Below are 111,796 nucleotides of genomic sequence, written 5' to 3' on the forward strand. Positions count from 1 at the left end.
ACTCCGAATGGGCGGTCTGCCACAGCATGAATCCGGACAGCCGCTGCTCACCGCTGGTGCGGATGACGAGGTCGGGGTCGGGCTGGTCGCCGGTGTAGAGGTGACGGCCGATCATGTCGATGTCGACCCGCTCGGCGAGCTGCTCCAGGGTGGTGCCCTTCTCGTGGGCGTCGAGCAGCATGGAGCGCACCGCGTCGGCGATCTCCTGGCGCCCGCCGTAGCCGATGGCGACGTTGACCAGTATCCCGTCGACGTGCGCGGTGGCCTCCTCGGCCTCCTTCAGGGTGCGCTGCATCCCGGCGGGCAGCAGGTCGAGCGTGCCGACGTGGTGGACGCGCCAGCGCCCGTCGGCGGCCAGGCTGCGCACCACGTCCTCGATGATGCCGAGCAGCGGGACGAGCTCCTCCTGCGGCCGGTCGAAGTTGTCCGTCGACAGCAGCCACAGGGTGACGACCTCGACGTCCGTCTCGGTGCACCAGCCGAGGAACTCCTCGATCTTGTCCGCGCCGGCCCGGTGGCCCTGGGCGGTGGTGGAACCCGCGGCCTTCGCCCAGCGCCGGTTGCCGTCCATGATGACGCCGATGTGCTTGGGCACCTGAGCGTGGTCCAGGTGGCCTTCCACCCGGCGTGCGTACAGCCTGACCAGCAGGCCGCGCAGCTTGTCGCGCAGGTTCACGTGATTGTCAGCCCCTCCGTACGGATCGGACAGGCCGCGTCGTGCGACCCGGTCTCGGCCGCGCGCGGTCCCTGTCCGGATGGCAGTCCCCGAGGGCGAAGCCTACCCCTGCCGGGGCGGGGGCCGGTGAGCGGGTGCCGGGCGCAGGGGCGAGGGGCGGGGATTGGGCGGGCGGTGGGTGCGGGGGTGACGGCCGACGGGTTGCCCTGGACGGCCTACGGGTTGCCCTGGACGACCGGCGGCTGCTGGACGGCCGGACGGGCTGCCCTGGATGTACGGGGCGGCGCCCCTGGCCTACCCACCAGGGCGGCAAGCGATCGGTGCGGGCCCTGGAGAGGTGCCGACGGCGGGAAAGAAAAACGGGCCGGTCCGTGGGGGGGAGACGGACCGGCCCGAGGGGGGGCTTCCACCATAACCCTTCGTAAGTGATGCTGCGTGCATCGGCGGCCCACAACTACTCTCCGAAGTCACCCGGCGACACGGCGATGACCGCGGAACCCCCCGTTCCTGCGGATTAACGGTCGGAACACGGTGGATTCCCAGGGCAACCGGGCGACATGGGGTGGGATCCGGAGGATTCGGCGTACGTCGTGACTCGTTCCCACGTGTGCCACCCCGTCCCCCCGACGGGTGACGGCGGCCACACACGCCGCCTTGACACGCACGGGGGACCAGGCGCTGTCGGCTCCTGGTGGGGCGGGGTTCTCTTTGGGCCGGGCATCGCATGGGATGCTCAGCGGTTGACGGCCTGGACCTCCTGTACGACGACGTTCTGGGTGGCGCCGAAGGTGCCGTCCGGGAGATTGCCGCCGGCACCGCCGGTGCCGGTCCAGTGGATCTTCCAGGTGACGGTGGCCCGCAACGGGAACGAACCGCCCGCTTCCGACGCGCGGAGGTACTTCACACCGCACGGCGGAGTCTGATCGGCCTTGCCCTTGGCGTACGGCTCGCCGATACGGCCGTTGCGGATCTCGCAGACGCCGGAGGCAGGGTAGGTGACGGCATCCGCCGTACCCGGCTCCAGCTTCAGTGCGACCGGCTCCGCCGTCGCCGTGGCCTGAATGCCGATGACGGGCACCGACGCGGTGACGGAGACCGGCTTGAACTCGGCGTTGTCGAGCCAGGCCCAGGTCGGCAGGTTCACCTTGGTCGCCTGGGCCGGGGCGAGCGACACCCTGGTGCCGGGCACACGGATCTGGGCGTAGGCGAGTTCGGCGAGGATCTCGGGGGTGACGGCGTTCGGGATGGTGGCGGGTGGGGGATCGCCCTTGTCCACCCAGAAGATCGGCTCCTTGCAGGAGTCCCACCCCGGCGGGAAGTCCTCATTGACGTACGCGTCCCAGAAGTAACCCTCGCCGGCCTTGTCCTTGTTGAAGTCCTTGTACGGGTGCCCGTTGACGAACCGGTCTCGCTGCTCGGCGTCCCACTGGTAGCCCGTGGACTCCGCCTCCCAGATGGGCTCCAGATACTTCTTCAACTGTTCCGGCGTGTATTTCGGCGCATACCAGCACGGCGGCGGCGTCCACGATGTGCTCGACGTCAACGCACCCACGGAATTGCCACGGCCATTCTTGGAGCGGTCAAAGACGACGCCGCCGGCCGTCACGGAAACCGTGCTGCCGTCGACAGCCGCCCCGGTGCTGGGAGTGGGCGCCTGAGCGCCACCACCGATCTCATTGTCGGCGAGTGCCGAGCCTCCGCTGAGCAGGACAGAAGCAATCGCCACGGGCATCACCAGGGCCCGCTGAGCTGCACTCAGGGCTGGCACCTGTCGCTCCCCCTCTGCGATGAAATCTTCTCGATGACCCACACGCCCTTGTCGTTCTTGCGCAGCTGGGTGACGTAAAGCACGTAGCTGTTCTTCGTGGCCGGTGTCTTGTTGACCTTCTTGGTCTCCAAATACATGTCGTAGGCCTTGCTCTGGTCCTCGCAGTACACGAGCGACCCGCTCTCCTTGCCGCTGACATCGACAACGGGGGCGTAGAAGCGGTAGGCGCCCGTCACGCGAGCCTTGGCCTTGACGTATGCCTGGATGAACTTCTGGGTCGTGGCGGCCGCCTCGCCGTCGTAGTAGTAGAGGTACGCCTTGTCGAGGGCGTTCTGGTGGACGATCGCCAGGTCTACTGCCTTGATGGACTGCTCGCTGTCGGCCAGGATCGCGTCCTTCTCCTTGTCACCCGTCTTCGGCCAGTCGAAGGTGTAGGAGAGGTCGGAGGGCAAGGAGATGGCCGGCCGGTCGTTCGCCGTCGCGCTGGACGGACTGGGAGAGGCCGATGTCTCACTCCCGGTATCGGCACCCGCGATCTTGTCGTTGCCCTTGTCCTTTGGGCTGTCCCCGCTGCCGCAGGCAGACAGCGTCAGGGCCGCAGCGGCCGTCAGGGTGAGCGCTGCGCGCAGGGTGGGGCGGCGGTTCACGGTCGGCTCCCGGTGGGGCGAGGCTTCTCTTGAGCGAAGCCACGCTATCCAGCGGCCGGAGGTGACACCAGGGTGAGCCGTGTCGACTCACGGGGTGTTATGGGATCAAATCGGCCTGCTGCGGCGCGACTTGGCCCATAACGGTTGCATAACACGGCAATCGTCAGGTGCGCCTGTGTGCAGCTACGTTCGGGGGAACAAGCCGACGACACCGGGAAGGTGGGGTTCCGCGTGGGTGAGCGGTGGGGGGACGGGCGGGGGACGCTGGTCGTGCACCGGGACGGGGGTGCCGCGGCCGTGCGTGTTCCGCTGGAGATCGCGCGGTCCTACCGGGCGCGCACCAAGGGGCTGTTGGGCCGGGACTCGCTCGACGGAGCGCTGCTGCTGACCCCTGCCAACAGCGTCCACACCTTCCGTATGCGCATGCCGATCGATGTCGCCTACCTGGACCGGCGCCTCGCCGTCATCGCCGTTCGCACCATGGCCCCGGGGCGGCTGGGTCTGCCTCGGCTCCGGGCACGGCATGTGCTGGAGGCGGAGGCCGGGGCGATGGTGGGGTGGGGGCTGCGGGCCGGGGTGCGGGTGGAGGTGGCGGCGGGCGAGTGATGCCGCGCGTCGGGCGTGTCCGGCACGGCTCTGACGCCGGCAGCCTCCCGCTCCACTGAGGAGCGCACGACCGTGCGTCCGTGCGCCGTTGAGCGCGGGGTGTGCGTGTGGTGTCGTACGTTCTTCGGTTCGGGGCGGGAGGGGGCGCCGGTGGAGGGGAACGGATCAGCGGAGTGGGAGGCCGCCGCCGCGTCGCAGGTGACGTTGGAGCGGCTGCTGTCGGTGGTGGGTGCGGGCTCGCTGGAACTGCACATGGCGCCCGGCGGACTCGGGGCGCCCGTCACCGGGGTCACCGTGCTGGACCCGCTGGATCCCGGTGTCCGGCCGCGGGACCTGCTGCTGGCGGTCGGGGTGGACGCGCGGTCGGCGCACGCCGTGGACGTCCTGCGCCGAGCCGGTGAGGAGGGCGCCACGGGTGTGGTGTTCGGGCCGGGCACGGTGGGCCGGCCGGCTCCCGCGCTGCGCAGGGCGGCCGAGGAGGCCGGTACGGCGGTGCTGTCCCGTACGTCCTGGTGCTCCTGGGACCAGTTGGCCGGCGTCCTGCGGGCGGGGCTGGCCTCGGCGGGTCTTCCGCAGGGGCTGGCCACCCACACCGTCGCCCTCGGCGATCTCGACGGACTGGCCGACGCGGTGGCCGCCCTGGTCGGGGGCGCCGTGACCATCGAGGACCTGGAGTCCCGGGTGCTGGCCTACTCCTCCAGTGACACCGGGGAAGACGTGGACGAACTGCGCCGGCTGACCATCCTCGGCCGCCGCGTCCCGCCGTGGCGGGTCGCCGCGATGCGGGAGGCCGGGTTCTTCCGGGCGCTCTGGGGCACGGGCGACGTGCTGTACCGGCCGGCTCGCGGGGCGGACCCGGAGCGCCTGGTGGCGGCCGTCCGCGCGGGCGGCGAGGCGCTGGGGTCCATCTGGGTGGCGGCGGTCGCGGGCCGGCCCCTCGCCCCGAACGCCACCGAGGCCCTGCGCGCGGCCGTCCGGGCGGCCGCCCCGCATCTGCTGCACCACGCGACGCGGGGAGCGGACACCCGTCTCGTGACGGACGCGGCCCGGGCGGTCCTGGAAGGGCGGGGGTCCGTCGAGGTGCTGGCCGAGCGCGCCGCGCTACCGGAGACCGGCTACTGCGCCGTGCTCGCCGTGCACGCCGACGGGCGGGGGGCGGACGGTGGTGACGGGGCGCCCCGGCTGCACGACCTGCTCGCGTTGCACTGCTCGGCCTACGGTCACCCGGCCGTCGTCGTACGGGTCGGCGGCACGGTGCTGGTCGTGCTGGGCGCGCTGGCGTGCGACCGGGCCCGGGCCGGCCGTCAGGTGGCGGAGCTGGGGACGTCCCTGGCGGAGCAGTTGTCGGCGACGGTGGGGACGACGGTGCGGGTCGGTCTGGGGGATGTCGTCCCCGGGCTGGCCGAACTGCCCGAGTCGCGCCGGTCGGCCGAGTCGGTCCTCGACGCGCTGAGGACGGCCGGCGGGGAGCGCCGCGTCGCCCGTACCGAGGACGTGGCGGAGACCATCGGCGTCAGGCAGGTCATGGACGCGCTGCGCGAGGTGCCGCTCCCGACGGGGACGCCGGTGGCACGGCTCGCGGCGTTCGACGCGGAGCACAGCGGGAGTTGCCTGCTGGAGACACTGCGCGTGTATCTCGACCACTTCGGGGACGTGCCCGCGGCGTCCCGTGCGCTGTGCCTGCACCCCAACAGCCTGCGGTACCGGATCCGCCGTATCGTCGAGGTCTCGCGGATCGACCTGGACAGTCCCGACGCCCGGCTGCTCGCCCAGCTCCAGCTGCGGATGCTGATGCGCGGCGGGGAGGCCGGCACTGCCGCGCCGTGAGCGGCACGGCCCTTTGGCCGTCCGCACCACGGCACGGCCCGTTCTTCGTGGCCCCGCACCACGGCACGGCCGCGCCCCCGGGACACTGACCGGCACCGCAGTGCCGGCCACCGCACCTGTGCGATCGCCACGAAGACGAGCCGGGCGGGTGGCGGGCAGCCTGGGTGTCCGCCCGGGCCCGACCGGGCGTCCGGCACGCCGACCGTGGAGGGCACCTCATGACCGACCTCACCGACGCCGCCGCACGGCGGGAACACATCCTGCGAGCCGCCGTCCGGCAGGGCCTGCTGGACCCCGAGCGAGCCCTGCTGGCCGGCTTCGTCGACCTCGACGGCGTCGCCCGGACGGTGCGCACGCTCCGCGACGCCTTCCCCGGCTCGCTCTGCGTCCTGCACGCCTTCGCCGCGAAGGCCAACTGCCTGGTGCCCGTGCTCGCCGAGCTGGAGCAGCTGGGTATGGGCTGCGAGGTGGCGACCGGCGGCGAACTGGCCCGTGCGCTCGCGGCGGGTTTCGATGCGGACCGTATCGTGTTCGACTCGCCGGCCAAGACCCGCGCGGAACTGGAGTGGGCGCTCGGCCTGGGGGTGGCGGTCAACGCGGACAATTTCCAGGAGCTCACCCGGATCGACGCGCTCGTGACCGGCCGCGTGCCCGCCTCGAAGATCGGTGTACGTGTCAACTCCCAGGTGGGCACGGGGACGATCGCCGCGATGAGTACGGCCACACAGACCTCTAAGTTCGGCATCCCCCTGTCGGACCCGGGCAGCCGCCGGGAGCTGCTCCGGGCGTTCCGGGACCGTCCCTGGCTCACCAGGGTGCACACCCACGCCGGCTCCCAGGGCTGCCCGCTGGACCTCATGGCCCGGGGCGTCGCCGAGGCGGTCGCCTTCGCGGACGAGGTGAACCGTGCCCTCGGCCGGCGCCAGGTGACCGGCATCGACATCGGCGGCGGACTGCCCGTCAACTTCGCCGGCGACGAGGTCACCCCCGACTTCGGCACGTACGTCGCACTGCTGCGCGCCCACGCGCCCGAGCTGTTCTCCGGCAGGTACGAGATCGTCACCGAGTTCGGCCGCTCGGTGCTGGCGAAGAACGGCTTCACCGCCGCGTACGTCGAGTACACCAAGACCGCGGGCGGCCGGCCGATCGCCGTCACGCACGCCGGTGTCCAGGTGGCCACCCGGACGGTGTTCGCCCCCGACGCGTGGCCGCTGCGGATCACCGCGCACGACGCGCAGGGCAGGGCGAAGCGCGGCGGCCCCGTCCGGCAGGACATCGCCGGCCCCGCCTGCTTCGGCGGTGACCTGCTGGCCCGCGACCGCGCGCTGCCACCGCTGGAGCCGGGCGACCTCGTCCTGCTCCCCGACACCGGTGCGTACTACTTCTCGACGCCGTTCCACTACAACAGCCTGCCGGAACCGGCCGTGTACGGGGTCCGGGTGGGCGAGGACGGCGAGGTCGTCTTCCGTCTCGTCCGCCCCGCCCAGGATCCGTACGAGCTGACGGCCCCCGACGGCCGGCCCCTGCCCGTGTCCCGGCCCGGTGGCCTGGTACATCGCTGACCGTCCCTGCCAGGAGCACCGAGGTGGAACACGAGAACCGCACGAGCGACGACGGCAAGGCGGCGCTGCTCAGCCAGCGCGCCGCCGTGGTGTTCCTGCTGGCGGCCCTGGTCGGCATCGGCGCCGCCGTCCTGGCGGCCCTGGCCGGCCAGGTCTGGCCCCTCGCGGTCAGCGTGGGCAGCGGCGCGGGCGCCATGGCCGTCGTGTTCTTCAACCAGATCATCGACTAGCGACGGCTCACCGAGGACGAGCGGGTCGACCCGCGGGAGAACGTGCCACGGGCACCGGTGGGTCGGGTGGTGGGTCGTTGGTGGCTCAGCTCTCCGTGCGCGGGAAGGAGACCTCGACGCGGCGGTTCTTCTTGCGGCCCGCTTCCGTGGAGTTGTCGGCGATCGGGTACTGCTCGCCGTAGCCGCGCACCTCGTACGTGATGTTCGCGTCCGCCAACTCGTCGTCCAGGTAGTTCTGTACGGCGGTGGCGCGGCGGCGGGAGAGGACGTCGCCGTGGGCGGAGGAGCCGAGGTTGTCCGTGAAGCCGAAGACGCGGACCTTCGTGGCGTTCTGGGCCTTGATCTCCTCGGCGATGGCGGCGATGCGGGCTTTCGACCGGGCGCCGAGTTTCGCGCTGTCCTTGCTGAACAGGACCTCGGCCTGGAGGGCGAACTTGACGTCGGCGTTGGTGTCCTCGCGGCGTTCGTCGCCGCTCTGGTCTTCGACGACCTGTTTGATGTCGAGGACTTTGGGGGCGGCGAGGGTGGCGCCGTCCGGGAGCTTCAGGTCCGGGTCGTTGGGGTCGACCTTCACCGGTGCGGTGGCGCTCGCCTCGGTGCCGGGCGGCACGCTGGGGCCTTCGTCGGCGTGGACGGTTGTGGCGCCGAGGAGGGTGGTGGCGACCATGACCGTGGCCGTGGTGAAGTTCAGGGCGAGTCGGGGGGTGGCGGTCATGGGGGGCCTCACCCGGAGATGGCGAAGGTCGCGGTGGGGAAGGTCGGCAGTTGGAAGGTGACCTCTGTCGTGTCCGTGGGCGGGGCCGGGAACTGCGTGAAGACGGGCAGGTTCTCACCCGACTTGATGGTGGAGAACCCTGTCGTCGTCAGAGGACGGCCGTCGGTGTCGCGCAGCACGTAGTACCGCTTCTTGCCCTTGGAGTCGACCAGCGTGGCTCCGCCGAGCGACCTTCCGTTCCTGACGATCTCCGTCTCGTTGCCGCTGAGTGCGGCCGGCACCACCACACTCTTCGCTCCGTCGTTCTTCAGGTTGCCGTTGACGGTGACGAAACCGCCAGAGTCACGCTGAGCGGAGGTGATCTGCAGGAACAGCCCGTCTGCACCCTGGAGTTCGGCCAGCGGCTCGTCCGCCTGCCCCTCCTGTGTGCTCGGCTGGGAGCCGCGGTCCTTGGGTGCGGAAGCCGAAGCCTGCGGCTTCTTGTCGTCGCCCCCTCCGCCGGCACACCCGGCCAGACCGAGTGCCAGACCGGCCGCTACGGTCAACGCGACCATCCCCCTGCGGGTCGTCGTAGTGAACCGCATGCTCATGCCTCTGCTTCCTTCGTCGTTCGCTTGTCAGTCAGTCGGCCAGGTGGACGTCGAACAGGTCCTGGGGTTCCGGAAGGTCTGTCAGCTTCTTCGGATCCAGGTCCCAGAACTCGTCCCCGCAAGTGAGGCGTGGCAGTACGCCGTCCTCCGCGTCCTCGGCCGGAGGCTTGAACGTGCAACGGGATTCGATCACGGCTGTGGCGGAGGCTCGCGACTTCTGGTTCTCCGTGCCGGGGACGATGGAATCCCCTACCGGTTTGTTCGTCTCGACCTCGACCGTGTAGCCGAGGAGTCCCTGCGGCACGCAGTCCAGTAGCGAGGCGTCGTTCTGCGCCGCGAGCTGAGTGGCCCGCCCACACGACGGAGTGAGCCCCTCCACGGAACCGTGGAAGATATCCAGCCACTTCTTCGGATCGAGGACGTCCTTCACCCACTGGCCCGCCAATTGGTCCCGCCTGTCCTGGGCAGCCGCGAGCGCCGCCGCGTCGGCAGCCGTCTGAGCTCCGCTCCGGTTCGCCCCTGCCTGGCCGACCGCCAGATACGCGAGCGCGAGAAAGAGCAGGCCCCCCACCACCGTGATGTAGATGGGGAAGGCCTGCCCTGCGTCGCCGAACCTACGAGGCCGCATCAGCCACCGGTGACCTCGGCGATCTTCTGCGTGATCGCGTCGTAGATCGACTGCCCGATGTCCGTCCCGGTGATCGCCAGCACGATCGCCACCACCACCGCGATGATCCCCAGGTACTCCACCGCCGTCTGCCCCTTGTCGTCGCGGGCGGCGCGGGCCTTGAGGTGTGCGACGGTGGTGCTGACCCAGTAGTTCATGGTGTTTCCCTCCAGGCTCGGCTTCGATGCGAGCACCGTACGGCGCGACACCCCGTTCCCCACAGGGCCCCGGGACCCAAAGCCGGGCCCAAACACGGCGCTTCATCCGTCCCTCCGGTTCGCATCCGGCGCCGTGCCCAGCCACTTCGCCGTGGCCTCGGCGCGGCTGGTGCTGTGGAGTTTGGCGAAGATGCGGTTGATGTGGTTCTTGACCGTCTTCTCGCTGATGAAGCAGGCGGCGGCGATCTGCTGGTTGGTCATGCCGGACGCGATGAGGTCCATGATCTCCGCCTCCCTCATGCTCAGCCGGAACCGTGAGGACGACTGTCCCACAGCTGGTTGCAGTTGCGAAAGCGCTTTGCGGAAAGTGGGAGGTGGCGGGGCTGACGGAAGGGGTAATTCCGAACAGTTGGGCGGTGTTGCGCGGGGTTGCCGCCAGGTCACCAGAGGCCCGTTGTCGTGTGCAGTTGCATTTTCGCGGAGTTGGGTCAGCAGCGTCGCCGCCGCCGTGGGCGTGAAGTGGGGCTTGCCCTGTCCGACGTCCCGTACCGCCGCCACCAGTTGGTCCGCGGTGAACTCGCCGTGGACCAGGTAGCCGTCCGCTCCCGCGCGCAGCGCCTCCTGGACCGTCTCCGGCTCGCCGCTGTACGTCAGCATCAGCACCGGGGCGATGCGGACCAGGTAGGGCAGGGCCGCGATGCCGTCCAGGCCCGGCATGCGGACGTCGAGGAGGATGACGTCGGGACGGTGCTCGTGGGCCGCCTGGCAGGCCTGGTGGCCGTCCGCGGCCTGCGCGACCACCGTGATGTCCGCGCGGCCCGACAGCAGCGCGGTGAGGCCGGCCCGCACGACCGGGTTGTCGTCCGCGACCACGACCCGCAGGAGGCCCTGGGGTGGGCCCTCCTCGGGCCGGTCGTGGGGCGGCGGTGTGGTGGGCATCGGCGGCCTCCTCTCGGGCGGTCGGTCAGGCGGTGGGGTGGGTGAGGGCGGCCACGGGGAGTTCCAGGCGGACTTCGGTGCCGGTCGGGTGGCTGCCCCGGCCGATACGGATGCGCGCGCCCACCGAGGCGGCCCGCTCGACCATGCCGAGCAGCCCGAAGTGGCCCGCCCGGCGCAGGTGGTCGAGGCTGGTGCCGGGCGGCAGGCCGCGGCCGTCGTCGTGGACGGTGATGCGGAGCAGGTCGCCGTGGACGCCGGCCCGGACCTCCACGCGGGTGGGGGACGCGTGGCGGTGGGCGTTGTCCATCGCTTCCGTGGTGATCGTGAGGAGGTGGCGGGCCACGGCCGGCGGGATCGGGGGGAGCGGCTGGTCGCCCGTCGGGTGGTAGTGCGCCGGCAGGCCGGTGCGGGCGGCGAAGTCGCGGGTACGGGCCCGCAGTTCGGCCAGGACGTCGGTACCCGCGGCCGGGTCCGGTTCGCGGCGCAGGTCGGCCAGGAGTTCGCGGGACTCGGCGGCGGCCCTGCGGGCCGAGCGGGCCACCAGTTCCGCCTGCCGCCGTACCAGCGCCGAGTCCGGGTGGTCCGCGCTCGCCGAGGCCGCCAGGCCGTCGGCTGCCAGGGCCACGCCGTGCAGGGTCTTGGCGACAGAGTCGTGCATCTCCCGGGCCACGCGGGCCCGTTCGGCGTGCACCGCCTCCGTGACGGCGAGACGGGCCTGGACCTCGGTCAGGGCCTGGGTGGCCGCGCCGAAGCGGAGCAGCAGGGTGCGCAGGCTGGAGCCCACGGCGCCGGTGATGACACACAGGCCGGGCAGGAGGAAGGCCTCGGCCACGGTCGCGGTCATGTCGTGCCGGCTCGCGTAGACCAGGACGAGGATCAGCGACTGCAACGAGGCGAAGCAGGCGGCGCCTCGCCAGCCGTAGACGATGCCGGCCAGCAGGGGGGTGCACACGCTGACGTAGGCGAGGGTGCTGTCCGGGCCCGCCGAGATCAGCAGCAGCGAGCCGAAGAGGGTGTCCGCCGCGAGCAGCGAGGGGTGGCGCAGGAGGAGGGGGCCGAAGCGCTCCCAGTCCCGGAACAGGGCGTAGGAGGCCATGAAGGTGACCACCACCGCGCTGCCGACCAGGCGGACGCCCCAGCCCGGGTTGGCGTTGAGGAGCGCGGCGGGGGCGGCCAGGGCGATCATGGCCAGGCGGAAGCCGAAGACCTGGCGGCACATGGCTTGCACGGCGTTCACCTGGAGCTTCAGGGCCGGCTGTGGTGGTGCTTTCCGGGCGGCTCCGGCGGAGGTGCCTGCGGCGTCGCCGTCCCCCGCGAGCGGCGGGAGAGGCTCCGATGATTCCTTCCGGGCGGCCCCGGCGGGAGTGCCCGCCTCGTCGTCCCCCACGAGCGGCAGGACCGGCACCGGTGGTTCCTTCCGGGCGGCCCCGGCGGAGGCGCCCGCCGCGTCGCCGCCCCCCACGCGCGGCAGGACCGGCACCAGTGGTTCCTTCCGGGCGGCCCCACCGTGGATGCCCGCCTCGCCGTCCCCCGCGAGCGGCAGGACCGGCACCGGTGGTTCCTTCCGGGCGGCCCCGGCGGGGGCGCCCGCGGCCTCGTCGTCCCCCACGAGCGGCGGGAGAGGCTCCGGTTGTCGCGGTGGCCGCCGGTGGGGCGGTGTCCTCGCGTCGGACGTCCCGGGGCGTTCCCGCGGCGGCACCGCCCGCTCGCTGGTCATCGCCATGGCCTTCACCTTCTCCCTACTCGCCGGTGAGCGAGCCGAAGTCGGTGCCGGAGCCCAGGATCAGGCCGGCGCCGAGGAGGATCATCGTGGCCGGGACCATGAACGTGGTGATCATCATGGTGGCCTTGGGGACCGCCCGGGCCGCCTTGCGGCGGGCGTTCTGGGCGTCCGTACGGCGCATGTCCTTGGCCAGGGCGACCAGGGTGTCGACGATCGGCGCGCCGAGTTCCTCCCCCTGCTGCAACGCCGTCACGAACATGGCGACCTGCTCGGAGTCGTTGCGGCGGCGCAGTTCGGCGAAGGCCTGGCGGCGGCTCATGCCGAGGTCCATCTGGCGCAGGGTGATGCGCAGTTCGTCCGCCCAGGGGCCTTCGTACTTGGAGGCCACCCGCTCCAGGGCCTGGCGGAAGCCGAGGCCCGCGCTGACCACGACCGCGAGGACGTCCAGGAAGTCCGGCAGGGTGCGTTCGATCTCGTCCTTGCGGATGCGGATCGCCGACCAGATGCCGACCTCCGTCCAGAACGCGCCGAAGGCCAGCAGGAGCAGGGCCACCAGGTACTGGCCGCGCAGCAGGAAGACCAGGAAGCCCAGGCCGCCCAGGAAGCCGTACACCGCGCGGCGGGCCGCGTAGCGGTCGAGGGTCAGGCCGCCGGGGTTGCCCGCCAGGTCGATCTTGCGGCGGTACTTGGCGACCTGTTTGGGGCCCATCAGACGCAGCACGGCGGGGGCGTAGCGCATGCCGAGGCGGTCGACCAGCGAGTCGACCGCGCCGGTGCGGCTGGCGCCGATCTCCAGGGCCACGGCGAGGTCGCCGGGCAGTCTGGCCTCCGCGCGGTACATGCGCAGGCCGGCGAAGACGCCGAAGACGCCGAGGCCCATGAGCAGGGCGAGCAGTAGTTCCATCGTGTCCTCCCCGGTCTGCTCAGACGTCGATGCGGGACAGGCGGCGGATGAGCAGGAAGCCGACGGCGTAGAGGGCGAACGCGACGAGGACGGCCGCCTGGCCCACCGGTGAGCCGGTCATGCGTTCCAGGGCACCGTCCTTGACGCCGTTCATCAGCAGCAGGGAGCCGACGCCCATCACGGGCACCGCGTACGAGGTCATGTTGACCTGGGACAGCTGGGTGCGGACCTCGCGGCGGGTCTCCTTGCGTTCCTCCAGGGTCTCGGTCAGGTTCCGCAGGGCGCTGACCACCTGGCCGCCTGCCCGGTTGGACAGCACCAGCGTGGTGACCAGGACGACCAGTTCGCGGGAGGGCAGGCGGTCGGCGAGTTCGTTCAGGGCGTCGTCCATGGACGCGCCGAGCGCCAGCTGGTTGGCGACCTTGGCGAGTTCCTCGCCCGCCGGGGCCTCCAGTTCCTCGGCCGCCATGCCGATGGCGGTGCGCAGGGCGAGGCCCGCGTGGGTGGCGTTGGCGAGGAGGCGGGCCATCTCGGGGAGCTGGTTGATGAATTTCTCGATGCGTTTGTGCCGCTGCCAGTTGAGGAACTGCACCGCCACCCACACGCCCAGCAGCCCGGCCAGCGGGCCGAAGAACGGGGCCAGCGCGGCCTGGCCGACGAGCCACAGCCCGGCGACGGTGGCGAGCATGGCGGCGAAGAACTCGCCGGGGGTGATGTCCAGGCCGGTGGCCGCCAGGCGCAGTTCCAGCTTGCTGCCGAGCTTGGTGCGGCGCAGGCGGCGGTCCAGGCCGCGGAAGTGGCGGGGGCGGCCGGAGGCGGCACTGGGGCCGGTGGAGGCCAGGCGGTCGACCAGGGCCTGCCGCTGGGCCCGGCCCGCGGCGTAGGAGTGCACGCCCACGACGGCCAGGACGCAGGTCAGCAGGGTGATGCCGGTGGTGAGCGTGATCAGCGAGTGCAGTTCCATGGCGGCGACACCTATCGGGCTTCTCGGGTGGCGAGCTGGTCCGCGGACCGGGCGACGCCGAAGGCCTGCGGGATGGGCTGGCTGGCCATGTAGAGGCGGTCGGCGGTGCGGCGCGGGAGCGGGAAGTACTCGAAGGATCCGTGGATCCGGCCGTCCGCCGCCATCGGCCGGGCGTGGAAGCGGGCGACGGTGACCAGCCGGTACGGCTCGCCGCCCTGGCTGTCGAGCAGGGCGATCTCGGTGATGCGGCGGGCGCCGTCGGCGAACCGGGTGAGCTGGACGATGACGTCGACCGCGCTGTTGATCTGGTCGTGCAGCGCCAGGAAGGGGATCTCCACGTCCGACATGGAGGCCAGGGTCTGCAGCCTGGTCAGCGCGTCCTCGGCGCTGTTGGCGTGCACGGTGGCGAGGGAGCCGTCGTGGCCGGTGGACATCGCCTGGAGCATGTCGAGCGACTCGCCGCCGCGGACCTCGCCGACGACGATCCGGTCCGGGCGCATGCGCAGGGAGTTGCGCACCAGGTCGCGGATGGTGATACGGCCCTTGCCCTCGACGTTGGGCGGGCGGGACTCCAGCCGGATCACATGGGCCTGCTGGAGCTGGAGTTCGGCCGAGTCCTCGATGGTGATGATGCGTTCGCCCTCGGGGATCAGGCCGGACAGGGCGTTGAGCAGGGTGGTCTTTCCAGTGCCGGTGGCGCCCGAGACGATGATGTTGTACTTGGCCTGCACCAGGCCCGCCAGCAGGTACAGCATGTGCTCGTCGAGCGAGCCGAGGCCGATCAGCTCCTGGAGGGTGAAGGAGCGCGGGAAGCGGCGGATCGTCAGGATGGCGCCGGTCAGGGACAGCGGCGGGATGATGACGTTGACGCGCTCCCCGGAGGGCAGGCGGGCGTCGACCATCGGGTTGGACTCGTCGACGCGGCGGTTGACGGTGGAGACGATCCGCTCGATGGTCTGCATCAGCTGCTCGTGGGAGGCGAAGCGCAGCGGCAGCTGCTCCACCCGCCCGCCCCGCTCCACGAAGATCGCGTCGGGCCCGTTGACCATGATCTCGGTGATCGACGCGTCCTCCAGCAGCGGTTCGAGGATGCCCAGGCCGAGGGCCTCGTCGACCACCCGGCGGATCAGCTGGGAGCGCTCCACCGTCGACAGGACGGGGCCTTCCCGGCTGATGATGTGCCCGAGCACCCGTTCCAGCCGGGCCCTGCGCTCGGCGGCGGCCAGCGAGCCCATCTCCGCGAGGTCGATCTCCTCCAGGAGCTTGGCCCGGTAGGAGGCGACCAGGTGGCCGTCCTCGCCCCGGCTGCCGTGCTCCTCGGGGGAGTTGATGCGTGCCCGCAGGCTCATGGGTCCGTACTCCTCGCTTGGCGCTGTCAGTGGTCGAGCGGCATGGTCGCGGTCTTGCGGGCCGGGTCGAACTCCCAGCCGGGGACGAGGGACGGGATGCGCACCGTCGCCGTGACGGTGACCTCCTCGCCGCCCAGCGCCTCCGCGCAGCGGGTGCCGTCGGCGAGCCAGCCGCTGACCGCGGTGCTGCACGCCTGCTGGGCGCTCTCCCGCAGGGAGGCGCTGCGTGCCCCGGCCCGGGCGGCCGTGCCCGCCTGCTGGGCGGTGTAGGCGATCAGGCCCAGCTGGACGGCCGCCAGGGCGACGATCAGCAGGATCGGCAGGAACCCGAGGTACTCGATCGCGACCTGGCCGCGATCGCGCCGCCTGCCCGCCGCCGCCTTCCTGCTCGCCCGCTTCCGCTCGTCCGCCATGTCAGTCCTTCTCCTCCTCGACCGCGCCCGCGTGGCCCGTGACCGTGAACGGGAAGGAGACCGTGCCGGGGAAGAGGATCGGCACCTCGATGCTGACGTCGGCCGTGACGAAGCCGGTGCCGCCGCAGGTCACCTCGGCGCCGCCCTGCCAGGCGTCCGACAGGTGCGCGAGTCCGGCCGCCCGGCAGGCGCCGGCCCGCTCGCCCGGTGCCACCGCCGTGCCCGCCCGGACCGCCTCGTCGGCGGCGTTCCCGGCGAGGGTGTACGTGTATCCCACGAGCACGAGCTGCCACAGCACGACGAGTGTCACGAGGATGGTCGGTGTCATACCGAGGAACTCGATGGCCACCTGCCCCGCGTCCCCGTGCCGGCCGCGAAGCCGGCCGCGAACTCGGGCCCTGCCACTGCCCGGGCCGCGCATCCGGCCCCGGTCCCGACCGCAGCCCCGATCGCGACCCCGGCCGCCGTCCCCACCGCTCTCCCGGGATAAGAACACCGCCCTCATCCCCCCTCCCTCCGCCGCCGAAAACCCGCCGGCGCCCGGCCCGCCCTGTGGGTGGCCTCGGCCGGCTTCACCAGGCCCAGTTCGCCGGCCAGACCCCACAGGGCCTGCTTCACCGTGCTCCGGCTCTCCAGTTCGTGGACCCGGCCCGCGTCCACCACGCTCTGCAGCTCCTTGAAGTGGGCGGGGACCGTGGTGGCCGCGACGGCCGTGCCGGTGATCTTCTGGATGAGCGGCGGCTGGATCTCCGCGGCGCGTGTGTGGCGGTTGACGACCACCGTCGTCTCCTCCGCCTTGCGGATCTGCAGCCGGTCCCACATCCGCACCGCCCGTTTCGCGCCGCGTACGGCGACCACGTCCGGCGTGGTGACCAGCAGGGCCGTGTCGGCCATCTCCACGGCCGCGGCGCCCGCCCCGCTCAGCTGGGCGCCGCAGTCCAGGACGACGACCTCGTAGCGGGAGCGCAGGGCGCTGACGATCTGCCGGGCGGCGCGGTCGGTGACGTCCTCGCCGCGTTCTCCCTCGGCCGGGGCGAGCAGCAGGGCCACGCCGGTGTCGTGGCGGAAGACGGCGTCGGCCAGGACGCGCGGGGAGATGTCGGTGATGGCGGCCAGGTCGGCCACGGACCGGCGGAACTGGACGTCCAGGTAGGAGGCGACGTCGCCGGTCTGGAGGTCCATGTCGACCAGGGCGGTGGCGCGGCCGGAGGCCTGGGCGGCGAGGGCCAGCTGAATGGCGGTCAGGGTGGTGCCGACGCCTCCCTTGGCTCCGCTGACGGTGACGACCGTGCCGCCGACGCCGGTGAACACGTCGCCGCCGGAGCCGAGGTGGCGTCGTACGCCGGCCGACCACTGGGCGACGGCCTGCACGCGGCTGGCCAGTTCCTCGTAGCTCAGCGGCAGGGCGACCAGACCGCGGGCGCCGTAGTCCATGGCGGCCTGGAACAGGCCGGGGCTCGCGTCGGAGGTGACCAGGATGACGCCGACGGCCGGGAAGCGCAGGGCGACCTCGCGGATCAGCTCCAGGGCGGGCACCGGGCCGATCCGCTCGTGCACCACGACGACCTCGGGCAGGTCGTCGACCGACTCTGCGGCCAGGCGCGCGAGGGTGTCGACGAGCTGCGTGGAGTCGACGACCGGGGGGACCGGTTCGGCGTCCGGGAGCTGGCTGAGCAGGGTGGTGACGGACCGGGCCGCGTCCGGGTCGCCGACGGCCGGGAGGATCCTGGTGGGCATGCGGCCTCACTTGTCCTTCGCGAGTTCGTACGTCCGCTCCCGCTCGGGGACGGTCGGGTCGCCGCCGGGCGCGACCAGCGCGAGCCGGACCCGCTGGGCGAACGACTCGGCGTAGGTGATGCGCTGGGCGTCGAGGGTGGACAGGGCGAAGGTGATGGGGACGGCGTCGGTGGGCTGCCGGCCGCGGTCGTTCTCGTCGGGCTCGAGCGGGGTCAGCTCCCCGACGTCCAGGACTTTGGCGTTTGTTACGATGATCTTGGACTGAGCGGGGTCACCCTCACGCTCTCCGTCGAAGGTGGCGTAGACGTTGACCGTGGAACCGGGCGTGATCTTGCCCGCCACGCCGGTCGCCGCATCGATCATGATGGCGACCTCCTGCTGCCCGGGCTGCAGGGCGGGCTGATGCACGATCATGTCGCTCTGCAGCAGGGAGCCCGCCTTCAGGGTGGTCACGGCGATCTTGCCCTCGATGGCGTCGAGGTCGGTGACCGCGGTCGGCGACAGCCACCGCCGAGGCATCCTGACCTTCTCGAACTGGCCGCGGTCCAGGGCCGTGTACGGCTTGACCTCCGACTTCAGCCGGTACGCGGTGACCTCGGGGCCGACCTTCGACTTCACGTCGCTGATGACGGACAGCACGCCGGCGAACGCGCCCAGGGCGCACAGGACCGACAGGAGCAGGAGTATCACGCCGCGGCGCTGACGGGAGTTCATGGACCGTGGAACCTCGTTGGGGATGTCGGTCGAGCGGGGTCGGTGGACAGGCGGGACACGGCGGGCGGGTCCCGCCGCGCGCCCGGCGGGTCGTGGCTCATCCGGTGATCGCCCGGGTCTCGCGGGGGCCGTCCTGGGCCGGTGGCCCGGCCGAGCAGAACACGCACCGGTCGCCGATGACGTCGATGCCGCACCAGTGACACGTGCCGCGCCGCACCGACGTGACGAGCTGGTAGAGGACCGACAGGTCGGGCAGGTAGGAGCAGAACTCGATCAGCTTGCCGGTCCCCCACCAGTCGGCCGACTCGGCGGGCAGCTCGGTCTCGCGCAGCCCGAGCACCTTCCAGGCGGGCGCCAGGGCGGTGGTGACCCAGTCGGACTGGAGCCGGCCCCGGGCGACCAGCATCCAGGTGCCGAACTCGGGGCCGGTCAGGGCCGCCTCGGGGCCGAGTCTGACGAGCTGCGGTTCCGGATGGGCCAGGACGGCGAACTGACTGCCCGGCACCCAGGACCTGGCGTGCGACTTCAGGCCCACGGGGACGTGGTCCAGCCGGGCGACGGAGCCCAGCAGCGCGCCGCAGTGGAGGTAGTGGACGAGCAGCCGGCCGGCCGAGGCGAGCACGCCGGGGCTGAGGTCGCAGGAGGCCAGCTGCCGCAACTGGCGGGCCAGTACGGCCAGTCCGAGCGGCGGCAGCTGAGGGTGGAACAGGGCGATCCGGTCGCTCTCCAGCAGGGAGCGCAGGGTGTGCAGGCGGCGCCGCACCGCGAGGGGCGCGGCCTGGGAGCAGACCACGACGAGATGCCCGTACTGCTCGAGGAGCACCTGCACGTCGGTGAGGGCCTGGTCGAGGGGCCGGCGGTCGATGTCGCGCAGCACCACGGCCGGCACGGTTCTCTCGTCCAGCGGCGGCAGCGCCAGGTCGGCGCTGGTCACGGCAATGGCAGTTGGCACGCGCAGCTCCCCGTTTCCCCATGCCCGTCGGCCCACCGGGCGTTACTCCGGCGCACCCTGATGACTTCACTGCGTGACTACCTCAGCACTGTATCCACGGCTCTGTGACCGGAGAACAGCGTTTGGGTAGCTGGGGAACAACTCTCGCTGCACAAGGTGCGCCAAAACGGGGCAGGTTGAGCATCTCGCCGGTCGGTTTTCGCGTCGTGCCGGTGGAGGTCCTGCGCATCGGCTTGACGCGGGGGCTCGACGGCCGGTTCGGTCCGGACCATTGACAGGAGGATTGGTCTGGACCAACTTGTAGGTCCAGCGGTGGCCACCGTCCCCATCCCCACTCCCCCACCGGAGGCCCCAGTGGACCGCGCACGCAGACGGATACGGTCGTGGTCGGCAGCGGTCACCGCAGCGCTGGCGCTGTGCGTGACGAGCACCGGCCCGGCGGCGGCCGCGGACGTCGAGAACGTCCGCAACGCCGGCTTCGAGTCCGGCCTGAGCGACTGGACCTGTACGGCGAACAGCGGAACGGCCGTCACCTCGCCGGTGCACGCCGGCGCCGCCGCGCTGAAGGCGACCCCGTCCGGCCAGGACAACGCCCGCTGCTCCCAGACGGTCGCGGTGCAGCCGAACGCGACGTACTCACTGAGCGCCTGGGTGCGGGGCGGATACGCCTACCTGGGGGTCACGGGCACCGGCAGCACGGACGTGGCGACCTGGACGCCGGACTCGACGAGCTGGAAGCAGCTGACGACGCGCTTCACCACCGGCTCCGCGACGACCTCGGTGACGGTGTACACGCACGGCTGGTACGGCCAGGCGGCCTACTACGCGGACGACGTGTCGGTGTACGGCCCGGACGGGGGCGGCGGCGACCCGGCCCCGACCGTGCCGACGGCCCCGAGCGGACTGCGGGTCACCGGCACGACGTCCTCGTCGGTGTCCCTGGCGTGGAACGCGGTGTCCGGCGCCACCGGCTACACCGTCTACCGGGACGGGACGAAGGCCACGGCGGTCTCCGGCACCTCGGCCACGGTCACCGGCCTGGCGGCCGCCACCGCGTACGGCTTCCAGGTCACGGCGACGAACGCGGCGGGCGAGTCGGCCAGGTCGGCGACGGTGACGGGCCGCACGGCCGCCCCGGACACCGGCGGCGGCAGCCCTGTGCCGCGGCACGCCGTGACGGGCTACTGGCAGAACTTCGACAACGGCGCGACGGTGCAGAAGCTGTCGGACGTGCCGGCGCAGTACGACATCATCGCCGTCGCCTTCGCGGACGCGGCCCCGGCGCCGGGCGCGGTCACCTTCACCCTGGACTCGGCCGGGCTCGGCGGCTACACCGTCGACCAGTTCAAGGCGGACATCCGGGCCAAGCAGGCAGCGGGCAAGAAGGTCGTCATCTCCGTGGGCGGCGAGCGCGGCACGGTGACGGTCGACGACGCGGCGTCGGCGACGAACTTCGCCGGCAGCGTCCACTCCCTGATGCAGACATACGGCTTCGACGGCGTCGACATCGACCTGGAGAACGGCCTGAACGCGACGTACATGACGCAGGCGCTGCGCGCCCTGTCGGCCAAGGCCGGCCCGTCGATGATCCTCACCATGGCGCCGCAGACCATCGACATGCAGTCCACGTCGAACGCCTACTTCCAGACCGCGCTGAACGTGAAGGACATCCTCACGGTCGTCAACACGCAGTACTACAACAGCGGTTCGATGCTCGGCTGCGACGGCAAGGTCTACAGCCAGGGCACGGTGGACTTCCTGACCGCCCTGGCCTGCATCCAGCTGGAGGGCGGCCTGGCCCCGTCCCAGGTGGGCCTCGGACTGCCCGCCTCACCCCGCGCCGCGGGCAGCGGTTACGTCTCGCCGTCCGTGGTGAACAACGCCCTGGACTGCCTGACCAAGGGCACCGGCTGCGGCACCTTCAAGCCGGCCCGCACGTATCCCGCGCTGCGGGGCGCGATGACCTGGTCGACGAACTGGGACGCGGCGGCCGGCAACGCCTGGTCGAACGCGGTCGGGCCGCACGTGCACGCGCTGCCGTAGGCCGCGGCCGGACTGCCCCGGACCCGGGTGCTACCAGCCCATCGGGCGGTAGTACCCGAGCACCGGGGCCAGTTGGGCGCACCACTCCCCCAGGCGGGAGCGCGGCTTCGCCTCGACCACGCACTCGTAGAACCTGCCGTCCAGGTGGACGACCGCCATCATGAGGTGCTTGCCCGAGGGGCTGGTCCGGTAGTGGATGCTGCGGATCTCCTGCCAGGCGAACTCCAGGGAGACGCCGTCGTTCTCGAAGGCCACCCCCGCCGCGTCCACCACGACGGAGTTGCGGCGGTCGACCGCCAGGAAGTCCGGGCCCGCCGCCTGGGGGGCGGCCGGCGGCGGGGGCGGAGCCGGCGCGTACTGCGGCGGTGGCGGACCGAAGCCCTGCGGGCCCGGCGCCGGGGGCACAGGCGGGAGCTGCTGACCGTACGGCGACGGAGGGCCGCCGTACGGCGGTGGCTGGTGGGTCATCGTCCTCGGCCCTCTCGGATACCGGGAATCGTGCGTGTACCCGAAGATCTAACCAGCCCGTCTAGAAGAACTCCGACCAGGGCTGGTCCCAGATCTGCTTCAGGCACAGCACCAGGAACAGCAGGCCCGCGATCACGAGCATCGCGTTGCTCAGCGGGCCGTTGCGCCATTCGCGCGGGGTGCGGGCGGAGTTGAGGAGCCAGATGAGGGTGCCGGCCAGGAAGGGGAGGAAGGCGGCGCCGAGCACGCCGTAGAGGATGATCAGCCGGAACGGCTGGCCCTCGAAGAGCAGGATCATCGGGGGGAAGGTCAGCCACAGCAGGTAGGCGCGGAACGGCCAGGAGCGTTCCCGCGCGCCCGAGGCGACCTCCTCGGCCCGGGCCTCCCCCCGGCTCCGCTGCCGGGCCACGAAGTCGGCGACCATCAGGCTCACGCCGTGCCAGACGCCGATCAGCGAGGTGAACGACGTGGCGAAGAAGCCGATCAGGAAGAACTTCGCCGTCGCCGTGCCGTACTCGCGCTCCAGGATGTCGCTCAGCTGGACCAGGCCCTTGTCACCACTGGCGATCGCGACGTTCGCCGAGTGCAGCAGTTCGGCGCCGACGAACAGCATCGCCACGACGAAGACGCCCGTCGTCGCGTAGGCGACCCGGTTGTCCAGGCGCATCACCTTCATCCAGCCGGTGTCGGTCCAGCCCTTGGCGTTGACCCAGTAGCCGTACGCGGCCAGCGTGATGGTGCCGCCGACGCCGCCGATGAGTCCCAGGGTGTTGAGGACGGAGTCCTTCTCGTCGGGCAGGACCGGCAGCAGGCCCGCGACCACGTCGGGGAGGTTCGGCGTGACCCGGACGGCCAGGTACACGGTGACCACGAACATGACGCCGACCAGGACCGTCATGACCTTCTCGAACACCGCGTACTTGTTGAACCAGACGAACACCAGGCCGACCAGCCCGCAGGCGACGGCCCACCCCTTCAGGTCCATCACGCCCGGGAACAGCGCCTGGAGCGGCAGCCCGCTCGACGACATCGCGGCCGCGCCGTACACGAAGCCCCAGACCACCACGTAGACCGCGAAGAAGTACGTGGTCCAGCGGCCCAGGCTCGCCCAGCCGTCGAACAGGGTGCGGCCGGTGGACAGATGCCAGCGGCCCGCCGCCTCGGCGAGGGAGATCTTCACCAGACAGCCGACGATCGCCGCCCACAGCAGGGTGTATCCGAAGTTGCTCCCCGCGATGAGCGTGGCCACCAGGTCCCCGGCCCCGACGCCGGTCGCGGCCACGACGATCCCGGGCCCGATGTATGTCCAACTGGCCTTACGGGGCTGGTGGGGGTGCGAGGTCCCGGTGCCCTTGGTGTTCCCTGTGGTGTCCGCCATGCAGGTCAACAAACCGCAAAGAGGCCGGGCCGACAAGAGGGCCTGAGGGGACGCGCCCTGCGGCGGGGTGTCACGGCTGGCGCCGACCGCAGCCGCCCGCCCCGCACGTGCCGAGCTCGAACCACACGGTCTTGCCCGGCCCGTCCCGGTGGCAGCCCCAGCGCTGGGCGAGCGCCTGCACCAGGAACATCCCGCGGCCGCTCTCCCCGGTGGCCGCGTCCAGCACCCGCGGGAGGCGGCCGTCCGGGTCGGAGACCTCGCAGCGCAGGACGCCGTGCGCGGCGAACAGGGTGAGCCGGAAACGGGCGGCGGCGTGGCGCAGGGCGTTGGTGACCAGTTCGCCGACGAGCAGTTCGGCGGTGTCCGCCACCTCGCCCCGCTCCGCGATCCCCCACGCCTCCAGCTGCCGGCGCACCTCCGCGCGGGCCTCGCGGACCACGCGGGGGCGGGGGTCGTACTCGACGCTGAGGTGGCCGGCCCCCAGTGGTGGCTGGGGGAACGGGCCGTACCAGGCGTCGGGATCGGTCAGGCCTGCCCCGGAGAGTCGCAGCATGGGGCCAGGCTGACGTGCCGGGGCGGGGGCGCGCAGGGGGAGGACTACCTGATTCCGTACCTGCTCACGCGTCAGGCGCCGCTCACGCGTACTGGAGGCGGACGGTGGCTCCCCCGCTGTCGTCGCGGATGTCGACGTACGCGCAGACCTGACGGGCGTACCACAGGCCCTGGCCGGGCTCCAGGCCGGTGGCAGGCGGCGGGACGAATCCGGCGAGCGGGTCGTCGACGCGGCGTGCGGAGCGCAGTTCGCAGACGCAGGCGGGTGGTTCGCCCCACAGCAGGGTGGGGCCGCTGAGCGGGGCGAGGGCCGCCCCGGCCTCGGCCACGGCCGTGGCGAACAGCTCCGCGTCCGCGGCGGGCAGGCCCCGGGCGACGGCCCAGGCCTGGACGGCGTCGGCGTGCGGCTCGGGCAGCGGCCGGGCGCCGGCCGGGGGCAGGGGCAGCGGTACGGCGTCCAGTTCGGCCGCGAGCACCAGCGGGTCCTCGTACACCTCGGTGTCCGGGTGGGCGCGGCGGGCCGCGGCGATGACGGCGGGGCCGGCGGTGCGGGTGTCGTAGGCGCACAGGGCGGTGGTGGCCGAGGGGGCGAAGAGGAGGTTGGCGAGGGCCTCGTAGCGGATCCACTCGGTGGTCTCGCGGCCCGAGCGCCCGGCGCGGCCGCTCCACACGGGCTCCATGAGGAGGTGGACACGGCCCCCGGGGCCGGCGTGCCCGGCGACGTAACCGGCCGCCTGGGCCACGGCGTTGGCGGCGGAGCCGGTGTACCAGTCGGTGTGCGGGACGAAGCCGACGCGCTTGGCGTCGCCGCCGAGCGCGTCCCGCAGCAGGTCGAGGTTGGCGGGGGCGCTGATGGCCACGGGCGGGGGTTCGTCCTCGGCGGCGAGTCCCTCGGCGAGGAAGGGCAGCGCGGCGGCGAGGAACTCGTCGTCGGTGCCGTAGACGGCCATGCGGTGGTCGAACGGTCCGGATGCGGTGGAGGGTCGGGTACTCACATGATCCCCTCGGTGGTGGTGGTGTGGGTGGGGCGGGCCGGGGCTGTCAGCGCTGGGCCGACACCCAGGCGGCGATCTGGCTGCGGTTGCTGAAGCCGAGCTTGCGCAGGATGCGTTCCACATGGCCTTCGGCGGTGCGGCGGGCGATCACCAGGCGGTCGGCGATCTGCTGGTTGGCCAGGCCCTCGGCGACGAGCCGGGCGACCTCGGTCTCACGCCGGGTGAGGCGGACACCGGGTTCGCCGGCCGGGGGGCGGCCGGCCGGGGGGCGGGTGTGCTCCTGGAGCGCGTACCCGACGAGCTCCTCGAGTCCGAGGGCGCCGCCGCGCCCGTACGCCCGCTCGTACGCCTCCCGCCCGAGGGCCCGGCACGCGCGCTGTTCGGCGGCGCGGCGCTCGGAGTTGAGGGTGTGGGCGCCCCAGCGGCCGGCGTCGATGTCGGCCCACACCCGGTCGGCGCCGCCGAGCAGCACGGCCGCGCGTTCGTGGCCGTCGCGGTGGGTCGCGATCGACGCGACCAGGTCGAGGGTGAGGGCGATGCCGAGGACGTCGTGGAGGGCGAGCTTCAGCCGCAGCGCCTCGCGGACGTGCCGTTCGGCCCGGGGCCAGTCCTCCCGCACGGCGTGTGCGAGGGCCAGCATGCGCAGGACGTAGGACCGCACCCACTGCTCGCCGTGCGCCTCGCACAGCCGCAGGGTCTTCTCGCACACGGCGACGGCCCGGTCGGCCTCGCCCAGGAAGCCGAGCACGCAGGCGAGTTCGACCTGGTCCAGGCCGACGAGGCCGAGGTGCTGGCCGGGGACGCGGCCCCGGGCGACGGCGGCCTCGAAGTGCTCGAGCGCGCCGGGCAGGTCGTCGCCGAACAGTCCGATGACGCCGATGACGTACTCGGCGTGGGCCGCCTCGGCCGCGTCGCCCAGGCGGTGGGCGAGGGCCCGCGCCTCCTCGGCCCGCCGGCGGCCCTCGGGGAGGTCCTGGGTGACGGCCTTGAGCAGCCCGGAGACCCACAGGCCGCGGGCCCGTTCCCGGGTGGGCCCGGGGTTGGCCTCCAGGGCGCGGTCGACCCAGTACAGGCCCTCGCGGGGTGCTCCGCAGGCGTGCCAGTAGAACCACAGGGTGCCCGCGAGGCGCAGCCCGGTGAGGGACTCGCCCGGGGTGGTCAGGCTGTGGTCGAGGGCGGCGCGCAGGTTGTCCTGGTCGGCCCGCAGCCGGGCGACGATCTCCGGCTGTCCCGGGCCGAACCAGGCGCGCTCGCAGGCGGCGGCCCGCCGCAGCATGCCCTCCTGCTGCCGGCGTCGCGCGACGGCCTCCTCCCCCGGCAGCCGCCGCAGCCGCTCCAGCCCGTAGTGCCGCAGGGTGCCGAGCAGCCGGTACCGCACCCCGTCGGGCCCCGGCTCCCGGCACAGCACGGACTTGTCGACCAGCCCGGTCACGGCTTCCAGCACGTCCTGGGGGTCGATACGCGGCACCTGTAAGGGCTCCGCGGAGCCGCCGGGCAGACAGGGCCGGGCGGCAGCCGCCCCGCCACCGGCCGGTGCGACCCCGCTCCCCGAGCCCTCGGCCGCACCACCGGCCGGCAGCACGCCCTCCCCCAGGCGTTCACCGGCCGCGCCGCCGGGCCGCGGACCGCCGGGCACCCCACCGGTGGGACGACCACGCCCCGCGACGCCACCCCCCAGCCGTCCCCCCGCGCACACCTCCTCCGCCGTCTCCAGATCGAAGCTCCCCGCCAGCACCGACAGCCGGGCCCACACCAGCTGTTCCTCCGGTGTGCACAGGTCGTGGCTCCAGGCCACCGCCGCGCGCAGCGTCTGGTGGCGGGGCAGGACCGCGGGGCTGCCACCGGTCAGCAGGCGGTAGCGGTCGTCGAGGCGGGCCAGGAGCTGGTCGACGCCGAGCACGCGCATGCGGACCGCGGCGAGTTCGATGGCCAGGGGCAGGCCGTCGAGGCGGTGGCACAGGCGGGCCACGGCGGCCCGGTTCCCGGGGGTGAGGCGGAAGCCGGGGACCACCGCGGCGGCCCGGTCGGCGAACAGGGTGAGGGCCGGGTAGCCCTCGGCGGCGGAGAGGTCGCCGTCGGGGTCGGGCACCGGCAGGGGCCGTACCTCCATGAGGTGTTCCTCGGTCAGGCCGAGCCGGTGCCGGCTGGTGGTCAGGATCCGGACCCCGGCCGTGCCGCGCAGCAGCGCCGCCGCCAGCTCGGCGCAGGCGCCCAGCAGGTGCTCGCAGTTGTCGATGACGAGCAGCAGCCGCCGGTCGCGTACGTGCTCGACGAGCATGTCCAGGGGCGGCTGCGCGGAGTGGTCGTGCAGCCCGAGCGCGTCGGCGGCGGCGAGCGGCACGAGCGCCGGGTCGCGCAGGCCGGAGAGGTGCACGAAGCGCACGCCGTCCGGGAAGGCGCGGGCGACCCGCGCCGCGACCCGGGCGGCGAGCCGGGTCTTGCCGACGCCGCCCGGCCCGGTCAGGGTCACCAGGCGCGTCCGCGCCAACAGCTCACGCGCCTCGGCCAGTTCGCCCCGCCGGTCGATGAAGCTGGTCGTCTCGACCGGCAGTTGATGGTCCCGTCGTGGCGCTGATCCGCCCATGATCAGCCAGTCCTCTGGGAGTGTGGTTCGGGCTCCTACTCTCTCCCGAGATGTACCTATATGCACGCCCACGTCACACCCGTGGGTGGACTTGCCTCGGTGAGGCGTCCGGCCCGGTGCGCCCGCGTACACTGCACGGCCGTTTTCCGCCCACTCCGCGCCGTCGATTTCCGGCTGCGCTATTGACCTGCTCATGCCATGCGCAGACGATGAGCGCCGACCCGCACCACGTACGTCGCATACACAACCCCACCTCCCACAAGGAGATTTCATGCGACTTCGCCTACGAGGTTCCGGCGTGCGCGGCGGCAGACGCACCGCCGCCCTGGCGGCCCTGCTCGCCGTCGCCCTCGCCGCTCCCCTCTCCGCGACGACGACCGACGCGAGCGCCGGCAGCGCCCACAGGCCGGCCCCCTCGGCCGACGACATCCGGCAGTACGAGATCCACCAGCACTCGACTCCCGTGACCCGTACGGCGATCCAGCGCACGGGGGTCACCGTCGACGAGGCCGACGAGGAGACCGTGGTGGTCTCCGGCCGCGCGGACCAGATCCGCGCGCTGCGCCGCCTGGGCTACGAGGTCCGGGCGCTCGGCTCGGCACCCGACCGCTCCTCGGGCGAGGACGGCGTACGGCTCTTCGACTTCCCCTCGGCCGACTCCCGCTACCACAACTACGCCGAGATGAACGCGGAGATCGACCAGCGCCTCCAGGCCTACCCGTCGCTCATGAGCAAGCGGGTGATCGGCAAGTCGTACCAGGGCCGGGACATCGTCGCCATCAAGATCAGCGACAACGTGACGGCCGACGAGAACGAGCCCGAGGTGCTGTTCACCCACCACCAGCACGCCCGCGAGCACCTGACCGTGGAGATGGCGCTGTACCTGATCCGCGAGCTGGGCGCCGGGTACGGCAGCGACTCGCGGATCACGAACCTGGTGAACAACCGGGAGATCTGGATCCTGCCGGACCTCAACCCGGACGGCGGCGAGTACGACATCGCCTCCGGCTCCTACCGCTCCTGGCGCAAGAACCGCCAGCCCAACTCCGGTTCGTCCTACGTCGGCACCGACCTGAACCGCAACTGGAACCACCGCTGGGGCTGCTGCGGCGGCTCCTCCGGTTCGACGTCCTCGGAGACCTACCGGGGCCCGGCCGCCGAGTCGGCGCCCGAGGTGAAGGTGGTCGCCGACTTCGTGCGCAGCCGGGTTGTCGGCGGCAAGCAGCAAATCAAGGCGGGCATCGACTTCCACACGTACAGCGAGCTGGTGCTGTGGCCGTTCGGGTACACCTACTCGGACACGACGACCGGGATGACGGCGGACGACTACAACGCCTTCAGGACGGTCGGGCAGAAGATGGCCGCGAGCAACGGGTACACCGCGCAGCAGTCCAGTGACCTGTACATCACCGACGGGTCGATCGACGACTGGCTGTGGGGCAACCAGAAGATCTTCGGGTACACCTTCGAGATGTATCCGTCGTCGAGCTCCGGGGGCGGGTTCTACCCGCCCGACGAGGTCATCGAGCGGGAGACCTCCCGGAACCGGGACGCGGTGCTGCAACTGCTGGAGAACGCCGACTGCATGTACCGCTCCATCGGCAAGGCGGCGCAGTACTGCGGCTAGTTACTCGGCGTCGTCCTGGAAGTAGGCGTCCAGTACCGCGTCCAGCTGCTCGTCCCACTGCTTGAAGCGGCTCCTGGCCGGTGCCTCGATCTCGATCGGGTACCAGCGCCGGTCAGGAGTGTGCACGGTGACCGTGTACCGCTTGCCGAAGCGGGCGGCCTCGGTCTCCACCGCGCCGATCTCGTCCCAGCGGAACTCGCACTCCTGGTCGTCCAGGGACAGGCGTACGCCCCTGTGGTCGGCGACGATCCGCGCGCGGCGGTCGGACGCCTCGAAGACGGGGCCGTCCGGCACCTCCTCCTCGGACGCCTCGTCCCCGGCGGTCTCGTCCTGCTCGACGGTGTCCGCTTCGTCCTCGGCGTCCGCCGCGTCCACGGCGTCCTGCGGCTCCGGCTCGGCCGCCGCCTCGGGCTCCTCGGGCTCGGCCGTCTCCCCGGTCCGCCCGGACGCGGGTGAGGTGAGCCCGGGCACGAAGGCCGGGTCGAATCCGGCGCCCTTGACGAGGGGCTTCAGGGGCTCGCCCTCCAGGGGCTGGCTGCTCGAACCTATGCGCTGCTCCACAGCGGAGCAGTATGGTCCACGATCCTGTGCCGCACACAGCCAGCCCCTGCATCGTTACGTGCCGACGCCCGGCCCGGCGCTGTCAGCCCAGGACGGCCAGGGCGTCGATCTCGATCAGGAGGCCGGCGGGCAGGCCGACGTAGACGGTGGTCCGGGCGGCGGGCGGCTGGGTGAGACCCTGCTCCGCGAAGTAGGCGTCGTAGACCTCGTTCATCTCGGCGAAGTGGGCCACGTCCGTGAGGTAGACGCGGATCATCACCACGTCGTCCCAGCCGGCGCCGCCCTCCGCCAGGACCGCCTTGACGTTGGCGAGGGTCTGGAGCATCTGTTCGCGCAGGGTCGGCCCGGCGGGCGCCGGGGGCCTGCCCGCCTCGGCGGGGCGGAAGCCGACCTGTCCGGCGACCTGGAGGATGTTGCCCTTCTTCACACCGTGGGAGAACGCCGCGGGCGGGGTGGTGTGGGTGGGCGGGGTGAGGGCGGTCTTCTTCGTCATGGGCCGATCTTCTCCGACAGCCGGGCTGCGCCGCGCCCGGCGGGGATGTTAGACAGCGGTGGACGAAGCACGCCGTGGGCGTGGCGGCCCGCGCAACACGCCAGACCAGGGAGGCCCGATGGCTGCAGAGCCCGGCACCGACGCCCTCGCCCGACTCGCCGGGGAACGCGTCGACCACCGCTTCAAGGGTCTCCCGCCGGACGCCGAGGGGCTGACCGTCGGCGAGCTGGCCGCGCAGCGCCGCAACCTGTTCACCGGCGGGTTCACCACCCCGGTGCTGACCCTGTCCGCCGAGCGTCTGGAGCACAACCTCGCGCTCATGGAGACGTACGCGGCCCGCCACGGCCTGGCCTTCGCCCCGCACGGCAAGACCTCCATGGCCCCCCAGTTGTTCCACCGTCAGATCCGGCACGGCGCCTGGGGCATCACGCTCGCAGTGCCGCACCAGGTGCGGGTGGCGCGGGCGTTCGGGATCCGGCGCGTGTTCCTCGCCAACCAGGTCGTGGACCCGGCGGCCCTGCGCTGGATCTCGGGGCGGCTCGACGCCGACCCGGACTTCCGTCTGGTCTGCTACGTCGACTCGGTGCGCGGCGTGGAGCTGATGGACGCGGCCCTGGAGGGGGCCGGCCGGCCGCTGGAGGTCGTCGTCGAGCTGGCCGCCGGGGAGGGCGCCCGCACGGGGGTCCGTACGGACGCGGAGTGCGCGGTGGTCGCGGACGCGGTGGCGCGGGCGCGGTCCCTGCGGCTGGTGGGGGTGGCGGGGTACGAGGCGCAGGTGCCCGGGGCGTCCCCGCAGACCGTGCGGGCCTGGCTGCGGCGGCTGGTGGCCCTGGCCGTCGGCTTCGACGGGGCCGGGCGGTTCGCGGAGACGGACGAGATCGTGGTCAGCGCGGGCGGCAGCGAGTGGTTCGACGCGGTCGCCGACGTGTTCGCCGAGATCCCGGGCCTGTCCCGCCCGGTGCTGAAGCTGCTGCGCTCCGGCGCGTACGTCTCGCACGACGACGTCCACTACCGCAGGCTGACCCCGTTCAACCGGGTGCCGCAGGAGGGCGCGCTGGAGCCGGCGTTCCGGCTGTGGACGCAGGTCGTCTCCCGGCCCTCGCCCGAGCAGGCCTTCGTCAACGCGGGCAAGCGGGACGCGGCCCACGACCTGGACCTGCCGGTCGCCCGGGTCGTCCGCCGGGAGGGCGCCGAGCGGCCGGCCACCGGCATCACCGTCACCGCCCTGTCCGACCAGCACGCCTGGCTGCACACCGGCCCGGAGGCGGACCTCCAGGTCGGTGACTGGGTCGGTCTGGGGCTGTCCCACCCGTGCACGTCGTTCGACAAGTGGCCGCTGATCCCGGTGGCGGAGGCGGACGGCACGGTGGTCGACTACATCCGTACGTTCTTCTAGGTCGCTTCCGGGAGGGACCGCGGTGGAGGATCTGGTCATCCGTGACGCGGACGTGGTGGACGGCAGCGGGGCGGACTCCTACCGCGCCGACGTGGTGGTGGACGGCGGCCGGATCGTCGCGATCGTCAAGGAGGCCGCGGCGGCGGGCTGCCAGCGCCCCAGTGCCACCCGGGAACTGGACGCGGAGGGCCTCGTGCTGTCCCCCGGCTTCATCGACATGCACGCCCACAGCGACCTGGCCCTGCTGCGCGACCCCGACCACAGCGCGAAGGCCGCGCAGGGCGTCACCCTGGAGGTGCTCGGCCAGGACGGGCTGTCGTACGCGCCCGTCGACGACCGTACGCGCGACGAGGTGCGGCGGGCCATCGCCGGGTGGCACGGGTACGGCGACGACCTGGACCTCGACTGGCAATCGGTCGGCGCGTACCTGGACCGGCTCGACGCCGGGATCGCCGTGAACGCGGCCTACCTCGTCCCGCAGGGCACCGTCCGCGCCCTCGTGGTCGGCTGGGAGGACCGGGCGGCGACCCCGCGGGAGCTCGACCGGATGCGGCAGCTGGTCGCGGAGGGCCTGGAGCAGGGCGCGGTGGGGATGTCCTCGGGGCTGACCTACCCGCCGGGCATGTACGCCACAGAGGCCGAACTCACCGAGCTGTGCCGCGTGGTGGCCGCCTACGGCGGCTACTACTGCCCGCACCACCGGTCCTACGGGGCCGGGGCGCTCCAGGCGTACGAGGAGATGGTCCGGATCGCCCGCAAGGCGGGCTGCGCGCTCCATCTCGCCCACGCCACCATGAACTTCGGCGTCAACGAGGGCCGGGCCGGCGACCTGCTGGCGCTGCTGGACGAGGCGCTGGACTCCGGCGTCGACCTCACCTTCGACACCTATCCCTACACCCCGGGCTGCACCACGCTCGCCGCGCTGCTGCCGAGCTGGGCGAGCGAGGGCGGCCCGGAGCGGCTGCTGCGCCGGCTGGCGGACGAGGAGAGCGCCGAGCGGATCCGCCACGCCCTGGAGGTCACCGGGTCCGACGGCTGCCACGGGGTGCCCGTCGACTGGGGCACGGTCGAGATCTCGGGCGTTTGCGACCCCGTCCTCGCCCCGTACGTGGGCCGGACGGTCCAGGAGTCGGCGGACCGGCGCGGCGAGACGCCCTGGGCGGTCGCCCGCCGGCTGCTGCTGCAGGACCGGCTGGCTCCGGCGGTCCTGCACCACGTCGGCCACGAGGAGAACGTCCGGGCGCTCATGCGGCACCGCGCCCACACCGGCGGCTCCGACGGCATCCTGCGGGGCGCCAAGCCGCATCCGCGCGCCTACGGCACCTTCCCGCACTACCTGGGCCGGTACGTGCGGGAGCTGGGTGTGCTGTCGCTCCCGGAGTGCGTCGCGCACCTGACCTCCCGCCCGGCGGCCCGGCTGCGGCTGCCGGACCGGGGGCTGGTGCGCGAGGGGTACCGGGCCGACCTGGTGCTCTTCGACCCGGCGACGGTGGCCGCGGGCGCCACGTTCGACGACCCGCGCGCCCTGCCGGCCGGCATTCCCCACGTCCTGGTCGACGGGCGGTTCGTCGTCGAGGACGGGCGGCGCACCGGCGTACTGGCGGGGCGGGCGGTGCGCCGGACTCCGGTCTGACCGCCCGCCCCGGTGGATCACGGCTTGGGCAGGGCGCAGCCGCTCGCGCTCAGGTCGAGCTTGTTGCCGACGCCGAAGCAGGCCGGGAACAGGTAGGTCTGCTGGGCGTAGTTGATGCCCTGGCGGACCGTGACGGTGCCGCTCGCGTCGACCTCGCAGGGGTTGTTCACCGTGCAGCGCTCGCCGTCCTCGTTGCCGGTGTTGTTGACGGCGACGACCTTGCCGGTGGCCCGGTCGACGACGGGCGAGCCGGAGGTGCCGCCGATGGTGTTGCAGGCGGAGGTGTAGCGGACCGAGTCCTTCCAGGTCCAGTCGCCCTCCTTCAGGCGGTACACGAACCCGTCGACCGAGCAGGTGTAGATCCGCTTCCAGTAGCCGGAGACGACGCTGATGGCGGTGCCGGCGGCCGGGCGGGTGTCCTGCAGGGTCAGCGCGTCGATGCCGTAGGAGCTCTTGATCTGCGCGTAGGTGCGGGTGAGCTGGTAGACGGCCGCGTCGGTGTCGGTCATCGTGGCATACGCGATCTTGCTGGCGCGCAGGGTGGCCACGCGGGTGCCGGCCGAGTTGAGCAGGCCGAAGGAGCGGGTCGAGGCGCGGTCGACGATGACCTGGCCGGGGCTGGGGAAGCCGCTTTCCAGGCAGTGGCCGTTGGTGAGCACGAGCGCCGGGTCGTCGTCCTGCGAGCCGGGCATGCGCACGACGGAGCCGGAGCAGTTGCTGAGCGAGACGGTGCCGGCGAAGTTCACCGCCTGGACGCTGCCGCCCTGGGACAGGTTCGCCGTGGTGGACGTGACCGCGTCGTGGACCACCGACGTGATCGTGTCCGGGTCCGCGACCGGTTCCGGGCCCGTGGCGGCGGGCCCGGCCGCGACCGCGGGAGCCGCACCGGCCCCGGCCAGGGCCAGGGCGAGGAGTGCGGCGGCGAGAGGTTTTCTCATGTGGGGGTCCCCTCATGCGACGTGAGTGACCGGCGCTCGTCGGAAGATCGCCGGTTTGTCATGCGCATTCTCAAGGGGTGGGTGGCGCGAGACAAGGAGTCGTACCGGCCAGGGAGGTGAGCAGCCCGGACCGGTGCACCTCCTTTACGGGGACCCCTCGGTTCCTTTACGCCGGCCCTTGGGTGCCGCTACTTGGGCCCCTTCGTACCGCCCGGGCCGTGCCCCGGTTTGCGGTCGGAGTTGCCCGGGGCCGCGGTGGTCGGGGTGGGGTCGGCCGGGGCGGGCGCGGAGGTCGTGGTGCCGGACGTGGGGGTCGCGGTCCGGCCGGGGTCCTGCGTGCCGGGCCCGGACGCCGCGCCGCCGGCCGGGGCGGACGGACTCGCCGGCGCCGAACCGGACGGCCCCCCGCCGTCCGCGGACCGGTCGGCCACCACCGGGCGGGAGGAGGGCTCCGGGTCCGGCGACGTGGACGTCGACGGGTCGGGAGCCGTCGGCCCGGTACGGGCGTCCTGCCCGCCCCGGGCCCCGCCGGACGACGGGTCCGAGAAGGAGAACCCCGCGATGAGCGCGGCCACCGACACGGCCCCCACGGCTCCGGCGGCCACCGCCGCCCGCCCCGGACGCCACGCCGGGGACCTGCGGCGGGCGCGCCGCCGGGAACCGTGCCGGCCGCGGCCCGGACCGGCCTCGCGACCGCCGCCGTCCTCCGGGATGCGGGGCAGCTCGGCCGTCTCGTCGTAGGCGTTCTCCCAGCCGTGCGCCGCCGCCGGATCGGCGTACGCGTCGTACGCCGGGGGTGGCGCGGACTGCGGGAGGTACACGTTCGGCGGAACCTGACGGCCGCCGTACTCCCCGGTCGCGCCCTCCGCGGCATCAGCGCCGTACGCCCCGTTGTCGTACTCAGGTGGCCTGGACATGGCGGCGCATTGTAGAGACCGCGGGGGCTCAGGGGACAGCGGTCACCCATACCGCCCCAAACCGACGCACCTCACGTGGCGGAAAACACGACCCATGGCGCGTTACACACCCGTAAGCTCCCAGTCATGCAGGTGATCCAGTCGACCAAGCTCGCCAACGTCTGTTACGAGATCCGGGGCCCGGTGCTCGAGGAGGCGATGCGGCTGGAAGCGGCCGGTCACCGCATCCTCAAGCTGAACACCGGCAACCCGGCGGCGTTCGGTTTCGAGTGCCCGCCCGAGATCCTGGAGGACATCCTCCGCAACGTCTCCTCGGCACACGGCTACGGCGACGCCAAGGGCCTGCTGGCCGCGCGCCGGGCGGTCGTCATGCACAACCAGACCCTCGGCATCGAGACGGACGTCGAGCACGTCTTCATCGGCAACGGCGTCTCCGAGCTGATCGTGATGGCGATGCAGGGCCTGCTGGACGACGGCGACGAGGTCCTCGTACCGGCCCCGGACTACCCCCTGTGGACGGCGGCCGTGTCCCTGTCCGGCGGTACGGCGGTGCACTACCGCTGCGACGAGCAGTCCGACTGGATGCCGGACCTGGCGGACGTGGAGCGCAAGGTCACCGACCGCACCAAGGCGCTGGTGATCATCAACCCGAACAACCCGACGGGCGCGGTCTACGACGAGGCGGTGATAAAGGGCCTCACCGACATCGCCCGCCGCCACAACCTGCTGGTCTGCTCGGACGAGATCTACGACAAGATCCTCTACGACGGTGTCACGCACACCCCGACCGCGGCGGTGGCGCCCGACCTGCTGACCCTGACCTTCAACGGCATGTCGAAGGCGTACCGGGCGGCCGGCTACCGGGTCGGCTGGATGTCGATCTCCGGCCCGCGCGCGCACGCCGACTCCTACATCGAGGGCCTGACGATCCTGGCGAACATGCGCCTGTGCGCGAACATGCCGGGCCAGCACGGCGTGGTGGCCGCCCTCACCGGCCGGCAGTCGATCAACGACCTGGTCCTGCCGGGCGGCCGGCTGCGCGAGCAGCGGGACGTGGCGTACGAGCTGCTGACCCAGATCCCGGGCGTGAGCTGCGTGAAGCCCAAGGGGGCGCTGTACCTCTTCCCGCGCCTGGACCCCAAGGTCTTCACGATCAAGGACGACCGCCGGATGGTCCTGGACCTGCTGCGCCGCGAGAAGATCATGGTCGTGCAGGGCACCGGCTTCAACTGGCCCGAGCCGGACCACTTCCGGGTGGTGACTCTGCCGACGGTCACGGACCTGCGGGACGCGGTGGGCCGTATCGCGCGCTTCCTGGACGGCTACGGGCAGGCGTAAACGCGATCTCGCTCACACTGCGTACGCATGGCGTCCGGTTTTGTGAACAGCTCAACTTTAGACGAGTTCTAAGCTAGGATGGCTTCCTGACCGCACTCAGGAGGCCATCCATGTACGAGCCGATCCGCAACAAGTCGGTCCACACGATGGCCGGCACGCCCTCCGGCATTCCGCACCGTTCGCGTGAGGAGGAGCTGGACATCCAGCTCGCGGGCCATCTGGCCGCACTGCTCGCGGTGACGGACGAACTGCGGGCCCTGGAGCCGTCGCAGGACCTGGACACGGCCGCCGAACGCCTCGCCGCACAGGTGGCCAGGCTCCGGGGCGGACGTACGCCGGCCCGCGCCGCGGCGACCACCCGGCGCGATCCGGGCGTCACGGCCCTGCACCGGCGTGCCCACACGCTGGCCGGCCGCGCCCTGGTCGTCGCCGCCTCCCGCGCCGACACGGCCGCCGCGATCCTCGCCGCCGAGCGCATGGACGCCCACACCGCGGCCCTGGACGGCCGCGAACTCGCCTCCCACTGAGCCTCCTGCGTCGAGCCCGGAAGGGCTCCCCGAACGGCCCCGGTCCGCGTGCACCGCAGCGACGCGCGGACCGGGTGCCCCACACCGCGCCGGCCGCTCCGGCACGAGTCCGGGCCCCGCACGCCGTTGTGCGGGGCCCGGACTTCTTCGGGGTCACCGCGGCCGGCCGTGACGATGTACTGGTCAGGGCACTGTCGGTGGACCGGCCGCGGAGTCTTTTTTCACGGAGGGGCGTCAGCCCAGGCGGCGCACCAGGGCGTGGTACTCGTCCCACAGCTCCTTGGGCGTGTGGTCGCCGAAGGTCTCCAGGTGCCCGGGGACCAGCGCGGCCTCCTCGCGCCAGACGTCCTTGTCGACGGTGAGCAGGAACTCCAGCTCCTCCTCGGACAGGTCCAGGCCGTCGGTGTCCAAAGCGTCCTTGGTCGGCAGGATGCCGATGGGGGTCTCGACGCCCTCGGCCCTGCCCTCCAGGCGCTCCACGATCCACTTCAGGACGCGGGAGTTCTCGCCGAAGCCGGGCCAGACGAACCTGCCCTCGTCGTCCTTGCGGAACCAGTTGACGTAGTAGATCTTCGGCAGCTTGGAGGCGTCCTTGCCCTGGGCGACCTCGATCCAGTGGGCCATGTAGTCGCCCATGTTGTAGCCGCAGAACGGCAGCATCGCGAACGGGTCGCGGCGCAGCTCGCCGACCTTGCCCTCGGCGGCGGCGGTCTTCTCGGAGGCCACGTTGGCGCCGAGGAAGACGCCGTGGTTCCAGTCGAAGGACTCGGTGACGAGCGGTACGGCGGTGGCGCGGCGGCCGCCGAACAGGATCGCCGAGATCGGCACGCCCTTGGGGTCCTCCCACTCCGGCGCGATGATCGGGCACTGCGAGGCGGGCACGGTGAAGCGGGCGTTGGGGTGGGCGGCGGGCTCGTCGGAGTCCGGCGTCCAGTCCCGGCCCTTCCAGTCCGTCAGGTGGGCCGGGGGCTGTTCGGTCATGCCCTCCCACCACACGTCGTTGTCGTCGGTGAGGGCGACGTTGGTGAAGACGGCGTTGCCCCACAGCGTCTTCATCGCGTTGGCGTTGGTGTGCTCGCCGGTGCCCGGCGCGACACCGAAGAAGCCGGCCTCGGGGTTGATGGCGTACAGCCGGCCGTCCTCGCCGAAGCGCATCCAGGCGATGTCGTCGCCGATGGTCTCCACCGTCCAGCCGGGGATGGTCGGCTCCAGCATGGCCAGGTTGGTCTTGCCGCAGGCGCTCGGGAAGGCGGCGGCGACGTACTTGGCCTCGCCGCGCGGCGGGGTGAGCTTCAGCACGAGCATGTGCTCGGCGAGCCAGCCCTCGTCGCGGGCCATCACGGAGGCGATGCGCAGGGCGTAGCACTTCTTGCCGAGCAGCGCGTTGCCGCCGTAGCCGGAGCCGTACGACCAGATCTCCCGGGACTCCGGGAAGTGCGAGATGTACTTGGTCTGGTTGCAGGGCCAGGGGACGTCCTCCTGGCCGGGCTCCAGCGGGGCCCCGAGAGAGTGCACGGCCTTGACGAAGAAGCCCTCGGAGCCGAGCTCGTCCAGGACCGCCTGTCCCATGCGGGTCATGGTGCGCATGGAGACGGCGACGTAGGCGGAGTCGGTGATCTCGACGCCGATCGCGGACAGCGGCGAGCCGAGCGGGCCCATGCAGAACGGCACCACGTACATGGTCCGGCCGCGCATCGAGCCGCGGAACAGGCCCTGCTCACCGGTGAAGATCTCCCGCATCTCGGCGGGGTCCTTCCAGTGGTTGGTGGGGCCGGCGTCCTCCTCCTTCTCGGAGCAGATGAAGGTGCGGTCCTCGACGCGGGCGACGTCGGTGGGGTCGGAGGCGGCGTAGTAGGAGTGGGGGCGCTTGATCGGGTCGAGTTTCCGGAAGGTGCCCTTCTGGACGAGTTCCTCACACAGTCGCTCGTACTCGGCTTCGGATCCGTCGCACCAGACCACCCGGTCCGGCTGCGTCAGTTCTGCGATCTCGTTCACCCACGAGATCAGCCCCTGGTGGTGGGTGGGGACGACGGTGGGAGCCGCGATGTCGCGCGCCACGATTGCTCCTAGATGAGGGATTTTTTGGTTTGGAGGCCCCGTGGGGGCTGCGACCCGGATGCTTCACGGTTCGATCTTCGGCGCTCATCCGGTGCCGACCGCACTCATTTGATCATCCGACGTTCGCGCCCATCTGTCCAGTGGACCGCACAAGTGAGCGACGTGATGATGGCCACGGTTTCACGAGGTGCTTTGCGTGCACGTTGTGTTCACCAGACTGTCTCTTTGCGTGACGACACGCCGAAAGGTGGTGAGACGTGGGCCACACTTCCCGAGGTCAATTCGCCGCATTGATCCGTGACTTACGGTTCCGTAGCTACCATCGGCACATGACTGCGTTCGCCCCCGACGCGCCTTCGGACTCGCCGGCCGACGGCCGCGGTCCGAAGACGCTCCACCTGCCGCATCCGGTCAAGCCCAAGCTCCGTGGCTGGCTGCACCTCGGCATGTTCCCGGCCGCCCTCGTCGCGGGCCTGGTGCTCACCGCCCTCGCCGACTCGACCAGAGGGCGGATCGCCTGCGGCGTCTACGCGCTGACCGCGTGCCTGCTGTTCGGCGTGAGCGCGCTGTACCACCGCGGCAACTGGAGCCCGCGCATGGACGGCATCCTGCGCCGTCTCGACCACTCGAACATCTTCCTGATCATCGCGGGCACCTACACGCCGCTGACCATGCTGCTCCTGCCGGGCGAGAAGGGCCGCTGGCTGCTGTGGGGCATCTGGGCCGCGGCGGCGGCCGGCATCGTCTTCCGCGTCTTCTGGGTCGGCGCCCCGCGCTGGCTCTACACGCCCTGCTACATCGCGATGGGCTGGGCCGCCGTGTTCTTCCTGCCCGACTTCCTGCACGCCGGCGGCGTCGCGGTACTGGTCCTGGTGATCGTCGGCGGGCTCCTCTACAGCGCCGGCGGGGTGGTGTACGGCCTGAAGCGCCCCAACCCGTCACCGCGCTGGTTCGGCTTCCACGAGGTGTTCCACTCGTTCACCCTGGCCGCGTTCATCGCCCACTACGTGGGGATCTCGCTGGTGGCGTACCAGCACGGCTGATCCCCCCCTCCCGAAAAGGCCACGGCTTGTCCGCCGTGGCCTTTTTCGTGCGCCCGGAATCCCCTACGTTGACAGTGAGTTGTTTTTGAGAGCTACTCTCTTTTCATGGTTACTCTCACTCCGTCGACCGGTGAACACCGCGACCCGCGCCGCTGGTGGGCCCTCTCCGCCCTGGTCGCGAGCATGCTGGTGCTCGGTTTCGACATGACGATCCTCAACGTGGCCCTGCCGACGATGGCGGAGCAGCTCGGTGCGAGCACCGGGGAGCAGCAGTGGATGGCGGACGCGTACGTGGTCGTGTTCGCGGCGCTCATGCTCCCGGCCGGGCTGCTCGGCGACCGGTTCGGACGGCGGCTGATGCTGGTGGCCGGGCTCGCGGTGTTCCTCGCCGGGTCACTCCTCGGTGCCCTGGCCGGGGGCGTGACCTGGGTCGTGGCCGCCCGGACCGTGATGGGCGTCGGCGGCGCCCTGGTCACCCCGCTCTCGCTGTCCGTGCTGCCCTCGCTCTTCGGCGCCGAGGAGCGCACCAAGGCCGTCGGCGTCATCGCGGCCGCCTCGGCGCTCGGCATGCCGCTCGGGCCGATCATCGGAGGCTGGCTGCTGGACCACTTCTGGTGGGGCTCGGTCTTCCTCGTCAACGTGCCCATGGCCGTCCTCGGCATCGCCGCCTGCCTCCTGCTGCTGCCCGAGACCAGGGACCCGGCCTCACCCAGGGTCGACGCCGTCTCCACCACCCTCACGGCCGCCGGCTTCAGCGCCCTCATCTACGCGGTCATCGAGGCGCCCGGCCGCGGCTGGGCCGACCCGCTGATCCTCGGGATGCTCGGCGGCTCCCTGTGCCTGATGACCGCGCTGGTGCTGCGGGAACGCCGGGCGGTGCGGCCCATGCTGGACATGGCGCTGCTCGCCCACCGCGGCTTCCTGGTCAGCACGCTCGCCGCGACCCTGGTGATGTTCGTCCTGTCCGGCCTGCTGTTCGTGCTGCCGCCCTACCTCCAGGCCGTCCTCGGCCACGACGCCCTCGGCACCGGGCTGCGGCTGCTGCCGATGATGGCCGGTCTGGTCGTCGCGGCGAAGGCCGCCCAGCCGGTCGTCGCCCGGCTCGGGGCCCGCGCGGTGGTGACCGCGGGCCTGGTGGTGCTGGCCTTCGCCGCGTTCCTGGGCAGCCGTACGACGGTGGACTCCGGTTACGGCTTCACCGCGCTGTGGCTGACGGTCGCCGGGGCGGGCTTCGGCTTCGCGGTCGTACCGGCGATGGACGGCGCGATCGCCGCCCTCCCCCGCGACCGGGCCGGCAGCGGTTCGGGGCTGCTGATGACCCTGCGCCAGGTCGGCGGCGCGCTCGGCATCGCCCTGCTGGGCAGCCTGCTGGCGGGTGCCTTCCGCGCCCGCCTCGACGTCACCGGGCTGCCCGAACCGGCGGCCGGCACCGCCGGGGAGTCCGTCGTCGCGGCGCACCTGGTCGCCGAGCAGGCGGGCTCCGCCCGCCTCGCCGCCTCCGCGAACGCCGCGTACGTGCACGGCATGGTCCTGGTCCTGCTGGTGTGCGGCGTCGCCGCGCTGCTCTCCGCGCTGCTCGCCGTGGCGTTCCTGCCGGGCACGCCGACCCGGCGGCGGCGCGCCGCCGCCCCCGCACCGGCCGTGGCGACCGCCAGGACCGATGCCCGACAATGACCTCCATGACCCCGGCACGTACCTCTCCCCCCACCGGCCGTCCCCAGCTGGGCCTGCGCGAGCGCAAGAAGATCAAGACGCGTGAGGCGATCCGCGCCGCCACCTACGCGCTGGTGCGGGAGCAGGGGTACGACGCCACGACGATCGAGCAGATCGCCGAGCGCGCCGAGGTGTCGCCGTCCACCGTCTTCCGCTACTTCCCCACCAAGGAGGACATCGTCCTCACGGACGAGTACGACGAACTCATGCTCCAGGAGCTGCGCGACCGGCCCGCCGACGAGCCCTGGACGGACTCGCTGCGGTATGTGCTGCGCAGGGCCGTCGGGTACGCCACCGACGAGGAACCCGAGATCACCCGGCTGCGGTGGCGGCTGATGGCCGAGGTTCCGGCCGTGCGCTCCCGGATGATGGAGAGCATGTCGGTCACCGGCCGGCTGCTGGGCCGCGCCGTCGCGGAACGCAGCGGACGATCCCCGGACAGCCTGGAGGTGCGGGTGCTCGCCATGTCGCTCATGGGCGGTCTGCTGGAAGCCTGTCTGTACTGGGCCGAGCACGGCCACGAGGGTGACCTGGCCGACCTGGTCGACCGTGCCCTGGACGTCATCGAACACGGACTCCCCGCGAGAAACGCCTGATGCCCCGGCCCTGCCCCGTGACATCCTGACCGGGTGAGCAACGGTCCCGAGATCCACGTCGAGTTCGCCCCCGAGCTGCACCTGTTCGTCCCCCAGGCCCGCCGGGCCGGCACCGTCCGGGCCGCCACCGACGGTGTCTCCACCCTCGGTCACGTCATCGAGTCGCTCGGCGTCCCGCTGACCGAGGTCGGCACGCTGCTCGTGGACGGCCGCGAGGTACCGGCCTCGCACGTGCCGGCGGCCGGCGAGTCGGTGACCGTACGAGCCGTCACACGGCCCCAGCGGGTGCCCGGCGCTCCCCTGCGGTTCCTGCTCGACGTCCACCTGGGCACCCTCGCCCGCCGGCTGCGCCTGCTCGGCGTGGACACGTCGTACGAGTCGACCGACATCGGCGACCCGGCGCTGGCCGCCCGCTCCGCGGCCGAGAAGCGGGTGATGCTCAGCCGCGACCGGGGCCTGCTGCGCCGCCGTGAGCTGTGGGCGGGCGGGTTCGTCTACAGCACCCGGCCCGAGGAGCAGCTGCGCGACGTCCTGGACCGGTTCCAGCCCGAGCTGCGCCCGTGGACCCGCTGCACCGCCTGCAACGGACTGCTGCGGCAGGCCACCAAGGAGGAGGTCGCCGACCAGCTCGAACAGGGCACACACCGCACGTACGACGTGTTCGCGCAGTGCCGGGCGTGCGGGCGGGCCTACTGGAAGGGCGCGCACCACGAGCAGCTGGTGGCCATCGTGGAGCGCGCCCTCGCCGGGTACGCGCAGCGCGGCTGACGCCTCCTACCTCGTCAGCGCCGCGCGCAGCCGGTCGGGCGCGGTCGCCGGCGCGTCACAGGTGAAGTTCCGGCAGACGTACGCGGCCGGTTCACCGCCCACCAGCGGGCGGTCCGCGAGCAGCGGGAACTCGTCGCCGTCCGGCACGCCGACCGCCACGACCGCACCCGGGGCCGTGGCCAGAAGGGCCGTACGGTGCAGCAGCCGGGTGCTCTCGTCCGCCGGCGACGGCCCGACCACCGCCACCTCACGGGGGCCGTCCAGCAGCGCCTCGGCGACCGCGAGCCCCCAGCCGGTGAAGCGGGGCACCCGCGGACCGAGCGCCCTGACGACGCCGAGGGCCTTCTCGGCGGCGGTGCGGTGCGGCTCGGAGCCGGTGTGGGCGGCATAGCTCAGCAGCGCTCCGGCGGCGGCGCTCCAGCCGGACGGGGTGGCGTTGTCGGTCGGGTCCTGCGGGCGGCGGATCAGCGTCTCGGCGTCGGCGGCGGTGTCGTACAGCGCGCCGGAGTCCGGGTCGGCGAAGCGTTCGAGGACGTGGTCGAGGAGCAGCCCGGCGAAGTCCAGCCACACGCCCTCCCCGGTGACGGACGCCAGCGCCAGGAAGCCCTCCGCCACGTCGGCGTAGTCCTCCAGCACCCCCGCATGCGCCCCGGCCCGGCCGTCCTTGCTGGTGCGCGCGAGCCGGGCGTGCTCGTCCAGGTGCAGCCGTACGAGCAGGTCGGCGGCGGCGCGGGCGGCCTCCACGAGGTCGGGCCGGTCGAAGTAGGCGCCGGTCTCGGCGAGCGCGGCGATCGCCAGCCCGTTCCAGGCGGCGACGACCTTGTCGTCCCGGCCGGGCGCGGGACGCCGGGAACGGGCCTCGAACAGGCGGGCTTTGACGGACTCGATCCGCTCGGCGTCGAAGACCTCCTCCCGCTGCGGCAGTTGCAGGACGGAGGAGCCGTGTTCGAAGGTGCCCTCCTCGGTGACGCCGAAGTAGCGGGCGGCGAGCTCGGCGTCGGCGTCGCCGAGCACCTCGCGCAGCTGCTCGGGGGTCCACACGTAGAAGGCGCCCTCGACGTGCCTGCCGGTCCCGTCGTCGCTGTCGGCGTCCAGCGCGGAGGCGAACCCGCCCTGCTCGGTGCGCAGTTCGCGCACCATGAAGTCGGCGGTCTCCAGCGCCACGCGCCGGGCGAGCTCGGAGCCGGTGGACCGCCACAGGTGGGCGTACACGCGGCACAGCAGGGCGTTGTCGTACAGCATCTTCTCGAAGTGCGGCACGACCCAGTCGCGGTCGACGGAGTAGCGGGCGAACCCGCCGCCGAGCTGGTCGTAGATCCCGCCCCGGGCCATCCGCTCGCAGGTGTCCTGGGCCATCTGCAGCGCGCCCTCGGCCCCGGTGCGGGCGTGGTGGCGCAGCAGGAACTCGATCACCATGGACGGCGGGAACTTCGGCGCCCCGCCGAACCCGCCGCGCTGCGGGTCGTACTCCCGGGTCAGCCCGAGCAGCGCCTGCGCCAGCTCCTGCTCGCCGGGGACCTTGGTGTCCCCGTAGGAGATCTCCCGCCCGGCCAGGTCCCGCACGATCTTCCCGGCGACCTCGGTGACCTCCTCGCGCCGGTCCGTCCAGGCCGCGTGCACGCCCTGGAGCACCTGCCGGAAGGAGGGCATGCCGTGCCGGGGCGCGGGCGGGAAGTACGTACCGAAGTAGAACGGCTCGGCGTCCGGGGTGAGGAACACGGTCATGGGCCAGCCGCCGTGCCCGGTCGCCGCCTGCACGGCCTCCATGTACACGGCGTCCACGTCGGGCCGCTCCTCGCGGTCGACCTTGACGCTCACGAAGTGCGCGTTGAGGTAGTCGGCCGTCTCCCGGTCCTCGAACGACTCGTGCGCCATCACATGGCACCAGTGACAACTCGAGTAACCGACGCTGAGCAGCACGGGCACGTTCCGCTTCCGCGCCTCCTCGAAGGCCTCCGGCGACCAGGGCCACCAGTCGACGGGGTTGTCGGCGTGCTGGAGGAGATACGGGGACGTCTCGTGCGCCAGTCGGTTCGGCATGGTGTCCATCCTGCCGCAGTACCCCTTGAGACGCCGGACAGCACACACCCCGCACCCCGGCCCTCTCCCCACCGCGCCGCGACGGCAGCACACTGATGACCAAGGAGACGAGCGGGCAAGGCCGTTGCCGCGGAGGGGGACGTGACATGCGGGACAGTCATCGGGCGGAGGCGGAGCGGCTGCTGGCGCGCGCCGTGGAGGAGGAGGTGCGCCGCACGGGCGGGCGCACCGACGGCAACGTGCTGCTGGCCCGGGCGCGCGGGGCACTGGAGGCGATCGCGGCGACGGCCGCGGAGGAGTACGACACCTACGTCCGGGCCCTGGACGAGGCGGAGGCCGGGCAGCTCACCTTCCGCCAGCGCTACGCCCGGGAGGGCGCCGGGACGCCGCTGCTGGTGGCCGGGGTCGCGGCGGTCGCCGCGACGGTGGCCGACGTGGCACTCGGCACGGGCGTGGGCACGGCGCTGGGGGCCGGTGTGACGGTGGGGGTCGTGGCCGCCGCCGCGACGGTGGTGAAGGTCGTCGGCTCGCACCTGCCCGCGGCCCACCACCGGGCCGGTGCGGTCAGCCAGCCCGGCGGGCCCGAGCAGCTCAGACTCCAGTGGCTGACGGCCCTGGAGGTCCGGGGCATCCGCCCGTTCCTCGACCAGCAGCGGGTGCTGGCCGCGTCCACCGGGCCGAAGAAGCCCGGGCCGCGGCTGAAGGGCGTGGACAAGAGCGCGGCGGCCCGGGGGCGCAGTGTGCTGGAGCAGTCGTTCGGGCAGCTGCCGCAGGCGGCGGGTCCGTTCGCCGGACGGCGGCAGGAGATGGCCCGCATCCGGCAGTGGGTGCAGGCGGCCCGCGCCGGTACGCAGACCCGGCCGACGGTGGTCGTGCTGCACGGGGCGCCCGGCAGCGGCCGTACCACCCTGGCGGTGCGCGCCGCCCACGACCTGAAGGACTACTTCCGCGGTGCCTGCGTGGTCGACCTGCGCGGCGACAGCCCGGGCGAGGCTCCGCTGTCCACCCGCGAGGCCCTGCTGCACCTGCTCAACCGGCTCGGCGCGCCCCGCGAACAGCTGCTGTTCCGCGAGCGTTCCTCCCCCGACCAGCAGGTCAAACGGCTCAGCGAGCTGTACCACCAGCACTTGGCCGGCCTGCCGGTGACGATCGTCCTGGACGACGCCTCGGACCCCGCGCAGGTCCGGGCCCTGATCCCGGAGCGGTCCGACAGCCTGGTCCTGGTGACCGCCCGGGAGCCGCTGGAGCTCGGCGCGGACCTGCCCGCCCGGGTGCACCGGCTGCCGGTCGCCCCGCTGGACGCGGCGGGCGCGGAAGAGCTGCTGGCCGCGGCCTCGCAGGACTCCTCGGAGCCGTACGACGCCGAGTCCGCCGAGCGCATCCGGGAGTTGTGCGGCGGGCTGCCGCTGGCGCTGCGCGTCGCGGGCTCGTCGCTGGGCCCGCGCTCGCCGCGCGCCCTGGCCACCGACCTGGGCGCGTACGGCCCCGTCGACCCGGTCGAACGCGCCCTGTGGCTGCGCTACACCGACCAGCCGGAGCCCGTACGGCGGCTGCTGCGCCGCCTCGCGCTGGCCGGCCGGGCCTCGCTGGGCGCGGCAGCGGCGGCGGCCCTGCTGGCCACCGACGAGGCGGAGGCCACCCGCCACCTGGTGACCCTGTCCCGCGCCGGCCTGATCGACCATGTCCGCGGTGACCGCTACCGCCTCCACGACCTGGTGCGCGGCTTCGCCCTGGCCCGGCTGCACGACGAGGAGGACCCGGCGGAGCGCACGGCGGCGCAGGAACGGCTGATCATGGCCTACGCCGAGCTCGCCGACTCGGTGCTGCGCCTGGTCGACGGGCACGTCTCGACCCGCTCGGACCGCTTCAGCCCGCACGGCTTCACCTCCCTGGACGAGGCGCTGCGCTGGCTGGACGACGAGTCGAGCTTCATCACCGCGACCCTGCGGCACGCCGAGGGCGTCGACCAGGCGGCCGTGCTGAACCTGCTGGGCGCGCTGTGCGACTACTGCCTGCTGCGCGGCGACCTGTACCGGCTGGGAGAGATCAGCGAACTGGCCCAGTCGGTGGACCAGGGCCTGCTGATCCGCTCCGTGCAGTGGCGCACGGGCATCGCGGCCCGGCAGCTCGGCGAGCTGGACAAGGCCCGTACGACGCTGACCTCGGTGGTCGACCTGTACCGCGAGGCCCAGCACGACGCGGGCGCGGCCCGGGCGCTGTGCTCGCTGGGCATCACCCTGCACCACCAGGGCAACCTCACCGAGGCGGCGGCCAGACTCCGCGAGGCCCTGGCCCTGCAGGCCGGGCCCGAGCTGGCCACGGACCGCGCCTGGACCCTGCACGCCCTGGCGGCCGTCGAGCGGGACCGGGCCCATGTGGCCGAGGCGCTTCAGCTGCTCACCGAGTCCCTGGTCCTGCACCGGGCGGGCGAGTCCCTGCACGGCCAGGCCTGGGCGCACTTCCAGCTCGGCCAGCTGGGCCTGCGCATGGGCGACGTGCCGCGCGCCGAGTCGGAGCTGCGCGCGGCCCTGGACCTGTACGGCCGTACCCGGGACGCCCGTGGCGAGGCGTGGGCGCTGACCCAGCTGGCCCGGGCCCGGCTGGTCGCCGGGGACGCCTCCCCGGCGGTGGAGCAGCTGCGCCGGGCCGCGGCCCGGCACCGCGAGAACGAGGACGCCCGCGGCGAGGCCTGGACGCTGTACTACCTGGGCCAGGCCCTGGAGGAGACGGGCGACCTGGACCAGGCGGTCCGCGAGCTGGAGCGCGCCCGCACGATGTTCTCCCGCATGCGCGACGTGTACGGCCTGGCCTGCGCCCGCCACCACTCGGCCCGGGCCACGCGCGACCAGCGCGCCGCCCAGACCGGCTCGCTGCGCAACTCCGGCTTCGCCCGCCAGCTCCTGGTCGACGCCCGCGCCGACTTCCAGCGCATCGGGGTGGCCCACGGGGAGGCGTGGACGTGCCTGGAGCTCGCGGTCGTCGACGCGGGCAACGCCCGCACGGCCCAGGCACTGACCCTGTGCGACGAGGCGATCGGCCTGTTCACCTCCTACGGTGACCGCCGAGGCGAGGACTGGGCCCGTTTCCTGCGCTGCACCCTGCTGCCGTACGCGGCCGCCGGCGGTGTCGAGGTCGGTACGGCGGTGGCACAGCAGGAGCTGGCCGAGCTGGCCCGCACCGGGCATCCGCTGCGCGACGAGAAGCTCGACGACTACCTCGAGGCGTACCAGCTGCTGCTGGAGCGGGGGGTGCGACTGGAGGACGGCTGGCAGGCGTGGCGCCTGCGAATGGTGCCGGACCGTCATGCAAGGGAGGTCATGGGCGTACCGGTGACGCCGCAGCACTGAGGCCGAGGCTTACGCTGAGCGCCGCGCGCAGCGGCACCCGCCGAGAACCACGCGTGCCCACCCGACGCACGGGTCCGCGCGCAGTGGCACACGCCGGGTCCGGCGTAGTGGCACACGCTGGGCGCCCCGCGGAGTGGCAAGAGCCGAGAACCGCGCATGACGGCCGACGCCGAGAACCACGCGTGGCGGCACACGCCGAGGACCGGGCGGGGTGGCGCACGCTGAGCGCCATGCGTGGTGGCACGCGCCGAGAGCCCCCGGGATGGCACAGAGCGCCGCGTGTAGCGGCAAACGCCGAGAACCGCGCGGAGCGGTACGCGCGAGGACCGCGCATGACGGCCGACGCCGAGGACCGGGCGGAGTGGCGTCGCCGCGCGTGGCGGGCGCACGCTGGACGCCACCCGTCGCGGCAAACGCCGGAAACCGCGCGGAGCGGCACGCACCGGGAACCGCGCGTGCCGACCCACGCAGGGTCCGCGCGTAGTGGCACACGCCGAGGACCACGCGTGGCGGCGCGGGTCCAGGGGGCGCGCGCCGTCGGCTCACCGTTGCGGCGCGCCGCCCGTGGTGGTGTCAGCCCTGCTGCGGCTTGTCCCGGCCGGGCACCTCGGCCGTCTCGGGCTCCGCCGGTGCCTCCTTCGGGTCCGGGACCTGGGTGAAGTCAACCCGGCTCATGTGCCGGTTCATGGACTTCATCAGGCCCCACACCGCCAGGGCCATCGCCGCGAAGACGATGAAGCCGAGGACGCCGGGGGTGACCTTGTCCTCGTCGACCTCGGCGAGGGTGACGAGGTGTGTCAGTGCCAGGCTCGCGCTTGCGCTCATGTCAGGCATTGTCCCCCAGGGCTGTCCGGCTTTGTCCGGCAGGGCCTACCGGATGCCCGCGAAGAGGTCGTCCTCCGGCAGGGAGGTGTCCACCAGCGACTTCGCCAGCTCGTACTCCTCCGTCGGCCAGACCTCCTTCTGGATCTCCATCGGCACACGGAACCAGCCCCCGTCGGGGTCGATCTGGGTGGCGTGTGCGATCAGTGCCTTGTCGCGGATCTCGAAGAAGTCGGCGCACGGGATGTGCGTGGTGAGCGTGCGGTCCTTGTGGCCGGACTCGTCCCAGCGCTTGAGCCACTCCCCGTACGGCGACTCCAGGCCGCGCTCCACCAGCGCCTTGTGCAGCGCCTCGGTGCGGGGGCGGTTGAAGCCCTGGTTGTAGTACAGCTTCAGCGGCTGGTACGCCGGGCCGAACTCGTCCTCCGGGTACTTCTCGGTGTCCGCCGCGCCCTCGAACGCCACCATCGAGATCTTGTGGGTCATGATGTGGTCGGGGTGCGGGTAGCCGCCGTTCTCGTCGTAGGTGGTGATCACCTGGGGACGGAAGGCGCGGATCTTCTTCACCAGCTCGCCGGCCGCGGTGTCGACGTCCTCGAGGGCGAAGCAGCCCTCCGGCAGCGGCGGCAGCGGGTCGCCCTCGGGCAGGCCGGAGTCGACGAAGCCGAGCCACTCCTGCTTGACGCCGAGGATCTCCCGGGCCTCGTCCATCTCCTTCTTGCGTACCTCGTGGATGTGCTCCTCGATGTACTTGTCCCCCTGGAGCTTGGGGTTGAGGATGGAGCCGCGTTCCCCGCCCGTGCAGGTCACCACCAGCACGTCCACCCCCTCGGACACGTACTTCGCCATGGTGGCCGCGCCCTTGCTCGACTCGTCGTCGGGGTGGGCGTGGACGGCCATCAGTCGCAACTGGTCAGTCAAGACTCAATCCTCAAGTCGGTCGGCGCCCTGTGTGCCTCGGCGCAATCGGCGGCTTCTATAGTGACCGAATCGGGGGCGGAATAATTCCGGAGCCCGGCTTCGGCGCCCCTTCCGGGACTCCCGTCCCGCCCTGGTGGAGAGGACGATCATGAGTACGGTGAGCACGCGGCCGCCCGAGGGCCGCTACGGCCGTTCCTCGGACGAGCGTGCCGACCGGACGCTCAAGGTCGTCGGCGGCGTCCTGGCGGTGGTCCTGCTCGCGGTGATCGGCTGGTTCGGCTATCACTACGTCGGCCAGAGCAAGATCAGCGGCGAGGTGATCAGTTTCGACGCCTCCAAGGACGCGGTGAAAGTCCGTCTGGAGGTCCGCAAGGACGCCGGCGCCCGGGGCTACTGCACTGTGCGGTCCCAGGCCGAGGACGGCGACGAGGTGGGCCGGGCGGACTTCCGCTTCGACGAGGACGCCACCCGCGTCGACAAGGTGGTCACCCTGCGCACCACCGCGCCGGGCACCACGGCCGAGCTGCTGGGCTGTCACGCCGACTGACGCGATCCGGACATCACCGGGAATACGTATCCGCTGACCTGCGTTGACGTGATTCTTATGGCTTATGTCCTCCCCCTTGCGCCCCTGAATTGTTAGGCTCGTGGTTTCGCCCATCCATGAAGGAACATGCTTCTGGGTAGGGCGATGCTTTGTCTTCCCAGTACCTACGAGGAGCACCTGTGACCCAGACCAGCGAGAACGTCACCTGGCTGACCCAGGAGGCGTACAACAAGCTCAAGGCTGAGCTTGAGTACCTTACTGGTCCCGCGCGCGCGGAGATCTCCGCGAAGATCGCCGCCGCGCGCGAGGAGGGCGACCTGCGTGAGAACGGCGGGTACCACGCGGCCAAGGAGGAGCAGGGCAAGCAGGAGCTCCGTGTGCGCCAGCTGACCCAGCTCCTCGAGACCGCCAAGGTCGGTGAGCCGCCGGCCGCCGACGGCGCGGTGGCCCCCGGCATGGTCGTGACCATCGCCTTCGACGGCGACGAGGACGACACGCTGACCTTCCTGCTCGCCTCCCGCGAGTACGCCAGCGCCGACATCGAGACCTACTCGCCGCAGTCCCCGCTGGGTTCCGGCGTGATCGGCCACAAGGTCGGCGAGGACGCCGAGTACGAGCTGCCGAACGGCAAGAAGGCCTCCGTGCGGATCCTCAAGGCCGAGCCCTACAACGGCTGACCCCGGCCCCCACGCCCTTGACGGCCCCCGGCGCCCGGTACGGCGCCGGGGGTCTCGTCATGCGGTGGCCGAGCGGTACTTGCGTACCGCGAGGGTCCGGAACACGGCGATGATCAGCACCGAGTAGATCAGTGACGCCCACACCGGGTGCTGCATGGGCCAGGCGTCGGAGGGTGAGACCCCGGGGTTCCCGAACAGCTCCCGGCAGGCCTGCACCGTGGCGCTGAACGGGTTCCACTCGGCGATGTGCCGTAGCCAGGGCGTCATGCGCTGCGAGTCCACGAACGCGTTGGAGATGAAGGTGACGGGGAACAGCCAGATCAGTCCGCCCGAGGTGGCCGCCTCGGGGGTGCGGACGGACAGGCCGATCACCGCGCCGATCCAGGTGAACGCGTAGCCGGTCAGGAGCAGCAGGCCGAAGGCGCCGAGCACCTCGCCGATGGTGGTGTGGGTGCGCCAGCCGACCAGCAGGGCCACCAGGGCCAGCACGAACAGCGTGAGCGCGGTCTGCACCAGGTCGGCCAGGGTGCGGCCGGTGAGCACGGCGCCGCGGGCCATCGGCAGGGAGCGGAAGCGGTCGATCAGCCCCTTGTGCATGTCGTCGGCGATGCCCGCGCCCGCTCCGGCGGTGGCGAAGGTGACGGTCTGCGCGAAGATGCCGGCCATCAGGAACTCGCGGTAGACCGAGGGCTGCGTGCTGCCGCCGATGTTCATGGACCCGCCGAACACGTAGCTGAACAGCACCACGAACATGATGGGCTGGATCAGCCCGAAGATGACCATTTCCGGGATGCGGGACATCCGGATCAGATTGCGCTTGGCGACCACCAGCGAGTCACGGACGGACTGGCTGACCGGGTTGCCGGGCCGCGTGCCCGGCACGGTGTCGGTGACGGCGCTCACTTGGCGGCCTCCTCGTCCTTGATCTCGGCCAGGTGTCCGGTGAGGGACAGGAAGACGTCATCGAGCGTCGGCCGGCGCAGGCCGATGTCGTCGATCTCGATACCGCGGGCGTCCAGCTCGCGGATGACCTCGGCGAGCAGCTTGGCGCCGCCCGTCACGGGCACGGTGAGTTTGCGCATGTGCTCCTCGACCGTGGTCTCGCCCTTGCCGAAGCCGCGCAGGACCTCGGAGGCGGGCTGGATGTGCTCGCGCTCGTGCACCACGACCTCGACCCGCTCGCCGCCGGTGCGGGCCTTGAGCTGGTCGGAGGTGCCCTTGGCGATGACCCGGCCCTGGTCGACGACCGCGATGTCGTGTGCCAGGTGGTCGGCCTCCTCCAGGTACTGGGTGGTCAGCAGCAGCGTCGTACCGCCCGAGACGAGCTGCTTGATGACCTCCCACAGCTGCTGGCGGTTGCGCGGGTCCAGGCCGGTGGTCGGCTCGTCCATGAACATCACGGGCGGCGAGACGACCAGGGCGGCGGCGAGGTCGAGCCGGCGGCGCATGCCGCCCGAGTAGGTCTTGGTGGGGCGGTCGGCGGCTTCGGTGAGGTGGAACTGCTCGAGCAGTTCGGCCGCGCGCGCCTTCGCCGCCCTGGCCCTCATCTGGTACAGCTGCCCGACCATCTGGAGGTTCTCGCGGCCGGTCAGATACTCGTCGACCGCCGCGAACTGGCCGGACAGGCCGATGGAGCGGCGCACGGCGTCGGGGTGCTTCAGCACGTCGATGCCCGCGACGACCGCCCTGCCGCTGTCGGGCCGCAGCAGAGTGGTCAGGCAGCGGACCGTGGTGGTCTTGCCCGCGCCATTCGGCCCGAGCAGACCCAGCACCGTGCCTTCGGGGACATCGAGATCGACGCCGTCCAGAGCCCTTACGTCACCGAAGGTCTTCCCCAGACCTTCGGCATAGATGGCGCCTGGCATATGAGTCTCCACGTCGTCGGGGATGGGGTGGCCATGCACACACGTCTTGCGACACCAACGAACCATAACGCGATGTATCGCGTCTCGCAATCGATTTTTCCCGGCGTGGCGGGCCAGGGGTCACGAGCGTCCCGGCGCCTTGCCGGCCGTCAGTCGATGACCGTGTAACCGGCGTCGCGCAGAGCCTGGTTGACCTCGGCGCAGTGGACCGGGCCCTTCGTCTCCAGGTGCAGTTCGACCTCCGCCTCCGTGAACCCGAGCCGGGGATCGGTCCGTACGTGGCTCACATCCAGGACGTTGGCGTCGGCCCCCGACAACACCCCGAGGAGCGTCGCGAGGGCGCCCGGCCGGTCCGTCAGCCGCAGCCGCACCGCCAGGTAGCGGCCCTGCGCGGCCATGCCGTGCCGCAGCACCCGCTGCATCAGCACCGGGTCGACGTTGCCGCCCGACAGCACCGCGACGACCGGGCCCTCGAAGGCCCCGGGCTCGCTCAGCAGGGCCGCGACCGGGCTGACCCCGGCCGGCTCGACGACCAGCTTGGCCCGCTCCAGCATCAGCAGCAAGGCGGCGGACAGCTCGTCCTCGCTGACCGTGCGGACCTCGTCCACCAGGTCACCGACGATCCCGAACGGCACGTCCCCGGGGCGGCCGACCCTGATGCCGTCCGCCATCGTCGCCGGGTTCTGCAGGGACACCGGGCGCCCGGCCGCCAGCGAGGGCGGGTACGCCGCCGCGCCCTCCGCCTGCACGCCCACGATCCGCAGGTCCGGCCGCAGCGCCTTCACGGCGACCGCGATCCCGGCGGCGAGCCCGCCGCCGCCGATCCCGACCACGACCGTGCGCGCCTCCGGGCACTGCTCCAGGATCTCCAGGCCCACCGTGCCCTGCCCGGCGATGATGTCGGGGTGGTCGAAGGGGTGGATGAACACCGCGCCCGTCCGCGCCGCGTACTCCTGGGCCGCGGCCAGCGTCTCGTCGACCACCTGGCCGTGCAGCCGTACCTCGGCGCCGTAGTCCCGCGTGGCACTGATCTTCGGCAGCGGGGCGCCCTTCGGCATGAACACCGTGGCACGCACGCCGAGCAGCGCGGACGCCAGGGCGACGCCCTGCGCGTGGTTGCCGGCGCTCGCGGCGACGACCCCGGCCGCGCGCTCCTCGGGCAGCAGCCCGGCGATCCGGACGTACGCGCCGCGCAGCTTGAACGACCCGGTGCGCTGGAGGTTCTCGCACTTGAGGTGCACCGGCGCACCGACCAGCTGGGACAGGTACCTGCTGCCCTCCATCGCGGTCACCCGTGCCACCCCGGAGAGCATCTTCTGCGCACCGCGCACGTCGTCGAGGGTGACGGGCCGCGAGGAGTCGGCCGTGCTGTAGCTCATGACTCAAGCATCGCAGTTCACAGACCGGACGGGCCGTTGTGACCAACGTCCGGGATTCGCTTTGCGCAGCGTCGGTACGGCCCGCGCGCGGGACGCGTACTCTGTCCCCCAATCATCGTCCCCGTTCCGCCAGCCCTCCACGAAGTGAGCCCTCGGCCATGCCCACAACCCCCGACATGTCGATGGACATGACGACCGTCGGTGACCCCGGTCTCCTCGACACGCTGCAGCACGAGGTGGCGGTCTTCGCCCGCCGTGCCGAACAGACCCGGCTCGGCGGCGTCGGGCAGGTGCGCAACTCCATGGACCGTGCCGCGTACCTGCTGCTCAACCGCCTCGACAAGGAAGGCCCGATGGGCGTCAAGGCGCTCGCCGCGAGCATGGGGATCGACTCCTCCACGGTCACGCGGCAGGTCGCTCCGCTCGTCGACACCGGACTGGTCAAGCGCACCTCGCACCCGGAGGACGGGCGGGCGGTGGTGCTCCAGCTCTCCCCCCGCGGACAGACGCGGCTGGAGGAAGTGCGCTCCTCGCGGAGGCAGTTGATGGCCGAGCTGACCCACGACTGGGCGCCGGAGGAGCGGGAGGCGTTCTGCGCGCTCCTCACGCGCTTCAACAGCGCCCTGTCGGCCCGGATGTCGGCCCAGGGCGTCCCGGGGCCGGAGGCCCAGTCCGTGCCCGGCTCTTGACCGAAGGGCCCCCACTGGCCTGATATGAGACCGGGCCCCGCTGCGTCGCGCGGCCGGGCCGGCATCCTCAGGGTCGCCCTCAGTGGGGAGGCGCGGTGCGACAACGGCATGCGTCCCGGGGCGCCCGCCGCGACCGGGAGTTCGAGGTGTTCGTCGCGGGTGCGGGCGGACGGCTGCTGCACACCGCCACGCTGCTCACCGCGGAGCCCCCCGACGACAACCCGCGCGCCCGGCACCTGCTGGCCCTGGCCCTCGCGCACACGTACGCGTGCTGGGACCGGATGCGCGGCGAGGATCCCTACGACCTGGCCCGCAGGTACCTGGCCGTCCGCTTCGCGCGCGGCGCGTGGCACCACCGCCTCCCCCACCCGGGCCGCGCCCGCCCCGCGGGCGTCCTGGCCCGCCTCAGCCCGCAGGAGCGCCTGATCGTGGTGCTGCGCCTGTACGAGGGGGTCGCCGAGGAGCAGACGGCGGCGCTGCTCGGCACCTCCCCGGACCGCGTCCGGGCCGTCTGCCACCGGGCGGTGACGACGCTGCTGCGTCCGCCGCGCGGCCCGGCACCGGCGGCGGCGCCGGTGGCGAAGGCGGTGCCGTCATGAGGCCGCCGTACGGGCGAGGGGCCCGCGCGCGGGCAGGCGAGGGGAGGCGGAGGTGAGGCCACCCGATCGCGAGGCCACCGTGCGGCACATGCTGGAGCAGGCGCCGCCGCCCGTGCCGCCCGAACTGTACGCGGAGGCGGTCCGCCGTGGCGGGCGCATGCTGCGGCGCAGGACGCTCGCCCGGCGCCTGATGTGGCTGCTGATGCTCGCGGCGTCCGTCGCGTTCGTGGTCTGGGCCCTGACCGCCCGCCCCTGGGTGGAGCCGCCCTCGGACACCACTCCCCCGCTGACCGGCTGGTGAGCCCTTCCGGACCGCCGTGATCACCTCGGGAGCGGCTCCGCGTGCGCGCCGGGCGGCGAGGCGGCCGCCCGCAGCGGTGCCGCGGCCCGCTCCCTGCGACGCCGCGTCACGTACGCGTACGGCGACTCGCCGTACGCCAGGCGGAACTGGCGGCTGAGGTCCCCGGCGGCCATGTCCACGCCCCGGGCGAGCGCCTCGACGTCCAGCGGACGCGCGTACTCACGCTCGATCCGGTCGCGCACGCGGCGCAGTCGTGCCAGGTCGGCCAGCCGCTGCTGCGCGGCGCGTGCGCGCGCCCACGCGGGGTGACACATGGGACCTCCTTGCCGTCCGGACGGGGCGATACGGGCGTGCGGCACTCGCCGCCGGTTCAGCGGATCTGCTGGATGCGGATCAGGTTGCCCGCGGGGTCGCGGAACGCGCAGTCGCGGATGCCGTACGGCTGCTCGGCCGGCTCCTGGACGACCTCGGCGTTGCGGGCCTGGACCTTGTCGAAGACGCCGTCGAGGTCCCGGGTGGCCAGCAGGATCCAGCCGTAGGTGCCCTTGGCCATCATCTCCAGGACGGTGCGGCGCTCGTCCTCGGTGATGCCGGGGTCGGCGGCCGGGGGCGCCAGGAGGATCGACGTGTCGGGCTGCCCGGCCGGGCCCACCGTGATCCAGCGCATCTTGCCCTGCCCCACGTCGCTGCGGACCTCGAAGCCGAGGACGTCGCGGTAGAAGGCGAGGGACTCGTCCGGGTCGACGTGCGGGAGGCTGGTCGTGTGGATGGTGATGTCCATGACGGCCAGGCTAGGCGCGCTCCGGCGTGCGCGCTTCTCCGAAACTGACCGATGCCGGCGGCCGGCCCTCGCCCTGGGCCGGCCGCCGGAGGCGGGTGCTAGCCGAGCGCCTGCCGGAGGTCCTCCAGGAGGTCGTCCACGTTCTCGATGCCCACGGACAGGCGCACCAGGTCGCCGGGGACCTCCAGGGCGGAACCGGCCGCGGAGGCGTGCGTCATGCGGCCGGGGTGCTCGATCAGCGACTCGACGCCGCCCAGGGACTCGCCGAGGGTGAACACCTTGGCGCGGTTGCAGACCTCGACGGCCGCCGCCTCGCCGCCCTCGACGCGGAAGGAGACCATGCCGCCGAACGCCTTCATCTGCTTGGCGGCGACCTCGTGACCGGGGTGCTCGGGCAGCCCCGGGTACAGCACGCTGGTCACCCGCGCGTGCCGGGTGAGCATGTCGGCGATCTTGGCGGCGTTCTCACTGTGCCGGTCCATGCGCACCGCGAGGGTCTTGGTGCCGCGCAGCACCAGCCAGGAGTCGAAGGGCCCGGCGACGGCGCCCATCGCGTTCTGGTGGAAGGCGAGCTCCTCGCCCAGGTCGGGGTCGCTGGTGATCAGCGCGCCGCCGACCACGTCGGAGTGGCCGCCCATGTACTTGGTCAGGGAGTGCACGACGACGTCCGCGCCGAGCGAGAGCGGCTGCTGGAGGTAGGGCGTGGCGAAGGTGTTGTCGACGACGAGGCGGGCGCCCCCCTCCCGGGCGACCTGAGCGACGGCGGCGATGTCGGTGATGCCGAGCAGCGGGTTGGAGGGCGTCTCCACCCACACGACCTTGGTCTTCGGGGTGAGGGCGGCCCGTACCGCGGCGGGATCGCCGGTGTCGGCGACCGACCACTCCACGCCCCAGCGGGCGACGACCTTGGCGAAGAGGCGGAACGTGCCGCCGTACGCGTCGTTGGGGATCACCACGTGGTCGCCGGGGCTGAGCAGCGTCCGCAACAGGCAGTCCTCGGCCGCCAGTCCGGAGGCGAAGGCCAGGCCGCGGCGGCCGCCCTCCAGCGCGGCGAGGTTCTCCTCCAGCGCGGAGCGGGTCGGGTTGGCGCTGCGGCTGTACTCGTAACCGCCGCGCAGGCCGCCGACGCCGTCCTGCTTGTAGGTCGAGACCTGGTAGATCGGCGGGACGACCGCGCCGGTCAGGGGGTCGGCGGTGTTGCCCGCGTGAATCGCGAGCGTCTCGAAGTGCTGACTGATGTGCCTGTCGCTCATGCGCACCGAGGGTAGTGCGCCGGTGGAGGATTTGGCGGGCGGCGGGAACCGGGGGCGGGCCCCGGCCGTTGTGCGGACGGACGGACGACCTGCCGCCGGCGGTCCCCGCTGACCGGCTCAGCGGGAGTTTTCCACAGGTCCGGCGCCCAGGTTGGCCAAGTGTCGGCGCGGTCTGGTTCGCTTGGGACATGGAGATTCTCTGGGTCCTGATGGCACTGGTCATGCTGGGCTTCGTGCTGCTTCCGTTCCTGCGCCGCGGGCGCAGCGCGATCGGGCTGGTGTCGCCCGACCACCCGGACGCCGCGGACCCGGCGAACTACGGCTTCGTCCGCGAGGAGGAGCTGGACATCCGGATGCCCGGCCCCGACCAGGACTTGCTGGACGTCCTGGACGTGGTGCAGCGCACCCAGGACTACCGCGCGGCGCAGCAGCTCCTCGCCGGTACGGAGGCGGAGGGCGAGGTGCGCTGGCAGCGCGTGCAGGCCTTCGCCGGCGCGGCCTCGCTGGAGCTCGCGCAGCGGCCGGGCGGGGTGAGCGAGACGCCGGGCGGGCAGTGGCTGCGGGTGTGGCGCACCGAGCAGCCCAAGGACGCGGGCGGCGCCGCGGTGCACGCCGAGTTCCTGGTGCAGCAGGCGTGGCGGACGGCGACGCCCGGCACGGACGAGTTCCGGATCATCATGGAGGAGGCGAAGGCGGCGTGCGGCGAGGCGGCGCTGCTGGCCCCCGGTGACCCGATCCCGTACATCGTCGAGCTGTCGGTGGCCCGCGGACTGGCCTACTCCCAGAAGGAGTTCGAGCAGCTCTGGCTGAAGATCCTGGACCGCGCCCCGAACCACATGGGCGCGCACCTGGCGGCGCTGCACTACTGGTGCGAGAAGTGGCACGGCTCGCGGCAGCTGGCGTACCAGTTCGCGGAGGCCGCGGCGGCCCGCGCACCGCAGGGCTCGCTGCTGGCGGCGATGCCGCTGTTCGCGGTGTTCGAGCACCTGCCCGAGGTGACGCTGGTGAGCGGCTTCTGGCAGAGCGAGGTCGTCACGAAGGCGATCCACGGCGCGCTGCACGCGGTGCACTCGGCCCGCCCCGACGACCCGATGCTGGCGCACGTGCGCCACATGCTGGTGTTCTTCCTGGTGCGCAGCGAGCGCTGGGCGGAGGCCATGCAGCAGCTCATACACATCGACGGCCACGTCGGCGCCCTGCCGTGGACCCTGTCGGCCGACCCGGCGGCGGAGTTCGCGGTCTACCGGGCCCTCGCGGTGGCCGGCTTCGAGGCGAACGGCGGCAGCCCGGCGAGCCTGCCGCGCTGAGACCGGCCCGCACCCTCTCCGGACGGCCCGGCCCGCCCGGCACCGGCGAACGAGGCCCCGCCGGCACGGCCCGCCGGCCCCGGCGAACAAGGCTCCGCCGGCACCGCCCGCCGGCCCCGGCGAGCGAGCCCCCCGCCACCGCCGGAATGGCCGCCGCCCCCCGCACGTTGAAAGGAGCGTCGCCCCGAGGTCGGCGTCCCCCCGATTGGAGACCGCATGTTCCTGCACAGCCGTTCGCCCCAGCTGCCGACCCCCGAGCAGGCGCTGCCCGGCCGCCCGAAGCCGGCGTTCCCGGTCCCCGACCGCCACACCGTCCTCGGCAACCCGCTGCTCGGCCCCTACCCCGAGGGCCTGCAGATCGCCGACTTCGGCCTGGGCTGCTTCTGGGGCGCCGAGCGCAAGTTCTGGCAGCTCCCGGCCGGGGTCTGGACGACCCTGGTCGGCTACCAGGGCGGCTACACGGAGAACCCCACGTACGAGGAGGTCTGCTCGGGCCTGACCGGCCACACCGAGGTGGTCCGGGTGGTCTACGACCCCGAGGTGATCTCGTACGACCGTCTGCTGAAGACCTTCTGGGAGTCCCACGACCCCACGCAGGGCTTCCGGCAGGGCAACGACGTCGGCACGCAGTACCGCTCGGCGGTCTACACCCACACCCCCGAGCAGGAAGCCACCGCCCGCGCCTCCCGCGAGGCCTACCAGAAGGTCCTCACGTCCTCCGGCTACGGCGCGATCACCACCGAGATCCTCCCGGCGAAGGACCGCCCCTTCTACCCGGCGGAGGCGTACCACCAGCAGTACCTGGACAAGAACCCGGCGGGGTACTGCGGGCTGGGCGGGACCGGGGTGTCCTGCCCGGTCGGTGTCGCCGCGGCGCCCCAGACCCCGCAGGAGTAGGCCGGGCCCGCGTCAGCGGGGAACGCCTGCCTCGTCCAGATAGCGGTGCATGACGTCCACGGGAAGGCCCGGGTTGCCGAGGGCGTGGCAGGAGGTCTCCGGGTGCGCGCAGCTGCGCAGGATCAGATCGACGGGCAGCGCGGGGTGCGCGGCGGCCATGGCACGCACACCCTCGTCGGGGTCGTCGAGCAAGCGGACCACGACGTCCGCGGGCGCTTCGGCGTCGAGCCCCACCAGCCGTCGTTTCTCCGGATCGGGGTCGTCGGCGAAGCGCTGCGCGGCGCCCGCTCCGGGGAAGTTGGGGTGGTCCAGCAGCGCCCCCTTGGTGATGACCTGGCAGTCCAGGTAGGTCTGCAGCACCACCTCACCGTCGACGGCCGGCTGGTTCTCGCACAGCAGGAGTCGCACCGCGTAGTCGTCGTCCCTGGAGAGCAGGTCGATGGCGTCGGCCGGCAGGTGGCTGCTGCAGGCCGCGCTGCGCCGCAGCAGGGTGTGGGCCGACGCGGCGCACCGGCGCAGGACGTCGGGATCGGTGCACAGGCGCACCCATTCGACGGGAGGCAGCCGGTCGGACGGGCGGACGGTGACGTCGATGGCGGTGCGTTCTGTCTCCGTCAGTTCGGGTCTGACCGACACCGCCAGCCGGACGCTGTGTGCCTCGTCGTCGGCCAGCCGCCGGACGAGGTCGATGGGGACGTGGAGATTGGCCGCCAGCTCGCGCCGGTCCTCCTCCTCGGTGCTCGCTGCGAGCCGTTCGGCGGTCGCCGTGTTCATGGCGCCGTACCGGATCACCTCCTGCCTGTCGAAACGGCCCATTCCCGCGTCGAGAAGGAGGTCGGTGCAGCGCGCGTCCTCACGGCAGGCTTCCCTCATGGCCGCCTGGCGTACCTGGTCATCGGTGTCGTGGAGCAGACGGCGGCGGGTGTCCTCGGAGAGCAGGGCCCAGTGGCGGCAGGCTGCCCGCCGAAGGTCCGCGTCGTGGTGACCGGCGAGTTCGGCGACCAGGTTCCCGGCCGTGTGGCGGCAGTGGGCCGCGCTCCGGCGGACTCGCGGTTCCGGATCCGCGAGCAGGCGCCGCTGGACGGACAGGGGCAGGGGCGTCACGGGGACGCGGAACCACTCCGGTCCGAGGGCCAGGGCATGGCGGACCCGTGGGTCGGGATCGTCCGCGAGCCGGGCGCGCTGGTGCGCCGTCACCGCGGGGTTCGCCGCGAACGCTGTCCGCAGCCTGCGGTCGGGGTGCGTGACCACGGCGTCGACCACCTCGTCCGGCAGGGGACGCCAGGCGATCTCGTCCCAGGCCGCGACGGCTTCCTCGCACAGCAGCCGGGTCAGCACCTCGGCCGGCGCCGCGGGGTTGCGCGCGACGGCGGCGAGCGTCCGGCCACGCTCGCGATCTGCGGACATGGTCCCCCTCCATGGTCGCCGGCGGGCGTGTGGCCGGTCCGCAGATTGTGCGCACGACGGCCGGACAGGGTCAACGCCTGCCCCGGCCGTGATTCCCGTGGCGTCCGAGTCCGCATAAGGTGCCTGCGTGACTGCCACGCTGAGTTCCGCGAAAGCCCGCGCCGCGCTGCGTACCTCGGCACGCGTCTGCGTGGAGTTGCTGCTCGTCGGCCTGATGGCTGCGGTGGCGCTGTGGCTGCTGGGCCGGATGTGGTCGGTCGTGTGGCCGCTGGTGATCGGCCTGCTGCTGACCACGCTGACCTGGCCGCCAACGCGTTTCCTGCGGCGCCGCGGCTGGCGGCCGGCGCTCGCCGCGTCGGCCGTGACGGTGGCCTTCCTCCTCGTCGGCCTGGGTGTCGTGGCGCTGATCGCCGTCCCGGTGGCGTCCCAGTCCGGCGAGCTGACCGACGGCGTCATCGACGGCATCCAGAAGGTGCGCGAGTGGGCCGCCGGGCCGCCGTTGAACATCGGTGACGCCCAGATCAACAAGGCCTTCGACAGCGCGGTCTCGCGCGCCCAGGACGGTCTGGGCAGCGCGGTGGGCGCTGTCGTCACGGGCGTGAGCACCGTGGTGAACGGCCTGGTCACCGCCGTCCTAGCCCTGTTCCTGATGTTCTTCTTCCTCAAGGACGGACCACGGTTCCTGCCCTGGCTGGCCCGTCAGCTGCCCGGCCGGCTCGCCACCGACGTCCCGGCCGTCGCCGCGCGCGGCTGGGAGACGCTGGGGGCGTTCGTACGCTCCCAGGCGGCGGTCGGCCTGCTCGACGCCGTCCTCATCGGCCTGGGCCTGTGGATCCTCGGTGTCCCGCTGGTCCTGCCGCTGGCGGTGCTGACCTTCGTCTCCGCGTTCGTGCCCATCGTCGGCGCCCTCTTCGCCGGTTTCGTCGCCGTTCTCATCGCGCTGGTCTCCAACGGCCTGACGGACGCGCTGATCGTGCTGGCGATCATCGTGGTGGTGCAGCAGCTGGAGGGGAACGTCTTCCAGCCCATGATCCAGAGCCGTGGGCTCGGCCTCCACGCGGCCGTGGTCCTGCTGGCGGTGACGCTGGGCGGCAGTCTGGCCGGCATCGTGGGCAGTCTGCTCGCCGTGCCGGTCGCCGCGCTGATCGCGGTGGTCTGGAACTACGTGCGCGAACAGCTCAGCGAGCCGTCGCCGGAGGCGGGGCCGATGGACTGAGGCGCCCGGTCAGCTTCCGCTGCCGTACGGCCGGGTGAGGATCTCCAGGCGGTGCCCGTTGGGGTCGTCGAAGTACGCGCCGCGGCCGCCGTCGTTGTGGTTGATCTCGCCGGGGCGGGTGTGGAAGGGGTCCGCCCAGTAGGTCAGGCCCGCTTGCCGGATGCGGGCGAAGATCTGGTCGAACTCGTCCTCCGAGACCAGGAACGCGTAGTGCTGCGGCGTGATGGCGCCGGGCGTCTCCATGTAGTCGAGGGTCACGCCGTTGGGGACCTCGACCGGGACGAACGGGCCGTAGGGCGGGCGGACCTCGAGGCCGAGGAGGTCGGCGAGGAAACGGGCCGAGGCGTGCCGGTCGTGCGCGGCGACGATGGTGTGGTTGAGCTGCACGGTCATGACGGCACCCCCAGGTGTGACCCTCGTCACCACCATACGGCGGGCCATCGAGGACGTGGGCACCACGCCGGGGCCCCGGCACACGGCCGGGGCCCCGAGGATGCCGGCGGTCAGATCGTCGCGGTGTCGATCACGAACCGGTACCGCACATCGCTGCCGATGACCCGCTCGTACGCCGTGTTGATCTCGGAGGCCGCGATCAGCTCGATCTCCGCGCCGATGCCGTGCTCGGCGCAGAAGTCCAGCATCTCCTGGGTCTCCGCGATGCCGCCGATCATGGAACCGGCGAGCGTCTTGCCGCCGCCGATCACCGAGAAGAGGTTGAGGGACACGGGCTCCTCCGGGGCGCCCACGTTCACCAGGGCGCCCTCCGTCTTCAGCAGCGACAGGTAGGCGTTGAAGTCCAGCGGGGCCGACACCGTCGACACGATCAGGTCGAAGGTGCCCCGCAGCTCCTCGAAGGTCTTCGGGTCGCTGGTGGCGTAGTAGTGGTCGGCGCCCAGCTTGAGGCCGTCGTCCTTCTTGCGCAGGGACTGCGACAGCACGGTCACCTCGGCGCCCAGCGCGTGCGCGATCTTCACGCCCATGTGGCCGAGGCCGCCCAGGCCGACGATGGCGACCTTCTTGCCGGGACCGGCCTGCCAGCGCTTGAGCGGGGAGTAGAGCGTGATACCGGCGCACAGCAGCGGGGCGGCCACGTCCAGGGACAGGCCGTCGGGGATCCGCACGACGTAGTTCTCGTCGACGACGATCTTCTGCGAGTAGCCGCCGTACGTCGGCTCGCCGTCCTTGCCGATGCCGTTGTACGTCGGGACGTTGCCCTGGACGCAGTACTGCTCCCGGCCCGCCTTGCAGTTCTCGCACTCGCGGCAGGAGCCGACCATGCAGCCGACGCCCACCCGGTCGCCGACCTGGAACTTCGTCACGCCGGCGCCGACCTCGGCGACCACGCCGGCGATCTCGTGGCCCGGGACCATCGGGAAGATCGCCTCGCCCCAGCCCTCCTGGGCCTGGTGGATGTCGGAGTGGCAGATGCCCGCGAACTTGATGTCGATCAGGACGTCGAACTCGCCGACCGGACGCCGCTCGATGGTGGTGCGCTCCAGCGGAGCCTTGGCGGCGGGGGCGGCGTACGCAGCAACAGTGGTCATGCCGGGGGTTCTCCTAGCGAAGGGTGCGTGCCCGGCTGCCTTCCGTCCGGGCACGGCTACCAGCGTGCCCCGTCCCGGAGCATTCACCCAGGTCACGGCTTTGCGTACGACCGCTGTTCCTACCACTGGCGGGGTCAGGTTCGCGGGCGTACGACCGTGAATACTGGAGCGTATGGACCTACCGCCCGACACCCCGCAGGAGCCCGGCGCAGGACTGGACCGCCGAGCCGAGCTCAGCGAGTTCCTGCGCACCCGGCGCGCCCGGCTCAAGCCCGGGGACGTCGGGCTGCCCGACTTCGCCCGGCACCGCCGGGTGCCCGGGCTGCGCCGCGAGGAGCTGGCGCAGCTCGCCGGGGTGTCGGTGGCGTACTACACCCGCCTGGAGCAGGGCAACGGGCGCAACGTGTCGGCGGAGGTGCTCGACTCGATCGCCCGCGCGCTGCGGCTGACGGACGCCGAGCACGCGCATCTGGTGCACCTGGCCAAGCCCAAGCAGCACAAGAAGAAGCCGGTGGCACGGACCCAGCAGGTGCGGCCGGCGCTGCGGCACCTGCTGGACGCGATGGACGGCGTCCCGGCGTACGTCGTCGGGCGCCGCTCGGACATCCTCGCGTGGAACCGGATGGCCGCCGCCCTCTTCGGCGACTGGGCCCGGCTGCCGGCGCAGGAGCGCAACTGGGCGCGGCTGGTGTTCCTGAACCCGGAGTACCGCGACCTGTATCTGGACTGGGAGAAGAAGGCGGCCGACATGGTCGCCTACCTGCGCATGGACGCCGGCTGCCGTCCGGACGACCCGCGGCTGTCCGCCCTGGTCGGCGAGTTGTCGGTCAAGAGCGAGGAGTTCCGGCGGCTGTGGGCGGCGCACGACGTCAAGGAGAAGAGCTACGGCGTCAAACGCATGCGGCACCCGCTGGTCGGCGAACTGACCCTGTCCTTCGAGACGTTCCGCCTGGCCGACGACGGGGAGCAGGCCCTGGTCACCTACCACGCGGAGCCGGGCTCCGCGTCGGCGGAGGCGCTGCGGCTGCTGGCGAGCTGGGGAGCGGACGCAAGGCACCCGGGGACCGGGGCGTCGACACCGTCGACGTGATCGGGGGAGCCGACCTGCACCCAAATGCCACGGCTGTTATTGAGCTGTGGCTTGGGTAAACGCGCGAAACGCCACTTCGCAAAGCCACCGCAACTGCAGCCATCTGTACAGTCGCAGCAGTCGGCCTCGGCGTCGCCATTCCGGCTGTCGCCCAGCCCAAAGCCGCCACCTGCTCAACCACGCACTACCCGCTGGAAACCAACGGTTTTCGCGGATCTGTGATCCCCTGCATTGACCGGGCGGCCGGCCGGCAAGACACGCGTCTCGGGAGAGATCGAGCCTGTCGACTTCGACGTCGCACCGAGGTCCGCTGCGGCCAGACCGTACAGGTAACGGCCCGCCGGCTTCACCGGCGGGCCGTTATCACACCTGGTCACGCGTCAGGCCAAAGTCACTTACCGTAGTATGCGTTGTAGATCGAGAGCGTCGACTTGTTGCCCTTCTTGTCGGCGATCTTCGCGTGGAAGGAGATGGCCTTCCCCTTCTCCGGGTTCTTGACGGTGATCTTCCCGTTCTTGACGGTGACCTTCTTCCAGGTCTGGCCGTAGTCGTACGACACGTACACCGCCAGCGACTTCAGGTTGCTGCCCTTGGCCGCGCCCTGCACCTCGACCGGGATGCTGACCTTCTCGCCGGCCTTGACCTTGCTGTCCAGGCCGGTCTTGGCGCTGAAGCGGACAGTGGAGGCGGGCAGCTTCGTCAGATCGGCAGCGGTCTTCTTGGAGCGGAACGTCCAGCTCGCGTCGATGCGAGTAGAGGCCGCCGCGACCTTGACGCTGCGCTTGACCGAGGTCGTCAGCTTGTATTCGGCGTCCCCGGCCGGGACCTTGAACGCCTTTCCGCCGAACAGTGGGTCGTCGTTCGATCCGACCTTGGTGCCGTTGCGGTAGAGAGTCGTTGCGACCGAAGTGAAGTCCGACGAACCCGCGTGCTTGTTGGCGTCGGCGAACAGCGGCAGCAAGCCGTAGATGTCGTTGCCCTGGCGGAAGAGCCCGAATTCGGCGTTCAGATGCGGGCCGAACACTGCGGTGTTGAAGGTCTTGGTGTACGTCTGACCCGCCTTGAAGGTCCGCGGAGCACCGAGCGAGTAGGCGGCATCGGAAACCAGGAAGCCTTGATCGTCCTTGCCCGCGAACTGCAGGAAGTCGAAGGTCCACTGGATCTTGTCGGAGGTCGACAGGTACAGCGTGCGCCCACCGGGCAGCTTCTGCTCCACAGGAACCCCGAAGACGGCCTCGTCAGGGAGCAGGCCGTAGGTGACCAGTCCACCGGTCTTGCCCGACGCCGCAGCACCGAGGTTGTTCTTCACCGTGGCGAACTCGCTGGCCGCGAAGTGGCGAGACTTGTCGCCCTTGATCTTCTTGACCTGCTCAGTGGTCGCCGCGTCGTACTCGGCCCCGGCTCCCTTGGCCCACTGGCCGTTCCAGGTCTGGGACAGCCCGCGGGTGACTTCTGCGCCCAGGTGCCCCATGCGGATGTCCGCGAAGGATCCCGCGGTGAAACCGACACTGGCCATGGCCGGCTCGTAGAAGTAACCTGCGGTCGCGGACAACGGCTTGGCCTGGGCGTCCGGAACCGTGATGTTCGCTTGCTTGGTCTTGCGTGCGTCCACCGTGACCGTGAGGTTCTTGGTGACATCGAGCTTGGGCTGGACCAGCCAGTCGACGCCGCCCTCGAACGTCTCGAAGTTCTTCGCCAGCCAGGCGTCCAGCAGGTACGAGCCCCTGGGCACCCGCAGCGTGACGGTGCCGGAACTCGGCGGCGCCACGTACCCCCGGTTCTTGGCCAGACCCGTGTACCCGATCAGGTCGGTGACGTAGCCGTCGGTCGGATTGCCGTCCTTGCCGATGTGCTTTACGGTGACGTCGTACGACTCCACCTCACGCTGCACAGCGGCCGCCGTGCGGACGGTCTGGCCGCCGCCCGTCGCCGTGACGTACGCCGAGTAGGCGCCGTCCACGGTGCCGCCCAGCTTGGTGTTGACGGTGAAGGCGACCGAGGCCTTGCCGCCGGCCGGGACCGTGACGCTGGTGGCGCCCAGCTTGAAGAAGCCGGCCGGGGCGGCCTGGCCCTTGGGGTTGGTGGCGGTCGACGCCAGCTTCAGCGTGACGTCCTTCGTCCCCAGGTTGCGGTACGTCAGCTGCTTGGTGACCGGCTTGTCGTCGGTGTGCGGCCACTGCTGCACGCCGAAGGACACCGACACCGGGTCGGCGATGACGGTCTGCTTGATGGCCTTGTCGACCTGGATGCGGCCAGAACCCTGCTGGAACGGCGTGTACTTGCCGCCCTTGGTGGAGCCGGTGAGGGCGCCCTTGAGCTCGGTGTACTTCCAGTCCGGGTGCTGCTGCTTCAGGATCGCCGCGGCGCCCGCGACGTGCGGGGTCGCCATCGACGTACCGGAGATCGACATGTAGCCGGCCGGCTTCTCGCCGACCTCCTTGGCGATGTCGTTGCCCTTGGCGGAGGCCGCGGTGATGTCCACGCCGGGCGCGGTCACGTCCGGCTTGAGGGCGCCGTCCAGGCCCGGGCCGATGCTGGAGAAGTCGGCCAGCTTGTCCTTGTCGTCGACGGCGCCGACGGTCAGGGCGGCTGCCGCGCTGCCCGGGGAGCCGATGCTCTGCTCGCCGAGGAAGCCCTCGTTGCCGGCGGCGATGGCGAACAGCACGCCCTTGTCGGCGGAGAGCTTGTTCACCGCCGCTTCCAGCGGGTCGATCTCGGGGGTGTCCCCGCCGCCGAGGCTCATGTTGATGACGTCGGCGCCCTGCGCGGCGGCCCACTCCATGCCGGCGAGGATCTCGGAGTCGTTGCCGAAGCCCTCGTCGCTGAGCACCTTGCCGTTGAGGATCTTCGCGCCCGGGGCGACACCCTTGAACTTGCCGCCCGACTTGGCGCCGGTGCCGGCCGCGATGGAGGCGACGTGCGTGCCGTGGCCCACCTTGTCGTTGGTGCCGGGCGAGGTGGAGAAGTTCTTCTCCGCCACGACCTGGCCCTTGAGGTCGGGGTGCGTGGCGTCGACGCCGGTGTCCAGGACGGCGATCTTGACGCCCTTGCCGTCGTAGCCGGCCGCCCACGCCTTGGGGGCGCCGATCTGCGGAACGGACTTGTCGAGGCTGGCCTTGCGGACGCCGTCGAGCCAGACGTGCGCGATGCCGGCGGCGGTCTTGTCGCCGTTGGTGACCGCGTCCCACAGCTCGGGCGCGTCCTCCTGCGGCGTCTGCACCGCGTCGGCGTTGAGGGACTTCAGGGTCGCCCGGAGCTTGCCCGCGTCACGGACGTCGGCCTTCGCGCCGGCGGCGGAACCCTGGTAGCCGACGATGACCTTCAGGCCGTGCTTCTGCGCCTTGCGGGTGGCGGCCTTGTTGAGCTCGGTGACGTCGAACAGCCGCTGGTCGAGCTTGCCGCTCGCGATCAGCCGGGCGACGTCCGCCGGGATGACCAGCGTGTGGCCGTCGATCCGGCGGATCTGGACGGGTATGTCCTCGCGGCCCTTGGCCCGCTCCAGTCCGACGACGCGGCCCTTGGCGTCGACGGCGACCCGGTCACCGGTGATGAGCGTGATGCGGTGCTTCGCCGTGAACGACGAGGCCTTGACCGCGTCGGCGGTCTGTTCCCCCTTCGCCGACGCGGGGCTGGTCATGCCCGCCGCCAGTGCCACGGCTGCCGCCGCGGCGACCGTGGCCGCGCCTGCTCTTTTCACTTGTCTGCGCAAACTTCCCCCTAGCAGAAGAACCGGGTGACATCCCGGGTCACCCGGCCGGGGGTGGTCTCGTACGCATGCCCGTACACCCCCCGGAATACGCAGTATGCCGAGGGGTGATCAGCCGCTCAATAGATGAAAGGACGGTAAGAGATCTGTCGATGTTCTGTTACGGGACCGCCGGAAGCCCGTTACAGGTTTCCCGGTTGACCACTCGTCCCCCAGGGGCACCGCACAACGGATGCCGCCGCCCACCCCCTTGCCGGGATGGACGGCGGCATCGCCACGCTGTTCGGCCGCGGGGGCGTCAGACCGCCGAACCCGCCTTCCACTGCGCCCAGTTCATGTTCCAGCCGTTGAGACCGTTGTCCGGGGAGACGGTCTTGTCGCCGGTGTTCTTCACGACGACCACGTCACCGATCAGCGTGTGGTCGTAGAACCACGCGGCCGGCATGTTGGGGTCGTTCGCGCCCTTCTTGTCCTGCAGGCCGACACAGCCGTGGCTGGTGTTGACGTTGCCGAAGACCGAGGGGGCGCCCCAGTAGTTGCCGTGGATGAAGGTGCCGGAGGTGGTCAGGCGCATGGCGTGCGGCACGTCCTTGATGTCGTACTCGCCCTTGCCGTCGTCGTCGGTGAAGCCGACGGTCGCGCCGTTCATCCGGGTCTCCTTGAACTTCTCGGAGACCACCATCTGACCCTCGTACGTCTTGTTCTCGGGCGCGCCGGCCGAGATCGGGATGGTGCGGATGACCTTGCCGTCCTGCGTGACCTTCATCTGCTTGGTCTTCGCGTCGACGTAGGAGACCTGGTTGCGGCCGATCTTGAAGGTGACCGTCTTCTGCTGCACGCCGTACACCCCGGAGGCGCCCTCGACGCCGTCGAGGGCCAGCTTCAGCGTGACGGTGGAGCCTTCCTTCCAGTACTCCTCCGGCCGGCAGTCCATGCGGTTGGCGTTGAACCAGTGGCAGGCGACCTCCTGGCCGCTGGTGGTCGAGACCGTGATGCCCTTCTGGACGGCCGCCTTGTTGGTGATCGCCTTGTCGAAGGTGATCGACACCGGCATGCCGACGCCGACGGTGGCGCCGTTGTCCGGGGTGAAGGTGCCGATGAAGCTGTTGGCGGGCGAGACCGTGGTGAACGAGGCGTTCTCGTGGGCGGCGCGGCCCTCGGCGTCCTTGGCGGTCGCCGTCACCTTGTAGGTCGTGGCGCGCTCGAGCTGGACGCTGGGCTTCCAGCTCTTCTTGTCCGCGGATATCTCACCGGAGACGGCGGTACCGTCGGCGGTGGTCATCTTCACGTCCGTCAGCGTGCCCTTGGCCACCTTGACGGTGGCGGAGTTGTTGATGGAGGCGTTGGTCGAGCCGTCCTTCGGCGTGATCTCGATCTGGGCCTCGGAGGTCTTCTCGGCTGCCGCCTCGTCGACCTTGGCCTGCGAGGTGCCGTTGCCGCTGCCGTCCCCGTCGGTGTCGTCGCCGCCTGAGGAACAGGCAGAGAGCACCAGCACTCCGCCGAGCAGTGCGGACGCGACCGTCAGGCCCCTGCGCCGCTTACTGTCCGTCATCACACGCTTCTCCATCGTTGCCGATTTCCCCAAAAACCCCGTGAGTCCCCCGTTGCGACCGAGAGTCCTCGCACGAACCTTCAACGCTACGACCGGTGCGTCCCGTTCCACATCGTCCGCGTGTGTGGGCATCACCACGTCCGCCGTGCTCCCGTCCGCGCGCACCCTGCGTGGGGCGGACGGGGCCGCTGCCGGTCAGTGCGCCGCTTGAGACGCCGTGACCCCGGGCAGCGGTTGCCGCCCGGGGTCACGTGTTCCCCCAGGGCGCCTCAGCCGGCGTCCTCGTCACCGTCATCATCATCCTCGTCGAGGTCCCAGTCCGGCGCATCGGGGTCGTACGTGATGCGCTCGCTGCTCCAGGAGGCCTGGTGCAGCTCCACCCCGGGCACCTCGCTCACCAGGTCGAACGGATCGACGAGCTGGGCGAGGGCCTCCGCGGTGTCCTCCGTCACAGCCGCCTGTGCGGGTACCCGTTCCGCGTCCGGCATGTCACGGTCGCCGGCGATCCGGCGCAGCGCCGCCGCGGTGACCGCGTCCTCGTCGTCGATTTCGAGGACGAGTTCCACGCGGAGCCGGACAAAACGTGATCTCTCTGGAGTGTTCATGCCCGGAGGGTACGGTGCCGCGCGCCCGTGACTTTCCCGTGACCCGCGCCGTTCACTAACATCGCCCCACACGGCCAATTCGCCAGCGCCACAAGGGGATCGATATTCCGTGTCATCCGCTCGCCGTCCGTTGCTGACCGCCACCGCCGCGGGGACCCTGCTGGGCGCCCTGTGGTTCGTTCCGTCCGCGAACGCGACGGCGGAGCACCCGGCCAGAACGGCGCCTGCGGCGAGCCCGTCTCCGCAGGTCACCACGCAGGCGCGGGCCGCGTCCACGACCCAGGAGAGCTCCGCCGCCGAGGCCCGGCTCGCCGACACGGGCAGCTTCGACAGCACCCCGTACGTCATCGGCGGGACCGCCTTCCTCACGCTGGGCGCCGGCTTCGTCGCGTACTCGGTACGCCGGGAACGTCTGGGTTTCTGACGGAAACGTCCTGGTTTTTGAACTGACTTGACGTTCCTTTGACAAACCGTTCATAGTCCGCCCATGAAGAGATCATCGGGCGCGCGACTGGGCGCCACGGCCGCCGTGAGCGCACTGACGCTCGCCCTCATCACGGGCTGCTCCGACTCCGGCTCGGACGCCAAGGACGCGAAGGGTTCCCCGGACTCCGGCTCCTCCTCCTCGGCCCCGGCCGCCAAGGCGCTGACCCCGGCCGAGCTGGAGAAGCTGCTCCTCGCGCAGGGCGAGGTCAAGGGCTACCGGGTCACCTCGGGCGACGACACCCTCCCGAAGTCGAAGAAGGCGGTGAAGACGGACAAGGCGGACTGTGACCCGCTCGCCTGGGCCACGGCCGGTCTCGCCCCGGGCCAGACGGACGCGAGCGCCAGCAACTCCGTCGCCGAGGACAAGGCGTCGACCGCCACCGCGCAGCCGGACAGCGTCGAGGACGCCTTCGACGTCAACATGACGTTCGTGGGCCTGTCCTCCTACGACGGCGACGGCGCCGAGCAGGCCATGAAGGCCGTCTCCGGCGGCGTCACGGCCTGCTCCGGCGGATACGGCCTCGCCGCGGGCGAGGAGAAGTCGAAGGTCACCAAGGTCGCCCCGGCGAAGGCCTCCGGGCTGGGCGACGAGTCCGTGGCGTTCTCCGAGGACGTCGACATGGACGGCGAGGGCACGGCCACCTTCCACACCGAGGTGGTCCGCAAGGGCAACACCGTCGCCACCTTCTACACGGTGAACTTCGCCGCCCTGGGCACCGGCAAGGCCGCCGAGATCCCGGCGGCCGTGGTCAAGGCCCAGGTCGCCAAGCTGAAGTGACCCCTCGGGGCCCTGCCGCACGGCAGGGCCCCGGCAGCATCACCGCACCGGTCCGGTGACCGTCTCCCTCACCGCAGCGGTCCGGTGACCTTCTCCACCGCCTCGACCAGCCGCCCGTCGCGTACGAACGCCTCCGCCGCGGCCAGGTCCGGCGCCAGGAAGCGGTCCGGGCCGGGGCCGGCCACCCCCGCCTCGCGCACGGCGTCGATGACCGCCTGGGTGGCGGGCGCGGGGGTCAGGCCCTCGCGCAGTTCGATGGCGCGCGTGGCGGCGTACAGCTCGACCGCGAGGACCCGGGCCAGGTTGCCGACGGCCGTACGGAGCTTGCGCGCCGCCGACCAGCCCATCGAGACATGGTCCTCCTGCATCGCCGAGGACGGGATCGAGTCCGCCGAGGCCGGTACGGCCAGCCGCTTCATCTCGCTGACCAGCGCGGCCTGGGTGTACTGGGCGATCATCAGGCCCGAGTCGACGCCGGGGTCGTCCGCGAGGAACGGCGGCAGCCCGTGGCTGCGGTTCTTGTCCAGCAGCCGGTCGGTGCGCCGCTCGGCGATGGAGCCGAGGTCGGCGGCGGCGATGGCCAGGAAGTCCAGGACGTAGGCGACCGGGGCGCCGTGGAAGTTGCCGTTGGACTCCACCCGCCCGTCGGGGAGCACCACCGGGTTGTCCACCGCGGAGGCCAGCTCCCGGTCGGCGACCAGGCGGGCGTGGGCCAGGGTGTCGCGGCCGGCGCCGGCGACCTGCGGGGCGCAGCGCACCGAGTAGGCGTCCTGGACGCGGGGCGCGTCGTCCTGGTGGTGCCCGGTCAGCCCGGACCCCTTCAGCACGGCCAGCATGTTGGCGGCGCTGGCGGCCTGCCCGGGGTGCGGCCGGATGGCGTGCAGTTCGGGCGCGAGGACCTTGTCGGTGCCGAGCAGCGCCTCCAGGGACAGCGCGGCGGTGACGTCGGCGGACTTGTACAGCGTCTCCAGGTCGGCGAGGGCCATGACCAGCATGCCGAGCATGCCGTCGGTGCCGTTGAGCAGGGCGAGGCCCTCCTTCTCGCGCAGCACGACGGGCTGGATGCCGTGTTCGGCCAGCAGCTCACCGGCGGGGCGAATCGTTCCGTCCGGCCCCTCGGCCTCCCCCTCCCCCATGAGGGTCAGGGCGCAGTGCGACAGCGGGGCCAGGTCGCCGGAGCAGCCGAGGGAGCCGTACTCGTGCACGACCGGGGTGATCCCGGCGTTGAGGACGTCGGCCATGATCTGCGCGACCTCGGGCCGCACCCCGGTGTGTCCGGAGCAGACGGTCTTCAGCCGCAGGAACATCAGCGCCCGTACGACGTCCCGCTCGACGCGCGGCCCCATGCCGGCGGCGTGCGAGCGGACGATGTTGCGCTGCAGCTGGGCGCGCAGCTCGGGGCTGATGTGCCGGGTCGCCAGGGCGCCGAAGCCGGTGCTCACGCCGTAGACCGGGTCGGGCTTGGCCGCCAGCGCGTCCACGATCTCGCGCGCTGCGGCGAGCGCGGCCACCGCCTCCTCGGAGAGCTCGACCCGGGCGCCGCCGCGCGCCACGGCGAGGACGTCGGACGCGGTGACCCCGGACGTCCCCACCACCACAGTGTGCATATCCATATTCAGGAGCGTACGCAGTGAATTCCTTGATGTCACCACTGGGGGCCGGGTTCACCCCTTACGAACAGGTCACCGCCGCCGACGAACGCGTCACCGCCGCGCCCTACGGGGAGCGCCGCCCGCGGAAGCGCCGACGCTCCCGGTCCGCCGCGTCCACGGACGGCTCGTCGGCGAGCCGCAGAACGGGGTCGTCGGGCCCCTCCCGGCCCGCGACGACCGGGTGAGCGGCCCGGTCCGCCTTGGCCCGGTACTGGGCGGCGTCCGCGAGCCGGAACAGCCGGCGGGCGTCGCGCACCGGCCCGACCGGATCCTCGGTGGAGGCGACCCCGCAGGCCACGCCGTCCCCGAGCTCCAGCTCCGCGGCCCGGCGGCACAGTTCGTCGGCCGCCTTGACGACCTGGTCGGCGGGCGGACCGACCGCGAGCAGGCAGAACTCGTCCCCGCCCAGCCGGGCCACCAGGGCGCCCGGGACCATCGCGCCGCACAGCGAGAGCACCGAGCCGAAACGCTCCAGGAGCCGGTCGCCGACGGCGTGCCCGTGGGTGTCGTTGACCCGCTTGAGCCCGTTCAGGTCGCAGACGACGAGGCTGACGACCGTGCCGTCCCGCCGGTGCCGCTCGACGGCCTGGTCCAGGCGTACGTCGACGGCTCGGCGGTTGGCGAGCCCGGTGAGCGGGTCGGTGAAGGCCAGCCGCCGGGCCTCCGCCAGCCGCTCCGCCTGGGCGATGCCGGCGGCCACCACGGCGGCCAGCACGGTGGCGAAGTCGGCGTCGGACCGCTCGAAGACGGGCGTGCCCACCGGGCGGGCGACGTACAGCTCGCCCCAGGCGCGGCCGTGCAGCACGATCGGCGCGACCACGCAGCAGCCGCGGCCCCGGCGCCGCAGGGCGGCGACCCGCTGGTGGACGTACCCGGGGCGCCCGGCCGCCGGGCCCTCGGCGGTCTCCACCCACGCGCCGGGCTGTCCGCCCCCGGCCCACTGCTCGTGCAGGAACTCGGTGATCTCGGCGAACTGGTGGACGGGATAGGCCTCGTCCTCCGGGAACTCCTCCTCGCCCTCGGCGAGCTCGCCGACGTTCACCAGGACCCTGAGCCGCCCGAGCTCCCGTTCCCACACCGACAGCGCGGCGAAGCTCCCGCCCAGCGCCCGGCAGGCCCCGGCGGCCGCGGCGCGCCAGGCCTCGCGGGTGCCCTGCGCGGCCGCCATGCCCTGGGCCAGCGCAACGACGTCCGCCAGCCGGCTGTCCTCACCACCCATCACTCCAGGCTAGGGAGGTTCCACCCGAACCGGGATGTTATCGGGGCGAACGGGGCGCTGATCCGGGGAGCTGATCCGAAGCGCCGATCCGGGGCGCCGATCTCCCGCCTACTCTCCCGGCCACTGCGGCTTGCGCTTGTCGTTGAAGGCGGCCACGCCCTCCGCCCGGTCCCCGGAGAACGCCACGGACCGCCAGGCCGCGTCCTCGACCTCCAGCCCGGCCCGCAGGTCCAGCCCGTGCCCGAGCCGCAGCGCGCGCTTGGCCGCCCGCAGCCCGACGGGCGAGTTCGCCGCGATCCGGGCCGCCAGGGCGAGCGCCTCCGCCCGGTCCCGTCCCTCCTCCACCAGCTGGTCGACGAGCCCCAGCTCCCGCGCCTCGGCGGCCTCCACCCGGCGCGCCGTGAAGATCAGCTCGGCGGCCCGCGCCGCCCCCACCCGGCGCGGCAGCAGCTGCGTACCGCCGCCGCCCGGGATCACACCCACCGACACCTCCGGCAGCCCCACCACCGCCGTACGGTCGGCCACGATCACATCGCACGACAGCGCGAGTTCGAACCCGCCGCCCAGGGCGAACCCGTGCACGGCCGCGATCGTCGGCACCGGCAGCTCCAGCACCCCCATGTACGCCGCCCGCGCCACGGGCCGCTGCCGTACGAGATCGGCGTCGCTGAAGGAGTTCCGCTCCTTCAGGTCGGCCCCGACACAGAACGCCCGCTCGTGCGTCGAGGTCAGCACGACCACCCGGACACCGCGGTCCTCCCCGAGCGCGGCGCACGCCCCGGCGAGGGACCGGGCCATCTCGGTGGACACGGCGTTCATGGCCTTGGGCCGGTCGAGGGCGAGCTCCGCGACATGCCCCTCCTCGTGCCGCCGCACCAGCACGAACTCCCCGAACCGTTCCTCACTCATGACACCCTCCGGTTAACGCGGGTTAACACCACTGGCCCGATCATCGCAGCCCGCCTCCCCCGGGAAAAGCCCGGACGCGCACGGTTCCCGCCACCCCGTCCCGGCCACCCGTTCGAGTGACATCCCGGCAACTCCGGCCACACCGCCCATGACAGCGCATAGCGTGCGCACGGCGCGGCGCATCGGGGGCGCGCGGGCAGGGGGCTGACACCGGAATGACCACCAACACACCACCGAACCGACCCGGCACCGGCCACCCCGGGCCCGCCCAACCGTCCACGCCCCGGGCGAATGCCCCGGTGGGGGCGGCAGGCGGGCGGCAGACGGGCTCCCCGGCCGCCGGGTATCCCGGGCCGCAGGAAGGGCGTCCGGCTGCGGCCTTGCCTGGGCCACGGGTGGGACACCCGGTCGGCGCCTCGTCCGCCCGGCGGGTGGGGCACCCTGCCGCGGCCCTGCCCCGCCCGGGCGGGCGGCCCCCGGCCGCCGCGTCTCCCGGCCAGCAGGCGGGGCCCCGGGTGGCCGCCGCCCTTCCCGGGCCGCAGGGCGGGCAGCCGATGGCCGCACCAGCCGGGCCGTACCAGGGGCCCGCCGCCGGGCCCCGGGCGGGGTTCCCCGCGGGTGCACCGGCCCGGCCCGCTCCCGCACCGGACACGCACCACCCTGCCGCCGGACCAGCCAGGCCGGGCACGCGGCCCGGGCCGGACGCGCGTCCCGGTCCGAACGCCCGGTCCGCAGCCGGCGTACCCCCCACACCGCGGGCGCGGCCCATCGCCGCCGGCTCCGCCGTGCCGCAGGCAGTCCTGCCGGCCGCCGCATCCCCCGGGTCCCCGGCCCGGTCCGCGCCCGGCGCGCAGCCCTCACCCCCCGTACCCCTGCCGGCCGGGGCCTTCGGCGGGCGGGCCCGCGGTCGGCACCGCAAGCCGCGCCCCCGCAAGGTGCTGCTGGCCGCCGGGGGGCTCGCCCTGGCCGCCGGGGCGCTGAGCCTCGTACGCCTCACCGGGGGTCCGGGTACCGGCGGCATCGACGCCGCCGAGGCCGGTCCTGCCCCCGACCAGGTCACCGGGACCGAGCGCGCGACCAGTGCCGGTGCGGCCGTCGCCGCGTCCCCCGAGCTGAGCCCGTCCACGCCCACCGCCCTGGGCGGTCTGACCCCCGCACCGGCCGCACCCCAGCGGTCCACGGCCCGCCCCCGGCCCGTCACCGCCGCCGGCACCGCCACCGGCACCGGCACCGGCACCGGCACCACGACCGTCCCCCGGGCGACCGGCCGCGCCCCTGCCCCCACACTGACCGCGAGCGCGCCGAAACCCGAGGCGAAACCGCCCCGCACCCCGCCACCGAGCCACAGCATCCCGCCCCCGACCGCGCCCCCGCCTCCCGCTGCGCAGCCGAGCCGCCCGCAGGAACCGTCCGATCCCGGCCTGTGCCTGCCGATCATCGCCGTGTGCGTGGACGGACTCGCCCAGGGCCAGGGCGAACGGTGACGGACCGTCCGCTACGACGTCCCGTTGCGCCGCGCGAGCAGCCAGGGCTCCACGACGCCCAGGCCACGCACGGGCCGCTGCCACATCGGCTGGAGCGCGAACCGGTAGGCCGGCGGCTCCTCCCCCTCCTTCTCCGCCGCGGCCGCCTCCTCGGCAGCCGCCGCCTCGGAGGCCGGGGCGTCCCGGGTCCGGATCAGCTCCTCCGCGAAGGCGCTGTCGACGAGGACGGCGTCCTTCGGGGCTATGGAGGTGAGCCGGGAGGCGAGGTTGACCGTCGTACCGAACACATCACCCATACGGGTGGTCACCGTGCCGAACGCCATGCCGACGCGCAGCTCCGGCATGGTCTCGTCGTGTGCCATGGTCTCGATGAGCCGCAGGGCGATCTCGGCGGAGGTGCCCGCGTCGTCGGCGACGTACAGCACCTCGTCGCCGAGCGTCTTGACCAGCCGCCCCCCGTGCGCGGCGATCAGGTCGGCCGCGGTGGTCTCGAAGGCCTCGACGAGCTCGCCGAGCTCCTCTTCCTCCATCCGGCGGGTCAGCCGCGTGAACCCGACCAGGTCGGCGAAGCCGACGGCGAGGCGCCGGTCGACCATCTCCTCGTCGTCCGCGGCCTGCACGACCCGCCCGGTCGCGGCGGCCAGCTGACGCCGCCAGACGTACACCAGGAACTCCTCCAGCTCGGGCAGGAGCAGCTCGACCAGGGGGTACGTCACCTCGGTCCGGGTCATGCCCGGCTCGGGCGGCTCGGTCAGCCCCTCCAGGAAGGAGTCGATCTGCCACTCGGCGAGCCGTGCGGTGGTCTGCCCGGTGGACCGGGCCACCTGCACCGCCATGGCCTCGCTGAGCAGCCCGGCCTCCACCAGACCGGCCAGGCGCCGCAGCGCCAGTACGTCCGCCTCCGTGAGCGCCTTGGCCTGCCCGATGTCGGCGAAGCCCATGGCCCGCCAGAACCGGGACGCCAGCTCCATGGAGACACCGGCGCTGCGGGCCGCCTGGAAGGGGGTGTAGCGACGCTCCGCGCCCAGGATGAGCTGTTCGAGACGGAGCGCGAGAGGGTCCTCGCCTGGGTCGGCGGGATACGGGTGCCCGCGGTCAACCCGGCCCTGCGCGTCCGTGCTGGAGCCCGAGTCGTCGACGGTCACGCCTGCTGCCCTTCCGATCTGTCACGGTCATGTATCGACCGGCCTCAACTCTACGGCAGGTGTGCGCCAGCTCACTCCGTCAGGTTGAGCCAGGGGGTGCTGTGGAGGTCGGTACGGGGTCGAGGGCGTCGTCGCCGGGCGCGGGCGGCGCACCACCCGGTGTGCCCCCGCCCGGTCCACCGTCACACCGCCCGCAGATGCACGATGTCCCCCGCCCCCACGGGCTCCTGCACCCCCTCCCGCGTGGCCAGCACCAGCCGCCCGTCGCCGTCCAGGGCGACCGCCTCACCGACCAGCGACCGCCCCCCGGGCAGCTCCGCCCGCACCATGCGGCCGAGCGTCGCGCAGCCCGCCGCGTACGCCTCCTGCAAGCCGCACGCCGCCGGATCACCGCCGGCCTCCCGCCACCGCACGTACCACTGCTCCAGCGCCCGCAGCACCCCCCGCAGCAGCGGGTCCCGGTCCGTGCTGACCGCACCGGCCAGCAGCAGCGACCCCGCCGTGGGCACCGGCAGCTCGTCGGCCCGCAGGGAGACGTTCACTCCGACGCCGACGACCACCCCGCCCTCGCCGGCCCGCTCCGCGAGGATGCCCCCGGCCTTGCGTTCCTCCCCGCCCACCTTCACCAGCAGGTCGTTCGGCCACTTCAGCGCCGTGTCGACGCCGGCCGCGCGGGACAGCCCCGTGGCCACCGCGACGCCGGTGAGCAGCGGCAGCCATCCCCACCGCGCCACCGGCACCTCCACGGGCCGCAACAGCACGGAGAAGAACAGGCCCGAGCGCGCCGGAGCCGTCCACTGGCGGTCCAGCCGGCCGCGCCCCGCCGTCTGCTCCTCGGCGACGAGGACCGCGCCCTCGGACGCCGTGCCCTCGGCGGCCCGGGCCACCAGGTCGGAGTTGGTGGAGCCGGTCCGCTGCACCACCTCCACCTGGGACCACAGCGCTCCCTCATGGACCAGCCCCCGCCGCAGGGCGGTGGCGTTGAGGGGCGGTCGGTCCAGGTCCGACCAACGGCTGCCGTTTCCCCGGGGGTCCTCTGATGCATCTCGCGGTGTCATGCAAGCCACCCTAGGTGTGGTAAACGCCGCACTGCCGACCCGTAGACACCCCACTACGCTACGGATGAGTAACCGTCCCCCCTTTTGAGCAGGCAGGGAGCCGCATCCCGATGTCCGAGCCGGAAGAGCAGCAGCCTGACATTCACACGACCGCGGGCAAGCTCGCGGATCTGCAACGCCGTATTCACGAGGCGACGCACGCCGGCTCGGAACGCGCCGTCGAAAAGCAGCACGCCAAGGGCAAGTTGACGGCCCGTGAGCGCATCGAGCTGCTGCTCGACGAGGGCTCCTTCGTGGAGCTCGACGAGTTCGCCCGCCACCGCTCCAGCAACTTCGGCCTCGACCGGAACCGCCCCTACGGGGACGGGGTCGTGACCGGCTACGGCACGGTCGACGGCCGGCCCGTCGCCGTGTTCTCGCAGGACTTCACCGTCTTCGGCGGTGCCCTCGGCGAGGTGTACGGCCAGAAGATCGTCAAGGTCATGGACTTCGCGCTGAAGACCGGCTGCCCGGTCATCGGCATCAACGACTCCGGTGGCGCCCGTATCCAGGAGGGCGTGGCCTCCCTCGGCGCGTACGGCGAGATCTTCCGCCGCAACACGCACGCCTCGGGCGTCATCCCGCAGATCAGCCTCGTCGTCGGCCCCTGCGCCGGCGGCGCGGTCTACTCCCCCGCCATCACCGACTTCACGGTCATGGTCGACCAGACCTCGCACATGTTCATCACCGGCCCGGACGTCATCAAGACCGTCACCGGCGAGGACGTGGGCTTCGAGGAGCTGGGCGGCGCCAGGACCCACAACGCGACCTCCGGTGTCGCCCACCACATGGCGGGCGACGAGAAGGACGCCATCGAGTACATCAAGCAGCTGCTGTCGTACCTGCCGTCCAACAACCTCTCCGAGGCCCCGGCCTTCCCGGAGGAGGCGGACCTCACCGTCACGGACGAGGACCGGGAGCTGGACACCATCGTCCCGGACAGCGCGAACCAGCCGTACGACATGCACACGGTGATCGAGCACGTCCTGGACGACGGCGAGTTCTTCGAGACGCAGCCGCTGTACGCGCCGAACATCCTCACCGGCTTCGGCCGTGTGGAGGGCCACCCGGTGGGCGTGGTCGCCAACCAGCCGATGCAGTTCGCCGGCTGTCTGGACATCAAGGCCAGCGAGAAGGCGGCCCGCTTCGTACGGACCTGCGACGCCTTCAACATCCCGGTGCTGACCTTCGTGGACGTGCCCGGCTTCCTGCCCGGCGTGGACCAGGAGCACGACGGCATCATCCGGCGCGGTGCCAAGCTGATCTACGCCTACGCCGAGGCGACCGTCCCGCTCATCACGGTCATCACCCGCAAGGCCTTCGGCGGGGCGTACGACGTGATGGGCTCCAAGCACCTGGGCGCCGACCTGAACCTCGCCTGGCCGACCGCCCAGATCGCCGTGATGGGCGCGCAGGGCGCGGTCAACATCCTGCACCGCCGCACCATCGCCGAATCGGACGATCCCGAGGCGACCCGCGCCCGGCTGATGCAGGAGTACGAGGACACCCTCCTCAACCCCTACGTCGCGGCCGAGCGCGGCTACGTCGACGCGGTGATCATGCCGTCCGACACCCGCAGCCATGTCGTCCGCGGGCTGCGTCAGCTGCGCACGAAGCGGGAATCCCTGCCTCCGAAGAAGCACGGCAACATCCCCCTCTAGGCCCGCTGGAGCCCAGATGAACATCAAGGTCGTACGGGGCAACCCGACCCCGGAGGAGCTGGCCGCCGCACTGGCGGTGGTCCGGGCGCGCGCCGCGGCGGCGGCCGCCACGCCGTCCGGCGCGCCCGCCCCCCGCGACTCCTGGTCCGACCCGTCCCGTATCGCCGCGCACCGCCTGCCCCAGCCGGGGCCGGCGGCGTGGGCGCGGACGTACTGGCCGGGCGGCTGACCGGCTAGAGCACCGCCGCGACGGCTTCGGCCATCACCGCGTACCCCGCGTCGTTGGGGTGCAGGTGGTCGCCGAAGTCGTACGACGGCCGCAGCCGGTCCGGGTCGTCCGGATCGGCCAGGGCGCGGTGCAGGTCGACGACCGCGTCGTACTCCCCCGTCCGCGCCGCGTACCGGATCCACTCGTTCAGCTCGTGGCTCACCTTCGCCGCGTGCTCGCCCCAGTGGTCGGAGCCGGCGAAGGGCAGCAGGGTCGCGCCGATCACCCGCAGGCCCGCCGCCCGGGCCTGCCGTACCACCTCCCGGTGCCCGTCGACCAGGTCGGCGGTCTCGACGACCGGGGCCGGCTTGTACGTGGGCTGCTCGTCCGTCTCGCTGAAGCCGATGTCGTTCAGGCCGAGCAGCACGACCAGCGTGTCCACGCCCGGGTGGGCGAGCACGTCCCGGGCGATGCGGTGGACGGCCTTCTCGCCGTACCAGGACGAGTCGTTGAGCAGCAGGTTCCCGCCGATGCCGGCGTTGAGCACGGGCCGCCCGGTGCGGTCGGCGAGCGCGTCGGACCAGCGGCGGTCGGTGCCGGGCGTGGAGCCGAAGCCGTCGGTGATCGAGTCGCCGAGCAGGGCGATCCCGTCCGTGCGGCCCGCGTCGACCTCGACGGCCGACAGGAAGTACCAGGACTCGGTCCGCTCGCCGAAGCCCGACCCGCCGCTGTCCGTCAGCAGGTCGCCGGTGCCCCGGTAGCTGGTCGTGAAGGCCTGCGCGTGGAAGGTGGCCGGGCCGGTCGCGGCGTGGAAGTGCAGGGTGAGGGTGAGCGACTCCCCCGCCGCCACGGCGAGATCGGCCGGGTCGCTGAGCAGCTCGCCGCGCGGCGGTATCTCGGCAGCGTGCGCACCGCCGAAGGTCAGCGTCCGCACAGACCCGGGGTGCACGGCCGCCCCTGCGGCCGTACGGCCCACGGTGGCCCCTTCGATCCGCACGGCCGAGTGCCCGTACGCGTGCGACAGCCGTACCCGCACCCTCCCTCCGCCCGCCGTCAGGCGGACGGCCTGCCGCAGTGACTGGCGCCAGAAGCCCTCGCGCGACCAGTTGGGGGTGAAGCCCTCGCTGGGGAGCTGCGGTGCGGCGGTCCAGGCAGTGGTGAACATGAGCGTGCCCCTCTCAAAAGGAACCAGAGTTCCTTTAGCTTAACGGTACGTCAGCCCCGTTTGGGAAGTTGAGTACGCGTACTCAGGCGCCGCCCGGGCCGGCCTGCCGACGATGGAGGGCATGCTGTGGTCCGACCCCGAGAACGAGCCGCCCAAGGAACTGCGGGACACGCAGGAGATGCTGCGGCGGCTGGGCGTTCTCATGGCGCTGGCCATGGTGCTCGCGATGCTGGTGATCGGCGTCAGATGAGGCGGGCCGAGCGCCGCGTGCGAGGAGTGCGGCGTGAGGCGGGATGAGGCACAGGCGGGCGCGTCGATACGCTGATCGCATGACAGATCAGCCGCGCCGCCGACTCGTCCTCGCCTCCCAGTCCCCCGCCCGGCTCGGGCTGCTCCGCCAGGCCGGTCTCGACCCCGAGGTGATCGTGAGCGGTGTCGACGAGGACGCCGTCACCGCCCCCACCCCGGCCGACCTGGCGCTCGCCCTCGCCGAGGCGAAGGCCTCCGTCGTGGCCGCCAAGCCCGAGGTCAAGGGCGCGATCGTGGTGGGCTGCGACTCGGTGCTCGACCTGGACGGCCAGGCCCTCGGCAAGCCCGCCGACGCCGAGGAGGCCACCGCCCGCTGGAAGGCCATGCGCGGCCGCGCCGGCACGCTCCAGACCGGCCACTGCGTCTACGACACGCTCAGCGGCCGCTACGCCTCCGCCACCGCCTCCACGGTCGTCCGCTTCGGCGAGCCGACCGACGAGGAGATCGCCGCGTACGTCGCCTCCGGCGAGCCCCTCCACGTCGCCGGGGCCTTCACCCTCGACGGCCGCTCGGCCCCCTTCATCGACGGCATCGACGGCGACCACGGCAACGTCATCGGCCTCAGCCTGCCGCTGCTGCGTCGGCTGCTGGCCGAACTGGGCGTCGGCATCACGGAGTTGTGGGCGCCGGCGGAGGACTGACCGGGGCCCCGCCGTCGCCGCCCTCCCCGGGCACGGCGTCGGCGGGCTCGGCCGGACGGTCGTACGTCATCAGCAGCAGCACGATCAGGCCGAGCACCAGCACCATGAACACGAACGCCGGCCAGCCCACCAGCCCCCAGACGAACGCGCCCAGGATGCCGTGCACCACCGCCGCGCTGATCAGCAGCATGCGCCCGAGGCCCGCCGGCGCCCTGTCCCGCACCGCGACCAGCAGCGCGACCACGCCGCACAGCGCGAAGTAGAGCCCGAAGACGATCCCGCCGGCCTTCGACGAGACCGCCATCGTGTCCGGGTCGAGGCCGGCCAGGGACATCTCCTGCCGGTCGACGACGACCCCGAGGAACCAGTTCAGCGCGGCGACGCCGCACGCCTCCGCGAAGAGCACGACCGCCACGACCCACGCCACCGGCCTGCGGACCACCGGCCCCACCCACTTTCGAGCAGTCGTCTGGTTACCTCGGGTATGAACGAGACAGCGCGAACGCTACTAACCGGTAAACGCCGGGACAAGAGTCCTACGAACAGCAAAGAATCATTGGGCCATTCGTAGGGACTCCACAAAGAAACCGAGTGGCCCGCAGCACGTGATGACAGAGACCTTGACCACAGGGGACGGCTAGGGTTTCCGGGAGGAGTCCTGCGTAGTGCGGTGCGACAAGGGATTTCGCGGGTCGAGCGAGCCTCGTATCACGCTCCGTGTGGGCAAGCTCACCACCGGGGACGGGTCGAAGTGCCGTGTCGGCAGTCCCTAAACTCGGCTTGTTTCAAGGAGGGAGCCTCAATCGTGCGCAAGGTGCTCATCGCCAACCGTGGCGAAATCGCTGTCCGCGTGGCCCGGGCCTGCCGGGACGCCGGGATCGCGAGCGTGGCCGTCTACGCCGACCCGGACCGGGACGCTCTGCATGTCCGCGCCGCGGATGAGGCGTTCGCCCTGGGCGGTGACACCCCGGCCACCAGTTATCTGGTCATCGACAAGATCCTGAAAGCGGCGCGCGAGTCGGGTGCGGACGCCGTCCACCCCGGGTACGGCTTCCTCTCGGAGAACGCCGAGTTCGCGCAGGCCGTCCTGGACGCCGGCCTGATCTGGATCGGCCCGCCGCCGCAGGCCATCCGCGACCTGGGCGACAAGGTCGCCGCCCGGCACATCGCGCAGCGCGCGGGCGCCCCGCTGGTGGCCGGTACGCCCGACCCGGTGAGCGGCGCCGACGAGGTCGTCGCCTTCGCCAAGGAGCACGGCCTGCCGATCGCCATCAAGGCCGCCTTCGGCGGCGGCGGCCGCGGCCTGAAGGTCGCCCGCACCCTCGAAGAGGTCCCCGAGCTGTACGACTCCGCCGTGCGGGAGGCCGTGGCGGCCTTCGGCCGCGGCGAGTGCTTCGTCGAGCGGTACCTGGACAAGCCGCGGCACGTGGAGACCCAGTGCCTCGCCGACAAGCACGGCAACGTGGTCGTCGTGTCCACCCGTGACTGCTCCCTGCAGCGCCGCCACCAGAAGCTGGTCGAGGAGGCCCCGGCGCCGTTCCTCTCCGAGGAGCAGGTCGCCGAGCTGTACCGCGCCTCGAAGGCCATCCTGAAGGAGGCCGGCTACGTCGGCGCCGGCACGGTCGAGTTCCTCGTCGGCAACGACGGCACGATCTCCTTCCTCGAGGTCAACACCCGCCTCCAGGTGGAGCACCCGGTCACCGAGGAGGTCGCCGGCATCGACCTCGTCCGCGAGATGTTCCGCATCGCCGACGGCGAGGAGCTCGGGTACGACGACCCGGTCCTGCGCGGCCACTCCTTCGAGTTCCGCATCAACGGCGAGGACCCGGGCCGCAACTTCCTGCCCGCGCCCGGTACGGTCACCCGGTTCGACCCGCCGTCGGGCCCGGGCGTGCGGCTGGACGCGGGCGTGGAGTCCGGCTCGGTCATCGGCCCGGCCTGGGACTCTCTGCTGGCCAAGCTGATCGTGACCGGCCGCACCCGCAAGGAGGCGCTGGAGCGGGCCGCCCGGGCTCTGGAGGAGTTCCAGGTGGAGGGCATGGCGACGGCCATCCCGTTCCACCGTGCGGTGGTCAGGGACCCGGCGTTCGCCCCGGAGGTCCACGGCCACAAGGGCCCCTTCACGGTCCACACCCGCTGGATCGAGACGGAGTTCGTCAACGAGATCAAGCCGTTCACGGCCCCCGCCGACGCGGAGACGGAGGAGGAGCCGGGCCGCGAGACGGTCGTCGTCGAGGTCGGCGGCAAGCGCCTGGAGGTCTCCCTGCCGTCGTCCCTGGGCATGTCCCTGGCCCGTACGGGCCTGGCGGCCGGCGCCAAGCCGAAGCGCCGCGCGGCGAAGAAGTCCGGCCCCGTCGCCTCCGGCGACACTCTCGCCTCCCCCATGCAGGGCACGATCGTCAAGATCGCCGTGGAGGAGGGCCAGGAGGTCAAGGAGGGTGACCTGGTGGTCGTCCTCGAGGCGATGAAGATGGAACAGCCCATCAACGCCCACAAGGCCGGCACGATCAAGGGCCTGACCGCGGAGGTCGGCGCCTCGATCACGTCCGGCGCCGCGATCTGCGAGATCAAGGACTGAGGCTGAGCCTGAGAGCGTGACAGCAGCGCCCGGCGCCCGGACCGACTCCGGCCGCCGGGCGCTTCTCGCGCCGAGCACCTGGCAGCAGGGGCCGTTGCGGGGGAAACCCTCGCCGCGTGCCTAGGGCCTTGTCGTTTGGATCATTCCGGCGTCGCGGGTCCCTCCGAGGCGCCGCAGGCCGGGCCGGACTGATCCGAACGACAGACCCTAGCGGCGTCGCAGATCCGCGACGCGACCCCGCTCCGCCCCCGGCGCCTGCTCACCCATGACCGTCCGCAGGCCCGCCGCCCCCGCTCCGGGGACCTGGCGGCGAGGACCGGGCAGGGACATGTCCCGGCGCTGCTGACGCGCCGGTACGGCATCACCCCCGGCCCCCGCGGCCCCCGAGGAGCCCGCAGAGCCGGACGACGCCCCCGGCACACCCGCCACGGCGATCTGCACGCCCTGGTCGGCCAGCGCCTGCAACTCCGTGGCCGCGCGGTCGTCGTGCGCGGGCGGCTCGTCGGTCACCAGCCGGGTGATGAGATCCGTCGGCACGGTCTGGAACATGGTGTCCGAGCCGAGCTTGGTGTGATCGGCGAGGACGACGACCTCCGCGGCGGCCTGCACCAGAGCCCGGTCGACGGACGCCGACAGCATGTTGGAGGTGGACAGCCCGCGCTCGGCGGTCAGGCCGCTGCCCGACAGGAAGGCTCTGGACACCCGCAGCCCCTGGAGGGACTGCTCGGCCCCGCTGCCCACCAGCGCGTAGTTGGAGCCGCGCAGCGTACCGCCGGTCATCACGACCTCCACCCGGTTGGCGTGCGCCAGCGCCTGCGCCACCAGGAGGGAGTTCGTGACCACGGTCAGCCCGGGCACCCGGGCGAGCCGGCGGGCCAGCTCCTGGGTGGTGGTGCCGGCCCCGACCACGATGGCCTCGCCCTCTTCCACGAAGTTGGCGGCGAGGTCGGCGATGGCGGTCTTCTCGGCGGTCGCGAGATGGGACTTCTGCGGAAAGCCGGACTCCCGCGTGAAACCGCCCGGCAGTACCGCACCGCCGTGCCGGCGGTCGAGGAGTCCTTCGGCCTCCAGCGCGCGCACGTCCCGCCGTACGGTCACTTCGGAGGTCTGGACGACGCGGGCGAGCTCACGGAGCGACACGGCCCCGTTCGCTCGCACCATTTCGAGGATCAATTGGCGACGTTCTGCAGCGAACACGAAACTGACAGTAACGCCAGCGACCGTCTGCTTTCAGCAGTTTGCGCTGAAGAGCGGAAGTTGTTCGCACGCAGCGGCGGGAAGTGGTATAGGACCTGGTCCCGCCGCCCATGTCGTACGCATGTGCGGCAACTCCCCGTGACCAGCGGGGAGTCGCATCCGGCCACCGAGGTGTCAGGCCTCGCCCGCCTTGCGGGTGTGCAGCTGCCGGGCGACCTCCGCGATCGAGCCGGACAGGGACGGGTACACCGTGAAGGCGTTCGCGATCTGCTCGACCGTCAGATTGTTGTCGACCGCGATCGAGATGGGGTGGATCAGTTCCGAGGCGCGCGGCGCCACGACGACCCCGCCCACCACGATGCCGGTGCCCGGGCGGCAGAAGATCTTGACGAAACCGTCGCGGATGCCCTGCATCTTCGCGCGCGGGTTGCGCAGCAGCGGCAGCTTCACGACCCTCGCGTCGATCTTCCCGGCGTCGACGTCGGCCTGGGTGTAACCGACGGTGGCGATCTCCGGGTCGGTGAAGACGTTGGACGAGACCGTCTTCAGGTTCAGGGGGGCCACCGCGTCGCCGAGGAAGTGGTACATGGCGATCCGGCCCTGCATGGCGGCCACCGACGCCAGGGCGAACACGCCGGTGACATCGCCGGCCGCGTACACGCCCGGAGCGGTCGTACGGGAGACCTTGTCGGTCCAGATGTGGCCGGACTCGCGCAGCTTGACCCCGGCCTCCTCCAGGCCCAGGTTCGCGCTGTTGGGGACGGCGCCGACCGCCATCAGGCAGTGCGAGCCGGTGATGACCCGGCCGTCGGAGAGCGTGACCTCGACCCGGTCGCCGACCCGCTTGGCGGACTGCGCGCGGGAGCGGGCCATGACGTTCATGCCGCGCCGCCGGAAGACGTCCTCCAGTACGGCGGCCGCGTCCGGGTCCTCGCCGGGCAGCACGCGGTCGCGGGACGACACGAGGGTGACCTTCGAGCCGAGGGCCTGGTAGGCGCCGGCGAACTCGGCACCGGTGACACCCGAGCCGACCACGATGAGCTCCTCGGGCAGCTCGGTGAGGTCGTACACCTGGGTCCAGTTCAGGATGCGCTCGCCGTCCGGGCGGGCGTCGGGCAGTTCGCGCGGGTGCCCGCCGGTCGCGATCAGGACAGCGTCGGCGGTGAGCGTCTCCTCGCTCCCGTCCGCCGCCGTGACGACGACCTTGCGCGATCCGTCCAGGGCCTGCATGCCGTCCAACCGGCCGCGCCCGCGCATGACGCGCGCGCCCGCCCGGGTGACGGAGGCGGTGATGTCGTGCGACTGGGCCAGCGCCAGCCGCTTCACACGGCGGTTGACCTTGCCGAGGTCCACGCCGATGATCCGGGCCGCCATCTCCTCGGGCGGGGTGTCGTCGGCGACGATGATGCCCAGTTCCTCGTACGAGGAGTCGAAGGTGGTCATCACCTCGGCCGTGGCGATGAGGGTCTTGGACGGCACGCAGTCGGTCAGTACCGACGCGCCGCCCAGACCGTCGCAGTCGACGACGGTCACCTCCGCACCGAGTTGCGCGGCCACCAGCGCCGCTTCGTATCCGCCGGGTCCGCCACCGATGATCACGATCCGAGTCACGTACTCCATTGTCCCGCACCCTTCAACGGGCGACCGCCCGGGGGCCCGGCCGATGCGGCTCTGTTACGGGAGTGACGCGGGGACGGCTGCCGTACCCTCTCCCCATGTCGCTCTACGCCGCGTACGCCGGCAACCTCGACGCGCGGCTGATGTCCCGCCGCGCCCCGCATTCGCCGCTGCGCGCCACCGGCTGGCTGAACGGGTGGCGGCTGACCTTCGGCGGCGAGCACATGGGCTGGGACGGCGCCCTCGCGACGATCGTCGAGGACCCCCTGGCCCAGGTCTTCGTCGCGCTGTACGACATCGCCCCCATGGACGAGGAGTCGCTCGACCGCTGGGAGGGCGTCGGCATGGACATATACCGCCGGATGCGCGTCCGCGTGCACACGCTGGACGGCGAGGAACCGGCCTGGGCGTACGTCCTGAACGCCTACGAGGGCGGCCTGCCCTCCGCCCGCTACCTGGGGGAGATCGCGGACGCGGCCGAGTCGGCGGGAGCTCCCCACGACTACGTCATGGAGCTGCGCAAGCGTCCCTGCTGACGCCTGGAGCCGCCTGCTCGCCGGACATCTCGCCGGACACTCGTCGGACCCGCGCCGGACACTCGTCGGCCGTCGTCGGAAACGACAAGACAACGATCGCGGTCTCGTGAGCTCTGGCATCTACGCGCGTAGGCCGAGACCGGCTACCCTCGACGGCGTGAACGCATCTCTTCTTCCGGACGACCTCCAGGGCGCCGCCCCCGTTGATCCCAGGGCCGCCGCCGACGCCGCCGCCGCTCGCCTGCGCGAACTCACGGGCGCCGAGATCCACGACGTCGCCCTCGTGATGGGCTCCGGCTGGGCGCCGGCCGTCGACGCCCTCGGCGAGCCCGACGCCGAGCTCGCCGTCACCGAGCTGCCCGGTTTCCCGCCGCCGGCGGTCGAGGGCCACGGAGGCAAGATCCGCTCGTACCGGATCGGCGACAAGCGCGCGCTGGTCTTCCTGGGCCGTACGCACTACTACGAGGGCCGCGGTGTGGCCGCCGTCGCCCACGGGGTGCGCACCGCCGTGTCGGCCGGCTGCAAGACCGTGATCCTCACCAACGGCTGCGGCGGCCTGCGCGAGGGCATGTACCCCGGCCAGCCGGTCCTGATCAGCGACCACATCAACCTCACGGCGACGTCCCCCATCGTCGGCGCGAACTTCGTCGATCTGACGGACCTGTACTCGCCGCGGCTGCGCGCGCTGTGCAAGGAGATCGACCCCACGCTGGAGGAGGGCGTCTACGCCCAGTTCCCCGGCCCGCACTACGAGACGCCGGCCGAGATCCGGATGGCCCGGGTCATCGGCGCGGACCTGGTGGGCATGTCGACGGTCCTGGAGGCCATCGCCGCCCGGGAGGCCGGGGCGGAGGTGCTGGGCATCTCCCTGGTCACCAACCTCGCCGCGGGCATGACGGGCGAGCCGCTGAACCACGAGGAGGTTCTCCAGGCGGGCCGTGACTCCGCCGCGCGGATGGGATCGCTGCTGGCGCAGGTGCTCGGGCGGATCTGACGGCTGGAGGGGCCCGGCCGCGGTGGCGGGCGGCGGTAGCGGGTACCCGGCGTCGTGGCCGGCGGGCGCGGTGCGGCCCGGGGCCGGGGTGACGCGGGCCGTGAGGCCCGGAGCCGCGGTGTGTCTGCCCCGCCCGGCCCGGACGCGGCGGACCTCCTCGCCCGGGGCCAGGAGTGGTCGTGCCGCCCCGGGACCACGGCGTACCCAGCCGCCCGGGACCGTGGAGTACGTCCCGTCCGCCCCGGAACTGTGGGGGGCTCCCCACCCGCCCCCGGAGGAGGTACCTCTGCCGCCCCAGCTCTCGGGGTACGTCAGCGCACCACCCCAGCCGCCCCGGGACCGTGGGGGTGCGGTCACCGCCCGGCCCGGGACACCTCTGCCGCCAGGGCCGTGCGGTACGCCCCGACCGGCCCGTAACCGTGCGGCATCTCCCCACCCCCAGGACCACGGCACACCTCCCCACCCACCCAGGACAGCGGCGCCACCCCACCCGGCGGGGGACCACGGAGCCCCCACCCGCGTAGGCGCGACAGCAACCACGACACAACGAGAGGCTGACCGACCGTGCAGGACGTGCAGGACGAACTCATCGCACAGGCCCGGGCCTGGCTCGCCGAGGACCCCGACCCGGAGACCCGCGCCGAGCTCGCCGAGCTCATCGACGCCAAGGACCACGCCGAGCTGGCCGCCCGCTTCGGCGGCACCCTCCAGTTCGGCACCGCCGGCCTGCGCGGCGAACTCGGCGCCGGCCCCCTGCGCATGAACCGCTCGGTCGTCATCCGCGCCGCCGCGGGTCTCGCCGCGTACCTGAAGAAGAACGGCCATGACAACGGCCTCGTCGTCATCGGCTACGACGCCCGCCACAAGTCGGCGGACTTCGCGCGCGACACCGCCTCCGTGATGACGGGCGCGGGCCTGCGGGCCGCCGTACTCCCCCGCCCCCTGCCGACCCCCGTCCTCGCCTTCGCCATCCGGTACCTCGGCGCGGTCGCCGGCGTGGAGGTCACCGCCAGCCACAACCCGCCGCGCGACAACGGCTACAAGGTGTACCTCGGCGACGGCTCCCAGATCGTGCCGCCCGCCGACGCGGAGATCGCCGCCGAGATCGCGGCCGTCCCCTCCCTCACGGTCGTCCCCCGCCCGACCGAAGGCTGGGAGATCCTCGACGACACCGTCCTGGACGCCTACCTCGCCCGCACCGACGCCGTGCTCGCCGAGGACTCCCCCCGTACGGCCCGCACGGTCTACACGGCGATGCACGGCGTCGGCAAGGACGTCCTCCTGGCCGCCTTCGCCCGCGCCGGCTTCCCCGAGCCGGTGCTCGTCGCCGAGCAGGCCGAGCCCGACCCGGACTTCCCCACCGTGGCCTTCCCCAACCCGGAGGAGCCCGGCGCGATGGACCTGGCCTTCGCCCAGGCCCGTGAGACCGGTCCCGACCTGGTCATCGCCAACGACCCGGACGCCGACCGGTGCGCCGTGGCGGTCCGGGACGGCGACGACTGGCGGATGCTGCGCGGCGACGAGGTCGGCGCCCTCCTCGCCGCCCACCTGGTCCGCCGTGGCGCCACCGGCACCTTCGCGGAGTCGATCGTCTCCTCCTCCCTCCTCGGCCGGATCGCCGGCAAGGCGGGCCTGCGCCACACCGAGACCCTCACCGGCTTCAAGTGGATCGCCCGCGCGGAGGGCCTGCGCTACGGCTACGAGGAGGCCCTCGGCTACTGCGTCGACCCCGACGGCGTACGCGACAAGGACGGCATCACGGCGGCCCTGCTCATCACCGAACTGGCCTCCGTCCTGAAGGAGGAGGGCCGTACGCTCCTCGACCTGCTCGACGACCTGGCCGTGGAACACGGTCTGCACGCCACCGACCAGCTCTCGGTGCGCGTCCAGGACCTCTCCCTCATCGCGGCCGCGATGCGTCGCCTGCGCGAGCAGCCCCCGACCCGCCTCGGCGGCCTGACCGTCACCCGCTCCGAGGACCTCACCCAGGGCACGGACACCCTGCCGCCCACCGACGGCCTGCGCTACACCCTCGACGGGGCCCGGGTGATCGTCCGCCCCAGCGGCACGGAACCCAAGCTGAAGTGCTACCTGGAGGTCGTGGTCCCGGTCGCCGCGCACGCCGGCCTGCCCGCGGCGCGGGCGAAGGCGACGGACCTGCTGACGTCGATCAAGCGGGACCTGGCGGCGGCTGCGGGCATCTGACCCAGCCGGTTCGGCCGGTCAGCGCGGCTGCCACACCGGGGCAGCCACCGGCGCCGCGCACGGCTACCACCACCACCGGCCGGCGGCCACCACCGCCCCGAACACACCACCGAGCACCAGCGCCACAGGCCACAACGCCCGCCCCCGCTCCTGCCGCCCGCTGCGCGCACCGGGCCGCAGGGCGGGGTCGCGGCGCAGGGCGGTGAGCTCCGTGACGAGGGCGTCGTACGGGTGGGTCAGACCCCGCCGGCGCTCGAGCCACGGCCAGCGCGGCGCCGCGACACTCCACAGTTCGCCTCCGCGCCACCGCAGCCTCAGCTCGAAGGACTCCCGGCGCACCGCGCCCAGGTCGTCCCAGGGGATGAGGACGGGTCCGCGCAGACGGCCGTTGAGCCACAGCCCGTCCCGGTCGGCGGTCAGGCGCCAGCAGAGCTTGACGGGGAGCCGCACCGAGACGAACACCAGCACGGCCCCGGCGACGAGCTGCCGCCAGAGCGGCAACCCGGCGTCGGTGGCGGGCTCCCAGAAGACGCACAGGGCGCACAGCGCCATGAACGCACTCGCCAGCCAGTCCACCGGCCCCGCCCGCCAGCACCGGACCGGCCCCTGCCCGGCCTCCTCCCCGGCGGTGACCTGCGCGTGTACGGGGTCCGGGTTCTCCTCCTCGGCCCGCCGCCGCTTCTCCGGCTCCGGGAACGGCCGCACCGGCCCGTTCGACCACTCCACCCGGGGCGGCTTGCCCGGCTCCTCGGCGGCACTGACGATCAGCACCTCGGCACCGTCGCAGGGCGCCCCGTACAGCACGGCCTCCCGCAGCGGCCCGGGCCGCTCGCCCTCGTCCCCGCCCACGTCGTCGTCCCCGCCCTCGTCGTCGTCCTCGTCCGGGGACCTCTCCCCGTCGTCCGGGGAGCTCTGCTCGGACACCCACACGCTGAACAGCGGCCGCACCCCCTGCGCGTCGTCCGCGGCGAACACCTCGGTGTGCCCCTCCGCGGTGTCCCGCACCAGGACACGCAGCACGGGTGCCGGTGCGGCGCGCAGCCGGGTGGCGCGGTACCGGCCCAGGGCCGCGGAGACCAGCACGGTGAGCCCGAAACCGACCACCAGACAACCGCAGGCGGCGACCGCCCGCCGTGTCTCCGGAGCGTCCCAGAACCGCTGGGCGGCCAGCACCCCGCCTCCCGCCGCCAGCAGGAACATCCCGATCGCGGCGAGGAGACGCCCCCGCGGGACGGGACCGCCGGTCTGCGGCGGCGCAGCGGTCACGCCCCGGGCCGCCGCGAGGGCCGCAGCCCGCTGCCGGGCCCGCGCCCGTATCCGCGGTTCGGCGAGCAGCAGGGCGGCCGCCGCGACCACCACCGCGAGCACGGTTCCGGGCCACGGCAGCCGTCCGGTCGCGGCCACGGCGACGAGGACCGGCGCCGAGAACCGCACCACTTCCGGGCGTATCACCGGCCACAGCAGGTGAAGGGAGAGCAGCGCCGTGACGTACGGGGGCAGCCCGGCCCAGGCCAGTGCCGGCGTGGCGGCCAGGGCGCACCACCACACCGCGTCGAGACGGCCGGAGGCCGGCCGCACCGGTACCCAGCGCGGCGGCAGTGCCGCCGTCCAGCGGTGTGCCTGGTCCGTGTCCCAGGGGGCGCAGCCGTCGGGCAGGGCGTCGGCGGGCAGCGGCAGGGGCTGCCGGGCGTGCGTGGTCATCACTGCGCAGACGCCCGGCCCGCCCCGGCGGTTGCGGTCACGGTGGGCCCCCGGCCGGGCCCGGCCCCGCTCAGCCCCCCGCCAGCAGAATCACCAGCAGCACCGCTCCGGCCGCCGCCGGGCCCAGGATCTCGTACGCCCACCGCACGGTCACCTCGCCCTGCGCGGACTCGGCCTGCTGCCGGTCGGCGTGCAGCCGGCGCAGTTCGTCCATGATCTGGTCGGTCTCCGCCCGGACCGGCCCCTCGGGCACCGGCCCGCCGCTGCCCAGACCGAAGGCCCCACCCAGTCCGAGCCCCCTGGACCGGCCTCCGGTGCCGCCGCGGGCCTGCTCGGCCGCCGCCCGCATCTCGCGCCGGGCGGCCTTCTTGCGGGCGCGCAGCGACACGGGCAGGGCCCACAGCTGGTACGTGGTGCCGGAGGTGGTGACGGCCTCGTTGGAGTAGCCGGACTTGAGCGTGGCCACCTGGCCCCAGGGCAGGACGACGATCCGGAAGGGGTTGCGCACGCGCAGCCGGTCGTCGTTGACGTACACGGCGGGGCGCAGCGTGAAGGCGACGACCAGGGGTACGACGAGGAGCAGCGCGGCGAGCGCCACCCACGGGGTGCGGCCCTGCCCCGACAGGACGGCGTCGATGCCGAACCAGCCGGCGACGCCGAGCAGCAGCACACCGCCGGCGATGCCCGCGGCGGACCGGTGGACCCGGTCCTTGAACTCGGGCCCCGAGGGCTGCGGCGCGGGTGACTGGGGCTCCGGGGTCGTCATGGTCCCGATTCTGCCTCAGGCCCGCGGCGGCGGGCCGACCGACCGGGGCGTACGGGACCGGGCCGGAGCGGGCAGCCGTCCGTCTTCTCGGGGTGTACAGCCGCTACGCGCGTAGATATGCTCGTCTGGTGACCATGCCCACCACTGCACTCCCGCACTCGCTCTCAGACGTCACCGCGTCCGACAGCACGCTGCGCCGCTTCCTCCACGGGCTGCCCGGCGTCGACGCGGTCGGCCTGGAGGCGCGTGCCGCCTCCCTCGGCACCCGTTCGATCAAGACGACCGCGAAGGCGTACGCCATCGACCTCGCCATCTCGATGGTCGACCTGACGACGCTGGAAGGCGCGGACACCCCGGGCAAGGTCCGGGCGCTCGGCGCCAAGGCGGTGCGTCCCGACCCGACCGACCGCACCACCCCCGCCACGGCCGCGGTCTGCGTCTATCCCGACATGGTGGCCGTGGCGAAGGAGGCCGTCGCCGGCTCGGGCGTGAAGGTCGCCTCGGTCGCCACCGCCTTCCCGGCCGGCCGCGCCCCGCTCTCCGTCAAGCTGGCGGACGTGCGCGAGGCCGTCGCCGCCGGCGCCGACGAGATCGACATGGTCATCGACCGCGGGGCGTTCCTCGCGGGCCGATACTTGAAGGTGTACGACGAGATCGCCGCCGTGAAGGAGGCCTGCGGGACCTCGGCCCGCCTGAAGGTCATCTTCGAGACGGGCGAGCTGTCGACGTACGACAACATCCGCCGCGCGAGCTGGCTCGGCATGCTGGCCGGGGCGGACTTCATCAAGACCTCGACCGGCAAGGTCGCCGTCAACGCGACTCCGGCGAACACCCTGCTGATGCTGGAGGCCGTGCGGGACTTCCGCGCCCAGACCGGCGTCCAGGTCGGTGTGAAGCCGGCCGGCGGCATCCGCACCAGCAAGGACGCGATCAAGTTCCTGGTCCTGGTCAACGAGACCGCCGGCGAGGACTGGCTGGACAACCACTGGTTCCGCTTCGGCGCCTCCTCGCTGCTGAACGACCTGCTGATGCAGCGCCAGAAGCTGGCCACCGGCCGCTACTCCGGCCCCGACTACGTGACGGTGGACTGATCACCATGACCATGGAAAAGCGGTCACCCGCATTCGCCTACGCCCCGGCGCCCGAGTCCCGCTCGATCGTCGACATCGCCCCGTCCTACGGCCTGTTCATCGACGGCGAGTTCGTGGAGGCGGCCGACGGCAAGGTCTTCAAGACGGTCTCCCCCAGCACGGAGGAGGTGCTGTCCGAGGTCGCCCAGGCCGGTGCCGAGGACGTCGACCGCGCCGTCAGGGCCGCCCGCAAGGCCTTCGAGAAGTGGTCGGCGCTGCCCGGCTCCGAGCGGGCCAAGTACCTGTTCCGGATCGCGCGGATCATCCAGGAGCGCAGCCGTGAGCTGGCCGTCCTGGAGACGCTCGACAACGGCAAGCCCATCAGGGAGACCCGCGACGCCGACCTCCCGCTGGTCGCCGCGCACTTCTTCTACTACGCGGGCTGGGCCGACAAGCTGGAGCACGCCGGTTTCGGCCCGGACCCCAGGCCGCTGGGCGTGGCCGGCCAGGTCATCCCCTGGAACTTCCCGCTGCTGATGCTGGCGTGGAAGATCGCCCCGGCCCTCGCCACCGGCAACACGGTCGTGCTGAAGCCGGCCGAGACCACCCCCCTGTCGGCCCTGTTCTTCGCGGACATCTGCCGCCAGGCGGGCCTGCCGAAGGGCGTCGTCAACATCCTTCCCGGCTACGGCGACACCGGCGCCGCGCTCGTCGCGCACCCGGACGTGAACAAGGTCGCCTTCACCGGTTCCACCGCCGTCGGCAAGGAGATCGCCCGGACGGTCGCGGGCACCCGCAAGAAGCTCACCCTGGAACTGGGCGGCAAGGGCGCCAACATCGTCTTCGACGACGCCCCGATCGACCAGGCCGTCGAGGGCATCGTCAACGGCATCTTCTTCAACCAGGGCCAGGTCTGCTGCGCGGGCAGCCGTCTCCTCGTCCAGGAGTCGATCCACGACGAGCTGCTGGAGTCGCTCAAGCGCCGCCTGTCGACGCTCCGTCTCGGCGACCCGCTGGACAAGAACACCGACATCGGCGCGATCAACTCCGAGGAGCAGCTCACCCGCATCACCTCGCTCGTCGAGCAGGGCGAGGCGGAGGGCGCCGAGCGCTGGTCCCCGGCCTGTGAGATCCCGGCCTCCGGGTACTGGTTCGCCCCGACGCTCTTCACCAACGTCACCCAGGCGCACACCATCGCCCGCGACGAGATCTTCGGCCCGGTGCTGTCGGTGCTGACCTTCCGTACGCCGGACGAGGCGGTCGCGAAGGCCAACAACACGCCGTACGGCCTGTCGGCCGGCGTCTGGACCGAGAAGGGCTCCCGGATCCTGGCGGTGGCGAACAAGCTCCGCGCGGGCGTCGTCTGGTCCAACACGTTCAACAAGTTCGACCCGACCTCGCCGTTCGGCGGCTACAAGGAGTCGGGCTTCGGCCGCGAGGGCGGCCGCCACGGCCTGGAGGCGTACCTCGATGTCTGACCGTTTGAGCGTCTTCAAGACCTACAAGCTGTACGTCGGGGGCAAGTTCCCCCGCTCCGAGAGCGGCCGGGTGTACGAAGTGACCGACCCGAAGGGCAAGTGGCTGGCCAACGCCCCGCAGTCGAGCCGTAAGGACGCCCGCGACGCGGTCGTGGCCGCCCGCAAGGCCTTCCCGGCCTGGTCGGGGGCGACGGCGTACAACCGCGGGCAGATCCTCTACCGCGTCGCGGAGATGCTGGAGGGCCGCAGGGACCAGTTCGTCCGCGAGGTGGCGGACGCAGAGGGCCTGTCGAAGTCGAAGGCGGCCGAGCAGGTCGAGGCGACGATCGACCGCTGGGTGTGGTACGCGGGCTGGACCGACAAGATCGCCCAGGTGGTCGGTGGCGGCAACCCGGTCGCGGGCCCGTTCTTCAACCTCTCCTCCCCCGAGCCGACGGGCGTGGTCGCGGTGCTCGCGCCGCAGGAGTCGTCCTTCCTGGGCCTGGTGTCGGTGCTCGCGCCGGTGATCGCGACCGGCAACACGGCCGTGGTCGTGGCGAGCGAGCGGTCCCCGCTGCCGGCCCTGTCGCTGGGCGAGGTCCTGGCGACCTCGGACGTCCCCGGCGGCACGGTCAACATCCTCTCCGGCCGTACGGCGGAGATCGCCGCGCCGCTGGCGGCCCACCAGGACGTCAACGCGATCGACCTGGCCGGCGCCGACGAGTCGCTGGCGAAGGAACTGGAGATCGCGGCGGCCGACAACCTCAAGCGGGTGCTGCGTCCACAGCCTGTGGACCACGCGCGGACCCCGGGCATCGACCGTATGACGGCGTTCCTGGAGACGAAGACGGTCTGGCACCCGACGGGGTCGCTGGGCGCGTCCGGTTCCTCGTACTAGGCGCGCGGGAACCGCACCGGCCGGGCAGCCCCGCCCTCCTGTGTCCGGGAGGGCGGGGCTGCCGCGCCTCACCGGGCGGCGCCGCCCTGCCGCGGCAACTGCCGAGCTGACGGGCCGGAAGCCGGCGACCTCGGTGCCCACGCAGGGCGTGCGCCGCACCGGAGAGCGTCGGGGCGTCCGCGGCGGCGGCCTTCGCCGCTCCCGCCGCCTGCCACCTTCCGGCTCCATACGGTCATCAGGTGTGCGCGAAGGGTAGTCAAGGTGTGACGCGCGCTGCAAAGCCGGCCCGCGGGGTCGTACGGCGGCCGATCGATGCCTCACACTGGTGTCCCGTGAGCTTCCCACCACCCATACCGACGCGAGTCGTGCTGCTCTGCGGCCCCTCCGGCTCCGGCAAGTCCCTCCTCGCGGCCCGCTCCGGCCTCCCGGTGCTGCGGCTCGACGACTTCTACAAGGAGGGCGACGACCCGACCCTGCCGCTGGTGGCGGGGAGCTCCGACATCGACTGGGACCACCCGGACTCCTGGGACGCGGACGCGGCCGTCGCCGCCATCGCCGAGCTGTGCCGCACGGGTCGTACGCACGTCCCCCTCTACGACATCGCGCTCAGCGCCCGCACCGGCGAGGACACGGTCGACATCGGGCGGACCCCGCTGTTCATCGCGGAGGGCATCTTCGCCGCGGAGATAGTCTCGCGCTGCCGGGACCTGGGCCTGCTTGCCGACGCGCTGTGCCTGAGCCGCGGCGCGGTGACGACCTTCCGCCGCCGCTTCCTGCGCGACCTCAGGGAGGGCCGCAAGTCGGTGCCGTTCCTGCTGCGCCGCGGCTGGCGGCTGATGCGGCAGGAGCGCGGGATCATCGCCCGTCAGACGGCCCTGGGGGCCCACGCGTGCGACCGGGACGAGGCGCTGGGCCGGCTGGCGGCAGCGGCCGCGGGACACCGCCCGGCCGCGCGTACGGCGGCCTGACCGGCACACCCGGCCCGGGCAAGTGAAAAGCGGGACTGGACGGACCCCCCGGCCCTCCAGTCCCGCTCCCCCGTGCTTCCCCCGTACTCCCCCGTGTCCCCCCAGGTCCCGTGTCCCCCGTGGTGGTGCTTCCCCCGTGGTCCCCCCGGACCACGAACACCGGGACCTGTCAGGAAGACTCCGGCGACCCTCCCCCGAGCCACCCGGAGCCCGTCTTCATCCCCGTTCCCCCGGACCTTCAGGCGACCAGCTCGCCGAAGGCGTCCTCCTGGTCACGGCCGAAGCTGAGGACCTCGTCCTCGCGCAGCCGGCGCAGCGACCGCCAGATGCTGGACTTCACCGTGCCGACACTGATGTCGAGGATCTCCGCGATCTCCGGGTCCGTGCGGCCCTCGTAGTAGCGCAGGACCAGCATGGTGCGCTGGAGTTCGGGCAGCCGGGCCAGCGCCTGCCACAGCACCGCGCGCAGCTCGGTGCCGCGCATCGCGTCCGTGTCGCCGGGCGTCTCCGGCAGTTCCTCGGTCGGGTACTCGTTGAGCTTGCGGCGCCGCCAGGCGCTGATGTGCAGGTTGGTCATGGTGCGGCGCAGGTATCCGCCGACCGCCGCCTTGTCACTGATCCGGTCCCACGCCTTGTACGTCGAGAACAGCGCGCTCTGCAGCAGGTCCTCGGCCTCGAAGCGGTCGCCGGTGAGGTGGTAGGCGGTGGCGTACAGGGAGGCGCGGCGCTCTTTGACGTAGGCGGTGAACTCCGCCTCCGACAGCGAACGGCGCTCCCCCGAGTCCTCCCTGTACGCGGCTCCCCCGTGCGCCTCCCCCGTGTGCGCGTCAACCACCGTCATGTAACCGGTGTGCTGACGCCCGGTGCCGCGAGCGCACCCCCGCCCGCTCACGACACCGGACTTCTCACTGCCCCGGTGCACGTCGTGCAGACGCGTGATCACTGCGCTGGTGCTGGTGCCGTGCAGCGTGTTCATCTCGCGCCCCCCGTCGTGGACTTCCGGTGTGCGGCCCGCCTGGTGGGGCGGGCTGCCTTGCCTGTGCCGAAAAGCTTGCCGCCGCACTTTCATCGCCGTGTCCGCCGACTGTCACAGGCCTGTCACAGGGGCGGGTGACAGTAGGGCCACAGGCCGTTCACATGCGTCGGGGCCACCGGAGCGGCCCATCTGGGCCCACAGGTCGAACCCCGCCCCCTCCATGGGCCAGAATGAGCCCGTGCCTTCCCTGTTGCTGATCGAGGACGACGACGCCATCCGGACGGCCCTGGAGCTTTCTCTCACGCGCCAGGGACACCGCGTGGCGACCGCTGCCAGCGGTGAGGACGGTCTGAAGCTGCTGCGTGAGCAGCGGCCGGATCTGATCGTGCTGGACGTGATGCTGCCCGGCATCGACGGCTTCGAGGTGTGCCGGCGCATCCGGCGCACGGACCAGCTGCCGATCATCCTGCTGACCGCGCGCAGCGACGACATCGACGTCGTGGTCGGCCTGGAGTCCGGCGCCGACGACTATGTCGTCAAGCCGGTGCAGGGGCGGGTGCTCGACGCCCGGATCCGGGCGGTGCTGCGGCGCGGGGAGCGGGAGTCCAGCGACTCGGCGACCTTCGGCAGCCTGGTCATCGACCGCTCGGCGATGACCGTGACCAAGAACGGCCAGGACCTCCAGCTCACCCCGACCGAGCTGCGGCTGCTGCTGGAGCTGAGCCGGCGGCCGGGGCAGGCGCTGTCGCGGCAGCAGCTGCTGCGGCTGGTGTGGGAGCACGACTACCTCGGTGACTCGCGGCTGGTGGACGCCTGTGTCCAGCGGCTGCGTGCCAAGGTCGAGGACGTGCCGTCCTCCCCGACGCTGATCCGTACCGTGCGCGGTGTCGGCTACCGGCTGGATCCGCCTCAGTGACACAGGAACACCAGGGGGGTCTGCGCGGCTGGGCCGCGGCGCGCAAGGGAGTCTGGTCGCGGCTGCGCCTGACCAGCCTGCGTCTGCGGCTGGTGGTCGTGTTCGGGCTGGTCGCCCTGACGGCCGCCGTGTCCGCGTCCGCCATCGCGTACTGGCTCAACCGCGAGGCCGTGCTCACGCGTGCCCAGGACGCGGTGCTGAGCGACTTCCAGCAGGAGATGCAGAACCGGGCGGGGGCGCTGCCCATGCGTCCGACGCAGGACGAACTCCAGCGCACCGCGGGGCAGATGGCGGGCAACAGCCAGCGCTTCAGCGTGCTGCTGGTCGCGCAGAACGCCGAGGGGAAGACGGTCTACGGCAGCTCCGGCGGCCTGAACGGCTTCTCGCTGGCGGACGTGCCGGCCTCGCTGCGCGAGGCGGTGAACAAGCGGCAGAAGGTCACCTCGGCGAACAAGTCCCCGTACCACCTGTACTGGCAGCGGATCGTCGAGAACGACACCCCCTACCTGGTGGCCGGCACACGGGTGATCGGCGGTGGCCCGACCGGGTACATGCTCAAGTCGCTGGAGCCGGAGGCCAAGGACCTCAACTCGCTGGCCTGGTCGCTGGGGATCGCCACCGGCCTGGCGCTGATCGGATCCGCGCTGCTCGCGCAGGCCGCCGCGACGACGGTGCTCAAGCCGGTGCAGCGGCTCGGGGCGGCCGCCCGGCGGCTCGGCGAGGGCAAGCTGGACACCCGGCTCAGGGTGTCGGGCACCGACGAACTCGCCGACCTGTCACGGACGTTCAACAACGCGGCCGAGGCGCTGGAGAAACGGGTCGCCGAGATGGCCGCCCGGGACGAGGCCTCCCGCCGGTTCGTGGCGGACATGAGCCATGAACTGCGCACGCCGCTCACCGCGATCACGGCCGTCACCGAGGTGCTGGAGGAGGAGCTGGAGTCCGAGGGCGGCGGCATCGACCCCATGATCGAACCGGCCGTGCGGCTGGTCGTCAGCGAGACCCGGCGGCTCAACGACCTGGTCGAGAACCTCATGGAGGTCACCCGGTTCGACGCGGGCACCGCCCGGCTGGTCCTCGACGACGTCGACGTCGCCGACCAGATCACGGCGTGCATCGACGCGCGGGCCTGGCTGGACGCGGTGGAGCTGGACGCCGAGCGGGGCATCCACGCCCGCCTCGACCCGCGCCGCCTGGACGTGATCCTGGCCAACCTCATCGGCAACGCGCTCAAGCACGGCGGGTCGCCGGTGCGGGTGGCCGTCCGCGAGGCGGACGACTCGGTCGTCATCGAGGTCCGCGACCACGGCCCCGGCATCCCCGCGGACGTGCTGCCGCACGTCTTCGACCGCTTCTACAAGGCCAGCGCCTCCCGGCCGCGCTCCGAGGGCAGCGGCCTGGGTCTGTCCATCGCCCTGGAGAACGCCCACATCCACGGCGGCGAGATCACCGCCGCGAACTCCCCCGAGGGCGGCGCGGTGTTCACCCTGCGCCTGCCCCGCGACGCCTCGGATCTGACCCAGCAGCCGGACGACGGCGGCCGGGGCGGCCAGGCCCCCGGCAAGGACGAGGACGCGAAGGGAGACGCCTGATGACCGCACACCGTCTGCCGGCCCGCCCCTCGGGCAGCCCGGGCACCGGCCCCGGGCACAGCCCGGCCCAGGCGGCGGCCCGGCTGGACCCGTCCGCCTCCGGCGGCGGCTCACGGCGCCCCTCGGCCGTCGCGCGCCGGGGCGCGCGGTGGGGACGGGCGGGGGTCGTGGGGCGGCTGCTCGGGGTCGCCGGGATGGCCGTACTGGTCGCCGGGTGCGGGATACGGGCCACCGAGGTGCCGACGGACTTCGGGGCCGCGCCCTCGCGGACGCGGTGCTCGCTCGCCGAGCCGGACATCTCGACGCAGGCGGCGCGGGGTCTGCCGGTGCAGGTGTTCCTGCTGTGCCGGGCGTCGCTGGTGGCGGTGGACCGGACCGTACGCGTCCCGGACGGCGCGGCGGACTCCGAGCGGCGTGTCGTCGTCGCGCAGGGGCTGCTGGACGAGCTGTCGGCGCCGCAGTCGGCCGCCGAGAAGGAGGCCGGGTACAGCACGGACGTACGCGGCGGCCTGACGGTGAGCGGGCCGCGTCCCGGCGACCCGGACGACGCGCTGCGGCTGAGTGTCCCGCCCGGCGACCTGACCTCCTACGCCCTCGCCCAGATCGTCTGCACGTTCTCCGACTCGGCGGCCGGCGAGGGCGACGGGTCGGTGATCCTCGGCGGGCCCGGCAACGAGGCGCCGCGCCGGTACGCGTGCACGGACCAGGTCCGCGACCGGCCCGGCAGCAAGGAACCCGCGTCGACGGAGGTCACCGGCGGCTGAGGGCCGCCGCCGGCCCGCTGTGGCGCATGCCTCATCCCCGTACCGGGGGACGTCCCGGAACCGATCGTGCCGAACGCCGCGTCTTGGGGGGCGTGCAGCGTCAAGGCTCCATCGGCGGCAGCGCCGCGATCCGCATCCGTGTGACGGGAGGTGTCCTCCTGGTCGCACATCTCGCGTTCGTCGCCTGGTTCTCGCTGCGACCGCTGGACGTCCCCTGGGTGATGCCCGCCAATCTGCGCCCGTTCGCCGGGATCCGCGCCGACCTCGCGCTGGGCTGGCCCGCGGCGGCGCAGCGCATCGGTACGGGCCTCGCCCTGCTGGCGCCGCTGGGTGTGCTGCTGCCGATGGCGGGCGGGCGGCTGGCCGTCTCCCGGCTGGGGTCGCTGCTGCGGACCGTCACCGCGGGCGCCCTGCTGTCGCTGGGCATCGAGCTGGTGCAGACCGCGGTGCCCGGGCAGGTCGCGGACGTCGACTCGCTGCTGCTGAACACGGTGGGCGTGGCCCTGGCCCACCTGGCCGTCGTGCCCGCGGGCCGCTCCTGGCTGCGCCGCCGGGCCGAGCACCGGTCCCGGTCGGCCGTCGCGAAGGAGGAGCCGGCTCAGGGTCGGACCCCGACGATTCCCAGGGTCGGGATCGCCCCGTGGAGCGACGCTCTGCCCCCTTCGTCTCCGTAACGTGGAGAGCAGATGAGGCAGCCAGAGGGCAGGCCTCCCGCCCACTGCTCACGAAGGAGCCGCACATGTCCCGCCTCGCCCGCCCCACCAACGGCCGCATGATCGGTGGAGTGTGTGCCGCCCTCGCCCGGCGCTTCGGCACCTCCGCGACGACGATGCGCGTCATCTTCCTGCTGTCCTGCCTGCTGCCCGGCCCGCAGTTCCTGCTCTACATCGCGCTGTGGATCCTGCTGCCGTCGGAGGACAAGGTGCGCACGGCCTGGTGAGGCCGTCGCCCGACGTACGTACACCGATGGGGCGCACCCTTGTCCGGGGTGCGCCCCATCGGCGTGTGGTGCGGCTCGCGTCGGCTCAGCCGAGCGGGGCCCCGTTCACCGCGCCCTGCGTGGGCAGGCCCTGCACCGGCAGACCGCCGAGCAGGCCGGTGGGCGGCGTGGCCAGGCCCTGGGAGAGCTGCTCCTCGGCCAGCTGCCGGGCGGCCGGCTGCGCGGTCTGCAGACCGGAGCCGGCCACGGCCTGCCCCTGCTCCACGGCCTGACCGGCGTCGGGCAGCACCTGGGAGACCTGCTCCGTGGGAAGCGTCTTGTTCACGGTCTCCAGGGTCGGGCCGGCGTCCGGGAGCGCCGGGGCCGCGTTGGCGGCCCCCGCACCGGCGGCGGCGAAGGCGGCACCGAGGGCGGCGACACCGAGGGTCTTGGCAGCGGACTGCTTCATGGAATACGTCCTCGACATGACTCGATAAGGGATCACTGGGTGGTGAATGGTCCAGCGACCGTAAAAGGGCGGGATTGCCCGCCGCAAACATCGAGAGGCGGGCGCATCCGGTCCCGTGTCGAGCCGTGTCGGTTTCTACCGCTGTGCAGATCCGCTGGTAGACGCGGTCTGCTGGAACAGCCATTCGGACTTCAGCTCGGCGTAGCCGGGCTTGATGACGTCATTGATCATGGCCAGCCGTTCATCGAAAGGAATGAATGCTGATTTCATCGCATTGACGGAGAACCACTGAAGGTCGTCGAGCGTGTAACCGAAGGCCTCGACAAGATGCTCGAATTCCCGGCTCATGCTGGTGTGGGACATCAGGCGGTTGTCGGTGTTGACCGTGGCCCGGAAGTGCAGCCGGCGCAGCAGGCCGATGGGGTGCTCGGCGTAGGAGGAGGCCGCCCCGGTCTGGAGGTTGGAGCTCGGGCACAGCTCCAGCGGGATGCGCTTGTCCCGGACGTACGACGCGAGCCGCCCGAGTTCGATGGTGCCGTCGTCGTGGACCTGGATGTCGTCGATGATGCGCACTCCGTGCCCGAGCCGGTCGGCGCCGCACCACTGGAGGGCCTGCCAGATGGACGGCAGGCCGAAGGCCTCTCCCGCGTGGATGGTGAAGTGGTTGTTCTCGCGCTTGAGGTACTCGAAGGCGTCCAGGTGCCGGGTGGGCGGGTAACCGGCCTCGGCGCCCGCGATGTCGAAGCCGACGACGCCCAGGTCGCGGTAGCGGTTGGCGAGTTCGGCGATCTCCAGGGCGCGGGCGGCGTGCCGCATGGCGGTGAGCAGGGCGCCGATGCGGATGCGGTGCCCGTTGGCCCTCGCGCGCCGTTCGCCTTCCCGGAAGCCCTCGTTGACGGCCTCGACGACCTCTTCGAGGATGAGCCCCTTGTTCAGGTGCTGTTCGGGGGCGTAGCGGACCTCGGCGTAGACGACACCGTCCGCCGCGAGGTCCTCGGCGCACTCGGCGGCGACCCGCACCAGGGCGTCGCGGGTCTGCATGACGGCGACGGTGTGGGAGAAGGTCTCCAGGTACCGCTCCAGGGACCCGGAGTCGGCGGCCTCGTGGAACCACGTGCCGAGCTTGCCGGGGTCGGTCTCCGGGAGGTGCGGGTAGCCCGTCTCGCGGGCGAGTTCGACGATCGTGCTGGGGCGCAGTCCGCCGTCGAGATGGTCGTGCAGCAGAACCTTCGGCGCCCGGCGGATCTGGTCCGGCGTCGGGGTCTTCGCAGGGGTCTGGCTCGTCATTGCCGCACTCTACCTCCTACGCGCGTAGATCGCGCGTTCCGTGTCCTGTTCCCGTCCTTTCCCGTCTTGCCCGTCCCTTCCCGTCCTTTCCCGTCCTCTCTCGTCCTCTCTCGTCCTCGACGTTCTCCGTCGATACGTAACGGTGACCCCGCGTACGGGTGGAGTACACCCGCGCTTCTGACACTGTTCTGTCATGGCACAGGAAGCGACGCCGGTTCGCAGCGCCCGGCTGGGGAGGACGCTCGGCCCGGAGCCGACGGCGGTGAGCGGGGCGGTACTGCTGCTCCCGAGCGGCGAGCAGGTCTCCAGCCGCAGACCGTCCCCGATGTGGGCGGCCGCGTCCGTCCGCGCGCTGGGACGCCGGCTGGCCCGCGCGGGCCGGGATGAGGGACTCGCCGTCCACGTCGTGCACTACCGCTGCCGCGGCTGGAACGGCAGCGAGGCGAACCTGGCCGGGGACGCCGCCTGGGCGGCCGACGAGGTCGTACGGCGCTACGGCGATGTGCCGGTGTGCCTGGCCGGCGTCGGCATGGGCGGCCGGGCCGCGCTGCGCGCGGGCGGGCACGAGGCCGTCAACTCCGTGCTGGCGCTGGCCCCCTGGCTGCCCGCCGACGACGTGGCCGCCTCCCCCGAACCGGTGAAGCAGCTCACCGGGCGGCAGGTGCTGATCGTGCACGGCACGAACGACGAACGGAGCGATCCGGAGCTGTCGTTCCGGCTGGCCGCCCGGGCGAAGAAGGCGAACCGGGAGGTGTGCCGGTTCGAAGTCCACACCGACGGGCACGCCTTGCACCAGTACCGGGACGAAGTGCTCGCGCTCGCCGAGGACTTCGTGATGGGGGTGCTGTTCGGACGGGCGTTCTCGCGGCCGGTGCGGGACGCGTTCGCCGCGCCGCCGCCTTTGGGGTTGCGGATGCCGCTGGCCGCGGGGTTCGGGTCTTCCTGGCGGCGGTAGCGCCGTCGGGGCCGGTGTCGCGGGGAGCGCGCGCGGCGCCGCGCCCCTGGGGCCGCCGCCGTCAGGCCGGGAGCAAGCTGCCCCGTTTCGAGAGCAGGAACTTCTTGAAGGCCGCCACGGGGGGCGTGTCCGGGCGGCCCGCCAGCCAGGCCACGCCGATCTCCCGTACCGCTCGGGGCGCTGTGACCGTGAGTTCCACCACGCCCGGCCGGGGCACGGCGGGTGGAGGCAGGAGGGCCACCCCGAGGCCCGCTGCCACCAGGCCGCGCAGCGTCTCGGCCTCCTCGCCCTCGAAGGCGATACGGGGCTTGAAGCCGGCCTCCTGGCAGAGGTCGTCGGTGATGCGGCGCATGCCGTAGCCCGGTTCGAGGGTGACGAAGGTTTCGTCGGCGGCCTCGGCCAGGCGGATGCGGCGGCGCGTGGCGAGGCGGTGGTCGGCCGGGACGACGAGGCGGAGTTTCTGTTCGTCGAGGCGGCGGGCCACCAGGTCGGGGGCGTCCGGGACCGGGGAGGTCAGGCACAGGTCGAGTTCGCCCGCGCGCAGGCGTTCGAGCATGGCCTCGCCGTAGTTCTGGACCAGGCTGAAGCGGACCCGGGGGTGGTCGGCGCGGAAGGCCTGCAGCAGGCCGGGGACGGTCTCGGCGCCCAGGGTGTGCAGGAAGCCGAAGGCGACCTTGCCGGTGGCCGGGTCGGCGTCGGCGCGCACCTCCTCGGCGGCCCGCCCGATCTCGGCCAGGGCGCGTTCGACGGAGGCCAGGAAGGTGCGCCCGGCGGGGGTGAGGGAGACCGTACGGCCGTGGCGGGCGAACAGGTCGACGCCCAGGTCCTGCTCCAGGCGGACCATGGCGCGCGAGAGGGTGGACTGCGGGACGTTCATCTCCTGCGCGGCGCGCGTGACGTGCTCGGTGCGGGCCACGCCGGCGAAGTACGCGAGGCGTGGGGCCAGCACCGTCGTCATGTCTTCTGTGTCACTGCCTGGTGACAGGCGCGCCTGTGAACTGGATCGATGCATCACGGGAACGATTATGGCCGTTTCATGCATTGGACGGATCAGTGCGCACGTCCGTACGTTCGAGGCATGTCTCCCGCCAGTACCGGGGCGTCCACCCGTGTGGCCGCCTCTTCCGCCGTTCCCGCCACCGACTCCCGTATGGCTCCGGGCGGTCCCGGCTATCGCCGGATGAGCCTCGCCCTCTTCCTCGCGGGAGTCGCGACCTTCGCGCTGCTGTACTCCACGCAGGCGCTGCTGCCGCTGATCTCCGGCGAGTTCGGGGCGGCGGCGAGCGACGCGAGCTGGACCGTCGCGGCCGCGACGGGGGGCCTGGCGGTGTTCGTGCTGCCGATGAGCGCGCTGTCGGAGCGGTTCGGGCGGCGTACGGTCATGACGGCCTCGCTGGCGGTCGCGGTGAGCGTCGGGCTGCTGGTGCCGTTCGCCCCCTCGCTGGGCGCGCTGGTCGCGCTGCGGGCGCTGCAGGGCGCGGCGCTGGCGGGGCTGCCCGCCTCGGCGACGGCGTACCTCGCGGAGGAGGTCACCCCGAAGGCGCTGGTCACCGCGATCGGGTTGTTCGTCGCGGGCAACAGCGTCGGCGGGATGAGCGGCCGGGTCATCACCGGGTGGGTGGCGCAGGAGTGGGGCTGGCGGGTCGCCGTCGGCACGATCGGCGTGATCGCCGTGGCGTGCGCCGTCGCCTTCCGCCTGCTGCTCCCCGCGCCCCGGCACTTCCGGCCGGGCTCGCTGCGGCCCCGCGTCCTCGCCCGTACGGTCCGCGGCCACCTGTCCGACCCGCTGCTGTGCCGGCTGTACGCCATCGGCGCGCTGTTCATGACGGTGTTCGGCGGCGTGTACACGGTGATCGGCTACCGGCTGACCGGGGCGCCGTTCTCCCTGCCGCAGGGCATCGTCGGCTCGATCTTCCTCGTCTACCTGGTCGGCACGGTGTCGGCGTCGACGGCGGGGCGGCTGGTCGGGCGCCTGGGCCGGCGCGGCGCGCTGTACGCGGCGGGCGGTACCACGGCGGCCGGGCTGCTGCTGTCCCTCGCGGGGTCGCTCGTCGTGGTCCTGCTGGGCCTGGTGCTGATCACGGCGGGCTTCTTCGCCGGGCACGCGGTGGCGTCCTCGGCGGTCAGCAAGACGGCGCAGCGGGGTCGTGCCCAGGCCTCGGCGCTGTACCAGTCCGCGTACTACGTCGGCTCCAGTGTGGGCAGCACGGTCGGCGCGGTGGCCTTCCACGCCGGTGGCTGGGCCGGGACGGTCGGAGTCGGTCTGCTGGCCGTGGCGGGCGTCGTGACGATCACGGTGTTCGGGACACGGGCGGCGCGGGTGCGGCGCCTGGCGGCCGCCTGACCTCTCGCCTCGCGCGTTCCCCCTGGTCGGGGCCGGTTGTCAGTGGGTGCCGATAGCGTCCGCACGGCAACTGGACCGAGCGGGGGGATTGTTCATGGAGTTCCGGGTCGACCGTACGGAGTTCGCCGACGCGGTGGGGCGGGCGGCCCGCGCGCTGCCCGCGCGGACACCGGTGCCGGTGCTGGGCGGGCTGCTGCTGGAGGCGGCCGAGGGGCGGCTGACGGTCTCAGGGTTCGACTTCGAGGCGGCCGTACGGGTCGCGGTGGACGCCGAGGTGGGCGCCGACGGGCGGGTGCTGGTGCCGGGGCGGCGGCTGGCGGACGTGTGCCGGGTGCTGCCGGACGGGCCGGTGAGCTGCGGCCTGGAGGCGTCGCGGTTCACGGTGGAGGCGGACGGCACACGGTTCGGCCTGTCGACACTGCCGCTCGCGGAGTACCCGGCGCTGCCCGTGCCGCCCGCCCCGTACGGCACCGTGGACGCCGCCGCGTTCGCGGCCGCTGTCGGCCAGGTCGCGGTGGCTGCGGGGCGCGACGACACCCTGCCGGTGCTGACCGGGGTCCAACTGCGCCTGGAAGGCGCGGAGATGACGCTGTCCGCGTCGGACCGCTACCGCTACGCGGTCCGGCGGCTGGCGTGGCGGCCGGAGACGGGGGACGCCGAGGGCGCCGTGGAGGTGCTGCTGCCGGCGCGGCGGCTGCTCGATGTGGCACGGGTGTCGGCGCGCGGCGGTGACCTGCGCGTCGGGCTGGAGGCGGGCGGCGGGTCGGCCGGTTTCGAGGGCGGCGGCACCCGGACGGTGCTGCGGCTGCTGGACGGGCGGCTGCCGGGGTACGGGACGCTCTTCGCCATGGCGGGGGCCGCGGTCGCCGAGGCCGACTGCGAGCCGCTGCGGGAGGCGGTCCGGCGGGTGGCGGTGGTGGCCGAGGCGAACTCGCCGGTCCGGCTGGACTTCTCCGCCGACGGATCGGTGCTGGTGCGGGCCGGGTACGGGGACGACGTGGCGGCGCAGTCGGTGCCCGCCACGCTCACCGGCGCCGCGGAGACGACGGTCGCCTTCAGCCCGGCGTATCTGCTCGACGCGCTGACCTCCTTCGACACGCCCCGGGTGCGGCTGGAGCTGCTGGGCGCGGGCCAGCGGGCGCTGCTGCACGCGGTCGCCGGCGACAGCTCGCCCACCGCGCACCAGCACCTGCTGATGTCCGTGCGGCAACTCGTGTGACCTGCGCCTTTCCCGCTCGGGGGGCCATTGTCAGTGGCCTGCGGTAGCTTCCGAAGTGCTGGGCGCGACGGTGCGCGACAGAAACGCCACAGGGGTGGGTGGACCACGATGGACGGCACGGCGACGACGACGGACCTGGACGCGAGGCTGGAGGCGCACCGGGTGGAGCTGACCGGGTACTGCTACCGCATGCTCGGTTCCTCCTTCGAGGCCGAGGACGCGGTGCAGGACACGCTGGTCCGTGCCTGGCGCGGCTACGCCACCTTCGAAGGGCGTTCCAGCCTGCGCTCGTGGCTGTAC

The 111,796-nt window shown here is 72.4% G+C and carries 104 protein-coding genes and 1 pseudogene (2 of these 105 only partly in view); 48 read left to right on the forward strand and 57 right to left on the reverse strand.

The window, feature by feature from the left end; translation table 11 throughout:
- The 3 genes from AB0K80_RS06120 to AB0K80_RS06130 form a co-directional block, all read right to left on the reverse strand.
- Positions 1 to 676, reverse strand: the 5' portion of a protein-coding gene (locus tag AB0K80_RS06120) for an isoprenyl transferase (RefSeq protein ID WP_365666300.1). Its footprint begins 98 nt before the window's first position; only the first 676 of its 774 coding nucleotides appear in the window; the start codon lies at positions 674 to 676; its stop codon lies off the left edge, out of view.
- A 733-nt stretch (positions 677 to 1,409) separates the two neighbouring features.
- Complete coding sequence (locus tag AB0K80_RS06125; RefSeq protein ID WP_365666607.1) at positions 1,410 to 2,408, reverse strand: hypothetical protein; 999 nt, start codon at positions 2,406 to 2,408, stop codon at positions 1,410 to 1,412.
- A gap of 23 nt (positions 2,409 to 2,431) precedes the next feature.
- Positions 2,432 to 3,091: a hypothetical protein gene (locus AB0K80_RS06130; protein WP_365666302.1), complete on the reverse strand. Its 660-nt coding sequence runs from the start codon at positions 3,089 to 3,091 to the stop codon at positions 2,432 to 2,434.
- A 231-nt stretch (positions 3,092 to 3,322) separates the two neighbouring features.
- Between AB0K80_RS06130 and AB0K80_RS06135 the strand changes: the two genes are divergently transcribed.
- The 4 genes from AB0K80_RS06135 (at position 3,323) to AB0K80_RS06150 (ending at position 7,316) form a co-directional block, all read left to right on the forward strand.
- On the forward strand, positions 3,323 to 3,697 hold the full coding sequence (locus AB0K80_RS06135; protein WP_365666304.1) for a DUF192 domain-containing protein: 375 nt from the start codon (positions 3,323 to 3,325) through the stop codon (positions 3,695 to 3,697).
- 150 nt (positions 3,698 to 3,847) lie between these two features.
- A complete protein-coding gene (locus AB0K80_RS06140; RefSeq protein WP_365666306.1) occupies positions 3,848 to 5,524 on the forward strand; it encodes a helix-turn-helix domain-containing protein in 1,677 nt (558 codons plus the stop codon).
- Positions 5,525 to 5,742: 218 nt separating this feature from the next.
- Positions 5,743 to 7,086 carry a diaminopimelate decarboxylase gene (locus AB0K80_RS06145; protein ID WP_365666308.1) on the forward strand — a complete coding sequence of 448 codons (1,344 nt, stop codon included), beginning with the start codon at positions 5,743 to 5,745 and terminating at the stop codon, positions 7,084 to 7,086.
- 23 nt (positions 7,087 to 7,109) lie between these two features.
- Positions 7,110 to 7,316 carry a hypothetical protein gene (locus tag AB0K80_RS06150; RefSeq protein WP_365666310.1) on the forward strand — a complete coding sequence of 69 codons (207 nt, stop codon included), beginning with the start codon at positions 7,110 to 7,112 and terminating at the stop codon, positions 7,314 to 7,316.
- Between the two features lie 85 nt (positions 7,317 to 7,401).
- Here AB0K80_RS06150 and AB0K80_RS06155 read toward each other — a convergent pair whose 3' ends face one another.
- From AB0K80_RS06155 to AB0K80_RS06220, 14 genes are all read right to left on the reverse strand, one after another.
- Positions 7,402 to 8,031, reverse strand: a complete 630-nt coding sequence (locus tag AB0K80_RS06155; RefSeq protein WP_365666311.1) for an OmpA family protein — start codon at positions 8,029 to 8,031, stop codon at positions 7,402 to 7,404.
- A gap of 8 nt (positions 8,032 to 8,039) precedes the next feature.
- Positions 8,040 to 8,621 (reverse strand): hypothetical protein, encoded by a 582-nt coding sequence (locus AB0K80_RS06160; RefSeq protein ID WP_365666313.1) that lies wholly within the window; start codon positions 8,619 to 8,621, stop codon positions 8,040 to 8,042.
- Positions 8,622 to 8,652: 31 nt separating this feature from the next.
- Complete coding sequence (locus tag AB0K80_RS06165; protein WP_365666314.1) at positions 8,653 to 9,249, reverse strand: pilus assembly protein TadG-related protein; 597 nt, start codon at positions 9,247 to 9,249, stop codon at positions 8,653 to 8,655.
- On the reverse strand, positions 9,249 to 9,446 hold the full coding sequence (locus AB0K80_RS06170) for a hypothetical protein (RefSeq protein ID WP_365666316.1): 198 nt from the start codon (positions 9,444 to 9,446) through the stop codon (positions 9,249 to 9,251). Before AB0K80_RS06170 ends, AB0K80_RS06165 begins: the two co-directional genes overlap by 1 nt.
- 102 nt (positions 9,447 to 9,548) lie before the next feature.
- Entirely contained in the window at positions 9,549 to 10,385 is an 837-nt protein-coding gene (locus AB0K80_RS06175) for a response regulator transcription factor (protein WP_365666318.1), read from the reverse strand.
- Positions 10,386 to 10,410: 25 nt separating this feature from the next.
- Positions 10,411 to 12,108, reverse strand: a complete 1,698-nt coding sequence (locus tag AB0K80_RS06180; protein WP_365666320.1) for an ATP-binding protein — start codon at positions 12,106 to 12,108, stop codon at positions 10,411 to 10,413.
- Positions 12,109 to 12,124: 16 nt separating this feature from the next.
- Positions 12,125 to 13,012 (reverse strand): DUF5936 domain-containing protein, encoded by an 888-nt coding sequence (locus AB0K80_RS06185; RefSeq protein WP_365666322.1) that lies wholly within the window; start codon positions 13,010 to 13,012, stop codon positions 12,125 to 12,127.
- 19 nt (positions 13,013 to 13,031) lie between these two features.
- Complete coding sequence (locus tag AB0K80_RS06190) at positions 13,032 to 13,976, reverse strand: type II secretion system F family protein (RefSeq protein ID WP_365666324.1); 945 nt, start codon at positions 13,974 to 13,976, stop codon at positions 13,032 to 13,034.
- Positions 13,977 to 13,987: 11 nt separating this feature from the next.
- Positions 13,988 to 15,325, reverse strand: a complete 1,338-nt coding sequence (locus AB0K80_RS06195) for a CpaF family protein (protein ID WP_365666325.1) — start codon at positions 15,323 to 15,325, stop codon at positions 13,988 to 13,990.
- A 26-nt stretch (positions 15,326 to 15,351) separates the two neighbouring features.
- On the reverse strand, positions 15,352 to 15,738 hold the full coding sequence (locus AB0K80_RS06200) for a TadE/TadG family type IV pilus assembly protein (RefSeq protein WP_365666327.1): 387 nt from the start codon (positions 15,736 to 15,738) through the stop codon (positions 15,352 to 15,354).
- 1 nt (position 15,739) lies between these two features.
- Entirely contained in the window at positions 15,740 to 16,159 is a 420-nt protein-coding gene (locus tag AB0K80_RS06205; RefSeq protein ID WP_365666329.1) for a TadE/TadG family type IV pilus assembly protein, read from the reverse strand.
- An 80-nt stretch (positions 16,160 to 16,239) separates the two neighbouring features.
- Positions 16,240 to 17,475, reverse strand: coding sequence for an AAA family ATPase (locus AB0K80_RS06210; RefSeq protein WP_365666331.1), 1,236 nt, complete (start codon positions 17,473 to 17,475; stop codon positions 16,240 to 16,242).
- A 6-nt stretch (positions 17,476 to 17,481) separates the two neighbouring features.
- Positions 17,482 to 18,189, reverse strand: coding sequence for a Flp pilus assembly protein CpaB (gene cpaB, locus AB0K80_RS06215; protein ID WP_365666333.1), 708 nt, complete (start codon positions 18,187 to 18,189; stop codon positions 17,482 to 17,484).
- A 97-nt stretch (positions 18,190 to 18,286) separates the two neighbouring features.
- Entirely contained in the window at positions 18,287 to 19,141 is an 855-nt protein-coding gene (locus tag AB0K80_RS06220; protein WP_365666334.1) for a hypothetical protein, read from the reverse strand.
- A gap of 354 nt (positions 19,142 to 19,495) precedes the next feature.
- Between AB0K80_RS06220 and AB0K80_RS06225 the strand changes: the two genes are divergently transcribed.
- Positions 19,496 to 21,184, forward strand: a complete 1,689-nt coding sequence (locus AB0K80_RS06225; protein ID WP_365666336.1) for a glycoside hydrolase family 18 protein — start codon at positions 19,496 to 19,498, stop codon at positions 21,182 to 21,184.
- Between the two features lie 30 nt (positions 21,185 to 21,214).
- Here the strand turns inward: AB0K80_RS06225 and AB0K80_RS06230 are convergent, their stop codons facing one another.
- The 5 genes from AB0K80_RS06230 to AB0K80_RS06250 all read right to left on the reverse strand — a co-directional run bounded on the left by AB0K80_RS06230 (position 21,215) and on the right by AB0K80_RS06250 (position 27,161).
- The gene (locus AB0K80_RS06230) at positions 21,215 to 21,652 is read right to left on the reverse strand and encodes a hypothetical protein (RefSeq protein ID WP_365666338.1); all 438 of its coding nucleotides are present in this window, start codon (positions 21,650 to 21,652) and stop codon (positions 21,215 to 21,217) included.
- A 61-nt stretch (positions 21,653 to 21,713) separates the two neighbouring features.
- Positions 21,714 to 23,030, reverse strand: a complete 1,317-nt coding sequence (locus AB0K80_RS06235; protein WP_365666340.1) for an Nramp family divalent metal transporter — start codon at positions 23,028 to 23,030, stop codon at positions 21,714 to 21,716.
- Positions 23,031 to 23,100: 70 nt separating this feature from the next.
- The gene (locus AB0K80_RS06240) at positions 23,101 to 23,583 is read right to left on the reverse strand and encodes an ATP-binding protein (RefSeq protein ID WP_365666342.1); all 483 of its coding nucleotides are present in this window, start codon (positions 23,581 to 23,583) and stop codon (positions 23,101 to 23,103) included.
- Positions 23,584 to 23,665: 82 nt separating this feature from the next.
- Positions 23,666 to 24,577, reverse strand: a complete 912-nt coding sequence (locus AB0K80_RS06245) for an MEDS domain-containing protein (protein WP_365666344.1) — start codon at positions 24,575 to 24,577, stop codon at positions 23,666 to 23,668.
- 46 nt (positions 24,578 to 24,623) lie between these two features.
- Positions 24,624 to 27,161 carry a LuxR C-terminal-related transcriptional regulator gene (locus tag AB0K80_RS06250; RefSeq protein ID WP_365666345.1) on the reverse strand — a complete coding sequence of 846 codons (2,538 nt, stop codon included), beginning with the start codon at positions 27,159 to 27,161 and terminating at the stop codon, positions 24,624 to 24,626.
- Positions 27,162 to 27,432: 271 nt separating this feature from the next.
- Between AB0K80_RS06250 and AB0K80_RS06255 the strand changes: the two genes are divergently transcribed.
- On the forward strand, positions 27,433 to 28,788 hold the full coding sequence (locus AB0K80_RS06255) for a M14 family metallopeptidase (protein ID WP_365666347.1): 1,356 nt from the start codon (positions 27,433 to 27,435) through the stop codon (positions 28,786 to 28,788).
- Here the strand turns inward: AB0K80_RS06255 and AB0K80_RS06260 are convergent, their stop codons facing one another.
- Both AB0K80_RS06260 and AB0K80_RS06265 read right to left on the reverse strand, forming a co-directional pair.
- A complete protein-coding gene (locus AB0K80_RS06260; RefSeq protein ID WP_365666349.1) occupies positions 28,789 to 29,349 on the reverse strand; it encodes a hypothetical protein in 561 nt (186 codons plus the stop codon).
- Between the two features lie 82 nt (positions 29,350 to 29,431).
- Positions 29,432 to 29,842, reverse strand: a complete 411-nt coding sequence (locus tag AB0K80_RS06265; protein ID WP_365666351.1) for a RidA family protein — start codon at positions 29,840 to 29,842, stop codon at positions 29,432 to 29,434.
- Between the two features lie 118 nt (positions 29,843 to 29,960).
- On the opposite strand from AB0K80_RS06265, the gene AB0K80_RS06270 reads away from it, so the two are divergent.
- Together AB0K80_RS06270 and AB0K80_RS06275 are read left to right on the forward strand one after the other, a co-directional pair.
- Positions 29,961 to 31,238 (forward strand): amino acid deaminase, encoded by a 1,278-nt coding sequence (locus AB0K80_RS06270; protein WP_365666353.1) that lies wholly within the window; start codon positions 29,961 to 29,963, stop codon positions 31,236 to 31,238.
- Between the two features lie 22 nt (positions 31,239 to 31,260).
- Positions 31,261 to 32,871: a D-aminoacylase gene (locus AB0K80_RS06275; protein ID WP_365666355.1), complete on the forward strand. Its 1,611-nt coding sequence runs from the start codon at positions 31,261 to 31,263 to the stop codon at positions 32,869 to 32,871.
- A 17-nt stretch (positions 32,872 to 32,888) separates the two neighbouring features.
- Here the strand turns inward: AB0K80_RS06275 and AB0K80_RS06280 are convergent, their stop codons facing one another.
- Positions 32,889 to 33,809, reverse strand: coding sequence for a serine protease (locus AB0K80_RS06280; RefSeq protein WP_365666357.1), 921 nt, complete (start codon positions 33,807 to 33,809; stop codon positions 32,889 to 32,891).
- A 188-nt stretch (positions 33,810 to 33,997) separates the two neighbouring features.
- Positions 33,998 to 34,726, reverse strand: coding sequence for a hypothetical protein (locus AB0K80_RS06285; protein ID WP_365666358.1), 729 nt, complete (start codon positions 34,724 to 34,726; stop codon positions 33,998 to 34,000).
- Between the two features lie 126 nt (positions 34,727 to 34,852).
- On the opposite strand from AB0K80_RS06285, the gene AB0K80_RS06290 reads away from it, so the two are divergent.
- A complete protein-coding gene (locus AB0K80_RS06290) occupies positions 34,853 to 36,064 on the forward strand; it encodes a pyridoxal phosphate-dependent aminotransferase (RefSeq protein WP_365666360.1) in 1,212 nt (403 codons plus the stop codon).
- A 110-nt stretch (positions 36,065 to 36,174) separates the two neighbouring features.
- A complete protein-coding gene (locus tag AB0K80_RS06295; RefSeq protein ID WP_365666362.1) occupies positions 36,175 to 36,591 on the forward strand; it encodes a hypothetical protein in 417 nt (138 codons plus the stop codon).
- Between the two features lie 234 nt (positions 36,592 to 36,825).
- Here the strand turns inward: AB0K80_RS06295 and AB0K80_RS06300 are convergent, their stop codons facing one another.
- Complete coding sequence (locus AB0K80_RS06300) at positions 36,826 to 38,649, reverse strand: phosphoenolpyruvate carboxykinase (GTP) (RefSeq protein WP_365666364.1); 1,824 nt, start codon at positions 38,647 to 38,649, stop codon at positions 36,826 to 36,828.
- 329 nt (positions 38,650 to 38,978) lie between these two features.
- Here AB0K80_RS06300 and AB0K80_RS06305 point away from each other — a divergent pair, with 329 nt between their 5' ends.
- The 4 genes from AB0K80_RS06305 to AB0K80_RS06320 all read left to right on the forward strand — a co-directional run bounded on the left by AB0K80_RS06305 (position 38,979) and on the right by AB0K80_RS06320 (position 42,769).
- Positions 38,979 to 39,692: a hemolysin III family protein gene (locus AB0K80_RS06305; protein ID WP_365666366.1), complete on the forward strand. Its 714-nt coding sequence runs from the start codon at positions 38,979 to 38,981 to the stop codon at positions 39,690 to 39,692.
- A gap of 105 nt (positions 39,693 to 39,797) precedes the next feature.
- Positions 39,798 to 41,366: an MFS transporter gene (locus tag AB0K80_RS06310; protein WP_365666368.1), complete on the forward strand. Its 1,569-nt coding sequence runs from the start codon at positions 39,798 to 39,800 to the stop codon at positions 41,364 to 41,366.
- 5 nt (positions 41,367 to 41,371) lie between these two features.
- The gene (locus AB0K80_RS06315; protein WP_365666370.1) at positions 41,372 to 42,001 is read left to right on the forward strand and encodes a TetR family transcriptional regulator; all 630 of its coding nucleotides are present in this window, start codon (positions 41,372 to 41,374) and stop codon (positions 41,999 to 42,001) included.
- A 33-nt stretch (positions 42,002 to 42,034) separates the two neighbouring features.
- Complete coding sequence (locus AB0K80_RS06320; protein WP_365666372.1) at positions 42,035 to 42,769, forward strand: Mut7-C RNAse domain-containing protein; 735 nt, start codon at positions 42,035 to 42,037, stop codon at positions 42,767 to 42,769.
- Positions 42,770 to 42,775: 6 nt separating this feature from the next.
- On the opposite strand, the gene AB0K80_RS06325 is transcribed toward AB0K80_RS06320, so the two are convergent.
- Positions 42,776 to 44,809, reverse strand: coding sequence for a thioredoxin domain-containing protein (locus tag AB0K80_RS06325; protein ID WP_365666374.1), 2,034 nt, complete (start codon positions 44,807 to 44,809; stop codon positions 42,776 to 42,778).
- A gap of 146 nt (positions 44,810 to 44,955) precedes the next feature.
- On the opposite strand from AB0K80_RS06325, the gene AB0K80_RS06330 reads away from it, so the two are divergent.
- Complete coding sequence (locus AB0K80_RS06330; RefSeq protein WP_365666376.1) at positions 44,956 to 48,156, forward strand: tetratricopeptide repeat protein; 3,201 nt, start codon at positions 44,956 to 44,958, stop codon at positions 48,154 to 48,156.
- A gap of 573 nt (positions 48,157 to 48,729) precedes the next feature.
- Here AB0K80_RS06330 and AB0K80_RS06335 read toward each other — a convergent pair.
- The gene (locus tag AB0K80_RS06335; protein ID WP_365666378.1) at positions 48,730 to 48,990 is read right to left on the reverse strand and encodes a hypothetical protein; all 261 of its coding nucleotides are present in this window, start codon (positions 48,988 to 48,990) and stop codon (positions 48,730 to 48,732) included.
- Between the two features lie 36 nt (positions 48,991 to 49,026).
- Positions 49,027 to 49,878 carry a mycothiol conjugate amidase Mca gene (gene mca, locus AB0K80_RS06340; RefSeq protein WP_365666610.1) on the reverse strand — a complete coding sequence of 284 codons (852 nt, stop codon included), beginning with the start codon at positions 49,876 to 49,878 and terminating at the stop codon, positions 49,027 to 49,029.
- Between the two features lie 169 nt (positions 49,879 to 50,047).
- Between mca and AB0K80_RS06345 the strand changes: the two genes are divergently transcribed.
- A complete protein-coding gene (locus AB0K80_RS06345) occupies positions 50,048 to 50,446 on the forward strand; it encodes a DUF4307 domain-containing protein (RefSeq protein ID WP_365666380.1) in 399 nt (132 codons plus the stop codon).
- A 179-nt stretch (positions 50,447 to 50,625) separates the two neighbouring features.
- Entirely contained in the window at positions 50,626 to 51,123 is a 498-nt protein-coding gene (gene greA, locus AB0K80_RS06350; RefSeq protein WP_365666382.1) for a transcription elongation factor GreA, read from the forward strand.
- 57 nt (positions 51,124 to 51,180) lie between these two features.
- Here the strand turns inward: greA and AB0K80_RS06355 are convergent, their stop codons facing one another.
- The 3 genes from AB0K80_RS06355 to ilvA form a co-directional block, all read right to left on the reverse strand.
- Positions 51,181 to 52,026, reverse strand: a complete 846-nt coding sequence (locus AB0K80_RS06355) for an ABC transporter permease (RefSeq protein WP_365666383.1) — start codon at positions 52,024 to 52,026, stop codon at positions 51,181 to 51,183.
- Positions 52,023 to 52,988: an ATP-binding cassette domain-containing protein gene (locus tag AB0K80_RS06360; protein ID WP_365666385.1), complete on the reverse strand. Its 966-nt coding sequence runs from the start codon at positions 52,986 to 52,988 to the stop codon at positions 52,023 to 52,025. The genes AB0K80_RS06355 and AB0K80_RS06360 overlap by 4 nt, the downstream gene beginning before the upstream one ends.
- Positions 52,989 to 53,137: 149 nt before the next feature.
- Positions 53,138 to 54,367: a threonine ammonia-lyase gene (gene ilvA, locus AB0K80_RS06365; protein ID WP_365666387.1), complete on the reverse strand. Its 1,230-nt coding sequence runs from the start codon at positions 54,365 to 54,367 to the stop codon at positions 53,138 to 53,140.
- A 176-nt stretch (positions 54,368 to 54,543) separates the two neighbouring features.
- On the opposite strand from ilvA, the gene AB0K80_RS06370 reads away from it, so the two are divergent.
- The 3 genes from AB0K80_RS06370 to AB0K80_RS06380 all read left to right on the forward strand — a co-directional run bounded on the left by AB0K80_RS06370 (position 54,544) and on the right by AB0K80_RS06380 (position 55,956).
- Positions 54,544 to 55,056, forward strand: coding sequence for a MarR family transcriptional regulator (locus AB0K80_RS06370; protein ID WP_365666612.1), 513 nt, complete (start codon positions 54,544 to 54,546; stop codon positions 55,054 to 55,056).
- A 95-nt stretch (positions 55,057 to 55,151) separates the two neighbouring features.
- Positions 55,152 to 55,655, forward strand: a complete 504-nt coding sequence (locus tag AB0K80_RS06375) for a sigma factor-like helix-turn-helix DNA-binding protein (RefSeq protein ID WP_365666389.1) — start codon at positions 55,152 to 55,154, stop codon at positions 55,653 to 55,655.
- Positions 55,656 to 55,707: 52 nt separating this feature from the next.
- On the forward strand, positions 55,708 to 55,956 hold the full coding sequence (locus AB0K80_RS06380; RefSeq protein WP_365666391.1) for a hypothetical protein: 249 nt from the start codon (positions 55,708 to 55,710) through the stop codon (positions 55,954 to 55,956).
- Positions 55,957 to 56,024: 68 nt separating this feature from the next.
- On the opposite strand, the pseudogene AB0K80_RS06385 reads toward AB0K80_RS06380, so the two are convergent.
- From AB0K80_RS06385 to AB0K80_RS06395, 3 genes and pseudogenes are all read right to left on the reverse strand, one after another.
- Positions 56,025 to 56,270: pseudogene (locus tag AB0K80_RS06385) on the reverse strand (AraC family transcriptional regulator); the annotation flags it as partial.
- A gap of 56 nt (positions 56,271 to 56,326) precedes the next feature.
- Positions 56,327 to 56,737: a VOC family protein gene (locus AB0K80_RS06390; protein WP_365666393.1), complete on the reverse strand. Its 411-nt coding sequence runs from the start codon at positions 56,735 to 56,737 to the stop codon at positions 56,327 to 56,329.
- Between the two features lie 98 nt (positions 56,738 to 56,835).
- A complete protein-coding gene (locus AB0K80_RS06395) occupies positions 56,836 to 57,990 on the reverse strand; it encodes a cystathionine gamma-synthase (protein ID WP_365666394.1) in 1,155 nt (384 codons plus the stop codon).
- Between the two features lie 188 nt (positions 57,991 to 58,178).
- On the opposite strand from AB0K80_RS06395, the gene AB0K80_RS06400 reads away from it, so the two are divergent.
- Both AB0K80_RS06400 and msrA read left to right on the forward strand, forming a co-directional pair.
- A complete protein-coding gene (locus AB0K80_RS06400; protein WP_365666396.1) occupies positions 58,179 to 59,297 on the forward strand; it encodes a hypothetical protein in 1,119 nt (372 codons plus the stop codon).
- A 216-nt stretch (positions 59,298 to 59,513) separates the two neighbouring features.
- The gene (gene msrA / locus AB0K80_RS06405; RefSeq protein WP_365666398.1) at positions 59,514 to 60,194 is read left to right on the forward strand and encodes a peptide-methionine (S)-S-oxide reductase MsrA; all 681 of its coding nucleotides are present in this window, start codon (positions 59,514 to 59,516) and stop codon (positions 60,192 to 60,194) included.
- A gap of 12 nt (positions 60,195 to 60,206) precedes the next feature.
- On the opposite strand, the gene AB0K80_RS06410 is transcribed toward msrA, so the two are convergent.
- Positions 60,207 to 61,601, reverse strand: a complete 1,395-nt coding sequence (locus AB0K80_RS06410; protein WP_365666400.1) for a hypothetical protein — start codon at positions 61,599 to 61,601, stop codon at positions 60,207 to 60,209.
- A gap of 127 nt (positions 61,602 to 61,728) precedes the next feature.
- Here AB0K80_RS06410 and AB0K80_RS06415 point away from each other — a divergent pair, with 127 nt between their 5' ends.
- Positions 61,729 to 62,817: an AI-2E family transporter gene (locus tag AB0K80_RS06415; RefSeq protein WP_365666401.1), complete on the forward strand. Its 1,089-nt coding sequence runs from the start codon at positions 61,729 to 61,731 to the stop codon at positions 62,815 to 62,817.
- 9 nt (positions 62,818 to 62,826) lie between these two features.
- On the opposite strand, the gene AB0K80_RS06420 is transcribed toward AB0K80_RS06415, so the two are convergent.
- Together AB0K80_RS06420 and AB0K80_RS06425 are read right to left on the reverse strand one after the other, a co-directional pair.
- Complete coding sequence (locus AB0K80_RS06420) at positions 62,827 to 63,210, reverse strand: VOC family protein (protein ID WP_365666403.1); 384 nt, start codon at positions 63,208 to 63,210, stop codon at positions 62,827 to 62,829.
- A gap of 110 nt (positions 63,211 to 63,320) precedes the next feature.
- Positions 63,321 to 64,361, reverse strand: a complete 1,041-nt coding sequence (locus AB0K80_RS06425) for an NAD(P)-dependent alcohol dehydrogenase (RefSeq protein WP_365666405.1) — start codon at positions 64,359 to 64,361, stop codon at positions 63,321 to 63,323.
- A 172-nt stretch (positions 64,362 to 64,533) separates the two neighbouring features.
- On the opposite strand from AB0K80_RS06425, the gene AB0K80_RS06430 reads away from it, so the two are divergent.
- A complete protein-coding gene (locus AB0K80_RS06430) occupies positions 64,534 to 65,451 on the forward strand; it encodes a helix-turn-helix transcriptional regulator (RefSeq protein WP_365666407.1) in 918 nt (305 codons plus the stop codon).
- A gap of 391 nt (positions 65,452 to 65,842) precedes the next feature.
- Here AB0K80_RS06430 and AB0K80_RS06435 read toward each other — a convergent pair whose 3' ends face one another.
- The 3 genes from AB0K80_RS06435 to AB0K80_RS06445 form a co-directional block, all read right to left on the reverse strand.
- The gene (locus AB0K80_RS06435) at positions 65,843 to 69,088 is read right to left on the reverse strand and encodes a S8 family peptidase (protein ID WP_365666409.1); all 3,246 of its coding nucleotides are present in this window, start codon (positions 69,086 to 69,088) and stop codon (positions 65,843 to 65,845) included.
- 367 nt (positions 69,089 to 69,455) lie between these two features.
- Complete coding sequence (locus AB0K80_RS06440; protein ID WP_365666411.1) at positions 69,456 to 70,709, reverse strand: Ig-like domain-containing protein; 1,254 nt, start codon at positions 70,707 to 70,709, stop codon at positions 69,456 to 69,458.
- 269 nt (positions 70,710 to 70,978) lie between these two features.
- Positions 70,979 to 71,314 (reverse strand): hypothetical protein, encoded by a 336-nt coding sequence (locus tag AB0K80_RS06445; protein ID WP_365666413.1) that lies wholly within the window; start codon positions 71,312 to 71,314, stop codon positions 70,979 to 70,981.
- 109 nt (positions 71,315 to 71,423) lie between these two features.
- On the opposite strand from AB0K80_RS06445, the gene AB0K80_RS06450 reads away from it, so the two are divergent.
- On the forward strand, positions 71,424 to 71,738 hold the full coding sequence (locus AB0K80_RS06450) for a hypothetical protein (RefSeq protein WP_365666415.1): 315 nt from the start codon (positions 71,424 to 71,426) through the stop codon (positions 71,736 to 71,738).
- 63 nt (positions 71,739 to 71,801) lie between these two features.
- Positions 71,802 to 72,578, forward strand: a complete 777-nt coding sequence (locus AB0K80_RS06455) for a hypothetical protein (protein ID WP_365666417.1) — start codon at positions 71,802 to 71,804, stop codon at positions 72,576 to 72,578.
- Positions 72,579 to 72,646: 68 nt separating this feature from the next.
- Here AB0K80_RS06455 and hutH read toward each other — a convergent pair whose 3' ends face one another.
- The 3 genes from hutH to AB0K80_RS06470 form a co-directional block, all read right to left on the reverse strand.
- Complete coding sequence (hutH, locus tag AB0K80_RS06460; RefSeq protein ID WP_365666614.1) at positions 72,647 to 74,185, reverse strand: histidine ammonia-lyase; 1,539 nt, start codon at positions 74,183 to 74,185, stop codon at positions 72,647 to 72,649.
- Between the two features lie 109 nt (positions 74,186 to 74,294).
- Entirely contained in the window at positions 74,295 to 75,449 is a 1,155-nt protein-coding gene (locus tag AB0K80_RS06465) for a GGDEF domain-containing protein (RefSeq protein WP_365666419.1), read from the reverse strand.
- Between the two features lie 108 nt (positions 75,450 to 75,557).
- Entirely contained in the window at positions 75,558 to 76,358 is an 801-nt protein-coding gene (locus AB0K80_RS06470; RefSeq protein ID WP_365666421.1) for an enoyl-CoA hydratase-related protein, read from the reverse strand.
- A gap of 785 nt (positions 76,359 to 77,143) precedes the next feature.
- On the opposite strand from AB0K80_RS06470, the gene AB0K80_RS06475 reads away from it, so the two are divergent.
- Positions 77,144 to 77,842: a hypothetical protein gene (locus tag AB0K80_RS06475; RefSeq protein WP_365666423.1), complete on the forward strand. Its 699-nt coding sequence runs from the start codon at positions 77,144 to 77,146 to the stop codon at positions 77,840 to 77,842.
- An 11-nt stretch (positions 77,843 to 77,853) separates the two neighbouring features.
- Here the strand turns inward: AB0K80_RS06475 and AB0K80_RS06480 are convergent, their stop codons facing one another.
- Together AB0K80_RS06480 and AB0K80_RS06485 are read right to left on the reverse strand one after the other, a co-directional pair.
- Positions 77,854 to 78,987: an adenylate/guanylate cyclase domain-containing protein gene (locus AB0K80_RS06480; RefSeq protein ID WP_365666425.1), complete on the reverse strand. Its 1,134-nt coding sequence runs from the start codon at positions 78,985 to 78,987 to the stop codon at positions 77,854 to 77,856.
- Between the two features lie 182 nt (positions 78,988 to 79,169).
- Positions 79,170 to 80,045 (reverse strand): biotin--[acetyl-CoA-carboxylase] ligase, encoded by an 876-nt coding sequence (locus tag AB0K80_RS06485; RefSeq protein ID WP_365666427.1) that lies wholly within the window; start codon positions 80,043 to 80,045, stop codon positions 79,170 to 79,172.
- Between the two features lie 110 nt (positions 80,046 to 80,155).
- Here AB0K80_RS06485 and AB0K80_RS06490 point away from each other — a divergent pair, with 110 nt between their 5' ends.
- The gene (locus AB0K80_RS06490; protein ID WP_365666429.1) at positions 80,156 to 81,745 is read left to right on the forward strand and encodes an acyl-CoA carboxylase subunit beta; all 1,590 of its coding nucleotides are present in this window, start codon (positions 80,156 to 80,158) and stop codon (positions 81,743 to 81,745) included.
- A 16-nt stretch (positions 81,746 to 81,761) separates the two neighbouring features.
- Positions 81,762 to 81,974: an acyl-CoA carboxylase epsilon subunit gene (locus AB0K80_RS06495; protein ID WP_365666431.1), complete on the forward strand. Its 213-nt coding sequence runs from the start codon at positions 81,762 to 81,764 to the stop codon at positions 81,972 to 81,974.
- Between the two features lie 4 nt (positions 81,975 to 81,978).
- Here AB0K80_RS06495 and AB0K80_RS06500 read toward each other — a convergent pair whose 3' ends face one another.
- On the reverse strand, positions 81,979 to 83,118 hold the full coding sequence (locus AB0K80_RS06500) for an SGNH/GDSL hydrolase family protein (RefSeq protein WP_365666433.1): 1,140 nt from the start codon (positions 83,116 to 83,118) through the stop codon (positions 81,979 to 81,981).
- A 121-nt stretch (positions 83,119 to 83,239) separates the two neighbouring features.
- Between AB0K80_RS06500 and AB0K80_RS06505 the strand changes: the two genes are divergently transcribed.
- Entirely contained in the window at positions 83,240 to 83,368 is a 129-nt protein-coding gene (locus AB0K80_RS06505) for a hypothetical protein (protein WP_365666435.1), read from the forward strand.
- A gap of 79 nt (positions 83,369 to 83,447) precedes the next feature.
- A complete protein-coding gene (locus AB0K80_RS06510) occupies positions 83,448 to 84,068 on the forward strand; it encodes a nucleoside triphosphate pyrophosphatase (RefSeq protein ID WP_365666437.1) in 621 nt (206 codons plus the stop codon).
- Here AB0K80_RS06510 and AB0K80_RS06515 read toward each other — a convergent pair.
- Positions 84,037 to 84,510, reverse strand: coding sequence for a hypothetical protein (locus AB0K80_RS06515; protein WP_365666438.1), 474 nt, complete (start codon positions 84,508 to 84,510; stop codon positions 84,037 to 84,039). The genes AB0K80_RS06510 and AB0K80_RS06515 overlap by 32 nt on opposite strands.
- A 363-nt stretch (positions 84,511 to 84,873) precedes the next feature.
- On the opposite strand from AB0K80_RS06515, the gene AB0K80_RS06520 reads away from it, so the two are divergent.
- Positions 84,874 to 86,646: a biotin carboxylase N-terminal domain-containing protein gene (locus tag AB0K80_RS06520; RefSeq protein WP_365666440.1), complete on the forward strand. Its 1,773-nt coding sequence runs from the start codon at positions 84,874 to 84,876 to the stop codon at positions 86,644 to 86,646.
- A 207-nt stretch (positions 86,647 to 86,853) separates the two neighbouring features.
- On the opposite strand, the gene AB0K80_RS06525 is transcribed toward AB0K80_RS06520, so the two are convergent.
- Together AB0K80_RS06525 and AB0K80_RS06530 are read right to left on the reverse strand one after the other, a co-directional pair.
- Positions 86,854 to 87,843, reverse strand: a complete 990-nt coding sequence (locus AB0K80_RS06525; RefSeq protein ID WP_365666442.1) for a DeoR/GlpR family DNA-binding transcription regulator — start codon at positions 87,841 to 87,843, stop codon at positions 86,854 to 86,856.
- A gap of 174 nt (positions 87,844 to 88,017) precedes the next feature.
- On the reverse strand, positions 88,018 to 89,463 hold the full coding sequence (locus tag AB0K80_RS06530; protein WP_365666443.1) for an NAD(P)H-quinone dehydrogenase: 1,446 nt from the start codon (positions 89,461 to 89,463) through the stop codon (positions 88,018 to 88,020).
- A 95-nt stretch (positions 89,464 to 89,558) separates the two neighbouring features.
- On the opposite strand from AB0K80_RS06530, the gene AB0K80_RS06535 reads away from it, so the two are divergent.
- From AB0K80_RS06535 to AB0K80_RS06545, 3 genes are all read left to right on the forward strand, one after another.
- Positions 89,559 to 89,996, forward strand: coding sequence for a gamma-glutamylcyclotransferase (locus AB0K80_RS06535; protein ID WP_365666445.1), 438 nt, complete (start codon positions 89,559 to 89,561; stop codon positions 89,994 to 89,996).
- A gap of 157 nt (positions 89,997 to 90,153) precedes the next feature.
- The gene (locus AB0K80_RS06540) at positions 90,154 to 90,990 is read left to right on the forward strand and encodes a purine-nucleoside phosphorylase (RefSeq protein ID WP_365666447.1); all 837 of its coding nucleotides are present in this window, start codon (positions 90,154 to 90,156) and stop codon (positions 90,988 to 90,990) included.
- A 573-nt stretch (positions 90,991 to 91,563) separates the two neighbouring features.
- Positions 91,564 to 93,195, forward strand: coding sequence for a phospho-sugar mutase (locus tag AB0K80_RS06545; RefSeq protein ID WP_365666449.1), 1,632 nt, complete (start codon positions 91,564 to 91,566; stop codon positions 93,193 to 93,195).
- A gap of 63 nt (positions 93,196 to 93,258) precedes the next feature.
- On the opposite strand, the gene AB0K80_RS06550 is transcribed toward AB0K80_RS06545, so the two are convergent.
- Both AB0K80_RS06550 and AB0K80_RS06555 read right to left on the reverse strand, forming a co-directional pair.
- Positions 93,259 to 94,896 carry a hypothetical protein gene (locus AB0K80_RS06550; protein ID WP_365666450.1) on the reverse strand — a complete coding sequence of 546 codons (1,638 nt, stop codon included), beginning with the start codon at positions 94,894 to 94,896 and terminating at the stop codon, positions 93,259 to 93,261.
- 70 nt (positions 94,897 to 94,966) lie between these two features.
- Positions 94,967 to 95,662: a PH domain-containing protein gene (locus AB0K80_RS06555; protein ID WP_365666452.1), complete on the reverse strand. Its 696-nt coding sequence runs from the start codon at positions 95,660 to 95,662 to the stop codon at positions 94,967 to 94,969.
- A 134-nt stretch (positions 95,663 to 95,796) separates the two neighbouring features.
- Here AB0K80_RS06555 and deoC point away from each other — a divergent pair, with 134 nt between their 5' ends.
- From deoC to AB0K80_RS06575, 4 genes are all read left to right on the forward strand, one after another.
- Positions 95,797 to 96,753: a deoxyribose-phosphate aldolase gene (gene deoC / locus AB0K80_RS06560; RefSeq protein WP_365666454.1), complete on the forward strand. Its 957-nt coding sequence runs from the start codon at positions 95,797 to 95,799 to the stop codon at positions 96,751 to 96,753.
- Between the two features lie 11 nt (positions 96,754 to 96,764).
- Entirely contained in the window at positions 96,765 to 98,210 is a 1,446-nt protein-coding gene (locus AB0K80_RS06565) for an aldehyde dehydrogenase family protein (RefSeq protein ID WP_365666616.1), read from the forward strand.
- Positions 98,203 to 99,087 carry an aldehyde dehydrogenase family protein gene (locus tag AB0K80_RS06570; protein ID WP_365666456.1) on the forward strand — a complete coding sequence of 295 codons (885 nt, stop codon included), beginning with the start codon at positions 98,203 to 98,205 and terminating at the stop codon, positions 99,085 to 99,087. Before AB0K80_RS06565 ends, AB0K80_RS06570 begins: the two co-directional genes overlap by 8 nt.
- Positions 99,088 to 99,350: 263 nt before the next feature.
- Positions 99,351 to 100,055: a uridine kinase gene (locus AB0K80_RS06575; RefSeq protein ID WP_365666458.1), complete on the forward strand. Its 705-nt coding sequence runs from the start codon at positions 99,351 to 99,353 to the stop codon at positions 100,053 to 100,055.
- 238 nt (positions 100,056 to 100,293) lie between these two features.
- Here AB0K80_RS06575 and AB0K80_RS06580 read toward each other — a convergent pair whose 3' ends face one another.
- Complete coding sequence (locus tag AB0K80_RS06580) at positions 100,294 to 101,031, reverse strand: SigE family RNA polymerase sigma factor (protein ID WP_365666459.1); 738 nt, start codon at positions 101,029 to 101,031, stop codon at positions 100,294 to 100,296.
- Positions 101,032 to 101,269: 238 nt separating this feature from the next.
- On the opposite strand from AB0K80_RS06580, the gene afsQ1 reads away from it, so the two are divergent.
- The 5 genes from afsQ1 to AB0K80_RS06605 all read left to right on the forward strand — a co-directional run bounded on the left by afsQ1 (position 101,270) and on the right by AB0K80_RS06605 (position 105,243).
- Positions 101,270 to 101,947, forward strand: coding sequence for a two-component system response regulator AfsQ1 (gene afsQ1, locus AB0K80_RS06585; protein ID WP_187827957.1), 678 nt, complete (start codon positions 101,270 to 101,272; stop codon positions 101,945 to 101,947).
- Entirely contained in the window at positions 101,944 to 103,539 is a 1,596-nt protein-coding gene (locus AB0K80_RS06590) for a HAMP domain-containing sensor histidine kinase (RefSeq protein WP_365666461.1), read from the forward strand. Before afsQ1 ends, AB0K80_RS06590 begins: the two co-directional genes overlap by 4 nt.
- Positions 103,540 to 103,733: 194 nt before the next feature.
- Positions 103,734 to 104,303, forward strand: coding sequence for a hypothetical protein (locus tag AB0K80_RS06595; protein ID WP_365666619.1), 570 nt, complete (start codon positions 103,734 to 103,736; stop codon positions 104,301 to 104,303).
- A 92-nt stretch (positions 104,304 to 104,395) separates the two neighbouring features.
- A complete protein-coding gene (locus AB0K80_RS06600) occupies positions 104,396 to 104,977 on the forward strand; it encodes a VanZ family protein (RefSeq protein ID WP_365666463.1) in 582 nt (193 codons plus the stop codon).
- 65 nt (positions 104,978 to 105,042) lie between these two features.
- Positions 105,043 to 105,243, forward strand: a complete 201-nt coding sequence (locus AB0K80_RS06605; RefSeq protein ID WP_365666465.1) for a PspC domain-containing protein — start codon at positions 105,043 to 105,045, stop codon at positions 105,241 to 105,243.
- Between the two features lie 85 nt (positions 105,244 to 105,328).
- Here the strand turns inward: AB0K80_RS06605 and AB0K80_RS06610 are convergent, their stop codons facing one another.
- A complete protein-coding gene (locus AB0K80_RS06610) occupies positions 105,329 to 105,691 on the reverse strand; it encodes an ATP-binding protein (RefSeq protein WP_365666467.1) in 363 nt (120 codons plus the stop codon).
- A 135-nt stretch (positions 105,692 to 105,826) separates the two neighbouring features.
- A complete protein-coding gene (locus AB0K80_RS06615; RefSeq protein WP_365666469.1) occupies positions 105,827 to 106,978 on the reverse strand; it encodes an adenosine deaminase in 1,152 nt (383 codons plus the stop codon).
- Positions 106,979 to 107,171: 193 nt separating this feature from the next.
- On the opposite strand from AB0K80_RS06615, the gene AB0K80_RS06620 reads away from it, so the two are divergent.
- Positions 107,172 to 107,933, forward strand: coding sequence for an alpha/beta hydrolase (locus tag AB0K80_RS06620; RefSeq protein WP_365666471.1), 762 nt, complete (start codon positions 107,172 to 107,174; stop codon positions 107,931 to 107,933).
- Between the two features lie 61 nt (positions 107,934 to 107,994).
- On the opposite strand, the gene AB0K80_RS06625 is transcribed toward AB0K80_RS06620, so the two are convergent.
- Positions 107,995 to 108,948 (reverse strand): LysR substrate-binding domain-containing protein, encoded by a 954-nt coding sequence (locus tag AB0K80_RS06625; protein WP_365666472.1) that lies wholly within the window; start codon positions 108,946 to 108,948, stop codon positions 107,995 to 107,997.
- Between the two features lie 63 nt (positions 108,949 to 109,011).
- Here AB0K80_RS06625 and AB0K80_RS06630 point away from each other — a divergent pair, with 63 nt between their 5' ends.
- From AB0K80_RS06630 to AB0K80_RS06640, 3 genes are all read left to right on the forward strand, one after another.
- Entirely contained in the window at positions 109,012 to 110,277 is a 1,266-nt protein-coding gene (locus tag AB0K80_RS06630) for an MFS transporter (RefSeq protein WP_365666474.1), read from the forward strand.
- 94 nt (positions 110,278 to 110,371) lie between these two features.
- Positions 110,372 to 111,496, forward strand: coding sequence for a DNA polymerase III subunit beta (dnaN, locus tag AB0K80_RS06635; protein ID WP_365666476.1), 1,125 nt, complete (start codon positions 110,372 to 110,374; stop codon positions 111,494 to 111,496).
- Positions 111,497 to 111,604: 108 nt separating this feature from the next.
- A protein-coding gene (locus AB0K80_RS06640) for a sigma-70 family RNA polymerase sigma factor (RefSeq protein WP_365666478.1) crosses the window boundary here: on the forward strand, positions 111,605 to 111,796 show its beginning. The gene runs 822 nt beyond the window's last position; 192 of the gene's 1,014 nt are visible here — the first part of the coding sequence; the start codon lies at positions 111,605 to 111,607; its stop codon lies off the right edge, out of view.

It is taken from the genome of Streptomyces sp. NPDC052682 (assembly GCF_040678435.1).
In the GTDB taxonomy this organism is placed as follows: domain Bacteria; phylum Actinomycetota; class Actinomycetes; order Streptomycetales; family Streptomycetaceae; genus Streptomyces.

What these genes read in the sequence shown, in the direction of transcription:
- AB0K80_RS06125 (WP_365666607.1), bottom strand. Translation starts at nt 2,408, where the DNA reads ATGCCCGTGGCGATTGCTTCTGTCCTGCTCAGCGGAGGCTCGGCACTC.
- AB0K80_RS06145 (WP_365666308.1), top strand. Translation starts at nt 5,743, where the DNA reads ATGACCGACCTCACCGACGCCGCCGCACGGCGGGAACACATCCTGCGA.
- AB0K80_RS06155 (WP_365666311.1), bottom strand. Translation starts at nt 8,031, where the DNA reads ATGACCGCCACCCCCCGACTCGCCCTGAACTTCACCACGGCCACGGTC.
- AB0K80_RS06160 (WP_365666313.1), bottom strand. Translation starts at nt 8,621, where the DNA reads ATGAGCATGCGGTTCACTACGACGACCCGCAGGGGGATGGTCGCGTTG.
- AB0K80_RS06165 (WP_365666314.1), bottom strand. Translation starts at nt 9,249, where the DNA reads ATGCGGCCTCGTAGGTTCGGCGACGCAGGGCAGGCCTTCCCCATCTAC.
- AB0K80_RS06170 (WP_365666316.1), bottom strand. Translation starts at nt 9,446, where the DNA reads ATGAACTACTGGGTCAGCACCACCGTCGCACACCTCAAGGCCCGCGCC.
- AB0K80_RS06175 (WP_365666318.1), bottom strand. Translation starts at nt 10,385, where the DNA reads ATGCCCACCACACCGCCGCCCCACGACCGGCCCGAGGAGGGCCCACCC.
- AB0K80_RS06180 (WP_365666320.1), bottom strand. Translation starts at nt 12,108, where the DNA reads ATGGCGATGACCAGCGAGCGGGCGGTGCCGCCGCGGGAACGCCCCGGG.
- AB0K80_RS06185 (WP_365666322.1), bottom strand. Translation starts at nt 13,012, where the DNA reads ATGGAACTACTGCTCGCCCTGCTCATGGGCCTCGGCGTCTTCGGCGTC.
- AB0K80_RS06190 (WP_365666324.1), bottom strand. Translation starts at nt 13,976, where the DNA reads ATGGAACTGCACTCGCTGATCACGCTCACCACCGGCATCACCCTGCTG.
- AB0K80_RS06195 (WP_365666325.1), bottom strand. Translation starts at nt 15,325, where the DNA reads ATGAGCCTGCGGGCACGCATCAACTCCCCCGAGGAGCACGGCAGCCGG.
- AB0K80_RS06200 (WP_365666327.1), bottom strand. Translation starts at nt 15,738, where the DNA reads ATGGCGGACGAGCGGAAGCGGGCGAGCAGGAAGGCGGCGGCGGGCAGG.
- AB0K80_RS06205 (WP_365666329.1), bottom strand. Translation starts at nt 16,159, where the DNA reads ATGCGCGGCCCGGGCAGTGGCAGGGCCCGAGTTCGCGGCCGGCTTCGC.
- AB0K80_RS06210 (WP_365666331.1), bottom strand. Translation starts at nt 17,475, where the DNA reads ATGCCCACCAGGATCCTCCCGGCCGTCGGCGACCCGGACGCGGCCCGG.
- cpaB (WP_365666333.1), bottom strand. Translation starts at nt 18,189, where the DNA reads ATGAACTCCCGTCAGCGCCGCGGCGTGATACTCCTGCTCCTGTCGGTC.
- AB0K80_RS06230 (WP_365666338.1), bottom strand. Translation starts at nt 21,652, where the DNA reads ATGACCCACCAGCCACCGCCGTACGGCGGCCCTCCGTCGCCGTACGGT.
- AB0K80_RS06235 (WP_365666340.1), bottom strand. Translation starts at nt 23,030, where the DNA reads ATGGCGGACACCACAGGGAACACCAAGGGCACCGGGACCTCGCACCCC.
- AB0K80_RS06240 (WP_365666342.1), bottom strand. Translation starts at nt 23,583, where the DNA reads ATGCTGCGACTCTCCGGGGCAGGCCTGACCGATCCCGACGCCTGGTAC.
- AB0K80_RS06250 (WP_365666345.1), bottom strand. Translation starts at nt 27,161, where the DNA reads ATGGGCGGATCAGCGCCACGACGGGACCATCAACTGCCGGTCGAGACG.
- AB0K80_RS06255 (WP_365666347.1), top strand. Translation starts at nt 27,433, where the DNA reads ATGCGACTTCGCCTACGAGGTTCCGGCGTGCGCGGCGGCAGACGCACC.
- AB0K80_RS06265 (WP_365666351.1), bottom strand. Translation starts at nt 29,842, where the DNA reads ATGACGAAGAAGACCGCCCTCACCCCGCCCACCCACACCACCCCGCCC.
- AB0K80_RS06270 (WP_365666353.1), top strand. Translation starts at nt 29,961, where the DNA reads ATGGCTGCAGAGCCCGGCACCGACGCCCTCGCCCGACTCGCCGGGGAA.
- AB0K80_RS06280 (WP_365666357.1), bottom strand. Translation starts at nt 33,809, where the DNA reads ATGAGAAAACCTCTCGCCGCCGCACTCCTCGCCCTGGCCCTGGCCGGG.
- AB0K80_RS06285 (WP_365666358.1), bottom strand. Translation starts at nt 34,726, where the DNA reads ATGTCCAGGCCACCTGAGTACGACAACGGGGCGTACGGCGCTGATGCC.
- AB0K80_RS06290 (WP_365666360.1), top strand. Translation starts at nt 34,853, where the DNA reads ATGCAGGTGATCCAGTCGACCAAGCTCGCCAACGTCTGTTACGAGATC.
- AB0K80_RS06295 (WP_365666362.1), top strand. Translation starts at nt 36,175, where the DNA reads ATGTACGAGCCGATCCGCAACAAGTCGGTCCACACGATGGCCGGCACG.
- AB0K80_RS06305 (WP_365666366.1), top strand. Translation starts at nt 38,979, where the DNA reads ATGACTGCGTTCGCCCCCGACGCGCCTTCGGACTCGCCGGCCGACGGC.
- AB0K80_RS06310 (WP_365666368.1), top strand. Translation starts at nt 39,798, where the DNA reads ATGGTTACTCTCACTCCGTCGACCGGTGAACACCGCGACCCGCGCCGC.
- AB0K80_RS06315 (WP_365666370.1), top strand. Translation starts at nt 41,372, where the DNA reads ATGACCCCGGCACGTACCTCTCCCCCCACCGGCCGTCCCCAGCTGGGC.
- AB0K80_RS06325 (WP_365666374.1), bottom strand. Translation starts at nt 44,809, where the DNA reads ATGCCGAACCGACTGGCGCACGAGACGTCCCCGTATCTCCTCCAGCAC.
- AB0K80_RS06330 (WP_365666376.1), top strand. Translation starts at nt 44,956, where the DNA reads ATGCGGGACAGTCATCGGGCGGAGGCGGAGCGGCTGCTGGCGCGCGCC.
- AB0K80_RS06335 (WP_365666378.1), bottom strand. Translation starts at nt 48,990, where the DNA reads ATGCCTGACATGAGCGCAAGCGCGAGCCTGGCACTGACACACCTCGTC.
- mca (WP_365666610.1), bottom strand. Translation starts at nt 49,878, where the DNA reads ATGGCCGTCCACGCCCACCCCGACGACGAGTCGAGCAAGGGCGCGGCC.
- AB0K80_RS06345 (WP_365666380.1), top strand. Translation starts at nt 50,048, where the DNA reads ATGAGTACGGTGAGCACGCGGCCGCCCGAGGGCCGCTACGGCCGTTCC.
- AB0K80_RS06360 (WP_365666385.1), bottom strand. Translation starts at nt 52,988, where the DNA reads ATGCCAGGCGCCATCTATGCCGAAGGTCTGGGGAAGACCTTCGGTGAC.
- ilvA (WP_365666387.1), bottom strand. Translation starts at nt 54,367, where the DNA reads ATGAGCTACAGCACGGCCGACTCCTCGCGGCCCGTCACCCTCGACGAC.
- AB0K80_RS06370 (WP_365666612.1), top strand. Translation starts at nt 54,544, where the DNA reads ATGTCGATGGACATGACGACCGTCGGTGACCCCGGTCTCCTCGACACG.
- AB0K80_RS06390 (WP_365666393.1), bottom strand. Translation starts at nt 56,737, where the DNA reads ATGGACATCACCATCCACACGACCAGCCTCCCGCACGTCGACCCGGAC.
- AB0K80_RS06395 (WP_365666394.1), bottom strand. Translation starts at nt 57,990, where the DNA reads ATGAGCGACAGGCACATCAGTCAGCACTTCGAGACGCTCGCGATTCAC.
- AB0K80_RS06400 (WP_365666396.1), top strand. Translation starts at nt 58,179, where the DNA reads ATGGAGATTCTCTGGGTCCTGATGGCACTGGTCATGCTGGGCTTCGTG.
- msrA (WP_365666398.1), top strand. Translation starts at nt 59,514, where the DNA reads ATGTTCCTGCACAGCCGTTCGCCCCAGCTGCCGACCCCCGAGCAGGCG.
- AB0K80_RS06410 (WP_365666400.1), bottom strand. Translation starts at nt 61,601, where the DNA reads ATGTCCGCAGATCGCGAGCGTGGCCGGACGCTCGCCGCCGTCGCGCGC.
- AB0K80_RS06420 (WP_365666403.1), bottom strand. Translation starts at nt 63,210, where the DNA reads ATGACCGTGCAGCTCAACCACACCATCGTCGCCGCGCACGACCGGCAC.
- AB0K80_RS06425 (WP_365666405.1), bottom strand. Translation starts at nt 64,361, where the DNA reads ATGACCACTGTTGCTGCGTACGCCGCCCCCGCCGCCAAGGCTCCGCTG.
- AB0K80_RS06430 (WP_365666407.1), top strand. Translation starts at nt 64,534, where the DNA reads ATGGACCTACCGCCCGACACCCCGCAGGAGCCCGGCGCAGGACTGGAC.
- AB0K80_RS06435 (WP_365666409.1), bottom strand. Translation starts at nt 69,088, where the DNA reads ATGACCAGCCCCGCGTCGGCGAAGGGGGAACAGACCGCCGACGCGGTC.
- AB0K80_RS06440 (WP_365666411.1), bottom strand. Translation starts at nt 70,709, where the DNA reads ATGACGGACAGTAAGCGGCGCAGGGGCCTGACGGTCGCGTCCGCACTG.
- AB0K80_RS06445 (WP_365666413.1), bottom strand. Translation starts at nt 71,314, where the DNA reads ATGAACACTCCAGAGAGATCACGTTTTGTCCGGCTCCGCGTGGAACTC.
- AB0K80_RS06455 (WP_365666417.1), top strand. Translation starts at nt 71,802, where the DNA reads ATGAAGAGATCATCGGGCGCGCGACTGGGCGCCACGGCCGCCGTGAGC.
- hutH (WP_365666614.1), bottom strand. Translation starts at nt 74,185, where the DNA reads ATGCACACTGTGGTGGTGGGGACGTCCGGGGTCACCGCGTCCGACGTC.
- AB0K80_RS06465 (WP_365666419.1), bottom strand. Translation starts at nt 75,449, where the DNA reads ATGGGTGGTGAGGACAGCCGGCTGGCGGACGTCGTTGCGCTGGCCCAG.
- AB0K80_RS06470 (WP_365666421.1), bottom strand. Translation starts at nt 76,358, where the DNA reads ATGAGTGAGGAACGGTTCGGGGAGTTCGTGCTGGTGCGGCGGCACGAG.
- AB0K80_RS06485 (WP_365666427.1), bottom strand. Translation starts at nt 80,045, where the DNA reads ATGACACCGCGAGATGCATCAGAGGACCCCCGGGGAAACGGCAGCCGT.
- AB0K80_RS06490 (WP_365666429.1), top strand. Translation starts at nt 80,156, where the DNA reads ATGTCCGAGCCGGAAGAGCAGCAGCCTGACATTCACACGACCGCGGGC.
- AB0K80_RS06495 (WP_365666431.1), top strand. Translation starts at nt 81,762, where the DNA reads ATGAACATCAAGGTCGTACGGGGCAACCCGACCCCGGAGGAGCTGGCC.
- AB0K80_RS06500 (WP_365666433.1), bottom strand. Translation starts at nt 83,118, where the DNA reads ATGTTCACCACTGCCTGGACCGCCGCACCGCAGCTCCCCAGCGAGGGC.
- AB0K80_RS06505 (WP_365666435.1), top strand. Translation starts at nt 83,240, where the DNA reads ATGCTGTGGTCCGACCCCGAGAACGAGCCGCCCAAGGAACTGCGGGAC.
- AB0K80_RS06510 (WP_365666437.1), top strand. Translation starts at nt 83,448, where the DNA reads ATGACAGATCAGCCGCGCCGCCGACTCGTCCTCGCCTCCCAGTCCCCC.
- AB0K80_RS06530 (WP_365666443.1), bottom strand. Translation starts at nt 89,463, where the DNA reads ATGGAGTACGTGACTCGGATCGTGATCATCGGTGGCGGACCCGGCGGA.
- AB0K80_RS06535 (WP_365666445.1), top strand. Translation starts at nt 89,559, where the DNA reads ATGTCGCTCTACGCCGCGTACGCCGGCAACCTCGACGCGCGGCTGATG.
- AB0K80_RS06550 (WP_365666450.1), bottom strand. Translation starts at nt 94,896, where the DNA reads ATGACCACGCACGCCCGGCAGCCCCTGCCGCTGCCCGCCGACGCCCTG.
- AB0K80_RS06555 (WP_365666452.1), bottom strand. Translation starts at nt 95,662, where the DNA reads ATGACGACCCCGGAGCCCCAGTCACCCGCGCCGCAGCCCTCGGGGCCC.
- deoC (WP_365666454.1), top strand. Translation starts at nt 95,797, where the DNA reads ATGCCCACCACTGCACTCCCGCACTCGCTCTCAGACGTCACCGCGTCC.
- AB0K80_RS06565 (WP_365666616.1), top strand. Translation starts at nt 96,765, where the DNA reads ATGGAAAAGCGGTCACCCGCATTCGCCTACGCCCCGGCGCCCGAGTCC.
- AB0K80_RS06570 (WP_365666456.1), top strand. Translation starts at nt 98,203, where the DNA reads ATGTCTGACCGTTTGAGCGTCTTCAAGACCTACAAGCTGTACGTCGGG.
- AB0K80_RS06580 (WP_365666459.1), bottom strand. Translation starts at nt 101,031, where the DNA reads ATGAACACGCTGCACGGCACCAGCACCAGCGCAGTGATCACGCGTCTG.
- AB0K80_RS06595 (WP_365666619.1), top strand. Translation starts at nt 103,734, where the DNA reads ATGGCCGTACTGGTCGCCGGGTGCGGGATACGGGCCACCGAGGTGCCG.
- AB0K80_RS06605 (WP_365666465.1), top strand. Translation starts at nt 105,043, where the DNA reads ATGTCCCGCCTCGCCCGCCCCACCAACGGCCGCATGATCGGTGGAGTG.
- AB0K80_RS06610 (WP_365666467.1), bottom strand. Translation starts at nt 105,691, where the DNA reads ATGAAGCAGTCCGCTGCCAAGACCCTCGGTGTCGCCGCCCTCGGTGCC.
- AB0K80_RS06615 (WP_365666469.1), bottom strand. Translation starts at nt 106,978, where the DNA reads ATGACGAGCCAGACCCCTGCGAAGACCCCGACGCCGGACCAGATCCGC.
- AB0K80_RS06620 (WP_365666471.1), top strand. Translation starts at nt 107,172, where the DNA reads ATGGCACAGGAAGCGACGCCGGTTCGCAGCGCCCGGCTGGGGAGGACG.
- AB0K80_RS06630 (WP_365666474.1), top strand. Translation starts at nt 109,012, where the DNA reads ATGTCTCCCGCCAGTACCGGGGCGTCCACCCGTGTGGCCGCCTCTTCC.
- dnaN (WP_365666476.1), top strand. Translation starts at nt 110,372, where the DNA reads ATGGAGTTCCGGGTCGACCGTACGGAGTTCGCCGACGCGGTGGGGCGG.